Raw genomic sequence first — 97,553 nt, forward strand, 5'->3', positions numbered from 1 at the left:
ACGACCCGGTCGCCGCCTTCGAGCGGGCCTGTGCCTGGGACTCCACCGGCCGTTCCGACCGGGCCGTTCCGCTCTACCGGTCGGCGCTCGACCACGGGCTCGCCGGCTACCGGCGGCGCCGGGCCGTGATCCAGATGTCCAGCTCGCTGCGGAACATCGGCGAGGCCGAACTCGCGGTCACCCTACTGAGGGCCGAGCGCGACATCGACCCGGCGACGCTGGACGAGCCGACGCGGGGCCTCGCCGACGCGATCAGCGCCACGTTGGCGCTCTGCCTGGCCGACAGCGGCCGGGAACGGGAGGCGGTGTCGGTCGCGGTCGCCGCGCTCGCTCCGCACCTGCCCCGCTACCAGCGCTCGATGGCCAACTACGCGCGGCTGCTGCTCACCCCTGACGCCAAGCCGGAATAGCCAACCGGGATGCCGGGCCGCGTCAGTACGGCGTGACGCCCGCCGGCAGGGTCGAGTTCTCGGCCGCCGTACCGATGTATTCCAGCAGGATCCGCCGGAACGCCCGCGCCGCATGTGTGGGTTCCGGCTCGCGGCGCCGGGCCAGTGCGATCGTCCGGTGCACTCCCGGCGGGGCCAGCGGGGTGACCCAGAGCCTCGGGCGGCGGGCGACCACGATGCCCGGCACCAGAGCCACGCCGAGTCCCGCCTCCACGAAGCTCAGCACCGCGTCCATCTCGCCGCCGTCCACCGCTAGCGTCGGCTCGAAGCCCGCCTCCCGGCAGGCCCGCAGGGTGGCGTCCCGCAGGTCGTAGCCCTGCCGGAACATCACCAGTGGCTGGTGGCGCAGGTCGGTGAGGTGCATGGTGCCGGCCGAGTCGGTCATCGGCAGCGGGTTGAGCGAGGCGACCACCAGGTTGTCCCGCAGGATCGGCTCGGCGATCAGCGCCGGGTCGGCGCCGGTCGCGGGCAGGATGATCAGCGCCAGGTCCAGTTCGCCCCGGAGCAGGTCGCGGACGAGGTCCTGCGATCCGCTCTCCTCCACCCGCAGGTCGACGCCGGGGTGGGCGTCCCGGAACCGGCGCAGCACGGTGGGGGCGAGCGAGGTGGCCAGGCTGGGGGTGGCGCCGAGGCGTACCCGGCCGCGCCGGACGCCGACGATCTCCTGTACCTCCCGGCGGGCGGTGTCGACGTCGGCCAGGATGCGCTCGGCGAGCGGCAGCAGCACCTCGCCGGCGGCCGTCAGGCCGATGTTGCCGCGTACCCGTTCGAAGAGCGGGGCGCCGAGGTCCGTCTCCAGGGCGTGAATCTGCTTACTCAGTGACGGCTGGGTAATGCCCACGTTGTCGGCGGCATGAGTGAAATGCCGGGTTTCGGCGACCGCGACGAAGTATCTCAACTGGTGGAGCTGCACTCCGATAGCCTACAGCTATCGTCGCTAAGGCTTCGATGCATTGGACGACTAGTCGGAGGTCTCCTAGCGTTTGTCAGGTGACAGCTGTATCGACGCGGTCGCCGATCCGGTCCAGCATCGGCCTCAAGGCCGTGATGGCGGTGACGGGCATCCTGCTGGTGCTCTTCCTCATCGCGCACATGCTCGGCAATCTCAAGATCTTCTTCGGCCCCGAGTCGTTCGACCACTACGCGCACTGGCTGCGTACCATCGGCGCCCCCGTGCTGCCGGACACCTGGTACCTGTGGATCCAGCGCGCCGTGCTCGGCATCGCCCTGGTCGCGCACATCTGGTCGGCCACCGTACTGGCCCGGCGGGCCCGGGCGGCCCGACCCGTCCGGTACGCGCACCGCCCCAAGGTGCACGGCAGCTACGCGGCCCGGACCATGCGCTGGGGCGGGGTGATCATCGCGCTCTTCGTCGTCTACCACCTGCTGGACCTGACCACCGGCGACCTGAACCCGGTCGGTGACCCGCGCCGGCCGTACGCGAACGTGGCCGCCGACTTCGCGCCGGAACGCTGGTACGTGACCCTGCTCTACACCGTCGCGATCGTCGCCCTCGGCTTCCACCTGCGGCACGGGATGTTCAGCGCGTTCCGCAGCCTCGGTCAGCAGACTCCCCGGGGCGAGGCCCGGGCCCGGGCGATCTCGCTCGGTTTCGCCGTCGCGCTCTGCGCCGGTTACCTGGTCGTCCCCTTCGCGGTCATCGCGGGATTGGTGCGCTGACAATGGACTCCACCAACGGGCTGGACCTCTTCACCCTCGGCGAGCCGATCGCCGACACCAAGGCCCCGGACGGGCCGATCGAGACCCGCTGGCAGCGCCGCCGCTTCGACGCCAAGCTGGTCAACCCGGCCAACCGGCGCAAGCTGACCGTGATCGTGGTCGGCACCGGGCTGGCCGGCGGCTCGGCCGCGGCGACGCTGGGCGAGCAGGGCTACCAGGTCAGGTCGTACTGCTACCAGGACAGCCCGCGCCGGGCGCACTCGATCGCCGCCCAGGGCGGCATCAACGCCGCCAAGAACTACCGCAACGACGGCGACTCGATCCAGCGCCTCTTCTACGACACCGTCAAGGGCGGCGACTTCCGGTCCCGGGAGTCGAACGTACGCCGGCTGGCCGAGGTCTCGGTGGAGATCATCGACCAGGCGGTGGCCCAGGGCGTCCCGTTCGCCCGGGAGTACGGCGGCCTGCTCGACACCCGCTCCTTCGGCGGCGCACAGGTGCAGCGCACCTTCTACGCCCGGGGCCAGACGGGCCAGCAGTTGCTGCTCGGGGCGTACCAGGCGCTGGAGCGGCAGATCGGGCTCGGCCGGGTCGAGATGCACAGCCGGCACGAGATGCTGGAACTGATCGTGGTCGACGGCCGGGCCCGGGGCATCGTGGTCCGCGACCTGGTCACCGGCGAGATCACGTGCGACTTCGCCGACGCCGTGGTGCTGGCCTCCGGCGGCTACGGCAACGTCTTCTACCTCTCCACCAACGCCAAGGGCTGCAACGTCACCGCCACCTGGCGGGCGCACCGCAAGGGCGCGCTCTTCGCCAACCCCTGCTACACGCAGATCCACCCCACCTGCATCCCGGTCTCCGGCGACCACCAGTCGAAGTTGACCCTGATGAGCGAGTCGCTGCGCAACGACGGCCGGGTCTGGGTGCCGAAGGCGGCCGGCGACGACCGGCCACCCCGGCAGATCCCGGAGGACGAGCGGGACTACTTCCTGGAGCGGATGTACCCGTCCTTCGGCAACCTCGTCCCCCGGGACATCGCCTCCCGGGCGGCCAAGAACGTCTGCGACTCCGGCCGGGGCGTCGGGCAGACCGGGCTCGGCGTCTATCTCGACTTCGCCGACGCGATCGACCGGCTCGGCCGCTCCGCCATCGCCGACCGGTACGGCAACCTCTTCGAGATGTACCAGCGGATCACCGGCGAGGACCCGTACGAGGTGCCGATGCGGATCTATCCGGCGGTGCACTACACCATGGGTGGGCTCTGGGTCGACTACGATCTCCAGTCGACCATCCCCGGCCTCTTCGTGATCGGCGAGGCGAACTTCTCCGACCACGGCGCCAACCGGCTCGGCGCCTCGGCGCTGATGCAGGGCCTGGCCGACGGCTACTTCGTACTGCCCAGCACCATCGCCGACTATCTCGCCGCCGGGCCGTTCGAGCCGCTGGCCGAGGACCATCCCGAGGTGGTGGCGGCCCGCGACGACGTCACCGACCGGCTGGGCCGGCTGCTCGCCTGCCAGGGCGACCGGACCGTCGACTCGTTCCACCGCGAGCTGGGCCAGATCATGTGGGACCACTGCGGCATGGAGCGCAGCGACGCCGGGCTGCGCAAGGCGCTCGCCGAGATCCGCAGCCTGCGGGAGCAGTTCTGGCAGCGGGTGAGGGTCCCCGGCGACGGCGAGGGGCTCAACCAGGCGCTGGAGAAGGCCGGCCGGGTCGCCGACTTCTTCGAACTGGCCGAGTTGATGTGCATCGACGCGCTGCACCGCACCGAGTCGGCGGGCGGGCACTTCCGCAGCGAGAGCCAGACCCCGGAGGGCGAGGCGCAGCGCGACGACGACCACTTCAGCTACGTGGCGGCCTGGGAGTTCACCGGTGCCGACCGCCCGCCGGTACTGCACAAGGAAGACCTGAAGTTCGAGTACGTCCACCCCACCCAGCGGAGTTACAAGTGAACCTGACCCTGCGGATCTGGCGCCAGAGCGGACCGGACGATCCCGGCCGGATGGTGAGCTACCAGGTCCCGGACGTCTCCCCCGACATGTCGTTCCTGGAGATGCTGGACGTCCTCAACGACCGGCTGACCCTCGACGGCGAGGAACCGGTCGCCTTCGACCACGACTGCCGGGAAGGCATCTGCGGCGCCTGCGGCATGGTGATCAACGGGGTGGCGCACGGGCCGGAGCGGGCGACGACCGCCTGCCAGCTCCACATGCGACACTTCCGGGACGGCCAGACCATCGACATCGAGCCGTGGCGGGCCAAGGCGTTCCCGGTGATCAAGGACCTGGTGGTGGACCGGAGCGCGTTCGACCGGATCATCGCGGCCGGTGGCTACATCACCGCGCCGACCGGTTCCGCCCCGGAGGCGCACGCCCAACTCGTCCGCAAGTCCGACGCCGACGCCGCCTTCGAGTCGGCCGCCTGCATCGCCTGCGGCGCCTGCGTCGCGGCCTGCCCGAACGGCTCGGCGATGCTCTTCACCGCCGCCAAGGTGAGCCACCTGAGCCTGCTGCCGCAGGGCCAGCCGGAGCGCTCCACCCGGGTCGTCGGGATGGTCGACGCACACGACGAGGCCGGCTTCGGCGGCTGCACCAACATCGGCGAGTGCACGGCCGTCTGTCCGAAGGGGATTCCGCTGACCAGCATCGGCCGGCTCAACCGCGACTATCTCAAGGCCACCCGGGAGCGGGACGGAGCGCCCGGCACCTGACCCACCCGGCACCCCACCCGCCCAGGGCCCGGCACGACCCGCACACGACGCCGTACACCGGCGCGGGTGCGGGCCGGACGCCGCAGCGATCCGGGTCGGAGTCGCCTATTGTTACCGGTCAGCAAGCCGCAGATCCGGCAGCGCCCCCAGGGGTTGCGTCCGCACCGGGCAGCCGCCGGCCGGCGACATCGACTCCTCCGATGGGAGCACGTGGTGAGCAGGGTGAATCGCAGGACCGCACTGGGCATCGGCAGCGCCGCCACCGCCGGCGTCGTGCTCGGTACCGCCACTCCGGCGATGGCCGCACCGAACAGTGGCGGGCGGAAACTCGACAGCCCCGACCGGGCCCGCGCGGACCAGGTCGCCGCGATCTACCGGCGGGAGAAGACGAAGGCCGGCGGCAACTGGTACGCCTACCTCAGCGTCGCCAGCGGGGCCGGCCCGGCGCCACTGCCGGCGGTACGGGAGAACCCGGACACCGTCGTCGAGGCGTACAGCGTCAACAAGATCGCGGTGGCGACGGCGGTACTGGACAAGGTCGACCGAGGGCTGCTCACCCTGGACCAGCGGGTCGAGGTCACCTCGGCGATCGTGGTGCCCGGCGGCGACGGCATCTTCAGCCTGGACGGCGCCTATCCCAGCTCGGTGACCCTCGGGCACGTGCTCGCCGCGCTGCTGACCGTCTCCGACGACACCGCCGTCCGGCTCTGCGGCCTGGTCTGCCCGGCCGCCGAACTCAACCAGATCCTCGTCGCCAAGGGGTTCCCGAAGACCCAGGTCGAGCCGGTGGCCAACCCGAACCGGTTCTTCCTCGGCACCAGCACCGCCCGGGAGACCCACGACCTGCTCCAGGCGCTGGTCCGGGGCACGCTGCTCTCGGCCACCTCGACCACCTTCCTGCTCAACCAGCTCCGCGCGCCGATCGCGTTCACCGACGGCATCCGCCGGAACATGTCCTCGGCCGACCGGGCCCGGATCGCCACCAAGGCGGGCTGGTTCGGCAACGCCCGGCACGAGGCCGGACTGATCTTCGACCCGGCCGGTACGCCGGTGCTGACGTACGTACTCTTCGCCGACGGCCAGGCCGACCCGGACAACTTCGGTTCGACCCACCCTGCGGTGCAGGCCCGGGCGGCGATGGGTCCGGCCTTCCTCGCCGCGGTCGACGGGCTGAGCAACCTCTCGGTGCCGGCCCGCCGTCCCAGGATGTACCAGCCGACCAACGGCGGCTGACGCCCCGGCACCCGGACCGACGCCGGATTCCGGCCCACGTCCGGGCTCCGGGAAGGTGGCCCCCCGACCCAGCCGGGTCGGGGGGGCGGCCGGCGGCCGCTATCCGGCGTCGACGGGTCGGCGGGCCAGCAGGTAGCCCTGGTGGGTCAGCTCCCGCTCGGAGTCCGGCGCCCGGACGGCCTTCAGCCGGACCTCGAACCCGGCCTCGACCAGCAGTCCGGCGACCTCCTCCGGTTGCTGACGGTAGAAGTCGAGCGAGATCGTCAGGTCGTCCACCCGCTCGTAGCGCTTGCGGTCTTCGCCGACCTGGAAGGCGAGCATCAACTGCCCGCCCGGGGCCAGCACCCGGTGGAACTCCGCGAACACCTCGGGGCGGCGCTCCCAGGGCACGTGGATGATCGAGTAGTTGGCGAGCAGGCCACCCAGGGACGCGTCCGGGAGGTCCAGCGCCAGCATCGACCCCACCTCGAACCGCAGGCCGGGGTAGGCCCGCCTGGCCAGGGCGATCATCCTCGGCGACAGGTCGACGCCGGACGCCTCCAGACCGAGTTCGTGCAGGGCCTTGGTGAGCCGACCGGGGCCACAGCCGACGTCGGCGACCACGGTGTTGCCGGTCGCCGTGACCCACTCGGCGAAGAGGGCCAGCAGTGCCCGGTCCACCGGCATCCGGGGCAGCTCGGTGGCGACGAGGTCGAGGTGGTCGACGGAGAGCGCGTCGTAGGACTCGCGGGTGGCGTGCAGGAACGGTGCCTCGGTCATGGACGGCAACCCTAACGGCCGGGTCACGGAGCCCGGCGCCGCCACGGGCGGCAGAGCGGGCGGACTACCCGGGTCCGCGCCGGGCGCCCGCCGGCCGGCGTACCCTCGCTCGTGGGGACGAGGGGGCCCGGAACAGATGCGCGGAGAGGCAGGACGGGACGACGTCGCGGCGCGGCGCCGTCGGCGGCGGCGCCTGCGGTGGTCGGTCGCGCTGGCCGCGCTCGGCGCGGCCGCCTGGGCGGTCCGGGACGTGCCAGCCGCGCTCGGCCGGCTCCCCGACGGCGCCCGGGCCGACCGGGTACGCCGCTCCCCGCAGTTCCGGGCCGGCGCCTTCCGCAACCCGGTCAGTACCCGGATCGCGCTGCCCGGCACCGGAGCGGCAATCCTCCGGGAGATGCTCTTCGGCGACCAGCCCCGACAGCCCGCCGGCAGCGTGCCGGTGCTGGTGCCGGAGACCGTCGCGCCGGCCACCGCCCCGCCCGGTGAGCTGAGCGTGTTGTGGTACGGCCACGCGTCGGCGCTGATCGAGATCGAGGGACGGCGGGTGCTGCTCGACCCGGTCTGGAGCGACCGCTGCTCGCCCTCGGCCCGGATCGGCCCGCGCCGGCTGCATCCCGTCCCGGTGCCGCTGGACCGGCTGCCCCGGCTGGATGCGGTGCTCATCTCGCACGACCACTACGACCACCTGGACATGCCGACCGTACGTGCCCTGCGGGACGCCCAGTCCGCGCCGTTCCTGGTGCCGCTCGGGGTCGGCGCCCATCTGGAGCGCTGGGGTGTACCGGCGGAGCGGATCGTGGAGCTGGACTGGGGCGAGCGCGCCTCGGTCGCCGGGCTCGACGTCACCGCCACCCCGGCCCGGCACTTCTCCGGACGCGCGTTCGCCCGGGACCGTACCCTCTGGGGCTCCTGGGTGGTGGCCGGCCGGACCCGTCGGGTCTTCTGCTCCGGCGACTCCGGCTACTTCGAGGGCTACGCCCAGATCGGTGCCGGGTACGGCCCGTTCGACGTCACGCTCATCCAGATCGGCGCGTACGCCACCGCCTGGCCGTACATCCACATGTACCCGGAGGAGGCGGTCACCGCACACCTGGACCTGCGCGGCGGACTTCTCGTTCCGGTGCACTGGGGCACCTTCAACCTCGCCCCGCACGGCTGGGCCGAACCGGTGGACCGGCTCTGCCGGGAGGCCGAGGCCCGGGGCGTACGCCTGGCGGTGCCGCGCCCCGGTGAGCGGGTGGTCGTCGACCACCCGCCCCCGGTGGACGGTTGGTGGCGGCAGCTCGGCTGAGGCGCCCGACGGGACGGCACCCCCGCTGCCCCCGCGCGGCTCCGCCCCCCGGGTCGACCGGCGGCCGGAGGTGGCGGTCAGCGGGTCAGGGCGAGATCCGGCTCCTCGGCCGGCGACGGATCGGCGACACCCCGGCCGACGGCCTGGTAGACATCCGGCCGGATGCTCCGCAGCAGCAGCCCCCAGCCGAGCCCGACCAGCGCGGCGACCAGGACAACCCCGGGCAGCAGCCAGGCCAGGTAGGCCGGGTTGCCCGGGGCGAGCAGCGCGTCGAAGTTCACCAGCAGCACCGCCAGGACGGCGAGGAGCAGCACGGTGGCCGACGCCGGGGCGACCAGCCGCTGCCAGGCGTTGACCCCGGCCTGCGGGCGGCGGCTGAAGAAGCCCACCACCGAGGCGGAGGTGAGGGTCATCAGCAGCACCACCCCGACCGCCGAGACACCGCTGAGCCAGGTGAACAGGTCGAGCACCGGATCCCGGTCGGCCAGCACGAAGGCCAGCACCACGCCGAGGGCCAGCAGGGTCTGGGTCAGCGAGCCGGCGACCGGGGCCCCGGTGCGGACCCCGGTCTGGCTGAGGAAGGAGGGCAGCACCCGCTCCCGGCCGAGCGCGAAGAGGTAGCGGGCCACACCGTTGTGGAACGACAGCAGGGCGGCCAGCACCGAAGTGATGAAGAGCAGGTTGGCCACGTCCGCCACCGTGCTGCCGGCATGCTCGGCCAGGGTCCCGAAGACCACCCCCGGGCCGGCCTCGACCGAGGCGGCCTGGGCGTTCTCCGGACCGGTGACGACGGTCAGCGCCCAGGCCGACAGCGCGTAGAAGGCGCCGGTGAAGGCGACCGCGACGTAGGTGGCCCGGGCCACGGTACGGCGGGGGTCCCGGACCTCCTCGCTGTAGATCGCCCCGGACTCGAAGCCGGTGAAGCAGGCGATCCCCAGTGCGAAGACCGCACCGAGCCCCGCCGCGAAGAGGTTGCCGGGGTCGAGCCCGGCGAGGCTGATGCTGCCGCCGGCCGGGTTGCCGAACGAGACCACGTCGAAGATGACGACCGCGAGACATTCCAGCAGGAGCAGCACCGCGAGGACGGTCGCGTTCAGGTCGACCTGGAGCACGCCGAGGACCGCGACCACCACCAGCCCGACCAGTGCCCAGACCCACCACTGCCGCTCGACGCCGAACTTGGTCGCCATGAAGTCGCCGAGGATGGCGCCGAAGAGTCCGTAGAGTCCTATCTGGATCGCGTTGTAGGAGGCCAGGGCGATGAAGGAGCCGGAGACCCCGCCCGCCCGGCCCAACCCGTTGGCGATGTACGAGTAGAACGCCCCGGCGTTGCTGACGAACCGGCTCATCGCGGCGTAGCCGACGGCGAACACCCCGAGGACGGCGGCGAGCAGCACATAGGACAGGGCCGCGCCGACGTTGCCGCTGACGGCGTACATCGTCGTGACGCCACCGCCGAGCACGGTCAGCGGCGCCGACGCCGCGACGGTGAAGAAGACGAGATGCACGGTGCCCAGACGTCCCCGGCGCAGGCCGGTCTCCGGGGCGGAACTCGATGACATATGTCGGTCTCCCGGTGTGGGGTGACGAGAAAGGGGCTCTCGAATGACACCGGAGAGGTTATGGGCGATCACGCCCCGCGACAAGAGATCGACACATCACAGTATCCAAACACGCAGGGCCAGGGCGGGTTGAACGGACAGTGGGCATGCCGTACCGTCCTGCATCGACATTGCGGAGTGACCGCCCCGGCACGCCAGCCGGCCGGCCGAGGATGACGATGACCAATTACCCGGGCCCACCCACCGAGCGGCTGGCCGACGAGCTGTTCCTCATCGCACACGATGACTACAGCGGGAAGCCGCATGCCGCCGCGAACCTGGTGGACGCCGCGCTCTCCGGCGCGCTCCTCGCCGAACTGCTCTTCGACGGGCGGATCACCCTCATCCGGTCCGGCGTCTACGTCGCCGACGACCGGGCCTGGCGGGAGCCGGTCACCGACCGCGTGCTGGCCGAGATCGTACGTCGTGGTGACGGCCATCCGGCGCGATCGTGGCTGGAGTTCCTCGCCCCCCGCGTCCGGGACCACGTCGGCGACCGGCTGGTCAGCGCGGGTGCGGTCCGCCGGATGACCACCCGGGGGCTGAACCTCCGCATCACGGTCCGCTTTCCCGGGCTCGACCCGAACCGGGTGGCCCGGCCCCGGGTCCGGCTCAACGCCGTCCTGGAGCGCTCCGACCAGCCGCTGGACGCCCGCACCGCGACGCTGGCCGGACTGGTCCGGGCCGGTGGACTGGTCCGGGCGCTGATCCCGACCAACCGGACGATCGTCACCGAGCGGATCGCCGCCGGCCGGCGGCTGCTCCCGACGGAACTCGGCGACCTGCTCGACGCGGTCGACGCGGCGGTTGCCGCCACCACGCTCACGCTGCGCCGCTGACCGCCCCGGCCACGGTTGCGCCGACTCGCCCCGGCCGGCCGAACCTCAGCCGCCGGGGCAGTTGCCGGCCGACTCGTCGCCGGCCGCATGGCAGTGCGTCGCGGTGCTGGCCGGCACGTCCAGGGTGGGATTGCGGTCGAAGAACCCGTCCGGCCGCAGCGTGAAGCCGCACCGGTCCACCGGCATCACCGGCCACTCCTCCGGGCGGGGGAAGTGCGTGGTGCCGAAGGTGTGCCAGAGCACGATGTCCTCGCCGTCGATCGGCCGGTCGGCCGCGACGTACTCCGGCAGTCCGGCCCGGCCGGGGTGCTGGTTGACCAGGTCACCGGCGGGGTAACGCTGCTCCGGGTCGTACCGGGTGACCCAGAGCGAGCGGGTGGCGAAGGCGGCCCGCCGGGCAACCGAGGAGTCGGGAGCGGCCAGCAGCACCGACTGGCCCTCGGGGCGGAGCTGGTAGCCGACCGGCCGGCCGAGTCGGCCCAGCCGCTCCGGGTTGGAGATCCGCCAGCTCCGGCCGACCGAGGCGTCGGCGTGCCGGGCGCCCTCGGACTCCGTCGAGAGCCGGGTCGCCACCCGGGTGAAGGCGTTGCCGTACGGGTTGTCCGGGCCGACCGGCAGCGCCCGTACGTCGAGTTCGTCGACGGCGTTGCGGGTCCCGTCGACCGTCACGTCGAGCCGGGCGCTGAACAGGTGCTGGTGGTACGGCGCGCCGAGCCCCGGCGCCACCTCGGTCGCGTACCCGCTCCCCTCGGTGTAGGCCGAGGTGAAGAGCACCCCGGTCGCCTTCACCTCCAGTTGGATGGTGCCGTCGAGGTAGAGGTACCAGTAGAAGCCGTAGTCGTAGTTGCCGACGGTGACGAAGGAGGAGATGACCAGCCGGCGCTGCCGCCGGGTCTCCGCGGACTCGGTGAAGAGGTCGGTGTGCTTCCACAGCACCCCGTGGTCCTCCTCGTGCAGGCAGATCGCGTTGCGCACCTCGCGCGGCTCGCCGGCCCCGTCGGCGAGGACCGCGTCGAAGTAGTAGATCTCGCCGAGGCAGTCGCAGCCCAGCACCAGCGAGTTCACCTGCTGGCCCAACAGGTATTCCCCGGCGTCGAAGTAGTTCTGCCAGAACCGCACCGGGCTCGGGTCGGCGTACGGGACCACCATCTCGGCGACCGAGGCGCGGTAGAGGACCGGACGCTCCCGGCCGGCGTCGGTGAAGCCGAGCTGGTGCAGCACCAGACCCTCCCGGGGGTCGAAGCCGACCCGGAAGGTCCAGTTCTGCCAGCGCACCGCGTCACCGTCGACCGAGAAGCTCGGGCCCTCCGGCTGGGTGATCTCGATCGGCTTCAGGCTGGTCCGGGCCGGCCCGACGTACGCCGGGTCGTCGAAGTTGCCCTCCTCGGCCGGTACCGGCAGCAGTTCGTGGTCGATCAGCTCGACGACCCGGCGCTCGGTCAGGTCGACGTAGGCCACCACGCCGTCGATCGGGTGCGCCCAGCAGTGGTCCTCGGGGCGGTGGGCGAGGAAGGAGAGCACCCGCAGCAGCCGCTTGCCCCGCTCCCCCGGCAGGTCGAAGTCGCCGGCCGAGAGTGGGCAGGGCCGGACCAGGTCGAGGTCGGTGACGCCCCGGCGTTCCATCGCCGCCCGCCAGCCCGGGTCGGCCTTGACGATCTCGTCGACGGCGACGAACTCCTCCAGCATGATCGGCGGCTGCCCGTCCCGGGCCGCGTCGTGCTCGCGTACCGACTCGACGGTGCCGGTGGTCACCGACGCCAGTACGGTCCGGGCGACGCCGGTGGCGACGTCGAGGAGTACCGCCCGGACCCGGCGGTCCACCGGATCGCCCGGCCGGTACGCCAGCACCACGTCCTTGGCCGGCTCCGCCAGGGCCAGCACGGCGAACCGGACGGTCGGGCCGAGCAGCCCCGCCCGGTCCAGCAGCGTCCGGGCGGCCCGGATCTCGTCGGCGGTGAGCCGGGCCAGCGGATGCCCGTCGGTGACGCCCGCACCGGAGCCGGCGGGCCGGTCGTCGGCCAGAAGAGTCATGTCGGTCCTCGTCGATTCGCGGAGCACTCCGAGCCGACCTAACCCGAATCACTCTCGGTTGTCCAGAGTCGACGGGGCGTGAACCCGAGACGCCGGCTCGGCACCGCCGCCTGACCCGGCGACCGCGGCCCGGTGCCGGCCGGCGAGGAGTCCGGAACCCGGCCGGTGGCGCCGGCCGGCGAGGAGCCCGGAATCCGGCCGGTGCGGCACAATGCTTCCCGGCACCCAGTTGCCCGGCCCGGCCCCGGCGGCGGGTGCGGGCGGAACCGAGTGGAGAAGGCGGAACAGGACGTGACAACCTCTGCGCAGCCGCGCTCTGTGCACCAGCGGATCGCCGAGGAACTCGGCGTACACGAGCGGCAGGTACGGGCCGCGGTGGAGTTGCTCGACGGCGGCTCGACCGTGCCGTTCATCGCCCGTTACCGCAAGGAGGCCACCGAGTCGCTCGACGACGCCCAGCTGCGCACCCTGGAAGAACGGCTGCGCTACCTGCGGGAGCTGGAGGAGCGCCGGGCGGCGGTGCTGGAGTCGATCCGTGGCCAGGGCAAGCTGGACGAGGCGCTGGAAGCGCAGATCATGGCGGCCGACTCGAAGGCCCGGCTGGAGGACATCTACCTGCCCTACAAGCCGAAGCGGCGGACCAGGGCGCAGATCGCCCGGGAGGCGGGGCTGGAGCCGCTGGCCGACACGCTGCTGGCCGACCCGTCGCAGGATCCGCGCACGGTGGCGACCGGCTTCGTCAACCCGGACGCCGGGGTGGCCGACCCGACCGGGGCGCTGGACGGGGCCCGGGCGATCCTGGTCGAGCGGTTCGCCGAGGACGCCGACCTGATCGGCTCGCTGCGCGAGAAGATGTGGTCGCGGGGCCGGCTGGTCTCCCGGGTACGCGACGGCCAGCAGGAGGCCGGCGCCAAGTTCGCCGACTACTTCGACTTCGCCGAGCCGTACACCAGGCTCCCCTCGCACCGGATCCTGGCGATGTTCCGGGGCGAGAAGGAGGGCGTGCTCGACCTGACCATGGACCCGGAGGAGGCGTCCGCGCCGGACGACGCGCCGGTCGGGCCGACCCGCTACGAGCAGGAGATCGCCGCCAGGTTCGGCGTCGCCGACCGGGGCCGGCCGGCGGACCGCTGGCTCGCCGACACGGTGCGCTGGGCGTGGCGGACCCGGATCCTCATCCACCTCGGTGCCGACCTGCGGATGCGGCTCTGGCAGGCGGCCGAGGACGAGGCGGTCCGGGTCTTCGCCACCAACCTGCGCGACCTGCTGCTCGCCGCGCCGGCCGGTACCCGCCCGACGATGGGGCTGGACCCGGGGCTGCGTACCGGGGTGAAGGTGGCGGTGGTCGACGCGACCGGCAAGGTGGTGGCGACCGACACGATCTATCCGCACGAGCCGCGCCGGCAGTGGGACGCCTCCATCGAGACGCTGGCCAAACTGGCCCGGGCGCACAGGGTCGAGCTGGTGGCGATCGGCAACGGCACCGCCTCCCGGGAGACCGACAAGCTGGCCGGCGACCTGATCAAGCGGTACGCCGACCTGAACCTAACCAAGGTGGTGGTCTCCGAGGCCGGCGCGTCGGTCTACTCCGCCTCCGAGTACGCCTCGCAGGAGCTGCCCGGCCTCGACGTCTCGCTGCGCGGCGCGGTCTCGATCGCCCGCCGGCTCCAGGACCCGCTGGCCGAGCTGGTCAAGATCGACCCACGCTCGATCGGCGTCGGGCAGTACCAGCACGACCTCTCCGAGGTGAAGCTCTCCCGCTCGCTGGACGCGGTGGTGGAGGACTGCGTGAACGGCGTCGGCGTGGACGTCAACACCGCCTCCGCGCCGCTGCTGACCCGGGTCTCCGGGATCGGCGCCGGGCTGGCCGAGAACATCGTGCTGCACCGGGACGCCAACGGCCCGTTCCGGACCCGGCAGGCGCTCAAGCAGGTGCCCCGGCTCGGCCCGAAGGCCTTCGAGCAGTGCGCCGGCTTCCTGCGCATTCCCGGCGGCGACGATCCGCTGGACGCCTCCAGCGTGCACCCGGAGGCGTACCCGGTGGTCCGGCGGATCCTCGCCAGCACCGGCGGCGACCTCTCCGCGCTGATCGGCAAGACCGCCGTGCTGCACAAGCTCAAGCCGGCCGAGTACGTCGACGACACGTTCGGGTTGCCGACCGTCACCGACATCCTGAAGGAGCTGGAGAAGCCGGGGCGGGACCCCCGGCCGGCGTTCCGGACCGCGACCTTCGCCGAAGGGGTGGAGAAGATCGGCGACCTGACCCCCGGGATGCTGCTGGAGGGCGTGGTCACCAACGTGGCGGCGTTCGGCGCGTTCGTGGACGTCGGGGTGCACCAGGACGGTCTGGTGCACGTCTCGGCGATGTCCAAGACCTTCGTCAAGGACCCGCGTGACGTGGTCAAGTCCGGTGACGTGGTCCGGGTGAAGGTGCTGGACGTGGACGTACCCCGGAAGCGGATCTCGCTCACCCTGCGGCTGGAGGACGAGGCCGAGCCCCGCCCCGCGCGGGACCGGGGCGGTGAGCCCGCCGGCCGGCAGCGCCAGGGCCGCGGCGGCCCGGGTGGCGGCGGTACCGGTGGCGGCCGGTCCGGCGGTGGTGGCGGGAACCGGTCCGGCGGTGGCCAGGGTGGCGGGTTCGGCGGCGGCGCGCTGGCCGACGCGCTGCGCCGGGCCGGGCTGGACAAGGGCCTCGACGGGCACCGCCCCGGACGGTAGTCGGCCGGTCCCGGGCGGTAGCTCGGCCGGCTCGCCGCGACCGGCCACCGCCGGTCGCGGCGGGCCCCCGGCGAGCCGGCATCCTCGCTACGGGTACGGACGGCGGTCAGGCACCGCCGGTACGGTCCGGCACCGCGCGGGACGGGTCGGTCGGGTCGGAATCCCGGGGAGCGGGCGCGGGACGGCCCCAGCGGATCCAGGGTGGCCGGGCGGCGGCGACCCGTTCCCACCACAGCCGCTGCACCAGCAGCGTGAGGACGCCGGCCACGACGATCGCGCAGAGGTTGATCAGCAACTGGAGGAGCGACCCGAACGCCTCGTCGAAGACTCCGTAGCCGAGCGCGACCGCGACGTTCGCCGCGGCCGGGACGGTGGTGACCGAGATCAGCACCCCGACCAGCGAGCCGGACCGGTTCGAGGTGACCGAGAGCATCCCGGCCACCCCGGCCAGGAAGCCGACCACCCAGGAGAGCGCGTCGGGCCGCCAGATGAAGTCGGTCATCGGCCGCTCGGCGAGCAGCATCGACCGGTCGATCAGGTCGGCGGCGGTCAGCAGCCAGGTGCTGAGCACGGTCACCGCCATCGCGGTGAGGAAACCGACGCCGAGCGCCAGCAGCGAACGCCGGATGACCGGCCTCCGCCAGCGCAGCAGCGCCACGCAGAGCGCCGCGAGCGGCCCGAACTCCGGGCCGACCACCATCGCACCGATGATCAGAATTGGCTGGTCGAGCAGGACCGCGATGCCGGCGATGACGGTGGCCAGGGTGATCAGCAGCAGGTACGTCACCGAGAGCCGGGTCTCCTCGCCGGTCTTCTGGGCGATCTCGTCCCAGACCACCGCGTCGGTGCCCAGCCCGGGTGCCGCCCGGGCGGCCCGGTCGGCGGCGGCTGAGAGGGTGACGTCGACCCCGGTTCCGACCACCCCGCCGGACCGGTCCACGCCGAGGGCCCGCAACGCCTCCAGCAGCTCGTCGGCACCCTCCCGTACGACGTCGCAGAGCACCACGTCACCCGGGGGCGTACGGGCGGCGCCCGGCAGCACGATGACGTGCGCCACGGCGGGATCGGCGGAGAGCAGCTCCTGCACGGCGGCGGACCGGTCGGTCGGCACGATGATCCTCAGGTGCAGCACGACAGTCATCCTCCACTCGGCCACGGCCGGCGCGTGGGTCGGTCGGCGACGACTCTAGTGCCCCGCCCGATCCGGGGCGGGCGGTCAGGTCGGCGTGCCCTGCCCGGCATCGCCGGCCGGTCCGACGGGCGCCCCGCCGGGACCGGCCCGGAGTCCGGCCGCGGCATCGGCCCGGCGCAGGGCCAGGGTCTCCCGGATCCGGCGCCGGAGCGCGGACCGCCGGGCCCGGTCGGCCGGCCCGCCGCGCCCGCCGGGTACGACTGCGATCCCTTTCGACATGCCCGCACGGTAGGAGCGCGGATGTGCGAAAGCTGTCAAGAACGTGTGCCCACCGGGTTCGGGCCGTCCCCTGACCGTTTCCGGATAGCGACTTCATCACTTCTTCACCCCGGCGGCGCTCTAATCGATGCCGCCCGGAGCAGGCAGAATGGGGACACATGAGCGCGCGGATACTGGTCGCCGAGGACGACCCGAAGCAGGCCAACCTGGTTCGGGTCTATCTCGAACGGGAGGGCCACAGCGTGCTCGTCGTCGGTGACGGGCGGGCCGCCCTGGAGCAGGTCCGGGCCCGCCGCCCCGACCTGGTGGTGCTGGACGTGATGATGCCGGTGGTGGACGGGCTCGACGTCTGCCGGATCCTGCGGGCCGAGTCCAACCTGCCGATCCTGCTGCTGACCGCCCGGACCACCGAGGACGACGTGCTGCTCGGGCTGGACATCGGCGCCGACGACTACCTGACCAAGCCGTACAGCCCACGGGAGCTGGCCGCCCGGGTCCGGGCCCTGCTGCGCCGCGCCGGGGTGCTCAGCGCGGGCAACCAGGCGGTGCTCCGGGTCGGTGACCTGGAGGTCGACCCGGGCCGGTTCGAGGTGCGGATCGGCGGGCGGCTGATCACGCTCACCGCCAAGGAGTTCGGCATCCTGGAGGTGCTGGCCGGTGAGCCCGGCCGGGCGTTCACCCGGGCGCAGATCATCGACCGGGCCTTCGGTTTCGACCACTACGTGCTGGAACGGACCGTGGACGCGCACGTGATGAACCTGCGCCGCAAGATCGAGGTCGACCCGGCGGAGCCGCGCTACGTGCAGACCGTCTTCGGCCGGGGCTACCGGCTGGCCGAGCAGCCCGGTGCCCAGCGGAGCCCGGAGGACGCCGCCGCCGGGGCGGACCCGTCGGCGTGAGCTTCCGGTTACGGGTACTCGGCCTGGTGATGCTCGTCGCGGTCAGCGCGACCGCCGCGACCCTCTGGCTGGTACTCCGGCAGGCGTCCCGGCAGATCGACGAGTCCGGCGCCGCCGCCGCCTCGCTGGACCAGGTCACCACCGCACTGCGCGACTACGGCCGCCGGCACGGCACCTGGGAGGGGGTCCGCGATCTCGTCGTACGGCTCGGGGAGCAGACCGGGCAGCGCATCCACCTGGTCACCGACTCCGGCTGGGTACTGGTGGACACCGACCACGAGAGCAACCCGGAGCGGGCGGTACGCGAACTCGGCACCGTGAACGGATACGTCAACCCCCGCCCCACCCTCAACCTCTCCGGGGTGGACGCCGATCCGGCGAAGACCGCCGCCGACGAGCTGTACCGCTACCGCACCGAGGTCCGGTTCGCCGCCTGCCTGACCCGGCACGGGATCGAACCGGTCCTGACGCCGGGCCGGTTCGGGGTGCCCGAATACGACGTGAAGGCCGCCACCTCGACCCATCCGGAGGTGGGCCGGAGCTGCCTCGACCAGGCGAGCCGGTCCGAACGGGCGCTCCAGGCCGACCTGGGTGACCTCTCCGCCGCCTGCACCACCACCGACCCGAGCGAGCCGAGGGACTACTGCCTGGCCGAGGCGTTCAGCGTCCGGATCGCGGAGGTGGCGCCCGAACCGGCCCAGGTCATCCTCGGGGTCGGCGACGAGGACGACCGGGCGCTGGTGGTCGGTCCGCTGCTGGCCGCCGCCGCCGGGGTGGCTGCGGTGGCGATCATCGCGACCGCCCTGCTCAGCCACCGGGTGCTGCGCCCGATCGCGATCCTGACCGCGGCCTCCCAGCGGCTCGGCCGGGGCGACCTGACCAGCCGGGTGCCGGTGCGGGGCAACGACGAGATCGCCGTACTGGCCCGGTCGTTCAACCGGATGGCGGACTCCCTGCAACGCGGCGAGGAACGCCAGCGCCGGCTGGTCGCCGACGTGGCGCACGAGTTGCGTACGCCGCTGGTCAACCTGCGCGGCTATCTGGAGGCGCTCTCCGACGGGGTGATCGAACCCGATCCGGAACTCTTCGCCTCGCTGCACGAGGAGGCGGTGCTGCAGCAGCGGATCGTCGACGACCTCCAGGATCTCGCCCTGGCCGAGGCCGGCAGCCTGGCGTACCACCGGACCGCCGTCGACCTGGCCGAACTGCTGGAGACGTGCCGCACCGCGCACCGGGGCGGTGCCGACGCGGCCGGGGTGACCCTGGTGGTGGACGCCGAACCGGTCGCCGTGCACGCCGACCCGGACCGGCTGCGCCAGGTGGTCGGCAATCTGCTCACCAACGCGCTGCGGGCCACCGCCGAGGGCGGCGAGGTGCGGCTCACGCTGCGCCGCTCGGGTGACTCCGCCGTGGTCGAGGTCGTCGACACCGGTTCGGGGATCGCACCGGAGGCGCTGCCGTACGTCTTCGACCGGTTCTGGCGGGCCGACTCGGCGCGCGGCCGGCAGACCGGCGGCAGCGGGCTGGGCCTCTCCATCGTCCGGCAGATCCTCACCGACCACGGCGGCAGCATCCGGGTGACCAGCCAACTGGGGGCCGGTACCACGTTCACGCTCACCCTGCCGGTCCGGCCGGCCTGAGCCAACTCCGCGCTACCGCCGGATGCCCGCCCAGTCGTGGTGCCGGCGGACGGTGGAGAGGATGAAGTCGACGACCCGGCGGGACGTGTCGGTGACCTGGTAGTCCGCCGGGCAGGGCACGCCGGCCTCGGCGACCTGGTCGACGGTGACCCGCACCGCCTCCAGCACCCCGCCCGGGTCGAGGCCGGTCATCACGATGCCGCCCGCGTCCAGCGCCTCGGGTCGCTCGATCGACTCCCGCAGGGTCACCGCCGGGAAGCCGAGGATCGCCGCCTCCTCGCTGATCGTCCCGCTGTCCGACAGGGTGCAGCGGGCCTGCGACTGGAGGCGTACGTAGTCGAAGAGCCCGAACGGCTCGTGGAAGGCGATTCCCTCCAGTGTGGACGCGTCGGCGGCGAGCGCCTCCAGCCGCTTGCGGGTACGCGGGTGCGTGGAGACCAGCACCGGCAGCCGCCAGGTGTCCCGTACGGCGCGCAGGCAGTCGAGCAGTCGCCCCAGCCGGGCCGGGTCGTCGACATTCTCCTCGCGGTGCGCGCTGACCACGAAGTAGCCGCCCGGCTCCAGTTCGAGCTGGCGCAGGATCGTCGAGGCCGCCACCTCCGGCCGGTAGTGTTCCAGTACCTCGCGCATCGGCGAGCCGGTGTGCAGGATGCGGCGCGGGTGCAGCCCCTCGGCCAGCAGGTTCCGCCGGGCGTGCTCGGTGTAGACCAGGTTGAAGTCGGCGACGTGGTCCACCAGCCGCCGGTTGGTCTCCTCCGGCACGTTCAGGTCGAAGCACCGGTTGCCGGCCTCCATGTGATAGACCGGCACCCGCATCCGCCGGGCCATCAGCGCGGCGATGCAGCTGTTGGTGTCGCCGAGCACCAGCAGCGCGTCCGGGCGCAGTTCGGTGATGGCCTGCTCGATCCCGGTCAGCACTCCGCCGAGCACCCGGCCCAGCGAGGTGGTGTCGATCCGGAGGAAGCGGTCCGGCTCGCGCAGCCGCAGTTCGGTGAAGAAGACCTCGGAGAGGTTCCGGTCCCAGTTCTGCCCGGTGTGCACCAGCAGGTGCTCGACCGTACGGTCCAGCCGGTCGAGCACCCGGGAGAGCCGGATGATCTCCGGTCGGGTCCCCACCACCGTCATCACCCGGGTCATCGTGGCCTCGTCCCTGTCTCGCGTTCGGGCCCTCCACGACCAGGAGCCGGTCGGCCGCCGCCGCCGAGGAGCCGGCGGACGGTGGCCGGGCCGGAGCCGCCCGCCGACGGTACGGCGCTCTTGGTCAGCAGGTCCTCGATCTGGTCGGCGCCGACCCGCAACGACATCCGCTCCCGGTAGACCTCGCGGGCCCGCTGGCGCAGCGCGGTCCGGGCCGCCGGTGGCAGCGCCGCCGCCTCGACGAGCCGGGCGGCCAGCGCGGTCGGATCCTCGGGCGGGCAGACCAGACCCACCCCGGTCGACTCGACCAGCCGGGCCGCGTCGCCGGCCGCCGAGACGACCACCGGAGCGCCGCAGGCGAGCGCGGCCTGGAGCTTGGACGGCACGGTGCCGCGCAGCCCGGGCAGGTCCCGCAGGCAGACGAGCTGGTAGTCGGCCGCCGCGTAGAGGTCGGCCATCGCCTCCGGTCGGCGCCGGCCGAGGAAACGTACGTTCCCGGCGCCCAGTTCGGTGGCGAGCCGGCGGGCACGCTGCTCCTCCGTACCCGAGCCGACCAGGACCAGGTCGACCCGGTCCCGGGCCGCGTACGCCGCCCGGATCGCGGTCTCGACCCGCTGGAACGGCCCCATGTTGCCGGCGAACATCACGGTGCAGCGGCCCCGGTGCCCGAGTGCGGCCCGCGCCGACGCGGTCGCCGGCACCGGCCGGAAGAGCCGCTCGTCGGTCCAGTTCAGCACCACCCGGACCCGGCCCGGGTCGGCGCCCCGCGCGACGACCAGCTCGGCCATGGACGGCGAGATGACCGCGATCGCGGCGGCCGACCGGTAGAGCCGGCGCATCGTCGCCGAGAGGGCGCGCTCGATCATCCGGCCGACGCCACCGCCGGGACTCATCGCCGAGGCGGTCACCGACTCCGGCCACATGTCCTGGACGTGCAGCACGACCGGCACCCGCCGGGCCAGCCGGGCCACCGCCGCCGCGGCGAAGGCGGTCGCGGGCGGGTGGTAGACGTAGAGCGCGTCGGCACCGGTCAGATAGCCCGGGGCGGCCAGCGCACTGCTCGCGGCGAAGCTGGCGAAGTTGGCGGTCCGGCCGAGCGGGGACGAGTCGTGGCTCGGATAGACCGGCACCCGGCGTACGCTGACGTTGTCGCCCCCGGCGTGCGAGGTCCGCCACCGCTGCCGGTAGCCGGGATAGATCCGCCCCTCCGGATAGTTCGGGAAGCCGGTGAGTACCCGCACCCGGTGTCCCCGGGCGCCGAGTTCCCGGGCCAGTTCACCCGGCACGAAGACCGGCTCCGGCGGGTACCACTGGGTGACGACGCCGATCCTCACCCGACCACCACCGGCGCCGCCGCAGCGGGTTCCGCCACCGGCTCCGGAAACGTGTCGGGGCGGGCGGGGTCGAAGAGTTCGTTGGCCCAGAAGAGGGTGAGCAGCTCGCCGTCGCCGGTGTTGGTGATGTGGTGCGCCCACATCGTCGGCATGTCGACCACCACCGGCTCGTCCCCGCCGACCCGGAACCGCAGCACCTCGCGGTGCCCGACCCGGCGCAGCGCGATCTCGGCGGTGCCGCGCAGCACCGCGAACCGCTCCACCTTGGCCAGGTGGAAGTGTTCGCCCCGGGTGACCCCCGGGCCGCTGGTCGAGGCGAACGTCTGCCCGGCACCGCCGTGCGACTTGACCACCTCGACCAGCGCGCCCCGCCGGTCGGTGTGCCGGACCAGCGGCCGGGGATGGTCGGCGGGGAAGCAGTGCGACCGGTAGGTGTTGAACAGCCGTACGTCGTGCCGGTCGACCAGCGGCGGGATCTCGCCGGTGCGGTAGGTCCGGGCGAACCCGGCCAGCCGGTCGGCCAGGGCGCGTACTCCGATCCGCAGCGCCGGCATGCCCGGGTCCCACGGCACGGTCGGGGCAGCGGTCCCGGCCGGTTGCCGGGGGTCGCCGGGCGGCAGGCCGAGCAGCCGGGCGGCGGCGTCGAGGGCGTGCACCAGGGTCAGTTCGCGGTCGTCGCGTACCCCGGGCGGGTCACCGTCGGCCAGCTGCCGACAGAAGGTGGCGACCACCGAGTTGTAGTACGGGCGGCCGTGCTCGCCGTAGAGGTTCGGCAGCGGTACGTCGTCGAAGCGGCAGCGCCCGGCAACGGCACCGGCCAGGGTGGCGGCGGCGGCCTGCTTGGAGTCGCCGTACGGGGTGCCGTTGCCGGTCTGGGTCGAGTTGGCGAAGGCCACCGTGGCCGGCGGCGTCGGGCAGTACCGCAGTCCCCGGGCCAGCGCGGCGGCGACTTCGACGTTCCCGGCCGCCACGTCCGCCGGGTCGCCCCGGTTGACTCCGGCCAGGTGCAGCAGCCGGTCGGCCCCGCCGACCGCGGCGGCGACCCGGACCGGGTCGGCCAGGTCGGCCCGGGTCAGGGCGACCGGTTCGGGCCAGCCGAGGGCGCGGGCCAGCACCCGTACGTGCCAGCCGAGGAATCCGCCGGCACCGGTCAGCACCAGCCTCACGGCGCCAGCGCCAGGTCTCGGGCGGCCAGCTCGGCACGGATCTCCGGGAGGTCCCGGAGCAGTTCCAGGATCTCGGGTACGCCCAGCCGGGGCGCGTTGGCCGAGTTGAAGTCGCGGCCGCTGGCGCCGGCCGGGTCGCCCTCGGAGACGTAGAGCGCGTAGTTGAGGTCGCGGGCGTCCAGCGGGATCCGGAAGAACTCGCCGAAGTCCTCGGCCTCGGCGACCTCCTCCCGGCTGGCCAGCGTCTCGTCCAGCTTCTCGCCGTGCCGGACCCCGATCAGGTCGAGCTTGGCCGGCACGTCGAAGAGCTGGCAGAGCGCGGTCGCCAGGTCGCCGATGGTGCAGGCGCCGGCCTTGCGGACGAAGATGTCGCCGGCCCGGGCGTGCAGGAAGGCGTGCTCGACCAGTTCCACCGACTCGGCCAGCGACATCAGGAAGCGGGTCATCGCCGGGTTGGTCACCGTCGGCGCCCGGCCGGCCTTGATCTGTTCGACGAAGAGCGGGATGACGGAGCCCCGGGAGTACATCACGTTGCCGTAGCGCACGCAGGAGACCGTGGTCCGGCTGCCCGGGTTGTGCCGGGCGTGCGACTGGACGACCTTCTCCATCAGCGCCTTGCTCATCCCCATCGCGTTGACCGGATAGACCGCCTTGTCGGTGCTGAGTACCACCACCGAGGCCACGCCGTTGCGCTCGGCCGCCTCGACGACGTTGGCACTGCCCAGCACGTTGGTCCGGACCGCCTCCAGCGGGAAGAACTCGCAGGACGGCACCTGTTTGAGGGCGGCGGCGTGGAAGACGAAGTCGACGCCCCGGGTCGCCCGCAGCATGCTGTCGAAGTCCCGGACGTCCCCGACGTGGTAGCGGACCCGGTCGTCGCCGAGCCGGTGCCGCATCAGGTCCTGTTTGGCCTCGTCCCGGCTGAGTACGCGTACCTCGCCGACGTCCTGGTCGAGCAGCCGGCGCACCATCGTCTGGCCGAAGGAACCCGTGCCGCCGGTGATGAGGACCCGGCGGCCAGCAGGCAGAGATGTCACAGGTACTCCGTTCGCGCATGCCGATAGGACGGCCCGGCGCCTCGTCGAGATCTGCGGCTCGACCGTGCCCTTCCACCGGTCCGGACCGTTGGTGTCTGGTGTGCCACCTGCGTCAACGACGGGATGGCCGGCAAGTCACGCGTGTCAAACAATGGTTCTCTGATTCATTTATCCCTGAATTTTTATTCATATATCGGTTGATGCCCACTTCTGTCCCATCAGTCTGATAGAACACTTCCGGTCAGCTGCTGTTCCGGCTCTGGAGGGACCCCCACCCGTGGATCTTTCTGAACGCGCGCCGTCGCCGGGACCGGCCAGCCCGGCCGACACGTCCGGTCCACCCGAGCCCGTCCTGCTCTCCCCGCCGGACGTCGGGCCGCTGGAGGAGTCGTACCTGATCCGGGCGCTGCGCTCCGGCTGGGTGGCGCCGCTCGGGCCGGAGGTCGACGCCTTCGAGCGCGAGGTCGCGGCCCGGGCCGGCACGGCGCACGCGGTGGCGCTGAGTTCGGGTACGGCGGCACTGCACCTCGGCCTGCTCGGCCTGGGTGCCGGCCCCGGCCGGACGGTGGTGGTGCCCACCCTGACCTTCGTGGCGACGGCGAACGCGGTCGTCTACACCGGCGCCGAGCCGGTCTTCGTCGACTGCGACCCGGCGACCGGGAACGTCGACGTCGCGCTGCTCGCGGCGCTCCTCGACGAACTCCGCGCCGCCGGCCGGGACGTGGCGGCGGTGGTCCCGGTGGACATGTTCGGCGCCTGCGTCGACTACACCCGGCTCTCGCCGGTCTGCGCCGCCGCCGGGGTGCCGGTGCTGGAGGACGCGGCCGAGGCGCTCGGCGCCACCCACGCGGGCCGGGCGGCCGGTTCCTTCGGCCGGGCCGGCGTCTTCTCGTTCAACGGCAACAAGATCATTACTACCTCCGGCGGCGGCATGCTGGTCACCGACGACGCCGCCCTCGCCGACCGCTGCCGCTACCTGGCCACCCAGGCCCGGCAACCGGTGCCGCACTACGAACACACCGAGATCGGTTACAACTACCGGCTCAGCAACCTGCTGGCCGCCGTCGGCCGGGCCCAGCTGCGCCGGCTGGACCGGATGCTCGCCCGCCGCCGCGAGCTGCGGGAACGCTATGCCAAACTCTTCGCCGCCGCGCCCGGGGTACGCCTGCTCGCCGAGGGCGACCCCGGCATCAACTGCTGGCTGAGCACCATCGTCGTCGACCCGGCGACCGCCGGCTGGCGGGCCGGTGACCTCGCCGCGCACCTGCACGCGGCGCGGATCGAGACCCGTCCGGTGTGGAAGCCGATGCACCTGCAACCCGCGTTCGCCGGGACACCGGGCGCGATCACCGGCGCGGCCGAGCGGCTCTTCGCCGACGGCCTGACCCTGCCCAGCGGCTCCGGGCTGACCGAGGCGCAGGCCGGCCGGGTGCTGGACGCCGTCGCGAACTTCCTGGAGGCCCGCGCATGACCGCCGGCCACCGGCGGTACGACCGGCGCAAGCGCCTCCTCGACCTGCTGGTCGCGGCCGTGCTGCTGGTACTGCTCTCCCCCGTCCTGCTCGGCTGCACCGCCGCGGTGGCCCTGGCACTGGGCCGCCCGGTGCTGTTCCGGCAGACCAGGCCGGGCCGGGACGGCCACCACTTCGAGCTGCGCAAGTTCCGCACCATGCGCCCGGCCGGCCCCGACCGGAACAGCGACGCCGACCGGCTGACCCGGTTCGGAAGCTGGTTGCGGGCCACCAGCCTGGACGAGCTGCCGACGCTCTGGAACGTGCTGCGCGGCGACATGAGCCTGGTCGGGCCGCGCCCGCTGCTGGTGAGCTATCTCGACCGGTACACCCCGGAGCAGGCCCGCCGGCACGAGGTGCGACCCGGCATCACCGGCCTGGCCCAGGTACGCGGCCGCAACGAGCTGAGCTGGGAGGAGAAGTTCCGCTACGACGTCGAGTACGTCGAGCGGCGGTGCCTCGCCCTCGACCTGCGGATCCTGCTGGAGACCGCACTCCTGGTGCTGCGCCGGCAGGGGATCAGCGCACCGGGCAACCCGACCATGCCGGAGTTCGCCGGCAGCCGACTCGTCGGGACGGAGTCGGGGCCGGGCCGGAGTGTGGAGTCGTGACCGCCGACCTGGTGATCGTCGGCTGCGGCGGGCACGGGCGGGAGGTCTTCGACATCGTCCGGGCGATCACCGCCGCCGGCCGTACTCCCGGCTGGCGGGTGCTCGGATTCGTCGACGACCGCCCCGCCGAGCCGGGCCTCAAACTGGTCCGCCGGCTCGACGTGCCGTACCTCGGGCCGGTCGAGGAGCTGCGCCAGGCGCCGCCGGGCACCTCGGTGGCGCTCGGCATCGGCGATCCCCGGATCCGGCGCACCGTCGCCGCCCGGGTGGAGGCGTACGGCCTGCCGGCTCCCGCGCTGGTGCACCCGGACGCGACCGTCGGCCCGGACACCGTGGCCGGGGACGGGCTGGTGGTCTTCGCCGGAGCCCGGGTCACCACCAACGTCCGGCTCGGCCGGCACGTGCACCTCAACCAGAACTGCACGGTCGGCCACGACAGCGTGCTCGGCGACTTCGTCTCGGTGAATCCGCTGGCCGCGATCTCCGGCAGCTGTGCGCTCGAGACCGGGGTGCTGGTCGGGACGACCGCGGCCGTACTCCAGGGGTTGCGGGTGGGCCGGGACGCCACGGTGGGCGCGGGTGCCTGCGTGGTCCGGGACGTGCCGGACGGCACCGTGGTGAAGGGGGTGCCGGCGCGGTGACCGCGACGACGGGCAGTGCCGTCCCGGCCGGGGCGCACGACGCCGACGGGCTCGCCCGGCCGGCCGACCTCGGCGACGTGGTGCTGGACGCGGCCGGCGGGGACCGGGGCGGCGCGGCCCGGTGGCGGGGCGAGCTGGACGCCTACCTGGCCGGGGTGCCGGTCCGGCCCCGGGTGATCGGCCGGGGGCGGCGGATCAGCCCCGGCTGGCTGCTGCGCCGGGAGCGGCTGGTCCGCGGCGCCCGGCTGGTGGTCGCGCCGAACAACGTCTCGTTCGGCTACGCCGGCCACGAGCGCCGGGTACTGCTGCGCAACGCCCTGCACTTCCTCCATCCCGCCGAGGAGTACCTGCTCGGCCGGCTGCCCCGCGCGTTCCGGGCGCAGATCCCGATGGTCCGCCTGCTGGCACGCCGGGCCGACCTCGTCGTCGTACCGTGCGGCGCGATGGCCGACCGGGTCGTCCGGCACGTCCCGGCGGTACGGGACCGGATCGCGGTACGCCCGCATCCGGTGACCCCGGTCGACGCCTGGGCACCGGACGACCGGAGCTGGCTGCTGGTCCCGGTGGTCGCGGCCGGCTACAAGAACCTGGTCCCGCAACTGCGGATGCTGCTCGACACGGTCGGGCGGGGCGGGCCGGCCGGTCGGGGCGGCGCGGCGGCGGGGCACGGCATCGAGGTCCGGGTCACCGCCCGACCCGGCGACCTGCCGCCGGACGTGACGGCCCATCCGGCGCTCCGGGCGATCGGCGTGGTCCCGCACGACCAGCTCCTGTCGTTCTGGCGCCGGGCCACCGCCGTCTACTACCCGTGCACACTGGAGTCGTTCGGCTATCCGCTCGCCGAGGCCCGGGCCAGCGGGATCCCGATCATCGCGCCGGAGACCGCGCAGGCCCGGGAGATCGCCGGCCCGGCGCTGCTGGGATACCAGCCGGACGACCCGGGGAGCCTGGCGGCGGCGGTGGCCCGGATCCGCGAGCCGGTGGTCGCCGATCCCGCACCGTTCGACCGGGCCGGCTACTTCGACTGGCTGCTCGGAGCGGAGCCGGGGCGCTCCTCCGGCCGGGGCGGCCGATGACCGGCAACGCCCTGGTCGTGCTCGGCACCGCCGGACACGCCCGCGAGATCCTCGCCATCGCCGAGGCGGCCGGCGGCTACAAGCTGCTCGGCTGTCTCGGCCCGCGCCGCGCGGCTGAGCTGGCCCGGCTGCCGGTCGACTGGCTCGGCCCGGACGACTGGCTGGTCGACGCCGACGAGCGCGTCCGGTACGTGCTCGGCGTCGGCTCGGGCACGATCCGGGCCCGGCTCGACGGGCAGCTCGACCCGCGGACGCCGGCCCGGCTGGTGCACCCGGCGGCGGCGGTCGGCCCGGCGGTGGAACTCGGCCCCGGCACGGTGCTCTGGCCCGGGGCCGTACTCACCGCCGACATCGTGACCGGCCGGCACGTGCACGTGGGCGCGAACGCCAGCGTCGGGCACGACGCCGTACTCGCCGACTTCGCCACCCTGCTGCCCGGCTGCACCGTCGCCGGCTCCACCCGGATCGGGCCGGGCGCGACGATCGGGGCCGGCGCGACGGTGATCGACGGGATCAGGGTGGGCGCCGGAGCGATGGTCGGCGCCGGAGCGGCGGTGGTCCGGGACGTGCCGGACGGCGCCGTCGTGGTCGGGGTGCCGGCCCGGCCGATCGAGCGGCGCGACCACTGAGTTTCGACAGGTCACCGAGGGATCCGCGCACCGGTCACGCTTCGGCCGGTCGCGAACCGCAACTCCGAGAGGGCAGAGGATGCCGAAAGTCGCGCTGATCACCGGGATCACCGGGCAGGACGGGAGTTACCTCGCCGAACTCCTGCTCGGCAAGGGCTATGTCGTACACGGGCTGAAACGCCGCTCGTCGAGCTTCAACACCGAGCGGATCGACCGGATCGACCTGCACCCCCGCGACCCGGAGGCGCACCTCTTCCTGCACTACGGCGACCTGGCCGACCCGGCGGCGCTGACCGGGCTGCTCCGGGACATCCGCCCGGACGAGGTCTACAACCTCGGTGCGCAGAGCCACGTCCGGGTCTCGTTCGAGATCCCCAACTACACCGCCGACATCACCGGGCTGGGCGCGATCCGGATGCTCGACGCGATCCGGACCGCCAAACTCGACTGCCGGTACTACCAGGCGTCCTCGTCGGAGATGTTCGGCGCCACCCCGCCGCCGCAGCGGGAGAGCACCCCGTTCCACCCGCGCAGCCCGTACGCCTGCGCCAAGGTCTTCGGCTACTGGGCGGCGGTGAACTACCGCGAGGCCTGGGACATGTACGCGGTCAACGGCATCCTGTTCAACCACGAGAGTCCCCGGCGCGGCGAGAACTTCGTCACCCGCAAGATCACTCGGGCGATCGCCCGGATCGAGGCGGGCATGCAGGAGAAGCTCTACCTCGGCAACCTCGAGGCGGTACGGGACTGGGGATACGCCCCCGAGTACGTCGAGGCGATGTGGCTCGCGCTCCAGCAGGACGAACCCGACGACTACGTGGTGGCTACCGGCACCGGGCACACCGTACGGGAGTTCCTGACCGCCGCGTTCGGCTACGCCGGCCTGGACTGGGAGAGGTACGTGGCGATCGACCCGGCGTACTACCGGCCGTCCGAGGTGGACGCGCTGATCGGCGATGCCGCGAAGGCCCGCCGGCAGCTCGGCTGGGCACCGAAGACGCTCTTCGGCGACCTGGTCCGGATCATGGTCGACGCCGACCGGCAGCTGCTGGAGGACGAGCGGACCGGCCGGCTGGTCCGGGTGGACCGGTAACCGGCGGCCGGGAGGGGGACGACCAGGTGGAGATCAGAATCGACGGCACCGCCATCCTGCCCGGACACTCGGCCGGGGTGGAGGCGTTCACCTACGGCCTGCTCCGTGGACTCACCGCGGAGCAGGCGCACCGGATCGAGGTGACGATCGTCCGGGGTACCCGGCGGAGCTGGCGACGCGAGCTACCGGACGACGCCCCGGTGCGCTGGACCGAGGTCCGGCAGCCGCTCCGGGCCGACGCCCCGCTCGGCGGCGGACTGCGCCGGGTGCTGCCCCGGCAACTCCGGTCGGCACCGCTGGCGCACCGCCTGGTCACCCTGCTGCGCAGCCGGGCCAACCCGGTGCCGGCCGGCGACGACCGGGTCACCCTCTATCCGTTCGGTGGCGTGCCGGCCCGGGCCCGCCGCTCGGTCGTGGTGGTGCACGACATGCGCCGGTTCCACCTGCGCTACGACTCCGCGCCGATCACCGAGATCTTCGCCCGGAACATCGCCGAGGCCGACGCCCTGGTCGCCTCCTGGCCGCACCCGTACCGGCAGCTCCTGAGGACGTTTCCGGAGGCCGCGGCGAAGACGGCGCTGATCCCGTTGCCGGTCTTCCACGCCCGTCCGGCCGGGGCGTCGACGGAGCCCGATCCCGGGTTGCTGCTCTATCCCTCCTCGACCGCGGCGCACAAGAACCACCTGAACCTGCTGGAGGCGCTCGCCCGGCTGCCGGAGTTCCGGCTCGTCTGCCCCGGGCCGCTGGTCGAGCCGCAGGCCGGGCAGCTCACCGCCCGGGCGGCCGCGGCCGACCTGCGTACCCGGGTCGTCTTTCCGGGGTTCGTGCCGGTGCCGGCGCTGGAGCGGCTCTACGCCCGGGCCAGCGCGGTGGTCGTACCGTCGCTCTGGGAGGCGGCCAGCGGGGCGATCTTCGAGGCGTTCAGTTGGGGTCTCCCGGTGGCCTGTGCCGACGTGGAGCCGCTGCGCGCGCAGGTCGAGTTCGCCGGGGCCGAGGTCTGCTTCTTCGACCCGCACGACCCGGAATCCATCGCGGCGGCGATCCGCCGGCTGCTCGCCGACCGCCCCCGGTACGCGGCGGCCTCGCGGCGCGCCGCCGACCGGCTGAGGGCGCGTACCTGGACGGATACCGCCCGAGACTACGTCGCGGTACTCGAGTGGGTGGCCGGCGGCCGTTCCGGCCCGGTACCGCAGTCACCGTTCCTGACCCCAGACGCCGTCGGAGGCAGCCCGTCATGAACCCCGCCCTGCGCTATCCGGTCGCCCGCCCGTCCCTGACCGAACTGGAGGAGGCGTACGTCCTGGACGCCCTGCGCAGCGGCTGGGTCTCCTCGCAGGGGCCGTACCTGCGCCGCTTCGAGGCGGAGTTCGCGGCCCGCTGCGGCACCCCGACCGCGGTGGCGACCGGCAACGGCACGGTGGCCCTGCACCTGGTACTCGCCGCCGCCGGGATCGGCCCGGGCGACGAGGTGGTGGTGCCGGCCCTGACCTACGTGGCCACCGCCAACGCGGTCGGCTACTGCGGCGCCCGGCCGGTCTTCGCCGACGTCGACCCGGCCACCTGGTGCGTCGACGTCGACCGGGTCGAGGCCGCGATCACCGAACGGACCAAGGCGGTCCTGGCGGTCGACCTGTACGGCCATCCGGCCGACTACCCGAGGCTCCGAGAGGTCTGTGCCGCGCACGGCATCCTGCTGGTCGGCGACGCGGCCGAGTCCTTCGGCGCCCGGCTCGGCGGTACCGGTGCCGGTGCGCTGGCCGACGTCACCACCTTCTCCTTCTTCGGCAACAAGATCCTGACCAGTGGCGAGGGCGGCTGCGTCACCACCTTCGACCCGGCACTGGCCGAGCGGATGCGGCTGCTGCGCAACCAGGGGATGGATCCGCAGCGGCGCTACTACTTCCCGGTGGTCGGCTTCAACTACCGTCTCACCAACCTGGCCGCCGCGCTGCTCTGCGCCCAGTTGGAGCGCGGTACGGCGATGGTGCAGCGCCGCCAGCAGATCGTGGCGACGTACGAGAAGGCCTTCGCGGACCTGGGCGCGCTGACGCCGCAGCCGGTGGCGGTCGGGGTCGAGCGTGCCCCGTGGATGGCGTCCTTCCTGGTCGGCCCGGCCGGCGACAGGCAACTGCGGGACCGGCTGGCGGCGGAACTGGACCGGCTCGGCGTCGAGACCCGGCCGTTCTTCGTGCCGATCCCGGACCTGCCGCCGTACCGGTCGGCGTCCGGCGGCGACTTCCCGGTCACCGCCGACCTGAGCCGGCGGGGCATCAACCTGCCGACCTATGCCGACCTCACCGATCCGGAGGTGCTGGACATCGCCGACCGGGTACGCACCGCGCTCGCCCGGCTCTCCGCCGCCGGACCGGCCTGACCACCGCCGGCCGGCCCGGACCGGGCCACCGCCGGCCCGGCCTGACCACCGGACCTGTCGGAAACGACGGTCCGGCCCGGCTCGCGGATCAGACGGGTTCGAGCACCGGTTCCACCCGGCGCCGGAACCGCAGCAGCGAGCGGTAGCTCCACCACCAGCCGACGGCGCCGCAACACGCGACCCCGGCCATCGCCCAGGCCGCCCCGGCCGCCCCGAACAGGTGCCCGGCCCCGACGATCGCGCCGACCCGGATCGGGGCGAGCGCCGCCCCCAGGACCAGGGTCCGGGCGCCGGCCCGCTCGATCCGGTGTCCGGCGGCGGCCACCATGGCGGCCACCATGAAGACGCTCTCGACGGCGAGCGCCGGCAGCAGCGGGCGGGCGAACTCCCAGTTCGCGCCGAGCAGCGCCCGGCCGACGAGATCCGGCAGGGCGGGCAGGGCCAGCGCGAGCGGCCCGACCAGCGCGACGATGCCGGCGGTGACCCGGGCCGCCGCGCGCAGCCGGATCGCTGGCTCGGCGGCCCCGCTCCGGGCGAGGTACGGGATCAGCAGCGCGGAACTGCCGCCGATCAGCAGGGTGATCGGTCCGAGCGCGGTCCGCGCCCCGCCCAGCGCGCCGACCACGGCCGTTCCGGCCACCGCCGCCAGGGTGGCGGTGGCGAGTTGCGCCGTCCCCGAGCCGACCAGGAAGTGCAGGCCGAACGCGAGCGCGGTCCGGGTCTCGGCGCGTCCGACCGGCCAGCCGGGCAGCAGCGCGCAGCGCCGCCGGACCGCGCCGAGGTAGCCGACCAACGCCCCCGAGCCGGCCCACACCACGAAGGCGGTCGAGGCGCTGAGCCGGCCCGCCAGGGCGAGCCCGGCACCGGCGCCGCTGGCCAACGTCCAGAGCAGCTCGTACCGGAGGATCCGCCGGGGATCGGCCACGCCGAGCCCGTACGCCTTGAGGTAGTCGTAGAGCACCAGTCCGGGCAGCGCCAGGCCGACGACGACCAGGTAGCGGTTTCCGGCCAGTACTCCGACCGTGCCGAAGAGGACTCCGGCCGTGCCGCCGAGCAGGCAGACCCGCCGGGCGGAACGGCGGAACGGCGCCGGATCCCGCCGGTCCGCCTCGGCCAGCACCGACTCGGTGACCATGGCCCGGGCCAGGCCGGAGGCGAGGACGTACAGCGAGAAGGCCAGCGCGTACCGGCCCAGTTCGCCCAGCGAGCCGCCGTGGGCCACGGTGATCGCGAGCAGCATGTTGCCGAGGCTGGACGTCGCGGTGACGAGGACCGCGATCGGGGCCCGTCCGCCGGAGGGGATCCGGTCGCGCACTCTCCGGAGGCTCGCCCGCCAACCGGGCCCGACCGTCACCGGGCCGGTCGGCCGGCCCGGGGCACCGGCACCCGGCCGGAGGGGCGTGCCGGGGCCGGCCGGTCCGCCGGGGTACTCCGGGTCAGCAGCAGCACCAGGAAGACCGGTACGGCGGCCACGGTGTTCTGGGTCGCCGCGATCGTCGACTCCGGATGGCCGTTCGACCAGAGCAGCGGTCCGGCCACCACGAAACAGAACAGGCTCAGCCGCAGCGGTCCGGGCGCCCCGCGCAGCCGGAGCAGCAGCCCGGTGACCAGCGCCCAGCCGCCGTAGTAGACCACCACTCCGGCCGGGCCGTCGACGAAGTGGACGGTCCCCAGGGTGAGGAAGTTGAACGAGGACCTGTCGCTGCCGCCGAGGAACCGGTTGATTGCCGCCCCGGTGGCCAGTGGCGGCCGGTCCGGGTCGAGGATCCGGGGCACGAGGCCGTACCGGAGATAGCCCGCCGGGCCCGGCTGGCCGACGTCCACCGGTACGTCGTAGGCACTGGCCCGGCCGATCTGCTGGTCGAACCGGAGCCGGTCGGCGGCGGTCACCTCGCTGGAGACCTTGACGCCGTTCTCCTCGCGGATCGTGTTGCGCACCGTGAAGACGGTCGGCCAGGCCAGGAAGAGCAGCACGGCGGCGACCAGCACGTAGCGGGCCCGGATCACCCCGCAGATCGCGCCGGCCGCCGCCACGAAGGTGAGGTAGCCGACGAGGGTGACGGAGATGGCGGTCAGGAACACCAGCAGCACCTGCACGCCGACCAGCGCGACGGTCCAGCGGTAGAGGCTGGCCAACCGGGCGTGGCCGCCGTGGACGCTGGCGATCAGGAGCGCGAAGGCGAGGTACTTCCAGCCGGAGACCAGGGCCACCACGTTCACCAGCGGGGAGGCCGCCTGCGCCCCGGCGACCTGGGCGAAGACGCTGCCGCGGCCGGCGTACCCACCGACGAGTTCCGCGACGATGCTCACCACGGCCACCGCGCGGGCGACGAGGAAGAGCCGCGGGTATCCGGAGTTGGCCTCGGCGAAGGTCTGCGGGCCGGTGCCGTGGGCGGTTCGGCGGCGCCTGGGCGCACCCAGCGGCGCCAGTACCGTCTCGACGAGTATCGAGGCCGCCAGGGCCAGGCCGAGCAGCCTGAGTACGAACCCGAGGTCGGGATTGCGGTTCAGCACCGCCATCGGCAGGACCAGGATCAGGTACGGCGCCAGCAGCAGCACGCTGACCGGATGGCGCTGGAGCAGCCGGACCAGCGGGGTACGGACCGGCTGGGTACGGACCGGCGGGGTACGGACCGGCGCCGGCCGTACCGGCCGAGGGTCGCCGTCACCGGAACCGGCAGGTGCGGCCGGGGCGGGTCGGCGCTGCCGGCCGGGCCGCCGGGACGGGGCGTGCGGGTCACCCCGGTGCGGGGAGGTGGTGATCTCCATCTACCGGCGACCCCGGCCTTCCGGTGGCAGGTCCGGGCGCCTGTGGCCATCCGTCAACGGTCCGGGTCCCCTCCCTGTCCCAGTCGACCGGCAGGGGTCGACAACCCGTGGGCCACCAGGGTCAACGAGGTCGCCGGCGAACCGTCACGGCTGATCTGCGGCTTCCCCGTCACCTCGATCCGGCCGCACCGTTCAGTACGAATAGGGATTCTTTTGGGCAAGAGCGTATTACCGTCGCCGGGACGGTGGTCGGGCCCGCCGCCCCGTCACCCCCGCTCTGGCCTCCCCTGGGCCGACCCCGCACACCGACCCACGGCACGGCGCCCGGGCAGCAGAGACTCGAAGGTGACTTCCCACGATGCGCGAGGCAGGACTGCTCACCGCCACCATGTCCGGTCCGTCGCGGGCCGGGACCGGACCCGCCCCTCCGGCGACGCCGGACATCCCGAACGCGCTCACCCGACTGCTCCGGCCACCCGGTCCTCGGGTGGGCGGTCCGGCACCGGCTGAGGGCCGGCCGTGACCGTCTCCGTACTGACCGGCCTGGTGTTGCAGTTCCTCGCGGCCGTCCTCGTGCACGTGACGATCCGGGGCGACTGGCTGCGGCGCCCGGCCGCCCTGATGCTGCTGATGGCGATCCTCGGCCACGGCATCACCGAGATCATGCAGTGGATCTGGCCCGGCCGGAACGGGTACTTCCGGGACTACGTCTCGCAGGCCGCGCTGGACAACTGGATCCGGCTGGTCTCGGTCGCGATCCTGAGCTACGCCGTCGCCTACGTCCTGGTGCTGCGGGTCGGCCGACGGGACGCGGGGACGGCCGGCGGGGAGAGCGCCGCGCGCATCTCCCGCCTCCGGCTCGGCTGGCTGCTGCTGCTCGCCGCTCCCCTGCTGCTCGCGACCTTCCAGGGCCGGGGAGCGCTGCAACCGGTGGCGCCCGGGCAGACCGCGTCCCGGGAGAACTACGCGCTGGTCGGGCTGGCCGGTCAGTTCCTGGTCCCGCTCCTGGCGGTGATCGGCGCGATCGTCCTGGTCCGGTACGGCACCCGCTGGATGCTCCCGCTCTTCGTCGTCCAGGGCGCGCTGCTCTCGATGGCCGGCAGCCGTTCGATGATCGTGACAGCCTGCCTGCTCTCGCTCTTCGGTGCGCGGCTCTGCGGGGTACGCCTGTCGCGCAAGCAGGTCGCCTGGGTGGTGGTCGTGGTGGCCTTCTTCACCGTGCTGATCTCGTCGACCCGCTCCGTCGCCGGGCGGGAGACCTTCACCCAGGGGATCGGCGCCGAGCGGCGGATCGACGGGCTCGTCAACGGCGTCGCCGCGCTGCCCAGCGCGGAGAGCCGGGAGGCGGTCCTGAACGACTTCGTCTACCGCTTCGACACCAACACGTTCGGCACGCTGGTGCTGGAGAGCCTGTCCCGGCACACCCCACCGGTCGGGCTGGCGACGACGCGGAACAACCTCCTGATCGTCGTACCGAGCTTTCTGAATCCGGAGAAACTCTCCAGTACGGTCGAGAGTCGCAGCGAGGAGTCCTTCCTCGACCGCAGGTTCGGGCTGGACCAGCGGGTCGACTGGCTCCCGGGGATCTTCGGCACGATGCTCGGCTACTTCGGACCGCTCGGCCTGCCGGTGCTGGCGCTGCTCTTCGGCGCTGCGATGGGTTTCGCCGAGCGGCTCGTCCTCCGTCGGGCGACCACCGCCCGGTTCCTGCTCGGGGTGGGGTTGACGCAGTGTGCGCTGCTCTACTCGGCCGGCCCGCAGGCGCTGTTCGTGACGATGCGTGGCGTGCTCCTCTTCGTGCTCCTGCTCTGGGTCGCCGCCGCGCTGCGCCGCGGCTACGCCGCCGCCCGGTTCCGGACCGATCCGGTCGGGACATCGCGGCTGAAGGGGCTCAAGGAGACAAAAAACGTGAAAGTGGCCCCTTAGTCCTCACCAAGGGACTAAGTGTGGTTTACCTGCCGGGAGTTCCTCGCTGAGCTGCCCGAATACCGCTCACACCAGTACACCAGGAGGCTCCATGCCGCCCAGCGCCGCCGCCACGACCGGAAGCCCGCCGACCGCCCGGCGCCGGCGGCCCGGATTCGACCGGGCCGCACTCCTGGTCACCGACGCCGCGGCCTGGACGATCGGCTTCGGCTCGGGCGCCTGGACGAGGTACGAGTTCGCCCTGACCACCAGCCAGCTCGTCCGGGCGCTCGCCGTCGGCATGCTCGCCGCCGCGCTGCACGCCACCATCGCCTCGGTCGGCCGCCGCTATCTGGGCCGGCATCCGCTCGGCAGCCTGCCGGACCTGCGCGCCCTCTCGGTCGCGGTGGCCGGCACCGCGATCCTGGTGTTCCTGGCCGACATCGCCCAGCCCGACCGGCCGGTCCCGGCCAGCACCCCGCTGGTCGGCTCGGCGGTGGCTCTGCTGCTGATGGTCTGCGCCCGGGTGGCGTACCGGCACCGCCGGGACCGCTGGCTGCGCCCGGACACCCGGTCGGCCACCCCGGTGCTGCTGTTCGGCCTCGGCTCGGCCGGTCAGGGCCTGCTGCACGCCCTGGTCACCGATCCACAGGGCAGATACCTGCCGGTCGGGCTGCTCGACGACGACCTCGACAAGCGGAATCTGCGCATCGACGGTGTCCGGATGCTGGGCGGTCGCCGGGAGATCCGGGAGGCGGTCGCGCAGACCGGCGCCACCACGCTGATCTTCTCGGTGGCGAACGCGGACGCCGACCTGATCCGGGAGATCCGGGACGCCACGCTACAGGCCGGCGCCGACTTCAAGGTGCTGCCGCCGGTCTCCGAACTGGTCGACCACCGGATCGGCGTCGCCGACGTACGCGACGTGGAGATCGACGACCTGCTGGGCCGCCGGCAGGTGGCCGCCGCCCTGGTCACCGCCGACTCGACGCTGACCGGTCAGCGGGTACTGGTGACCGGCGCCGGCGGCTCGATCGGCGCCGAACTGTGCCGGCAGATCCTCCGGGCCGACCCGGCCGAACTGATGATGCTCGACCGGGACGAGTCGGCGCTGCACAGCCTCCAACTGTCGGTCACCGGCCGGGCACTGCTGGACGGCCCGGAGCTGATCCTGGCCGACCTGCGGGACAGCGAGGGAATCGCGCGGATCGTTCGCGAACGGCGCCCGGACATCATTTTCCACGCCGCTGCGCTCAAACACCTCACGCTTTTGCAGCGGCACCCCGGAGAGGCGATCAAGACGAATATCTGGGGCACGTTGTCGGTCCTGAACGCCGCTCGGGGCGTGGCCAGATTCGTGAACATATCAACCGACAAGGCGGCGAACCCGATCAGCGTACTCGGCTATTCCAAGCGGATCACCGAACGGCTGACCGCGTACGCCGCCGCGACCAGTCCCGGCACATTCCTCAGCGTACGGTTCGGCAACGTGCTGAGCAGTCGGGGATCCGTGGTGACCGCGTTCCGGGCCCAGATCGACGCCGGCCTGCCCATCACCGTCACGCACCCCGACGTCACCCGTTACCTGATGAGCGTGCACGAGGCCGTGCAACTCGTGCTCCAGGCGGCGGCGATCGGGCGGGACGGCGAGGCGCTGGTGCTCGACATGGGCGCCCCGGTACGCATCGACGACCTGGCCAGGCAACTCGCCGCGCACGCACCCGGCCAGCCGCGGATCGTCTACACCGGTCTGCGGCCCGGCGAGAAGCTGCACGAGGACCTGCTCGGTGACGGCGAGGTCGACGTACGACCGCTGCACCCACTGGTCTCGCACGTCTGCGTCCCGCCGCTGAACCCGACCGAGGTGACCGGACTGGACCCCTTCGACGAGCCGGAGAAGGTGATCGAACGCCTCGCCTGGCTCTGCGCCCAACCGGAGGGTCCCATCCCACCCGTGGCACTGGTGCCGAATACCCGAAACGCTCATCCCTCCTCGTCCCGGTCGACGTGAGGCCGGTCGGGAATTGGACATGCCGCTGGCGGGTCGCCGCAGCCCGTAGCAGGATTTCGGAAAATTGCCGCCGGAGCGGGCGGCTACCGTCACCCGCCCGTCGACGCTTCTGCCCGATCGTCGAAAGCGAGTGATTCCCGCCGAACGGAATTCGCGTCACAGAATGGTCGGCGCGACGTTCGGCGACGGTTTCCACAGTCACCGATCTCCTGGAGACACCACCGTGACCGAGAAGTTCGGCCTGATCGGCTTCGGCTACTGGGGCGCCAACCTCGCCCGGAACCTCGACAAGCTGGCCGGTGACCGGTGGCGCTATCTGGTGGACGCCAGCCCCGAACGGCGGCAGGCGGCCACCGAGCGCTACCCGCGGGTACGGGCCACCGGCGACCTCGACGCGGTACTCGGCGACGACGAGGTCCGGGCCGTCCTGATCGCCACCCCGGCGCCGAGCCACGCGCCGCTGGCCCGCCGGGCGCTGGCGGCCGGCAAGCACGTCTTCGTCGAGAAGCCGCTGGCGATGTCGGTCGCCGACGCGGTCGGGCTGGCCGAGACCGCCGACCGGTACGGCCTGGTGCTGATGGTCGGGCACACCTTCGAGTACGTCCCGGCGGTCGAGCGGATGCGCGACTACGTCCGGTCCGGCGAGATCGGTGACGTCCTCTACCTGCACTCCCAGCGGCTCAACCTCGGCCGGATCCAGAACGACCTGCACACCTTCTGGTCGATCGGCCCGCACGACGTCTCGATCGCCAACTACCTGCTCGACGCGGAGCCGCGCTGGGTCGCCGCCCAGGGCGGGCGTTACCTGCACGACGGCGTCGAGGACGTCACGTTCGTCACCGTCGGCTACCCGGGCGACGTGGTGGCGCACATGCACGTGAGCTGGCTGGACCCGGCGAAGACCCGGCGTACCACCGTGGTGGGCACCCGGCGGATGCTGGTCTACGACGACCTGAACACCGACGCCCGGCTCACCGTCCACGACAAGGGGGCCGAGCCGCTGGAGCCCGACGGGGACGGCGTACGGCGCTACCGGCTGCGCGACGACGCGGTGCACGTACCCGTGCTCTCCCCGGCCGAACCGCTGAGCCTGGAGTTGCGGCACTTCCTCGACTGTGTGCACACCGGGGCGCGCCCCCGGACGGACGGCTGGAACGGCGCCCGGGTGGTGGCGGTGCTGGAGGCCGCCGACGCCTCGCTGCGGGCCGGCGGCGCGACCGTGCCGGTGCCGCCGGTCCCCGGTCCGGCGGACGTCACCGCGACACCCGGCGGGCGCCCGCACCCGGACGGCCCGCATCCCGACCTGACCACCGCCGCGCACTGAGACCTTTCGCCGCACGGGTCGAGCGAGGTCCACCGAGCACGAAGGAGCCTGACATGCCCGGAATTCCCCTGGTCGACCTGGCCGCCGCGTACGACCGGCACCGGGCCGCGATCGACGCGGCGATCCGCGACGTCGTCGAGGAGACCCGGTTCATCCTCGGCCGCGAGGTCGGCGAGTTCGAGTCGGCCTTCGCCGCCTTCTGCGGCACCTCGCACGCGGTCGGGGTCGCCTCCGGCACCGCCGCGATCCACCTGAGCCTGGCCGCGCTCGGGGTCGGGCCCGGCGACGAGGTGGCGGTGCCGGCGCACACCTTCGTCGCCACCGCCGAACCGGTGAGCTGGCTGGGCGCCCGGCCGCGCTTCGTCGAGGTGGACGCCGAAACCGGCGGGATGGACCCGGACGCGTTGAAGTCGGTGCTCGACCGGGTCCGGGCGGTACTGCCGGTGCACCTCTACGGACTGCCGGTCGACCTGACCGCGATCGGCGCGCTCACCACCGCAGCCGGGGTGCCGCTGGTCGAGGACGCCGCCCAGGCGCACGGCGCCGAGTACGTCCACGACGACGGTTCGGTCGTCCGGGCCGGGGCGTACGGCCGGATCGGCTGCTTCTCGTTCTATCCCGGCAAGAACCTCGGCGCGTTCGGCGACGCGGGCGCGGTCACCACCTCCGACCCGGCGCTGGCCGAGCGGATCCGCCGGCTGGCCGACCACGGCCGCACCAGCAAGTACGAGCACCTCACCGTCGGCTACGCGGCCCGGCTGGACACGATCCAGGCGGCCGTACTCGCGGTCAAGCTCGGCACCCTGGCCCAGGGCAACCAGCGGCGGCGGGAACTGGCGGCGGCGTACCGGTCCCGGCTGGACGGGATCGGTGACCTGGTACTGCCGGTCGAGCCGCCGAACCGGCGCGGCGTCTACCACCTCTTCGTACTCCGTACCCGGCACCGGGACGGTCTGCTGACCCACCTGCGCGACGCCGGCATCGGTGCCGGGGTGCACTATCCGATCCCGTTGCACCTGCAACCGGCGTACGCCTCGCTCGGGTACGGCCCCGGCGACCTGCCGGTGACCGAGGCGTGGGCCCGGGAGTGCCTCTCCCTGCCGATCTACCCGGAACTCACCGAGGAGCAACTGGAGACGGTCGTCGCCGAGGTACGCGGCTACTTCGAGCGGGTGTGACGGAATTCGGGCGGATGTGACGGAGAGGTCCGGCCGGCGGTCCGCCGAACCGGTCGGGGGCCGCACACCGGAGCGCACACCGTCCACTTCGGCCTCCGGTCGGCGTCCGATTTGACAACAACGCCCTGTTGTGCTTCGGCTACAATGAGCCGCGACGATGTCACCCAACCACGGGGAGGGGTTGCGATGAGCCCGGTTGGTCCATCGGTCGGCGGGGCGGCCGGCGCCGCGATCGGCGCGGCAGCCGCCGCGGTCATCGGACAGATCAATGTGGAGATCGACGGTCTGGCGAGCGTGGCGGCGGCGATGCGTGAGGAGCTCAAGGAGGGCTACCGCACCCAGGTTCCGCCGGTGCACGACGCCATGCAGCACGGCGCCACCATCGGCGACCAGCTCGAGGGCGACGACTGGCTGCGGCTCCAGGACCGCTACGACGAGTGCATCCAGAAGAGCCTGGAGGCACTGGTCAACCTGGACAAGGGGACCCAGGCGGTGGCGCAGGCCGCGGAGCGGATCGCGGCCAACTACCGCGGCTCCGACGCGTTCGCGCACGCCACGGTCAGCGACGTGCACGAGGTCCTGCCGCCGACCGCGCAGACCGGGCCGGGGTCCCGGGCGAACCCGGCCGCACCGGTCACCGGGACGGGAGGCGACGGCAATGGCTGAGGAGTACATCCCGCGCCTGTGGCGGCTCGTCGATGCGGCACAGCAGAGGTTGCAGCCGAGCCGGGAGCAGGTGGCGGCCTGGGAGCGGACGTCGGGCATGTTGGGCGGGCACGCCGCCAGGTTGCAGAACTGCCGCAACCAGCTCGCCGCACTGTGGCCGCCGGAACAGAACGCCGCCTCGGCGGCGTACATGGTCGAACTGGACCGGCTGATCGAGGCGAGCCGGCAGACGTCGACCGCGGCCCAGACCAACGCCACGCACATCGGGCACGTGGCGGACGCCATCGAGCAGGCCCGGACCAAGCTGGAGCCGATCTACCGGGAATACCTGGAAAACCAGCGGAAGCTGGCCGACTACCAGCGCCAGGTGGAACTGGCCGGCGATGTCGGCGGGACGGTGGGCGGGACCGCCGCGTCGCGCTTCGGCCTGACCGCCCTGGGTCAGAAGGCCGGCGACTTCCTCGGCGAGGGCGCGATGAAGGTGCTCACCGACCCGCCGGTGAGCGATGCCCAGCAAGCGGCGCTGGTCGCCCGGGCCCGCGCGGTGCAGACGGAGATGGACGGCGCGGCACGGGACGGCGCCGGCCGGATCCGGCCACCAGGGGTGTACAAGCCTCCGGTGATCATCAACGACGACGGGCGGGAGTTCGACGACGACGACTCGGACGGTACCGTCCAGCCGCCCATCGTCCACCCGCCGCCGCGCCGCCGGGCGGAGCGGGAGGACACCCGGCCCGGCTTCATCGACGGTACGCCGCCACCGACCATCCACACCGAACTGACTCCGGAACAGGTCACCCCACCCACCTACCCGGTGGACGACGGCCCGACCCTGACCGGTGTCGCCCCGCCGACCACCGGACCACCCCCGCCGGTGACCCCGGTTCCGCCCGGGCCACCGGTCGGTGTGCCGGCTCCGGTGCCGACGGTCGTCCCGCCGACCATCGGCGTTCCGCCCGGCATCGGCGGGCCGCCGGGGGTCGGGCCGGGACTGGGCAACGCCCCTCGTGGCGGTCCCGGCGGGACGGGGAAGGTCGGCCCGTTCGGCTCGGCACCGACCGGGGTGCCGCCCGGCGGCGTGATCGGCGCCCGGCCCGGCGGCGCCACCGGGGTGCCGGGCGGCGTCGGGGCGCCGCGCCCGGGCGGCGTACCCCGGGGGGTGAATCCGGTCGGCGGCGTCATCGGGCCGCAGGGCGGCCGGCCCGGCGGGGTGCCGGGCGGCGCCAGGGCGGGCACCCGCCGTCCCGGCACGGGAACCGGCGCCGCCGGTTCCGGCGCCTCGGGCGTGCCCGGCGGCGCACGCGGCCGGCGGGACGCCGACGAGTCGGAGCAGCGGCAGTGGGACCCCGACAACCCGTGGGAGGTCGAGCAGGGCGTCGCGCCCGAAATCGAGCCGAACCGGGACGTCGGCCGGCACGAGCCCGGTGGCGGAATCCTCGGGAAGGACAGGTGAGCGGAGGCACCCGGTTCCCCGCACGGCTGCCGCGCTGGTGCGCGGCAGCCGTCTGCGGTCTGCTCGCGGTACCGCTCGGCGCGCCGCCGGCGTCGGCGGACTCGACCCGGGACCGGCAGTGGCACCTACGGGCGCTCGGCGTCGCCGAGGCGCACCGGGTCACCCAGGGTGCCGGCGTCGTGGTGGCGGTGCTCGACACCGGGGTACGGGCCGACCACCGGGACCTGACCGGCAACGTCCTGCCCGGTGTCGACGTGACCGGTGCGCAGACCGACGGCCGGCAGGACGCCGACGGGCACGGCACCGCGATGGCGGGACTGATCGCGGCGCACGGACACGGGTCCGGCAATGCCGACGGGGTCCTCGGAATAGCCCCGAAGGCCAAGATCCTGCCGGTCCGCGCCATGCGTACCGAGTCCGGTGCCGGGGACGACCTCCCGCTGGCCATCCGGGAGGCGGTCCGGCGCAAGCCTGGAGTGCTGTCGCTCTCCCTCAGCGGCGGTGCCAGCGAGAGCCTGCAGCAGGCGGTCCAGGAGGCGTTGGCCGCCGACATCGTCCTGGTCGCGGCGGCCGGGAACCGGCCGAGCGACGCGTTCGTCGGTTATCCGGCGGCCTACCCGGGAGTGCTCGCCGTCGGCGCCACCGGGCGGGACGGGAAGCTGGCCCCGGTCAGCGTCACCGGTAACTCGATCGGGCTGGTCGCGCCCGGGGTGGAGATCGCCTCCAGCAGCCGGACCGGGGCGTACCGGTCGGGCACCGGGACGAGCGACTCGACGGCGATCGTGGCCGGGGCGGCCGCCCTGATCCGGGCGAAGTACCCGGATCTGCCCGCGGCCGAGGTGGTGCACCGGCTCACCGCCACCGCCACCGACCGGGGCTCCCGCGGCCGCGATCCGGAGTACGGGCACGGCGTACTCGACCTCGTCGCGGCGCTGACTGCCGACGTCGAGCCGGCCGGGGCGCAGCCGAGCCCGGAAACCGGACCGACTCCCCCGGTCGACGCGACCTCACCGGCGGTGGCCGCTCCCCCGCCCGGCGACGGGTCGACCGAACTCCAGCTCAGCCCCGCCGCGTACGCGATCGGCGGCTCCTGCCTGCTGGTGCTGCTGGCCGGTGCCGGCGTACTCGGCTGGTTGCTGCTGCGGGGCCGGCGCCGCCGGCAGGGCGGCGTCGGGCCGCCACCCGTACCCGGGCAGCCGGTGCCGGCCCGTCCCGCCCCGGTGCCGGGGTATCCGGGACCATCTGGTGCCCGGCCGTATCCGTCGGCTCCGCCGGCCGCGCCCGAGCATCCGGGTGGCTACCCGCCGGGGTACGGCCCGCCCGGACCGCCGTACCCGCCGAGGCGTCCCGGTGCACCGCCGCCCGGCGGATAGCCGGCCGGGGCGGGGCTCGACCGGCACCGGGCCCGGGGTGGGCGTAGCGTGCTGGGGATGCGGCACGGCGGGCCCGGCGACTGGGCGGAGCAGCGACGGCAGGCGATCACCGCTCGGGCGATGGCCGACCAGCGCCGCCGGGACGCGGAGCACGAGGAGGCCCGGCTGCTCGTCGAGGCGTTCGCGGCGGCGGCCCGTGAGCGTGGGCTGCGCCGGACCAGGCTGACGGCGCTCGGCTACGACGGCCGGACCCGATACCGGACCAACCTCACCGGCTGGTATCTGGACCTCGCCCGGATCCACGCGGTGGACGCGGCCGGGAACTTCTACCTGCTGACCGTGCCGACCAGCCTGCGTGCCCGGTTGACCGGGGCGACGCCGCAACCGCAACCGCCGAAGCTGGTCGTCGGCGAGGGCGGGCCGGACGGCCAGTCGATGCCGCTGGCGGCGCTGCTGCGCAAGCGGCTGGACGCCGGTGACCGGTGGCCCGAGCCTCCGGCGTCGACGGCCCGGGACTGACCGCCGCCGCAACCGGGTGCCCGTCGCGGAGCCGACCCACCCGTCCGGTCAGCCCTGTTTCAACACGTCGGTGATCAGGGCCTGTGCCTCCTCCTGGAGCCGGCCGAGGTGCTCCGGTCCCCGGAACGACTCCGCGTAGATCTTGTAGACGTCCTCGGTGCCGGAGGGGCGGGCGGCGAACCAGCCGGACTCGGTGCTGACCTTCAGCCCGCCGATCGCCGCACCGTTGCCCGGCGCCTCGGTCAGGGTCGCGGTGATCGGCTCACCGGCCAGTTCGGTGGCGGTGACCTGCTCCGGGGAGAGCTTCCCGAGTACCGCCTTCTGGGCCCGGTCGGCGGGCGCGTCGATCCGGGCGTACGCCGGCTCGCCGAACCGGCTCACCAGGTCGGCGTAGTGCTCGCTCGGGGTACGCCCGGTCACCGCGATGATCTCGGCGGCCAGCAGGCAGAGCAGGATGCCGTCCTTGTCGGTGGTCCAGGTCCGGCCGTCGCGGGCCAGGAACGAGGCCCCGGCGCTCTCCTCGCCGCCGAACCCGACCGAGCCGTCCAGCAGTCCCGGTACGAACCACTTGAAGCCGACCGGGACCTCCAGGAGTTTCCGGCCGAGGTCGGCGGCGACCCGGTCGATCATGGAGGAGGAGACCAGGGTCTTGCCGACGGCCGCGTCGGCGGACCAGTCCGGCCGGTTGCCGAACAGGTAGGAGATCGCCACCGCCAGGTAGTGGTTCGGGTTCATCAGCCCGCCGTCCGGGGTGACGATGCCGTGCCGGTCCGCGTCGGCGTCGTTGCCGGTGGCGACCTGGTAGTCGGCGCGCCGGGCGATCAGCGAGGCCATCGCGTGCGGGGACGAGCAGTCCATCCGGATCTTGCCGTCCCAGTCCAGGGTCATGAACCGCCAGGTCGGGTCCACCAGCGGGTTCACCACGGTCAGCTCCAGGCCGTGCCGGTCGGCGATCTCGCCCCAGTACGCCACGCTCGCGCCGCCCAGCGGGTCCGCGCCGATCCGCACCCCGGCGGCCCGTACGGCGGCGAGGTCGAGGGCCGAGGGCAGGTCGTCGACGTACTCGGCGAGGAAGTCGTACCGGCCGGTGGTGTCGGCGGCGCGCGCCCGGGCGTACGGGATCCGCCTGACCTCGCGCAGGCCGTCGGCCAGCAGCGCGTTCGCCCGGTCCTGGATCCACCTGGTCGCGTCGGTGTCGGCCGGCCCACCGTGCGTGGGGTTGTACTTGAAGCCGCCGTCCGACGGCGGGTTGTGCGACGGGGTGATCACGATCCCGTCGGCGAGCCCGTCGCTACGCCCGGCGTTGTGCCGGAGCACGGCGTGCGACAGCGCCGGGGTCGGGGTGTAGCCGTCCCGGCTGTCGACCAGCACCGTCACCTCGTTGGCGGCCAGCACCTCCAGCGCACTGACCATCGCCGGCTCGGAGAGCGCGTGCGTGTCGCGGGCCAGGAAGAGTGGCCCGTCGACGCCCTGGTCGCGCCGGTATTCGCAGGTCGCCTGCGTGATCGCCAGGATGTGCTGCTCGTTGAAGGCGGCCCGCAGGCTCGATCCACGGTGCCCCGAGGTGCCGAACGAGACCTGCTGCGCCGGGTCGGCCGGGTCCGGCCGCTCGGCGTAGTACGCGGTGACGAGCCGGGGCACGTCCACCAGGTCCTCGGGCTCGGCGGGCTGGCCGGCGCGGGCGTGGACCGACATGTGACCTCCTTCTGGCACGGGCGTGGTCGGGCGGAACCCGTCGGCTCCGCCGGTGGTGGCCGACGGGTCAGGGCTCGACGCGCTGCCCCTTGCCGACGACCACGATGCCACGGTCGGAGACCGTGTACCGCTCACGGTCGCGGTCCAGGTCCACGCCGATCTCCGCGCCCTCCGGCACCACCACGTTCTTGTCGAGGATGGCGTTGCGGACGACGGCGTGCCGGCCGATCTCCACACCCTCCATCACCACCGAGCCTTCCACGTGGGCCCAGGAGTGCACCCGGACATTCGGCGAGACGACCGAGTTCTCCACCAGGGCGCCCGAGATCACCACCCCCGGGGAGATCATCGAATCCACCGCCCGGCCGACCCGCTCCTCCAGGTCGTGCACGAACTTGGCCGGCGGCCACGGCGGGTGGTCGGTGTAGATCGGCCACTCGTAGTTGTAGAGGTTGAAGACCGGGTGTACGGCGATCAGGTCCATGTGCGCCTCGTAGAACGAGTCCAGCGTCCCCACGTCCCGCCAGTACGCCCGGTCCCGGTCGGTGCTGCCCGGCACCTCGTTGTCGCGGAAGTCGTAGACGTTCGCCTCGCCCCGCTCGACCAGCATCGGGATGATGCTGCCGCCCATGTCGTGCTTGCTGGTCCGGTCGGCCGCGTCGGTCTCCACCGCCTCGCAGAGCACCCTGGTGGTGAAGACGTAGTTGCCCATCGACGCGTAGATCTCGTCGGGCGAGTCCGGCAGGCCCTTGGCGTCGGTCGGCTTCTCGCGGAACGCCTGGATCCGCCGGCCGTCCGAGCCGACCTCGATCACGCCGAACTGGTCGGCGGCGGCGAGCGGCTGGCGGATGCCGGCGACCGTCACCCCGGCGCCGGAAGAGATGTGCTGCTCCAGCATCTGCCGGGGGTCCATCCGGTAGATGTGGTCGGCGCCGAACACGATGACGTAGTCCGGCTGCTCGTCGTTGATCAGGTTGAAGCTCTGGTAGATCGCGTCGGCCGAACCGGCGAACCACCACGGGCCGCGGCGCTGCTGCGCCGGTACCGGCGTCACGTAGTTGCCGAGCAGGTTCGACATCCGCCAGGTCTTGGTGACGTGCCGGTCCAGCGAGTGCGACTTGTACTGCGTCAGCACCACGATCTTCAGGAACCCGCCATTGGCCAGGTTGGACAGCACAAAATCGATCATGCGGTACATGCCGCCGAACGGGACGGCGGGCTTGGCCCGGTCTGCGGTCAGGGGCATCAGTCGCTTGCCCTCTCCCCCGGCCAGGACGATCGCGAGGACCTTGGCTGACATGTCACGACGGTAACGGAGCCGGCAGTCCGCCGCACGGGGCTCGTCTGCTTCGTCCCACCAAGATCTTCAACGGCCCGATTCGCCCGACTCCACCGCCCCGTCCGTCGCCGGCCGAGGCGCCGCGACGGTCACCGGTCGAGGGCCTCGGCAGCCGCCTCGGCGACGCGGTCGGCCAGTACACCGAGGAGTCGGGAGTCGAGCCGCCACTGCTGCCAGTAGAGCGGGACCTCGACCACCGCCGCCGGGTCGATCGGCACCAGGTCGCCGGCCGGGTAGCGGTCGCTCTGCTGGGGCGGCACCATTCCCCAGCCGAGCCCGAGCCGGATCGCCTCGGGGAAGTCCCCGGAGGACGGGACGTAGTGGCGCGGCGGGTTCCAGGACCGACGGGACCGCTGCCGGAGGTAGCGCTCCTGGAGGTCGTCCCGGCGGTCGAAGACCACCATCGGGGCGCGGGCCAGCGCATCCAGCGTCGGGCCCTCCGGCAGCCAGGTCCGGACGAACTCCGGACTGGCCATCGGGCGGTAGCACATCCGGCCGAGCGGGCGTACCGCACAGCCCTGCACCGGGCGGGACTCCGAGGTGATCGCCGCCATCGCCGTACCCTGGCGGAGCAGTTCGACGGAGTGGTCCTGGTCCTCGCGGTAGAGGTCGACACAGATCCGTTCGCGGGCGGCGGCGGCCAGCGCCGGGAGCACCCAGGTGTTCAACGAGTCGCCGTTGACCACGATCGGGATCCGGCTGAACTCCGCCGGCTCGGCCGGGTCCTGGCCCAGTTCGCCGAGCGCGTCGGTGACCAGCAGCGCGACCTGGCGGGCCAGCCGGAGCACGACCTGACCGGACGGGGTGGGGCGGGCCGGCTTGCCGCGCTCGACCAGCACCCGGCCGAGGGTGCTCTCCAGCGCCTTCATCCGCTGGCTCACCGCCGAGGGTGTGACGTGCAGCCGCCGGGCCGCCGCCTCGAACGAGCCGTGGTCGACGACGGCGACGAAGGTGCGGAGCTGCTCCAACTGGAGGTCCATGGTAAGCAATCCTAATGGATCATAAGAATGATTAGCTGGAGTGATCTGGCCGGCTTCCCTATGGTCGAGGCCGTGATCCTCTCCTCCACCGCCGTCCCGCCCGGCCCGGTGCCGCTGCTCCTCACCGGATTCGGCGTCGGTCTGTCCCTGATCGTGGCGATCGGCGCCCAGAACGCGTACGTGCTCCGCCAGGGGGCACGCGCCGAACACGTACTCCCGATCGTGGTGATCTGCGCCGTCTCGGACGCGGTACTCATCCTGGCCGGCATCACCGGGATCGGGGCGGTGGTCGAACGCGCCCCGGCCGTGATCACCGTGGTCCGCTGGGCCGGTGCCGCCTTCCTGGTCGGTTACGGCCTGCTCGCCGCCCGCCGGGCCTTCGGCGCCCAGAGCCTCCAGGCCGGCAACGGCGGCAGCGGCGTGCCGGCGCGCACGGCCGTACTCACCGTGCTGGCGATGACCTGGCTCAATCCACACGTCTACCTGGACACCGTCCTGCTGCTCGGCTCGATCGCCAACACCCACGGCCCGTCCGGCCGGTGGTCGTTCGGGGCCGGGGCCGCGCTCGCCAGCCTCGTCTGGTTCGCCGCCCTCGGCTACGGCGCCCGACGCCTCGGCCGCGCCTTCGCCCGCCCCCTCGCCTGGCGCATCCTGGACGCCCTGATCGCCACCACCATGCTCACCATCGGCATCAGCCTGGTGCTGAAGGGGTGACCTCCGGCTCCTTCCCGGAAAGGGTGCTCCCGGCCGCGGCCGGGGCCGCCGCTGCCCGGAAGTAGCGGCGGGCTCCCCCGGGCGGATCGGGGTGGGCTGGGCTAGGGTGCCGGCTGTGACGGAATCGGCAGCTGGTGATCGGCGGCTTCGGGTCGACCTGCTGACCCGGGAGTACCCCCCGGAGGTGTACGGCGGGGCGGGGGTGCACGTCGAGTACCTCGCCCGGGAGCTGCGTTCCCGCGCCGACACCCGGGTGCACTGCTTCGGCGCGCCCCGCCAGCCCCCGTACGCCGAGCCGGGCGTCACCGCGTATCCGGAGCCGGCGGAGCTGGCGCACGCGAACGCCGCCCTGCGCACCATGGGGGTGGACCTGGCGATGGCGGCCGGTACGGTCGGCACCGACGTCGTGCACAGCCACACCTGGTACGCCAACCTCGCCGGACACGTCGCCAAGCTGCTGCACGGGGTGCCGCACGTGGTGACCGTGCACAGCCTGGAACCACTGCGGCCGTGGAAGGCCGAGCAGCTCGGCGGCGGGTACGTGCTCTCCTCGTGGTGCGAGCGGACCGCGCTGGAGGCCGCCGACGCGGTGATCGCGGTCTCCGCCGGGATGATGCGCGACCTGCTGGCCGCCTATCCGGCGGTCTCCCCGGACCGGGTGCGGGTGGTGCACAACGGCATCGACACCCACCAGTACGCCCCCGACTCCGGCACCGAGGTGCTGGACCGGCTCGGCATCGACCCGCGGCGGCCCAGCGTGACGTACGTCGGCCGGATCACCCGGCAGAAGGGCCTGCCGTACCTGCTCCGGGCGGCGCGCCGGCTGCCGGCGGAGGCCCAGCTCGTGCTGCTGGCCGGCGCCCCGGACACGGCGGAGATCGCCGCCGAGGTGGAGGAGCTGGTCACCGAGCTGCGGGGCAGCCGGGAGGGGGTGGTCTGGGTTGCCGAGATGCTGCCCAAGCCCGAGGTGATCCAGATCCTCAGTCACAGCACCGTCTTCGTCTGCCCGTCCGTCTACGAGCCGATGGGCATCGTCAACCTGGAGGCGATGGCCTGCGAGACCGCGGTGGTGGCGACCGCCACCGGCGGCATCCCCGAGGTGGTCGCGGACGGCTCCACCGGCCTGCTGGTGCCGATCGCCCAGGCCAGCGACGGCACCGGCACCCCGCTCGACCCGGAACGCTTCGTCGCCGACCTCGCCGACGCGATCACCGAACTGCTCGACGACCCGAAACGCGCCGTCGAGCTGGGCCGGGCCGGTCGCCGCCGGGCGGTCGAACACTTCTCCTGGGACGCCATCGCCGACCGGACCCTTGCGGTCTACCGGGAAGCCCTCGGCCGCTGACCACCGCCGGCCGGCGCGGGAATTGTCTGGCGGGCGGGCGTCGATCATTGCCAGTAGGTTGGGCAGGGTGAGTGGACGGATCCCGATCGAGGACGTGACGCCGTCCGTGGCTGGCGGTCGCTACCCGGCCAAGGCGGTGGTGGGGGAACTGGTCCCGGTGACCGCCCGGTCGTACCGGGAGGGACACACGGCGATGGGCTGCCAGGTCGCCTGGCGTGGCCCGGACGGTGTGCAGCGGCCGGTGGTCCGGATGCGCCCCGGACCGCATTTCGACGACCGCTGGCACGCCACCATCCGCCCCGATGCGGTGGGCGAGTGGAGCTTCACCGTGCAGGCGTTCGACGATCCCTACCTGACCTGGCGGAACGCCGTCGTCAAGAAGATCGACGCCGGGCAGGGCGCGGACGACCTCGCCAACGACCTGGCCGAGGGCGCCGACCTGCTGGACCGGGCCGCCGACGGCGTACCGGAGGCGGACCGGGACCGGGTCCTCGGTGCCGCCACGGCACTGCGGGACGGCGAACGGCCGCTGCCCGAGCGGGTCTCCCCGGCGCTGGAGCTGGCGGACCTGCTCTGGACGCATCCGGTCCGGACGCTGCTGACCGCCGCACCGGCCCAGCCCGTCTGGGTGGACCGGCAGCGGGCGCTCTTCTCGGCCTGGTACGAGTTCTTCCCGCGCTCCGAGGGTGCGGTGCTGGCCGCCGACGGCCGGCCCGCCCGGTCCGGCACCTTCCGCACCGCGGCCGAGCGGCTGCCCGGGGTCGCCGCGATGGGCTTCGACGTGCTCTACCTGCCGCCGATCCACCCGATCGGCCGGGTCAACCGGAAGGGCCGCAACGCCGCCCTGGTCGCCGGACCCGACGACGTCGGCTCGCCGTGGGCGATCGGCGCGGCCGAGGGCGGGCACGACGCCATCCACCCGGACCTGGGCACGCTCGACGACTTCCGGGCGTTCGTCGCCGCCGCCGGGGAGGTCGGTCTGGAGGTGGCGATGGACCTCGCGCTCCAGGCCGCACCGGACCACCCGTGGGTGACCGCGCATCCGGAGTGGTTCACCACCCGGGCGGACGGGTCGATCGCGTACGCCGAGAACCCGCCGAAGAAATACGAGGACATCTATCCGATCAACTTCGACAACGACCCGGAGGGGCTCCGGGCCGAGGTGCTGCGGGTGGTGCTGCACTGGGTGGAGCAGGGCGTCCGGATCTTCCGGGTGGACAACCCGCACACCAAGCCGTTCGACTTCTGGCACTGGCTGATCTGGGAGGTCAAGCGGCACGACCCGGACGTGCTCTTCCTGGCCGAGGCGTTCACCCGACCGGCGGTGATGCACGGGCTCGGCAAGATCGGCTTCACCCAGTCCTACACCTACTTCGCCTGGCGGACCAGCCCGGCGGAGCTGCGGGAGTACTGCACCGAGCTGGTGGCGGCGGCCGACCACATGCGGCCGAACTTCTGGCCCAACACCCCGGACATCCTGCCGGAACACCTCCAGCACTGCGGGCCGCCGATGTTCAAGATCCGGGCGGTACTGGCCAGCCTGCTCTCGCCCTCCTGGGGGATCTACGCCGGCTACGAACTCTTCGAGCACCTGGCCCGACCGGGCGCCGAGGAGTACCTCGACAACGAGAAGTTCGAGCTGCGCCCCCGGGACTGGGCAGCGGCCGAGGCGGAGGGGCGCTCGCTGGCCCCGTTCCTGGCCCGGCTCAACGCCATCCGGCGGGCGAACCCGGCGCTGCACTGGCTGCGCAACCTGGTCTTCCACGAGATCGACAACCCGGCGCTGCTCTGCTGGTCGAAACGGGACGAGCAGACCGGCAACACGGTACTGGTGGTCTGCTCGGTCGATCCCGGGCAGGTGCAGTGGGGCAACACCGTGCTGGAGATGCCGGCGCTCGGCTTCGACTGGCACGAGCGGTTCACCGTGCACGACGAGCTGACCGGCGCCCGCTACGACTGGGGGCAGCACAACGCCGTCCGGCTCGACCCGTTCCTCGTCCCCGCACACGTCTTCACGGTGCACCGGCAGGACGACCCGCCGGGAGACGCCTCCGAAGCCGGGACCGGGGGCGGGGCCGGAGCCGACCGCACCGGGGCCCCCGTCGGAGGGGAGGGGCTGGGATGGACGAGCTGATCGCCGGTACGGCACACGACCCGCACGCCCTGCTCGGTGCCCATCCGGACGGCGACAGCACGGTGATCCGTACGCTGCGCCGGGGCGCCGGCACCGTCGAGCTGCTGGTCGGCGGGGAACGGCAGCCGATGCGCCGGGTGCACGACGAGGGGGTCTTCGAGGCGAGGGTCCCCGGCACGGTGCTCGACTACCGGGTGGTGGTGGACGGCGGCGAACCGCGCGACGACCCGTACCGCTTCCCGCCGTCGGTCGGGGAGCTGGACCTGCACCTGATCGCCGAGGGCCGGCACGAGCGGCTCTGGACGGCGCTCGGCGCCCGGTCGGGCGACGGCGGCGGGGTGTCGTTCGCGGTCTGGGCGCCGAACGCCCAGGGCGTCCGGGTGGTCGGTGACTTCACCGGCTGGGGCGCGCACGAGGGCTGGCCGATGCGGTCACTGGGCAGCAGCGGGGTCTGGGAGATCTTCGTACCGGAGGCGGCACCCGGGCAGCGGTACAAATACCGGATCCTCGCCCGGGACGGGCAGTGGCGGGACAAGGCGGATCCGCTGGCCCGGCGTACCGAGGTGCCACCCGCCACCGCCTCGGTGGTCGACGACGGGTCCGGCTACGAGTGGTCCGACGCCGACTGGCTGGCCGGGCGGGCCCGGCGGCAACCGCACCAGGAGCCGATCAGCGTCTACGAGGTGCACCTCGGCTCGTGGCGGCCGGGTCTGTCCTATCGGGAGCTTGCCGACCAGCTCACCGCGTACGTGCTCGACCTGGGCTTCACGCACGTGGAGTTCCTGCCGGTGATGGAGCATCCGTTCGGCGGATCCTGGGGCTACCAGGTGACCGGCTACTACGCCCCGACCGCTCGCTTCGGCGACCCCGACGACTTCCGGCACCTGGTGGACCGGCTGCACGCCGCCGGCATCGGGGTGCTGCTGGACTGGGTGCCGGCACACTTCCCCCGCGACGACTGGGCGCTGGCCCGGTTCGACGGCACCCCGCTCTACGAACACCCCGACCCACGTCGTGGCGAGCATCCGGACTGGGGCACGTACGTCTTCGACTACGGCCGGCCCGAGGTCCGCAACTTCCTGGTGGCGAACGCCCTCTACTGGTGCGAAGAGTTCCATGTGGACGGTCTGCGGGTGGACGCCGTCGCCTCGATGCTCTATCTGGACTATTCCCGATCCGACGGTGAGTGGCTGCCGAACGCGCACGGCGGTCGGGAGAACCTGGAGGCGATCGCACTGCTCCAGGAGGTCAACGCGACCGTCTACCGGCATCATCCGGGTGTGCTGATGGTGGCCGAGGAGTCGACGGCCTGGCCGGGGGTGACCCGGTCGACCGACTCGGGCGGGCTCGGTTTCGGCTTCAAGTGGAACATGGGCTGGATGCACGACACCCTGAGCTATCTCGGCAGGGACCCGATCTACCGGCAGCACCACCACAACGAGCTGACCTTCTCCCTGGTGTACGCCTGGAGCGAGAACTACCTGCTGCCGATCAGCCACGACGAGGTGGTGCACGGCAAGGGGTCGCTGCTCGGCAAGATGCCCGGCGACCAGTGGCGCAAACTGGCCGGGGTACGCGCACTGCTGGCGTACATGTGGGCGCACCCGGGCAAGCAACTGCTCTTCATGGGCTGTGAACTCGGCGACGACCGGGAGTGGAGCGAGACCCGGGGGCTGGACTGGCAGCTGACCGACGATCCGGGCCGGGCCGGCGTGCAGCGGCTGCTCCGGGACCTGAACCGCGGTTACCGGGACAACCCGGCGCTCTGGTCCCAGGACACCGTGCCGGCCGGCTTCCGGTGGATCGTCTCGGACGACGCGGCCAACAACACGCTGGCCTTCGTCCGGATCGCCGCCGACGGCTCCCCGCTGGTCTGCGTGGCGAACTTCGCCGCGCTGCCGCGCGAGGGCTATCGGATCGGGCTGCCACTGGCCGGGCGGTGGTCCGAGATCCTGAACACCGACGCGGACTGCTACGGCGGCTCCGGGGTCGGCAACCTGGGCGCGGTCACCGCCGACGACCAGCCGTGGCACGGCCTGCCCGCCTCGGTGGCGCTGCGGGTGCCGCCGCTCGGCGTCCTCTGGCTCCGTCCGGGCTGAGCACCGGCCGGGAGGCGCTAGCCGGGAGCCCCGGCGCCGAGGCGGCGTCCGGTGGTGAGCAGCGCCAGCAGGGTCAGCGCGGCGAGGGCGGCGGCGGCCAGGAAGACTCCGCTCGTCGAGGTGGCCGCCTCGACCGGCCCGAAGAGCAGTGGCGAGCCGAACTGGCTGCCGAAGGTGGCCGTACCGAGCAGCGCGGTCGCCTGCCCGCGTCGACCGGCCGGGGCGTGTTCGGCGGCCAGCACCGTCAGGGCCGGCACGGCCAGTCCCATGCCGAAGCCGAAGACGGCGGGTCCGAGCAGCAGCGGGATCAGTGAGGTACCGAGCGCGAGGAGTACCAGCGCCACGGTCCAGGCGCCGAAGGCGAGCAGCAGCAGTGCCGACCAGCCGAGTCGGGCCCGAACCCGGGCGAACCGCAGCCCGGTCAGGCTCATCACCAGGGAGAGCAGTGCGCCGAAGAGCGCGACCTGGAAGCTGTCCCGGACACCGACCTCGGCGAGGCGTGGCGGCAGGAACACGAGTACCCCGTAGAGCAGCGCGGTGGCGACGGCCTGGAGCGCGTAGATCCCGAGCAGGCGCGGACGTCCTCGCAGCAGCGGCTCGGGCCGGGCCGGGCGGGCGTGGCCGGGGCCGCCCGGCGCCTCCTCCTCCGCACCACCGGTCGACTCCGAGCGGGACGCGGCGGTGCCCGGCGCCGGCCGCCGAGCGTCCGTTGTGGAGAGCACGCGGAGGGTGACCAGACCGAGCGGTACACCGACCAGGTAGACCGCGAACGGCGCGTGCCAGGAGATGGTGCCCAGGGCGCCGCCGAGCAGGGGCCAGAGCACCCCGCCGAGGCTGATCGCGGCGCTTCGCCAGCCCATCACCCGGTCCCGGGCCGCCGATCCCGCCGCGAGGTCGAGCAGGCCGAGGGTGGTGCCGGTGAAGACGGCGGCGGCGCCGATCCCGAAGACCAGGCGGCTGGCGACCAGCGCCAGGTAGTCGTCGAGCAGCAGGCCGGCGCCGCCGGCCACCCCGTAGAGGACGAGTCCGGCGGCGAGCGGTCCGGGCACGCCCCACCGGTCGACCGCCCGGCCGACCAGGGGGCCGACGAGGGCCAGCGAGAGCCCGTGCGCGGTCAGCACCAGTCCGGCCGCACCGGCACTGACCCCGAGGTCCGCGCGGAGCAGTTCGACCACCGGTGCCAGCACCGCTCCGGCCAGCACGGTGAGGGTGGAGGCGAGCAGGAGAATCCAGAGTGGACCCCTCGGCGGGCCTGGTGACCGGTCGGCGCGACCACGCGCGACCCGGTGCCGGGCGGCCGTTCCGGCGGGTTCCGGGCTGGCGTGTTCCGGGGTGGCGGTCATCTGCACAGGATCGGATCTCGAGCTTGGTTGAGGTCAACCCTGCCCGGACGGCCACCGGGTCACCACCGCCCCGGTCGGCACGACGGCACCGCTGTCGGAGTCGGCCCTCCGAAACGTTAGATAGACGTGTGACAATGTCCATCGGTGGCCGGGCGGGCGGAGTCGACGTCCCGACCGGCGGCCGGCGCCTCCCGCGTACCGCGTACCGCGTACGTGCGAGGGCTCCCCGGCCGCCGCGACCCGCAACCGACCGCCACCGAGGCAGGCACCGCCACCCGCACCGTCCATCCACTCAGGAGGTACGCCATGCCGCGACCGATCCGCCGGTCGGCGGTCGTACTCGCCGCCGCCCTGCTCACCCTCACCGCCCTTGCCGGCCCCGCCCGGGCCGGCACCGACACCGACCTCGCCCCGCAAGGGTTCGCCGCCGACAGCGGCGACAGTTGCCGGTACGGTCTCGCCGAAGGAACCCTGGAATTCCTTCCGGTCACCGCACCTCCCGGACTCGGCTCGGTGACCGTCACCGGCACCATCGCCGACCGCCCCTACGAGCGCGATCCCGGCCCAATCTGCCGGGACGACGGCCTCTTCAGCTTCGTCACCTTCTACGCCTACGGCAACGGCCGCCTCATCGCCGAGGGCACCACGAAGGTGGACAACGACATCACGAAGTACAACTTCCAGCTCGGCCCCCGGGAGCCCGGCACCGGCGTCGACACCCTCGTCGTCCAGGTCTGCCGGGCCTCGACGACGAACGCACCCACGCCGCTGCCGACGCCGGTCGGCTACTGCGGAACACCCCAGGTCTACTCGTTGCACTGGAGCTGACCGGCCGGACGCCGCGGATCCCGCCGGACCGCGTCACGGTCGATCGACGACCGCCCGTCCCGGGGGCGACGTCCCAGCCGGACGACGCCCCCGGGACGACCGCCGGGTACACCGGAGCCGGCCACCGGACGGGGACGACTCCTGACCGATCGCGCGGGTCGGTTTCGGCGGAAACTCCGGTAGGTTCTCGCCATGACCGTGCTGCAAGATCTTGTTGCCGCGCTCGCCACCGGCCGGGTCGAGGTCGTGGACCTCACCGCCCCGCTCTCGGCGCAGACGCCGATCCTCACCCTCCCCGAACCGTTCGGCCAGACCGTCCCGTTCGCGCTGAGCGAGATCAGCCGCTACGACGAGCGCGGCCCCGCCTGGTACTGGAACAACTTCACCACCGGCGAGCACACCGGCACGCACTTCGACGCGCCGGTGCACTGGGTCAGCGGCCAGCACGGCGACGACGTCTCGCAGGTGCCGCCGAGCCGGCTGATCGCCCCGGCGGTGGTGCTCGACCACACCGCCGAGGCCGCCGCCGACCCCGACTTCCTGCTGGAGGTGGAACACATCCGGGCCTGGGAGGCGGAGCACGGTCCGCTGCCGGCCGGCGGCTGGCTGCTCTACCGGACCGGCTGGGACGCGTACGGCGACGACGCGGCACGGTACGCCAACGCCGGCCGTACCCCGGGAATCTCCCCCGCCTGCGCCAGGTGGCTCGCCGAGGAGTCCCCGGTGCAGGGTGTCGGGGTCGAGACGGTCGGGACCGACGCCGGGGGCGCGCACTCGTTCGACCCGCCGTTCCCCTGCCACTCGTTCCTGCTCGGCGCGGACAAGTACGGTCTCACCCAGCTCCGCAACCTGGCGCAGCTTCCGCCGACCGGTGCGGTGCTGGTCGCCGGGCCGCTGCCGATCGTGCAGGGCTCCGGCAGCCCGTGCCGGGTACTCGCCCTGGTCGAGCGGTAGCGGGCAACGGGGCGGATGCGGGCGACGGGACAGGGGGGTGACGGGCGTGCGGGTCGCCGAGGTGGTCGGTCGGGTGCTCGCCGCGCACGGGGTACGGCACGTCTTCGGAGTGGTCGGCAGCGGAAACTTCCACGTCACCAACGCGCTGGTCGCCGGTGGGGCCCGGTTCGTCGCCGCCGCGCACGAGGGCGGCGCGGCGAGCATGGCGGACGGCTACGCGCGTACCTCGGGCGAGGTCGGGGTGCTCTCGGTGCACCAGGGGCCGGGGGTGACCAACGCGCTGACCGGGATCGTCGAGGCGGCCAAGAGCCGGACCCCGATGCTGGTGCTGGCTCCGGAGGCGACCGAGCCACGGTCCAACTTCTTCATCGACCTGCCACGGACGGCGGCGGCGCTCGGCGCCGACTATCGACCGGTACGCCGGGAGCACGTCGTGCCGGACGTCGACGCCGCATACCGGCGGGCGGCCTCGGGCGCGACGGTGGTGCTCGGGCTGCCGCTCGACGTGCAGGCCGCCGAGACGGCACCGTGGAGCGGCCCACCCACCCCCTGGCCGGCGCCGGCTGTCCCGGTGCCGGCCCAGCCGGTACCCGACGTCGAGCCGCTGGTCCGGGCCCTGACCGCCGCCCGGCGGCCGGTCTTCGTCGCCGGCCGGGGCGCCCGGGGTGCCCGCGAGCCGCTGATCCGGCTGGCCGACGAGTGCGGCGCGCTGCTCGCGGTCTCGGCCGCCGCCAAGGGACTCTTCGTCGGCGATCCGTGGTATCTGGACGTCTCGGGCGGCTTCGCCACCCCGCTCGCCGCCGAACTGATCGCCGGGGCGGACCTGGTGGTCGCCTGGGGCAGCACGCTGAACATGTGGACGACCCGGCACGGCCGGCTGATCTCCCCGTCGGCGACCGTGGTCCAGGTCGACGAGCTGCCGGTCGGTGCCGCCTCGCACCCCCGGATCGACCGGCAGGTCAGCGGCGACGTGGCCCGGGTCGCCCGTCACGCGCTGCGCCGGCTGGAGCGGGAACCGGCCGTCGACCGGTCGGCCGGCACCCAACGCACTCCGGAGCTGCGTCGGCGGATCGCCGCCGAGGGGCGCTGGCGGGACGTGTCCTATCTGGACGAGAGCGTCGACGGCCACGTCGACCCGCGTACCCTGACCATCGCCCTGGACGACCTGCTGCCGGCCGAGCGGACCGTGGTGGTCGACTCGGGCAACTTCATGGGCTACCCGTCGATGTTCCTCTCCGTGCCGGACGTGCTCGGGTTCTGCTTCACCCAGGCGTTCCAGTCCGTCGGGTTGGGACTGGCCAGCGCGCTCGGCGCCGCCGTGGCCCGGCCGGACCGGCTCACCGTGGCGGCGCTCGGCGACGGCGGGTTCGCGATGTCGGCGGCCGAACTCGTCACCGCGACCCGGCTCGGCCTGCCCCTGCTGGTGGTGGTCTACGACGACGCGGCGTACGGCGCCGAGGTGCACCACTTCGGCCCGGACGGTCACCCGCTGGACCTGGTCCGGTTCCCCGACACCGACCTCGCCTCGATCGCCCGAGGGTACGGCTGCGCCGCGGCGACGGTGCGCGGGATCGACGACCTCGCCCCGGTACGGGACTGGCTGGCCGGCCCCCGCGACCGGCCGCTGGTGGTCGACGCGAAGATCACCAGCGAGCGCGGCGCGTGGTGGCTGGAGGAGGCCTTCCGCGGCCACTGACCCGGGCGACCGCCACGCACCCCCGGTCACGGGTCACCGCCGGCCGGTCAGGCGCCCGGGTCCGGGATGGTGACGGTGCCGTCGAGATAGCGGCGGTAACGGCCGCGCAGGCGTACCCGGTCGGCGTCCACGGCGCAGTGCACCGTGCCGCCCCGGGCGGAGAGCTGCCGGGCGGTCAACGTCGCCCGGCCGAGCCGCTCCGCCCAGTACGGCGCGATCTGGCTGTGTGCGGAGCCGGTCACCGGGTCCTCGAAGGCACCCGCCCCGGCGCCGAACCACCGGCTGACGAAGTCGACGCCGTCGCTGTCGCCGGGGGCGGTGACGATCGCGCCGCGTACCGGCAGCCGGGCCAGGCTGGTGAAGTCCGCCGTGACCGCCCGGACCTCGGCGGCGCTGCGGAGCACGTAGACCAGGTCGGTCTCCCGGAACCGCTGCTCCGGTTCGACGCCGAGCGCTGCCACGGCGGCGGCGCAGACCTCGTCGCCGTCCGGTACGGCCCGCAGCCGTCCGGCCGGGAAGTCCAGCTCCAGTTCGCCCTCCCGGTCGGACCGCCGCACCGGGAGCCAGCCGCTGCGGGTCCAGAACAGCAGGCGCGACGCGTCCGGGTGCACGTCGTCGAAGAGTTGCCCGGCGGTGGCCAGGGTCGCGTGCCCGCAGAGGTCCACCTCGACCGTCGGGGTGAACCAGCGCAGGTGGTAGGCGGGGTCGTCACCGGGTGCGGGGTCGGCGTCGGCCGGCAACTCGGCGGTGTAGAAGGCGGTCTCGGAGAGGTTGTTCTCCTCGGCGAGGGCTTGCAGGACCGGGTCCGGCAGCCAGCCGGGCAGGGGCATCACGGCCGCCGGGTTCCCTTGGAACACCCGGTCGGCGAAGGCGTCGAGCTGGATCAGGCGGAGCCGCATCACCCCTGTCTACCACTGGGCCGGGTCGGCGGTTCCGGTGGCCGGACCGACGCCGGAGTCAGGCCGGTAGGGTCGTCCGGACCGATCCGCAGATTTACGTTAGACTTGAGTTATATAAGTGAGCGCTGAAAGGATGGCGGCGTGCACGCGTTCGACGTTCTCGGCGATCCCGTCCGGCGGCGGATCCTGGAACTGCTCGCCGACGGCGAGCGGTCGGCGGGCGAGATCAGCGCGGTCGTCCAGGAGGAGTTCGGGATCTCCCAACCGGGTGTCTCGCAACACCTGCGGGTACTCCGGGAAAACGGGTTCACCACCGTACGCGCCGCCGGCACCCGGCGGCTCTACGCGGTGGACCCCGCCCCGCTCCAGGAGATCGACCGGTGGCTGGAACGCTACCGGGGCTTCTGGACCCAGCGGCTGGACGCCCTCGGCACCGAGATCGCCCGAGGCAGGCGCGAACGCCGCCGGGCGGAGGAGTCACCCCGGGAGAGCTGAGACGCGGCCGGCTCAGACCAGGTTCGCCTCCCGCAGCAGGCGCCACAGTCCCGCACCGTCCGGCGCGCAGAACCACCGCTCGCCGAGCAGGCCGGCCGCCGGGGTACCACCGTCGGCGCCGCCGGCCGGGGCCGGGAACCCGCCGGCCAGCACCGCCTGGGTCGGGGAGAGCCGCCGGATCAGCACCCCGGCCACGTTGTCCGGGTGCTCGGCGGCGAACTCGGCGTAGATCTCCTGGTCGTGCTGCCCGTCGTCGCCGATCAGCAGCCACCGGATCTCCGGGAACTCCCGGACCAGCCGGGTCAGGGTGGCCCGCTTGTGCTCCCGCCCGCTGCGGAACCAGCGGTCCGCCGTCGGACCCCAGTTGGTCAACAGCAGCGGGCCGGCCGGATAGAGGTGCCGGGAGAGGAACCGGGTCAGCGTCGGCGCCACGTTCCAGGCACCGGTGGAGAGGTAGAGCACCGGGGCGCCGGGGTGCGCGTTGACCAGTCGCTCGTAGAGCACCGCCATACCGGGTACCGCCATCCGGGCGTGCTCGTCGAGCACGAAGGTGTTCCAGGCGGCCAGCAGCGGCCGGGGCAGCGCGGTCACCATCACCGTGTCGTCGATGTCGGAGAGGACCCCGATCCGCAGCGCCGGGTCGACGATCCGGACCGGCGCGTCGACCGGCTCGGCGCCGGGGCTGGTCAGCCGCACGCTCTGCCAGCCGGGCGCGAGGTCGGCCTCGACGACGAGGTCGATGAAGCCGCTCCGGTCGGACCGGGCCTCGTGCCGGCGTCCACCGGCCTCGATCACCACCGGCGCGTTCTGCACCGGCAGGGTGGCGAAGCTACGCCACCCGCGCACCTTCTCCGGCCGGCGCTGAGGTCGGCCGCGTAACCGGGTCAGCAGGACCCGGCCCAGCACCCGGATCCAACCCGGGGCGCCGTAACCGGCGTACGGGATGATCGTGGCGTCCCAGCCGCCCTGTCCCAGGCGACGCTCGATGAACTGGTGCACCGCGTCCTCGATCCGGGCCGCACGGTGCAGCCGGGACACGGGCGCCGGACCGGCGGGTATCAGCGACACCTAGCCACCCTGCCACAGCGCAACCGGTCCGGCTACGAGACAGATCAACTAACCCGCCGGGAAGCTTCCGGACCGGCCTCGCGGGCCGGCCGGCGGACCGGGTGGATGTGGCGCGACCTGCGCCGATCCCGACCTCCGGCCCGGGGCGCCGTGCGAGACTTCGAGGCGGGACGGCGACGGGGGCGCGGGGGTGTCGGTGTCGGTGCCGCGCGCGGCGCGGCTGTGGCGAGCGCTCGACCGGCCGGGCGCGGTGGCGCTCGGCCTCGGCCTGCTCGGCCTGGGCTACCGGCTCGCGCTGATCCTGCTCACCGTGCCCGGCTCCAACAGTGACGAGGCCACCTTCGGGCTGGCCGCGCTGCACATCGCCGACGGCCGCGAACTGCCGGTCTTCCTCTACGGCCAGCACTACATGGGTACCGTGCAGAGCTATCTCGCCGCGCCGCTCTTCCTGCTCTTCGGCGCCGGCTGGATCCCGCTGCGGATCCCCCTGCTCTTCCTGTACGCCGCCTTCCTCTACCTGGCGTACCGGCTCACCCGGCGGCTCTACTCCCCCTGGCTGGCCACCTTCACCGTCGGGATACTCGCGCTCGGCGGCGAGCGGGTGATCCGGGACCAGATCACCGCCGTCGGCGGGCGACCGGAGGTGAAGCCCGCGGTGCTGGGCCTGCTGCTGATCGCGCTCGCCCTCGGCCGGCGACGGAACCGGGGACGTTTCTGGACCCTCGGGCTCTTCGGGCTCTTCGGTCTGGTCACCGGGCTCTGCGTCTGGGACGACTGGCTGGTCCTGCCCTACCTGGTGGTCGCGTTCGGCGTCCTGCTGGTCGGCTGCTGGCGGGACCTGCTCGGGCCGGCCGGTGCCGTACTGGTCGCCGGGTTCCTGCTCGGGGTCGCACCGCTGCTGGTGGACAACCTCACCGCGCCGGCCGGGCAGGACTCGATCTCCGTACTGCGACAGGTCAGCGAGGGCGAGGCGGAGGCGACCCCGGGTACCGCCCGGCTGCACGGCGCGCTGCTGGTCGGCATCCCGCTCGCCACCGGGCTCTGCCGACCGGAGGGCTGCGACGCCGTCGAGATGTCCTGGGGCGGGCTCTACCTGGCGCTGCTGCTCGCCGCCGGGGCACTGGCGGCGGTCGGACTCGTCCGGGCCGGCGCCCCGGCCCGGGTCGGCCACGCCACCCAACTCGCCCTGGTGCTCGGCGCCGCGCTCACCGTGGCGGCGTACGCCCGCAGCTCGCTCGCCGGCAGCGCACCGCTGGCCAGCGCCCGGTACCTGTCGATCCTGCAGATATCCCTGCCCGCCGTACTCTGGCCGCTCTGGCTCGTCGCCCGCTGGGCGGGGCGGCTCGCCGCCGGGCCGCTGACCCGGCTGGCCGGGATCGTCGGCACCGCCCTGCTCGCCCTGCTGGTCGTACTGCTGTTCGGCACCACCGGTCACCTGGTGGGCGAGATCGGCACGATCCGGGCCGAGGAGCGGCAGCAGCGGCAGCTCGCCCGCACCCTGGAAGGGGCCGGGGTCAGCGCGGTGTACGCCGAGTACTGGACCTGCAACCGGTTGGTGTTCGTCACCCGGGAACGGGTCGCCTGCGCGGTGCTCGGCGAGAACCTGCGGCCGGGGCAGGACCGCTATCCGGCGTACCCGAGGCGGGTCGGCGCCGCCGACCGGCCGGCCTTCGTCTTCGAGGCCGGCGCGCCCGCGGACGTCGCGTTCCAGGCCCACCTGCGCCGCTCGGGTGTGCCGGCCCGGGTCAGCCGGGTCGGGCAGCACACCGTCTACCTGCCGGAGTCGACCCTCCGTCCCCCGGGCTGACCGGCCGGGCCACTCCCGTATCCTGCGAAGCCGTGACTCAAGCGATGAACGAGCCTCCCGCCCTCCCCGACACGGTCTTCGTGCACCCATCGGCCGAGGTCGACGAGGGCGCGCGGATCGGCGACGGCACCAAGGTCTGGCATCTCGCCCACGTCCGCTCCACCGCACAGGTGGGCGCGAACTGTGTGATCGGCCGGAACGTCTACGTGGACGCGAACGTCGTGGTCGGCGACCTGGTCAAGATCCAGAACAACGTCTCCGTCTACCAGGGCGTGACGATCGAGGACGAGGTCTTCGTCGGCCCCTGCGCGGTGTTCACCAACGACCTGCGACCGCGGGCCCAGAACCCGGACTGGCAGATCACCCCGACCGTGGTCCGCAAGGGCGCCTCGATCGGCGCGAACGCCACCATCATCTGCGGGATCGAGATCGGCGAGTACGCGATGATCGCCGCCGGCTCGGTGGTGACCAGGGACGTCAAGCCGCACCAGCTGGTGGCCGGCAACCCGGCCCGTCCGCTCGGCTGGGTCGACGTCAAGGGCCAGGTCGTCTCCCGGGACCGGGAGAACCCGCCGCAGGATCTGTAGTCCTCCGGGCGTGATACCACCGAGTCATCGTGATGACCTGGTGGTATCACGCCCGCCGGGCATACCGGTGCGGTGGCGGCTCCGCCGACTAGCTCTCGTCGTCTGCCCAGGCCAGCGAGGTGGTCACGGGCAGCTTCGGGTGCCGGCGGGCGAGCTTCCAGCCGATGGTCACGCCGTCGACGCCGGAGACCACCACCCGACGGGTACGCCCGAGGTCGAGCTTCGGCACCGCCTGGCGCCGGGCGATCCGCCACAGCACCAGCGGGCGGACCACCTGGTAGCCCCGGTTGAACACCTTCTGGTGGAAGGCACCCGCCGCCCGGTTGTGCGCCCACTGCGCGACCGCCACGGTCAGCTCCGGCCGGAGCGCCGACATCCGCCGGGTGCGGCTCCGGGCCACCGAAAGGATCTTGCCCGGCGCCTTCCGGAGCAGCAACTGCTCGGCCCGGAGCAGCGGGCGGCGCTCCTCGTGCCCGGCCAGCGGATGGATCCGGACGCTGTGTCCCAGCCCCACCCGGTTCGCCGCGCCCGGGTCGGCGGTGATCAGGTCGACCTGCATGCCCCGGGCCACCACCGAGTGGGTGAAGGCCTTGCTCCGGCGTACGTTGCCGGCGCTGATCGCCACCACGACCACCCGGTCGGCGTCCCCGGGGACCGGCCCCGGGAGCTGCCCCGAGCGGGTCCCGCCGACCGCCGGCACCCCGGCACCGGCGGACTCCGCGAGCGGTGCAGCGGCTGAGAGCGGCTCCTGATCCAGGCCGTAGTGCCTGCGCAGCGCCGCCGCGACCGCCTGGCGGCCGTACCGGGCGAGCAGGGCGGTCCGGGCCGCCGCCGGGTTCAGCGTGCCGAGCCGTTCGCGCAGTTCCCGGTAGCTCTCGACGACCACCTTCGGATCGTTGGTCAGGTCGACCAGGAGGCCGGCGGCCGGCTCGACACCGCCGAGGACGTCCTCGGCACCCGGGCTGCGGGTGGCGAAGACCGGCAGCCCGGTGACGACGGCCGCCACGACCACCGCGCTGAAGGTCTCGTGCCGGCCCAGGTGCACCAGCAGGTCGTGCCCGTGCAGCAGTGCCGGGTACTCCTCGGCCGGCACGCCGGGCCGGAGCGTGACCCTGTCGGCGATGTCCAGGTCGCGGGCGCGCGCCCGGACCGTCCCGGCCATCGCCCCGGCGCCGACCACGGTGAGGGTCGCCTCCGGCTCCCCGCCCACGCTGCGGGCGAACCCGGACAGCAGGGCCCGGACGGCTCGCTCGTCCGGCAGCTCCCCGACGTGCAGCCAGCGGAGCAGGGTGCCCGGCGGGGTCGGCCGGAGCGGGAACCGGTCCGGGTCCACCGGGTAGGGCAGGACGTGCAGCTTCTCCGCGTACTGCGGGAACTGTGCGGCGACCAGGTCCCGCAGTTGCGGGTTGACGCAGAGCAGCGCCGCCGCCCGGCCGAGCATCTCGGCGTAGAGCTTCTTCGCGGCGGGCTGGGCGAGCAGCTCGGAGAGCCGCTCCGACTGCTCGGAGACCACCACCCGGGCATCCGGCCGGGCCAGCCGGACCGCCGGCAGCCCACCGGCCAGCCCGCCGTACGCGTGCACCAGCGGAGCCTCGACCCGCCCGCTGGGCAGCGCGGCCCGCAGCGCCCGCAGGTTCGCCTCGGCCTGTTCGGCGAAGGCCCGGGACTGGACCGGGTTCGGCACCGCTACCCGGGTCAGTTCACCCCGGGGCGTGTCCGTCACCACCGGAAGGCTCCACTTCGGACCGAACCGGTCGACCACCACGTCGATGTGCGGCGCGGTCGCCGACTGCGGCGGGTACGGCCACTCCTCGGTGTGCAGCACCGAGATCCGCTCGACCGACGGGTCGACCGCGCCCAGTGCCGACGGGACGAACTCCGAGTCGGGGTCCTCGGGCGAGGGGTACCAGGGGGTGACCACCGCGAGATCGGTGAGCGCGGTACGCCGCTCCGGCTCCTCGGCCGGCTCCAGCCGGACCGCCAGGTCGGGGCGGCGGCGCAGCGCGGCCCAGGCCACCGGCAGCGCCTGCGGGTCACCGACCACCAACAGGTCGGCGTCGCGCAGCGGACCGTTCCGGCCGAGCAGCAGCCGGCGGGCCGCCCGCAGCGCCGCGCGCGGCTCCGTCGAGCCGAGCCTGCACACGGTGACCCCGGCCGGCGGCTCCAGCTTCTTCCACTGTGGATGGTTCGGCACCACCAGCGTGACCCGGGCGCCGCGCTCGGCCAGCCGGTCGACGTGCCAGCGCGCGGCCCGGACCCGCTCGGTACCGAGCGCGACGTAGAGGACGTTCGAGTAGGCCATCGTCACCGGGCCCCTTCCGCGAGCCGGCGCAGCCGGGCCTCCCACGGCCCGAGCGTCGCCGCCCGGGTGTACGTCTCCGCGTGCCGGACCGCCGCCTCGTGCGTCGTGGCGTCGAGATCCCGGGCGGCCTTGGCGGCGGCGATCAGCGACTGGGCCACACTCTCGGCGTCCAGCCGCTTGCCGGCGAACCACAGTGGATAACCGGAGAGCACCTCGGTGGCGGCGATCTCGGGAATGTGCACCGAGACCACCGGCTTGCCGGTCGCCATGTACTCGAAGACCTTGCCGGAGGTCACGTACCTCGCACCCGGTACGCAGAAGACCAGCACGTCGGTCCGGCCGTACACCCCGGCGGCCTCGGTCTTGCCGAACGGGCCGCTGTACCGGACGCCGAGGTCCGACTCCTCCTCGATCCGCGCCTTCAGCGGGGCGATGTTGTGCGGGAAGAAGCCCAGGTGCCCGTGCACCTCAAGGGTGGCGGTGGCGAGCAGCGGATGCGCCTTCGCCAGCCGCCAACCGGCGAAGAGCACGTCCAGCGGCATGTGGTTGGTGACCGTACCCAGATAGCCGAAGCGCAGCGGCTGCTCCGGGTCCGGTGCCCGGAAGGTCGCCCGGCCGAGGATCTCCGGCTCCCAGCCGTTCGGCACCACCTTCATCCGGTCGGCGGCGAACGGATAGCGCTCGGCGTGCCACTGCCGCATGCCGTCGTTGACGAAGACGCTCTCCGCCGCGTGCCGCAGCACCCGCGCCTCCCAGCGCATCATCGTGCTGCCCTCGGGGAAGATCAGCTCCTCGGTGAACTGGTTGAAGGTCCAGGCGTCCCGGTAGTCGACGACGTACGGGATCCGGAGCATCCGGCCCAGCGCCCACGCCGCCACGAACGAGACGAACGGGTTACCGGTGGCCAGCACCAGGTCGTAGCGGCGCCGCAGGTGCCGCTTGAGCGCCGTGCGGAGCAGGCCGGGCAGCCAGCCGAGATAGTGCTCGGGAAAGATCTTCTGCTGCCCGGCCTGGTAGATCCGCTCGCTGACGTTCGGGAACATGCCCCGGAAGAAGCCGAACTTACGGACGTCGGTCTCCCAGTGGTGCACACCGAGCGTGACCCGCTCGACCCGCACCCGGGGATCGACGGTGGCCTCCAGCGTCTCGTCACTGGCCCCGCCGAGGTGCTCGGCGAAGAACTCCCGGGGCGCGGTGAAGACGGTCACGTCCCAACCGTCCTCCGCCAGCCGGTTGGCGGTGGCCCGGGCCCGGAAGACCCCGCTGGCCCGGCTCGGCGGGAAATAGAACGACAGATAGAGGACCCGGGGAGGCCGAGAACGTCCCCGGGCGGACGGCGTGGCGATGGCGAGTCACTCCTGTCGGATAGCGGCGGGGACGCCGGGGACGGATACCGGTCTCAGCCGCCGATGACGATCCGGCGTACGTTCGGCCAGCGGGCCGGGTCGGTCACCCGGCGGCCGTCGACGACCACCCGTACGCCGGGCAGGTCGGTCTCGGCCAGGGTGCGGTACTCGGCGTGGTCGGCCTGCACCACCACGGCCTCGATCCGCTCGCCCTGGTAGGCCGGCAGCCCGAGCGCGGTCAGCTCCTCGGCGGTGTACATCGGGTCCGAGACGTACGGCCGGGCGCCCCGGGCCCGCAGCGCCTCGACGGTCGGGAAGACCCCGGAGAACGCCGTCTCCTTGACCCCGCCCCGGTACGCCGCACCGAGCACCAGCACCTCGACGTCGGTCAGGTCGCCCCAGGCGGCGGCGAGCAGCTCGACGGCGTAGTCCGGCATCCCGGCGTTGGCCTCGCGGGCCGCCCGCACGACGGTCGCGGAGGGGTCGTTCCAGAGGTACATCCGGGGGTAGACCGGGATGCAGTGCCCGCCGACCGCGATGCCCGGCGAGTGGATGTGGCTGTACGGCTGGGTGTTGCACGCCTCGATGACCTTGATCACGTCGACCCCGACGGTGTCGGCGAACCGGGCGAACTGGTTCGCCAGCCCGATGTTGACGTCCCGGTACGTCGTCTCGGCGAGCTTGGCCAGCTCGGACGCCTCGGCCGAGCCGAGGTCCCAGACACCGTTCGGCCGGGACAGGTCGGGGCGCTCGTCGAAGTCGAGTACCGCCTCGTAGAACTCGACGCCCCGCTTGGCAGACGCCTCGTCCACCCCGCCGACCAGTTTCGGGTAGCGGCGCAGGTCGGCGAAGACCCGGCCGGTCAGCACCCGCTCCGGGCTGAAGACCAGGGTGAAGTCGGTGCCGACCTTGAGCCCCGAGCCCTGCTCCAGCATCGGCGCCCAGCGGTTGCGGGTGGTGCCGACCGGCAGGGTGGTCTCGTAGCTGACCAGGGTGCCCGGCTTGAGCCCGGCCGCGATCGCCCGGGTGGCGTCGTCCATCCAGCCGAAGTCCGGCGTCCCCTCGGCGTCGACGAAGAGCGGCACCACCACGACCACGGCCTCGGACTCGGCGACCGCCGACGCGGTGTCGGTGGTCGCGGAGAGCCGACCGGCCGCCACCGCCTCCTTGAGCTTGACGTCCAGGTCGGCCTCGCCGGGGAACGGCACCGCGCCGTCGTTGACGAGCTTCACGACCCGCTCGGAGACGTCGGCGCCGATCACCGTGTGCCCCTTGTCGGCGAACTGCACGGCCAGCGGCAGGCCGATCTTCCCCAGAGCGACAACGCAGATTTTCATGCCTTCTACTTTCCTCCCTTGGGCAACCTGCGCCGTAGCTGGGCCATGACCCGGCGGGGCGTGACAGGTGCTATTGCGATCACAAGTTGCCCACGGTGACTCGTGGTGGGCGTGATGACGAAGAACCGGACCCCACGACGGAAGATCATGCGGGGTGCGGTGGGCCGGGTCGGCATCCGCAGCGCGCTGGACCCGGTGGTGCCGAAGGCGGTCAACTGGGACCGGACCGTGCACAGCGTGCCGCCGACCCCGACCCCGGCAAGCAACTGGTCCACCCGGAACCGGGCCCTCACCGTGGTGCCGTCGGCGTCCCGGCTCGTCTCCAGGGTGCTGCCGACCACGTCACCGGCGGCCAGCCCGATCGGACCGGAGGTGAGGCTGGCCAGGTTGCGCCGCGGCGTGTGCGCGGTGACCGTCAGGCCCCGGCTGCCGTCCGGAGCGGTGTCCCAGGCCAGGTCGACCGCGTCCATCCGGGCGAGCCAGTCGGCCGCGGTGTCCGAGACGTCGAACCAGCGGTCCGGCATCTCCAGCCGGGCGTCCCGGAAACCCGGATAACCGGCGTACCAACGGTCGCCGTCGACGATCGTCGGGGGTACGCCCTCCTCGGCGTCCTGCCGGATCACCGCGAGCAGGTCGTCGACGGTGCCGCGCTGGGCGGTGGAGATCCGCAACCGCGCCTCGATCTCCAGCCGGTCCCGGATGTCGTCGGTCAGATAGCGGTCGGCCAGCGTTCGGATGCCGGCCACCAGCCGCTCCTGCACCGCCCGGTCGAGCCGGAGGAAGTCGTCCTCCAGCAGCCGGGCGACCTCCCAGGCGAAGTGCCGGATCAGCACCGCGTCCCGCTGCTTGCCCGGCTCGATCAACCCGGCGACGAACTCCACCAACTGCTCGGCGCAGCGCAGCCGCTCCTCGTGCCGGGACCGGTAGGTGATGTTGTGCGCGTTGAGCCGGCGTACGGCGTGGTAGAAGCGGTAGTCGGCGAGTACCGAGATCCGCTTCGCCCGGTAGCAGGCCTCCAGGGTGAACGGCTGGTCACTGCCGACCGGCATGTCCTCCGGATAGCGCAGCCCGTGCCGCTCGACCAGCTCCCGCCGGAAAAGCTTGGTGTTCGACAGCGCCCAGGGCAGCGCCGAGTCGAAGAGGTCGAGATCGGTCTCGTTGCGGGCGAAGACCGCCTGGTGGATGTTGCGGCTGTTGACCCCGACCGTCTTGCCGAGCACCACGTCCGAGCCGTACTCGTCGGCGGCGGCCACCAGCCGCTCCAGCGCCTCGTCCCCGAGGTAGTCGTCGGCGCCGATGAAGAAGACGTAGCGACCGGTGGCCAGTTCCAGGCCCCGGTTGCTCGGCGCGGCCGGGCCACCCGAGTTCGCCTGGTGGACCACCTTGACCGTCTCCGGATAGAGCTTGGCGAAGCGGTCGAGTTCCCGGCCGCTGCCGTCGGTGGAGCCGTCGTCCACCGCGACGATCTCCATCCGGTCCCGGCCGATGCTCTGCCGAACCAGCGAGTTCAGGCACTTCGTGAGGTAGGGCATGGTGTTGTAGACCGCCACCACCACGCTGACGTCGGGGGTACCCATCAGACCACCGCCGTCCTCACGCCGGCAGTCCGACGGCCGGCCGGGAGCCGCCGCCCGGGGCACCGGCCAGCGGGCCGGGGACCGGCGAGCCGACCCCGGCGCGGGCCGAACCGGGCAGCAGCCGGGTGTAGACCTCGTCGAGGATTCCGGCCTGCGCCTCCCAGGTCCAGCTCTCCAGCAGCCCCGGCCGGTCGTACGCTGCCCGGTAGCGCGCCGGGTCGGCCAGCACCGCCCGGACGGCGCGGACGTAGTCGGCCACGTCCTCGGCCCGGAACACCTCGCCCTGGCCGGTCGACCGGACCGTCTCGGCCATCGTCTTCACGTCGCTGACGACGATCGGCAGCCGGGCGTGCGAGTACTCGAAGAACTTGGTGATCAGCGCGATCTCGTGGTTGGGCCAGTGGTGGATCGGGATCACCCCGACGTCGGCACCGGAGAGGAACGGCACCACCTGCCAGTGCGCCACGTACGGCAGCACGTGCACCCGGTCGGACACCCCGAGCCGGGTGGCCCGGCGCAGTACCTCCTGCATCTGCGGGCCGGCCGGCTTGTTGACCACCAGCGCCACGTGCACCCCGGGCAGCTCCGGCAGCGCCGCCACGGTGATGTCGATGCCGCGCTGGCTGCTCGCCGCGCCGCTGTAGACCAGCAGTGGCACCTGCGGCCCGACCCCGCAGAGCCGGCGGATCTCCGGCGGCGGCTCGTCGACCCCGGTCGGCCGGTCACCGACGGCCGGCGCGTTGAACACCACGGCCGGACGCTCGGTCAGGCCGTGCTGCCCGCGCAGCAGGTCGCCCAGCGCCTCGGAGACGGTGACCACGGCGTCGGCGTAACGGGCGTACTCCCGCTCGTGACCGACGTTCGCGGGCAGCCAGCGGGCGTTGTCCCGCCACGGCTTGAGCCCGGGCAGGAACTCGTGGGCGTCCCAGACCAGTTTGATCGTCCGGCCGGCGGCCTGTGCCCTGATCTTGGCTCGGGCGGCCACCCCGAGCATCCGGAAGTCGTTGGCGTGGATCAGGTCCGGCGCCAGTTCGTCGACGACCGGCCCGTACGCCAGCTCCCAGTCCCAGAGCCCCGGTTCGAGCCGGCGCCACGCCCCGTCGCCGCGCATCCGCTGCCAGAACCAGGTGTAGGTGCGGTCCCACGGGTTGCGGAACCTGCGCCCGTTCTGGGCCCGGGTGAGCTGCCAGTAGCGGAAGGAGACCCAGCGGCGGCGCGCCTGGGCCGCGAGCAGCCGCAGCCGGAGCAGCCGCTGCCCGAGCGGGTCGGGCCGGCCGGACCGGGCGGCCAGGGTGAGCTGCGCCGCCCGGAACCGCAGGTCGGCCTGGCGGGCCTTGGCGGCCTGCGCCCGCCACGGCGCGATGCCGTTCGGCGGATAGGCGAGCGGCCAGCGCAGCCAGGCGCGCCGGTAGTCGTGGCGGCGCCGGGCCAGCGGATCCGGCATCGGCAGCAGCCGGACCTCGGCGTCGCCGAGCCGCCAGCTCTGCGGCTGCCCGTGCGGGGACCGGCCGAGCAGGATCACCTCCCAGCCGGCGGCGGCGGCCGAACGGGCCGCCTTCTGCACCCGGGAGTCACCGTTCACCCCGTTGTCGACCAGCATCACCACGCGCCCACGCGCGCTCCGCGCCTCGGCGGCGCCGTCGAACTCCATGACTGTGTCTTCGCTGCCCTTCCGGTCGGGGCTTTCCAGAGGACTCCGGCGAGTGTACGGCAATCCCGGCCGTGGTTGCCGATCGTGACCGTCGACCCGTATCGATCATCGTCGGCGCCGCGACGGCAACCGGCCGGAGGGGTGATCCCGCAGGTGGCGCCGGTGCGGGCCGCTCGGGTCAGCCGGTGGTTTCGAGCGTGCGTTGCGTACCGGTAGTGACGAGGTGACCCGGAACATCCGGTTGCACGGTGAGCGGAGGACCGGGCAGCAGCCGCCGGTAGACCCCCTCCAGCACCCGGGCCTGCGCCTCCCAGGTCCAGCTCTCCAGCAGCCCCGGACGGTCGTAGGCGGCCCGGTAGCGCGCCGGGTCCGCCAGCACCGCCCGGACCGCCCGGATGTAGTCCTGCACGTCCTGGGCCCGGAACACCTCACCCTGCCCGGTGGAGCGGACGGTCGCGGCCATCGTCCGCACGTCGCTGACCACCATCGGCAACCGGGCCTGCGAGTACTCGAAGAACTTGTTGCTGAGCGCGATCTCGTGGTTGGTCAGGTGCACCAGCGGGCTCACCGCGGCGTTGGCGGTGGAGAGGAACTCGGAGACCTGCCAGTGCGGGACGTACGGCAGCAGGTGCACCCGGTCGGCCACGCCGAGCTTGGCGGCCCGGTCCAGCAGCTTGTCGATCGACGCGGTCGAGCGCTTCCCCGGCGGCACCGAGACGAGCGCGACGTGCACGTCGGTCAGCGTCGGCAGGGCGTCGATCATGACGTCGACGCCGCGCACCGGTGCGATCCCGCCGGAGTACGCCAGCAGCGGCGTCTCCGGGCCCAGCCCGCATCGGGTGCGGATGTCCGTGACCGGCTCGTCCGCCCCGGACTCGGTCGACCGGTCCCGCACCGTCACGTCCGGCGCGTTCATCACCACGGTCGGCATTTCGGCCAGCCCGTGCGACTCCCTCAGCAGCTCGGCGAGCCCCTCGGAGACGGTCAGCACCTCGTCGGCGAAGGGCGCGTACTCGCGCTCGTGCGCGACGTGCGCCTTCAGCCAGCGGCCCCGCTTGGTCGCCGAGCTGAGCCCCGGCAGGAACTCGTGGGCGTCCCAGACGAGTTTCACGTCCCGGCCGGCGGCCCTGGCCCGGACCGTCGCCCGGGCACCCACCCCGACCATCCGGTAGTCGTGCGCGTGGATCAGGTCGGGGGCCAGCTCGTCGATCACCGGACCGAAGGCCAGCTCGTAGTCCCAGAGCCCGGGCTCCAGCCGCCGCCAGCTTCGGTCACCCTGCACGGCGGGCCAGAACCAGGTGTAGAAGCGGTCGATCGGGCCCTCGAGCCTGCGCCGGGCCCGCTGGGCGCTGGTGAGCTGCCAGTAACGGAACGAGACCCACTTCTTCAGCACCGCCGCCGCCCGCTCCTCCAGGCGCAGCCGCCGGGCGCCACCGGGTGGCACCGGCCCGCCGGTGCGCTTCGCGATGGCGAGCTGCGCGGCCCGGACCCGCAGGTCGGCCTGCCAGGCCCGGACCCACTGCGCGCGGTGCTCGGCGATCCCGCTCGGCGGGTACGCCAGCGGCCCGCGCCGGAAGACCCGGCGGAACTCGTGCCGCTTCTTCGCCAGCGGCTGCGGGAACGGCACCAGCCGAACCTCGGCCTGGCCGAGCTGCCAGGTCTGCGACTGGCCGGTCGGCGAGCAGCCGAGCAGGATGACGTCCCAGCCGGCCTCGGCGGCCGAGCGGGCGACCTTCTGCACCCGGGAGTCACCGGTGACCCCGTTGTCGACCAGCATGACAATCCGCCGACGGGAGTCGGAGATCCCGGCCGCGCCGTCAACCACCATCTTTGGCCTTCCCGCCTTCCCAAGGTGCCCGAGGACGCGACGAGTGTACGGCAACCGGTGAAGATTCCATCGGCTCGGCCGAATTCGCCGGTATCACCGGTGCCACTAGTATTCGCGCGATGAGGATGCCGGCCCAACCGGAACTGCCGACCCAGGACGCCTCCGTGACGGAGACCGGCGCATCCGCCCCGACGCCCCCCGCCGACGCCCCGGTGACCGCTGGCGTCGCAGCGGGCGGCGGCCGGCCGGTTCGGCAGTACGGGCTGGACGCGCTCCGGGTGCTCGCCGTCTGCGGGGTGGTCGCGGTCCACGTGATCGGGCTGGTACTCGGCCACGACGACCTGCGGCACACCCTGGCCTGGTGGACCGCCGCCGCCATCGACCTCGGAGCGACCTGGACCGTCCCCGTCTTCGTGATGATCAGCGGTGCGCTCACCCTGGCGCCCCGGGCACACGCCGCCGGACCGGTCGCGTTCTACCGCAAGCGGTTCGTCCGGATCGTCCCCGCCCTGGTCGTCTGGCACCTGGTCTACCTGGTCGGGGTACGGATGCTCTGGCGCGGCGAGGAGCTGACCCTGACCCTGCTGGCCCGCAACCTGATGGACGCCAGGGTCTTCACCGCGCTCTACTTCCTCTGGCTGATCGCCGGGCTCTACCTGGTCGCCCCGGTGCTGGCGGCGTTCCTCAAGGACGGCGGGCGGCGCCGGGCGATGATCCTCGCCGGGGTGGCCCTGGCCTTCACCCTGGTCACCTTCGCCGTCTCCGGGATGGCCACCATGATCGGCGCCCCCCGCCCGATCCACCTCGGTGCGCTGACCATGTGGTGGCCGTACGTCGGATACTTCCTGGCCGGCTGGGCGCTGCACCGGGTGGTACTCGGCCGGCGCGGCCTGCTGCTGGCCGGGGTGCTCGCGGTGCTGCTGATGGCCGAGGCGGTCTGGCAGTGGGGCGTCTCGCCGGAACACCGCTGGCTCCAGACGCTCCTCCCGGTCGGCTACCTCGGCGGCACGGTGGCGGTCGCGGCGATCTGCCTCTTCCTGCTCGCCGTCGGGATCGGTGCCCGGGTCACCCCGTCGGAGCGGTCCGGCCGGCTCCTCGTCCGGCTCTCCGACGCCTCCTTCGGGGTGTTCCTGGTCCACCTGCTGGTGCTGGAGCTGCTCCGGCAGACCGTGCCCGAGGTGGCCGAGGGGCGCTCGCTGCCGCTGATGCTCGGCGCGTACCTGGTGATCCTGGTCGTCTCGTTCGCGGCCTCGCTCGGCGCCGCCCGGGTACCGTACCTGCGCGCCATCGTTTGACCGGTTTCGCCCCACCTCTGCCGGGTCGTTCGGTTCTGTCCGGGGTGGCGTGTTAGCGTCGCCGCCGGAGCCACCGACAGATACGCCGAGCCCGAGGCGAGGGATGGTGAGCGAGGGTGGAGCTGCTCTCCGCCGAGGAGAACGACGCCTACTGGGACGACCGGCACCGGCGGGAGGGCGACCTGCGCTCCGGCGGCGACATGTCCTTCGACGAGCCGACGAACCGGATGTTCTACATCCTGCGCCTCAGCCTCCTGCTGGACATCATCGGCCACCAGTCCGACCCGGTCGCGCCGCTCTTCCTGCTCGACGCCGGCTGCGGCAAGGGCTGGTTCAGCCGGGAACTGGCCCGGTTCGGCCACCAGGTCGACGGGATCGACGCCAGCGAGAGCGCCCTGGCGTACTGCCGGGAGCGGGGTGGCGGTGCCCGGTACTTCCGGTCCACGCTCTCCGGCTGGCGCAGCCCGTGGCCGTACGACGTGGTGCTCTCCGTCGACGTGCTCTTCCACGTCCTCGACGACGCCGAGTGGGAGCGGTCGGTACGCAACCTCGCCTCGCTGGTCCGGCTCCGGGGCCGGCTCGTCCTCGCCGACTGGGGCGGCGACGGCGACCGCAGGTACGGCAACTACCAGGTCGTCCGGGGTCGGGACCGGTACGTCGCGCTGGCCCGGGAGTGCGGCCTGAGGTTCGAGGGCTGGCGGCCGTACGCGTTCCGCGGCAACCCCAACGGCTTCCACGTCTTCACCCGGACCGGCTGAGGAGGAACTGGCCGATGCGGATCTCCGAGATCCTTCCGCGTTACCTCGACGGGGTACGCGAGGTGGTCGACGTCAGCCACCCGGACGTCAAGCTGGAGCGGCAACTGCGGCTGCCGCCGGAGGTGGGCTACCGCCGCCAGCCGCTCGACGAGGCGGTTGGCACGGACCTCGGCCCCGAGTCGCTGCCGCTCTGCCTGCTCGGCGCGGACTCGCCCGTGCACACCGACCCGGACGCGCTGACCCCGATGCTGCGGCGGGCCCGCCCCGGCACCCGGGCGGCGCTGCTGATCGGCTGGTCGATCGAGGAACTGCCGTACCACCGGCTGGTCGGGCCGCTGGTGGCCGGGGGGTGCCAGATCCGGGAGGTCTCCCCACTGGACCGGGCCGCCATCCGAGGGGTCTCCGCGGCGCTGGTCGTCGAGCGGGTGGAGCGGCTCGCCCCGCTGCGCGGCTATCTGGTCGACGCCCGCACCCCGGTCGAGCCGGCCGGGACCGGTCCGGGCCAGGGGCCGGAACCGGACGGCGGTGACGCGACGGAGCTGGCCACCCTGCTGCGGGTGGTCAACGAGTACCAGCTCGCCGACCTGGTGAACCGGCCGGTGCGGCGACGGCTGGCCGAGCTTACCGAGCGGGTCGAGGCGCAGCAGCGACTGATCGCCGAGCGGGACACCGAACTGCGACAGGCGCGGCACCGGCTCGCCGAGGTCGAGTCGTCGGCCGGGTTCCGGCTCGGCAGCGCGTTCGCCCGGGGAGCCCGGGAACCGGCCCGCGCGCTGGTCGACGTACCCCGGGAACTCGCCCGGGCCTGGCGCGGCCGCCGCCGGCGGTCGACTGGGAGATCACCCACGGGGTGACGTATCGTGTGGGCACCAGGGCTACTGTACCATTCCCGCCTTGTCGCGCGAAGCTTGCGCGGCCGGAAGCGTACGAGTCAGCACGATGCCCCGCATTCCACCGTCGATCGACGCCGGGAGTAATCCGCAGTGAAGGTTGTCAGCGTTGTCGGAGCCCGCCCGCAGTTGGTGAAACTCGCGCCGATCGCGGCGGCCTTCGCCCGAACGGATCACGAGCACGTCATCGTGCACACCGGTCAGCACTACGACGCCGACCTCTCCGACGTCTTCTTCTCCGGCCTGGGCATCCCCGACCCGGACGTCCACCTCGGGGTCGGCTCCGGCAGCCACGGCGTGCAGACCGGCGCGGTGCTGGCCGGCATCGACCCGGTGCTGGCCGAGCAGAACCCGGACTGGGTGCTGGTCTACGGCGACACCAACTCGACGCTGGCCGGTGCCGTCTCGGCGGTCAAGCAGCACCTGAAGGTCGCCCACCTGGAGGCCGGGCTGCGCTCGTTCAACCGGCGGATGCCGGAGGAGCACAACCGGGTCCTCACCGACCACGCCGCCGACCTGCTGCTGGCCCCGACCGAGGAGGCCATGCGGCACCTCGCCGACGAGGGTCTGGCGGCCCGTTCCGTACTGGCCGGAGACGTGATGGTCGACGTCTGCCTGCGGATCCGGGACGCCGTACTGGCCGGCGAGCACCCCCGGCCGGTCCTGCCCGAGGGGATCGACCCGACCTCGCCGTACCTGCTCGCCACGCTGCACCGGGCGGAGAACACCGACGACCCGCAGCGGCTCGCCGGGCTCGTCGCGGCGCTGGCCGCGCTGCCCGTACCGGTCGCCCTGCTGGCCCACCCCCGGCTGCTGGCCCGCGCCGAACAGTACGGCCTGAAGCTCGCCCAGGGCGCCGTGCACGTCGGCCGCCCGGTCGGCTACGCCGCCATGGTCGCGGCGGTGCTCGGCTCGGCCGGCGTGGTCACCGACTCGGGCGGGTTGCAGAAGGAGGCGTTCCTGCTCGGCCGGGTCTGCACCACGCTGCGCCCGGAGACGGAGTGGGTCGAGACGCTGGACGGCGACTGGAACCGGCTCGTCCCGGACCCGGCCGGCACGCCCGACTGGATCGCCACGGCGACCCGACCCACGCCGACCACCGAGCGCGCCGCCCCGTACGGCGACGGCACCGCCGCGCAGCGGGTCGTCGAGATCCTCGAGCGGCATGCCTGACCGAGACCGTCCGGCGAACCGAGGACCGAATCAGGTGCAGACGAATCCCGCCAGCGACGTCGCCGTCGTCACCCCCTGGTACCCGACCGGTCAGCGCCCCTTCCGGGGCGCCTTCGTGCAGGCGATGGTGGAGGCGACCGCACCGGGCTACCAGCAGGTCACCGTCTACCACACCGACGAGTGGGGGCACCGGCTGCCGGCGGAGACCACCGCCGCGATCGACGAGGCGTTCCGGGCCCTGCTGCCGCAGGGTGTGCACCGCCGCCCCACCGTCGGCGGCGCCGACCTGGTGCATCTGCCGGTGGTGATGCCGGTGACTCCGGACTACGCGGAGGTCTCCCGCAACCACTCCGAGGCGCTCCGGGCGGCGCTCGGCAACGCCCCCATCGCCGCCCCGGTGGTGCACGCCCACGTCGGGCTGCCGGGCGGCTGGGCGGCATTGCAGAACGCCAGGCCGGACGCCAGGGTCTTCGTGACCGAGCACGCCACCTTCCTCAACCTGGTACTGGAACAGCCCGAGGCCCGGGCGATGTACGACGACCTGCTGCACCGCTGCGCCGGCTTCTTCGCCGTCGGCGACGCCGTACGCAACCCGCTGGTCGAGGCGTTCCCGCACCACGCCGAGCGGATCGGCTTCATCCCGAACCCGATCTCGTTCGACCAACCCCGGGCCACCCCGGTCACCGCGCTGCACCGCTGGCTCTTCGTCGGCGGCCTGCTCCCCCGCAAGGGCGTCTCCTGGCTGCTGGAGGCGTTCGCCAAGTGCCGGGCCGAGGAGCCCGCGCTGTCGCTCACCTTCGTCGGCGAGGGACAGCTGCGCAAGGACCTGACCCGGCGGGCCGCCGAACTCGGCGTCGCCGAGGCGGTGACCTTCGCCGGTGCCGTGGCGCCGGACGAGGCGCTGCGGATGATGCGCGAGCACGACCTGCTGGTGCACCCGAGCCGGTTCGAGACCTTCGGCATGACGATCGTCGAGGCGATCGCCGCCGGCACGCCGGTGCTGGTCACCCGCTGTGGCGGGCCGGAGGAGACGCTGGCCGGGCTGGAGGAGGCGGCCGGCGAGCTGATCCCGGTCGAGGAGAACGCCGAGTCCATCGTGGACGGCTACCGCCGGCTGCGGGACCGCTTCCCGGACGGCCTCGACCTGGCCCGCGCCCGCCGGGAACTCGCCGACAGGTACAGCTATCCCGCCGTCGCCCGCAGCCACCGCGAGGCGTGGTTCGGCACGCCGGGCCCGGGAACGTCGACCACGACCGGATGGGATGCCCGCACCGATGGCTGAACCGCAGGTGTTGATCCTGGCCCTGGAGGGCTCCCGTCGGCTCGCCGTGCTGGCCGACGTCGACCGGGTGATCGCCGCCCACGGCAGCGCCACCCTGGTCGTCAACGACATCGCCAAGTGGCGCCGGGAGAAGCTGCCCAAGCAGCTCCGGGTCGTCGACCTGACCAAGCTCGAACTCCGGCTGGCACCGCTCGCCGTCGAGCAGATGGTGCTGGTCCGGGGACCGGGCTTCCTGTTCAGGGCGGTCGGCCGGGGTCCGCTGGCCGGCAGGTCGAAGAAGGCCAACCGGGCGTACCAGCGGGCGTTCGCGGACCGGGTGCACCGCCGGGTCGGCCTGCCGGTCTACCGGCGGCTCTTCCAGCCGCTCTACGCGAAGAAGGGCGACCCCCGGCTGCGGCTGCTGGACCGGTACGTGCTCCAGCCGGGCCGGTTCGACGTCCTGGTGGTGGCCGATCCCGGCTCGATGCCGGCTGCCGCCACCGTCCTGGCCGACCTGACGGCCCGCGGCGCCGCCCCGACGCTCTGCTTCGACGCCAGCGCCGTGGTGTAAGGAAGGGCCCCTTCTTATACAAAAAGCGATAAGAAGGGGCCCTTCCTTACACGTCAGCTGGCGAGGAAGCTCGCGAACGCCGCCGCCGTACGCCGGCCGTCGTGGTACTCCCGGACGTACGCCACCGACTCGGCGCCCCGGCGTGCGGTGCCGGCCCGGTCGTCCAGGAGGGATTCCAGCACCTGGCGGAGGTTGGCCGGGGTGGCGTTCACGATCGGCGGGGTGCTGCCGACGGTCGCCGCCACGCTGTCGCTCAGGTAGGCCACCACCGGCTTGCCGGCGGCCATCGCCTCGACGGCGAACGTGCCGTAGCTGCCGGTGGTGAACTGGTCGATCACGATGTCGCTGGTCTTGACCAGTTCGGTCATGTCCTTCCAGGCGACGTTCTCGGCCAGCTTCAGCTCGATCGCGCCCCGCTCGTGCAGCTCGTTCAGCACCGGCAGGATCCGGTCGGTCCCCTTGGTCCAGCGCTTCGACGGGCCGTGCAGCACCACCGGCCGGGCCCGCTCCATCACCGGCTGGTCGGTGGCCCAGGCGTCGAGGTCCACCACCAGCGGCGCCCAGGTCGCCCAGGGCAGGTCGTCGAGCAGGTCCGGGGTGGTGACGAAGAGCGGCAGCCCGGTCTCCTCGGCCACCTTCCGGTTCCGCTCGGCCCGCACCGTGTAGCGCTCGACGTAGCCGTCCGGGGCATCCCGGAACAGCGAGTATTCGTGTCGGGCCAGGTGCCGCTTGGGGTGGCGTACCTCGCTGCCGTGGCCGAGCAGCGCGACCTTGATCTTGGCCCGTTGCAGCGCCGGCAGGTCGCCCTCGATGTTGTTGCCGTTCAGGTGCCCGAAGAACGGCAGGAAGGCGTCCGCCACCAGGTGGGTGTAGCGGCCGATCGCCCGCTGCACCTGTTCGAGCTGGCAGTCCAGGTCGGGCAGCCGGGCCTGGTCGACGTAGACGTCCGCCGGATAGAGCAGGGTCGGCGAGGTCTTCACCATCACGACCTCGGCCGAGACCTCCGGGTTGCTCCGGCAGATCGCCTGGGCGAAGGTGGCGAGCTGGCCGGCGTAGTTGGCCGGGCCGAGACCCAGCCGGACCTTGGTGTTGTCCAGCGGACGCCACCGGGGCAGCGGGCCCGGCTCGGTGGCCGGGCCGGCGACCGGCACCGGCTGCTCGGTCAGCGACCAGCGCACCTCCGGGCGCGGGTTCGGCGGGGTGATCCCGGAGATCTCCGTGTAGAGCCGCATCAGGCCGGCGCTCTGCGTCTCCCAGGAGAGGTCGGTGAGGATCTCCTCGGTGATCGCGTCGGCCAACTGCTTCCGGTTCGCCATCGCGTGCGTCACCGTAGCCACGAAACTCGCCGCGTCGTCGGAGCGGAAGACCTCGCCGACCTTGTGCTTCCGGACGTACGCGCTGAGCGTCTTCACGTCGCTGACCACCACCGGCAGCCCGCCGTGCAGGTATTCGGCGAGCTTGGTCGGCAGCGAGATCTCGTAGTTCAGCGTCCGCTTGGAGCAGATCAGGCCGAGGTCCGCCGAGGAGAGGTAGTCCGGTACGGCGTGCTGCGGCACGTACGGCACCACGTGGATCCGGTCCCGCACAGCCAGCTTGTCGGCCTTCTCCAGCAGCATCGTCAGGTCCGGGCTGGTCCGCCCGGAGACGATCGCGAGGTGGAACTCCGGCAGCTCGGGCAGGGCGTCGACCGCCACCCCGAGGCCCCGCTCGGCGGCGAGCCAGCCGGAGTAGACCAGCAGCGGCACGTCCGGCTCCAGGCCGCAGGCCCGGCGTACCGAATAGGTGTCCCGGCCGGTGTTCACCGTCTCCCGGATCGGCACGTTCCGGACCACCAGCGGGGTCTTCTTGAGCTTGTAGTCCTTGCGCAGCAGCTCGGCGATCTCCGGGGAGACCGTCACCACCGCGTCGGCGAAGCCGATGAACTCCTTCTCCAGCGCGTTGAAGGCGCTGGCCTGCAACGGCTCGGGCCAGTCCACGCCGCGCACGTACTCGTGCGCGTCGTAGAGCCACCGGACCTTCTCGCCCCGGGCCCGCATCCGGGCCACGCTCTGCGCCGCCGTGCCGATCATCGTGATGTCGTTGGCGTGGATGACGTCCGGCTTGAACTCCTCGATCGCCGGTCCGAAGGCAAGGTCGAGGTCGAGCAGGTACGGCCAGTCCTTGGCCCACTGCCCGGTCGGCGCGGCCTGGTAGCGCTGCTCCCACTGGAAGGCCCGGACCCGCAGCTTGTGGGTGAGCCGGCGGGCCCGGACCAGTGCGCCCAGCGCCCGGCTGGCCGGTACGGCGATCGCGTTCGCCGCCGCCGACCGGCCCTCGGCGGCCCGCATCCGGCCGATCCGGGCGGTGGTCTGCCGCACCCAGGTCTGGTTGGCCGCCCGGGTACGCGCCAGCGCCTCCTTGTCGGCGATGCCGAACTGGGTGACGATCCGGCGGAGCTTGTGCCCCTTCTGCTTCGCCCGCATGTGCGCGGCGACGCCGACCCGGACGACCTGGACGGCGCCCATGGTCGACTTGACGGCGCGTCCCCGCCCGGCGCCGATCAGCAGCACCTCCCAGCCGGCCCGCGCCGCCGAGATGGCGGTTTTCTGTACCCGGGAGTCCCCGGTGATGCTGTTTCCGACGATCACTGCCAGTCGCGGTCGGCGAGCGGGCGGTGTCATGCGCGATCCTCCAGATAAGACGAGCTGACTCTTGCCCGACTGTGCCGGGCCTGTGCGAACACCACCGGATCCCGGGTGTCTTTCGCGGAAACCGCGCGCGGCACCGGGCCGCGCGCGGAATCAGCCGGTCGTGGAGAGGTCGTCGACGGTCCGGTCGCCCGGCGCCACCGACACCGTACTGCCGTCCGCGGCGGACTGGAGCACCGCCGCCGCCACCTGGACCGTGCGCAGGCCCTGGCGCAGCGTCACGATGTCGCTCTCCTTGCCCTCCACCGCGTCACGGAACCGCTCGTGCTCGACGAGCAGCGGCTCGCGCTTCGGGATGGCGTACCGCACCATGTCGCCCTCGGCCACCCCACGGAACGCGCGCAGCGCCTCCCACTCGGTGTCGATCGCGGCGTTGGCGTAGAAGGTGAGGTCCGCGGTGAGGGTGTCGGCGACGAAGCACCCCCGGTCGCCGGTGATCACCGTCGACCGCTCCTTCAGCGGGCTCAGCCAGTTCACCAGGTGGTTGACCATCGTGCCGTCGGCGAGCTGGCCGACCGCGGCCACCATGTCCTCGTGCAGCCGGCCGCTGCGCGAGACGGTGCGGGCCGAGACCGAGGTGTATTCCCGGCCGGTCACCCAACTGGTCAGGTCGATGTCGTGGGTGGCCAGGTCCATCACCACGCCGACGTCGGCGATCCGGTGCGGGAACGGCCCCTGCCGGCGGGTGACGACCTGGAAGACCTCGCCCAGTTCGCCCGCTTCCAGCCGGCTGCGCAGGTTCTGCAACGCCGGGTTGTACCGCTCGATGTGCCCGACCCCGGCGACCAGCCCGGCCGCCTCGAAGGCCGCCACCAGCCGCTGCGCGGTCTCGACGGACTGGGCGAGCGGCTTCTCGATCAGCGCGCTGATGCCGTTGGCCGCGAGTTCCAGGCCGACCTGCTCGTGCAGCGCGGTCGGGCAGGCCACCACCGCGTAGTCGAGCTTCATCGCGATCAGCTCGGCCAGGGTCGCCACCACGGGCGCCCGGACCGTGCCGGTCGAGTCGCCGGCCGGATCGGCGACGCCGACCAGCTCGACACCGTCCAGGTTGGACAGCACCCGGGCGTGGTTGCGTCCCATCGCGCCCAGCCCGATCAGACCGGCGCGCAGCGTACGCCCCTGGCCGCTGACGACACTCACTGTGAGCCCTCCAGGCTGTTCACGGCGTCGGCGATCCGCTCCAGGTCGGTCGCGCTCAGCGACGGGTGGATCGGCAGCGAGACCACCTCGCGGGCGGCGCGCTCGGTCTCCGGCAGGGTCCACGGACCCGGCTGGCCGTCCTTGCCGAGATACGGCTTCAACCGGTGGATCGGAGTCGGATAGTACACGGCGTTACCGATGCCACGGTCCAGCAGCTTCTGCTGGGCGGCGTCCCGGTCCCCGGTGATCCGGATCGTGTACTGGTGGTAGACGTGCCGGGCCGCGTCGGCCACCGGCGGGGTGACCGCGGCGGTGATCCGGGAGTCGAGGAACTTGGCGTTCGACCGCCGCTGCTCGGTCCACTCCGGGAGCTGCTTGAGCTGCACCCGGCCGATCGCCGCCGCCACGTCGGTGAGCCGCATGTTCGCCCCGACGATCTCGTTGGCGTACCGCTGCTCCATGCCCTGGTTGCGCAGCAGCCGCAGGGTCCGGGCCAGCTCGGCGTCGGCGGTGGTGATCATGCCGCCTTCGAGCGAGTGCATGTTCTTGGTGGGGTAGAAGCTGAAGCACCCGGCGGTGCCGAAGCTGCCGACCGGCTGCCCGTTCAGGGCCGCGGCGTGCGCCTGGGCGGCGTCCTCCACGACGGCCAGGTTGTGCCGCTGCGCGATCGGCATCAGCCGGTCCATCGCGGCGGGGTGGCCGTAGAGGTGCACCGGCATGATCGCCACGGTGCGCGGGGTGATCGCGGCCTCGACGGCGGCCGGGTCCAGGCAGAAGCTGCCGGCCTCGATGTCGGCGAAGACCGGCTCGGCGCCGACCAGGCGGACGGCGTTCGCGCTCGCCGCGAAGGAGAACGACGGCACCACGACCTCGTCGCCGGGGCCGATCCCCAGCGCCATCAGGGTCAGTTGCAGGGCAGAGGTGCCCGAGTTGACCGCGACACAGTGCCGTCCGGCGACCAGCTCGGAGAACTCCTCCTCGAACGCGGCCACCTCGGGCCCCTGGACCACCCGGCCGCTGCGGAGCACCCGTACGGCGGCCTCGATCTCGGCTTCTCCGATAACTGGTTTCGCGGGTGGAATCAGGTCTTGCTGCCCGGTCATGGGCATCCTCCTGTCGACGAGGGGATCGCGTCCGGCAGCGATGCTAGCTCTTGACGCGGTCGATGAAATGGGTGGTGGGGTTCTGGTCACGGGGTGGGTCGGGGTCCCGGGGGGTGCCGGGGTGCGGCGTGCGGGGCCGGATCGGGTGCCGGCCGCCGCTCAGCCGGGGAGTGCGACGTCGAGGCCCCCTCCCACCGGCATCGGGCCGCGCGCGCCGAGCCCGGCCGCGATCGCGGCGGCCATTCGAGGCAGGTAGTCCTCCGGGAACGGGGTGCGGGCGACGGCGAGCCGCCAGTAGAGGGGACCGATGATCAGGTCGACCGCGACGTCCGGATCCGCCTCCGCAGGAAGCTCACCGCGACCGACCGCCCGGTCGAGCAAGAGTATGCCGACGTCGCGCTGGTTCGTCCGCAGGGCCTGCTGGAGGGTCTCGGCGATCTCCGGGTTGCGGGCCGCCTCGGCCAGCAGGTCCGGGACGATCTGCGAGGCCAGCGGGTGCCGCAGCGCCCGGGCCACGATCCGCAACAGCACCTCCAGGTCACCCTTTAGGCTGCCGGTGTCCGGTAAGGGTAGGCTCTGCCCGGCAACCCGGGACACGATCTCCAGCACCATCTCCAGCTTCGAGCTCCATCGGCGATAGATCGCCGTCTTGCCGACGCCGGCCCGGCGCGCGACCGCCTCGATCGAGAGGCGCCCGTATCCGACCGCGGCGAGTTCCTGCATGACGGCTCGGCGGAGTGCGGCGGTTATCTCCCCACGGAGTACCGCCGCTCCCGCCGGAGCACGCCGGTTGTCGGTCGCCACGTGGGCCAATATAGCGCGACGACGGTACGGTTGCGTCCCGACGTAGTTTGGACTACCTTGCCACGCAGCGACGCCCCGGACGGCATTTGCCCGCAACGGTTCCGGCCCGGAAGTCGCGCACTCTTTCGAGCCCGGACAGATCGGAGCGCCCAGCTATGGCCAGCACGGCGGTAGCACATCCCGATTCAGAGCTGACCCAGGCACAACTGGCCGCCCGCTACGGACTCTCCGTCGCCGGGGCGCGACCCAGCCTCGGGGCGTACGTCAAACAGCTCTGGTCGTATCGGCACTTCATCACCGCCTACGCCAACGCCAAGCTGGCGGCCTCGTTCAGCACCGCCCGGCTGGGGCGACTCTGGCAGGTGCTGACCCCGCTGACCAACGCGGCGGTCTACTACCTGATCTTCGGCGTGATCCTCGGCACCAGCCGCGAGGTCGAGAACTTCATCGCGTACCTCTGCACCGGGCTCTTCGTCTTCACCTTCACCCAGTCCGTGGTCAGCGGCGGGGTGACGGCGATCAGCGGCAACCTCGGGCTGATCCGGGCCCTGCACTTCCCCCGGGCGAGCCTGCCGATCGCGATCACGCTGACCCAGTTCCAGCACCTGCTCGCCTCGATCGTCGTACTCGCCGCCATCGTGCTGATCGACGGAGAGCCACTGACCGTCGAGTGGCTGCTGCTGGTCCCGGTCATGCTGCTCCAGTCGATCTTCAACGCCGGGCTGGCGATGGCGATGGCCCGGTTCGGGTCGAAGATCACCGACCTGAAGCAGCTCGTCCCGTTCGTGATGCGCACCTGGATGTACGCCTCCGGCGTGCTCTACAGCGTGCAGAACTTCGAGCGGCACCTGCCCGACTGGGCCGCCTCGCTGGTGCAGCTCAACCCGCTGCTGGTCTACATCGAGCTGATGCGGCACGCGCTGATGGAGACGGCGCCGGTGACCGCGTCCCAGACCCAGTCCTGGCTGCTCGGCATCGGCTGGGCGGCGCTGGCCGGCGTCCTCGGGTTCATCTACTTCTGGCGTGGTGAGAAGGAGTACGGCCGTGGCTGAACCGATCGACCCCAAGACCAACCTTTCGGCGACCACCACCACGGTCGGCGGTCCCCGGATCCCCACCGTGGTCGTCGACGACGTACACGTGATCTACCGGGTGTACGGCGCCGGCGCGGGCGGCAACGGCAGCCCGGTCGCCGCCCTGAAGCGGATGCTGACCGGCACCAAGTCCGCCGCCGTCCGCGAGGTGCACGCGGTCAAGGGCGTCAGCTTCACCGCGTACCGGGGTGAGGCGGTCGGCCTGATCGGCAGCAACGGCTCGGGCAAGTCGACCCTGCTGCGGGCGATCGCCGGGCTGCTGCCGGCGAGCCGGGGCGCCGTCTACACCCAGGGCCAGCCCTCGCTGCTCGGGGTCAACGCCGCACTGCTCAACGACCTCTCCGGCGAGCGCAACGTCGCGCTCGGCTGCCTGGCGATGGGGATGAGCCCGGCCCAGGTGAAGCAGGTCACGCCGGACATCGTCAAGTTCTCTGGGATCAACGACCGGGGCGACTTCAGCTCGCTGCCGATGCGGACGTACTCCTCCGGCATGGCGGCCCGGCTGCGCTTCTCGATCGCGGCGGCGAAGAAGCACGACGTGCTGCTGATCGACGAGGCGCTGGCCACCGGTGACGCCCGGTTCCGGCGCCGCAGCGAGCAGCGGGTCCGCGAGCTGCGCGCCGAGGCCGGCACGGTCTTCCTGGTCAGCCACAGCATCGACACGATCCGGACCACCTGCGAGCGGTCGATCTGGCTGGAGTCCGGGGTGATCCGGGCGGACGGCCCCACCGACGAGGTGGTACCGGAGTACGAGAAGTACATGAACCGGACGTAGTCCGGACAACGGCGGAAGACCTCGGGCGGCGGCAGCGTCACCGGCGACCTGCCCCGCCCCCGCCGCGCTAGGGTCCTAGAGGTCGTCCGCGACCGACCCGGACCGCGCGACACCGCCGCGCCCGGGGCGACGACGGGGCGACGACGCAGGGCCTATCCATCGACCACGCACAGTCAGTGAGGATCGGCAATGGTGCAGAACCCGGCGACGCGGCCGGCCGGCGAGCCGGACGCCGCCCCCTGGCGGCCCACCCGGACCGTCGCCGTGATCCTGGCCGGCGGCACCGGGACCCGGGTCGGGCTCGGCATCCCCAAGCAGCTCCTCAAGATCGCCGGCAAGCCGATCCTCGAACACACCGTCGCGGTCTTCGAGAACGCGCCCGAGATCGACGACATCATCGTGCTGATGGCGCCCGGCTTCCTGGCCGAGGCGCGCCAGATCGTCGAGCGGGCCGGCTTCCGCAAGGTCAGCCAGGTGATCGAGGGCGGCGACACCCGCAACGCCACCACCCGGCTGGCGCTGGCGGCGATCGGGCCGGACGACTGCAACGTGCTCTTCCACGACGCGGTACGACCACTGCTGAGCCCCCGGATCGTCCGGGAGTGCGTCAACGCGCTCTGGACGCACTCGGCCGTCGACGTGGCCATCCCGTCCGCGGACACGATCATCCAGGTGGACGACGAGGACTGCATCACCGACATCCCGGTACGGTCCCGGCTGCGCCGGGGGCAGACGCCGCAGGCGTTCCGGTCCCGCACCATCCGGGCCGCCTACGCGCTCGCCGGACAGGACCCGGAGTTCAGCGCCACCGACGACTGCGGAGTGGTGCTGCGCTACCTGCCCGAGGTGCCGATCAAGGTCATCGAGGGCTCGGACGAGAACATCAAGGTCACCCACCCGGTCGACGTACACCTGGCGGACAAGCTGTTCCAGCTCGCCGCCGCCCAGGCGCCCCGGCTGGTCGACGAGCGGGCGTACGTCGAGGAGCTGAGCGGCCGCACGGTGGTGGTCTTCGGCGGCAGCGAGGGCATCGGCCAACGGCTGGCCGAGGTCGCCCGCGGCTACGGGGCGGACGTCTTCCCGGTCAGCCGGTCGAGCACCGGCACCCACGTGGAGCGGGGCGAGGACGTCGCCGCCGCGCTGCGCGGCGCCTTCGAGGCGACCGGCCGGATCGACCACGTGGTGGTGACCGCCGGGGTGCTCCGGATGGGCGCGCTCGCCGAGATGGACGAGGCGACCATCGCGCACATGCTCCAGGTCAACCTGGTCGCCCCGGTGGACATCGCCCGGCAGGCGCTGCCCTACCTGAAGCAGACCCGGGGGCAACTGCTGCTCTACACCTCCAGCTCCTACACCCGGGGCCGGGCCCGGTACGCCCTCTACTCCGCCACCAAGGCCGCCGTGGTCAACCTCACCCAGGCGCTCGCCGACGAGTGGTCCGAATTCGGCGTACGGGTGAACTGCGTCAACCCCGAGCGGACCGCGACCCCGATGCGGACCCGGGCGTTCGGGGAGGAGCCGGAGCACACCCTGCTGGCGGCCGACACGGTGGCCCGGGTCTCACTGGACGTGCTGCTCTCCGGGCTGACCGGCCAGGTGGTCGACGTACGCCGCTCCCCCGGCGACCCGGTCGCCGAGCCGGCCGCCCAGCCGAACGCCACCGAGCCGAACAGCGCCGAGCCCGGCGGCACCGAGCCGAACGGCCGGCCCCCGGCCGGTCCGGAGCAGGAGCCCGGGCCCGCCCGGGTCGGCCGGCAACGCTCCACCGAACTGGTGCCGCCGCCCCGGGTCGGCACTCCCTAGCCAGGTCCCGCACTGTCGGGGCCCCGGCGATCCGAGGAAGGAAGCGCATGCGTGGCGATCTGGTCAGGAAACTGACCGTCCGGTGTCTGAGTGCCGGCCTGGCCGTGCTGTCCTTCCTGCTCCTCGCCCTCACCTCGGCCGAGCTGCCGGGCCTCGTCCTGGCCGGCGCGGGCGCGGTCGCGCTCTGGATGGAGCGCCGGGTCAACCCCCGTGCCGAACTGGTCGCCGAGCCGGTCCTGCTGATCGCCGGGGTACTGGTCGGATACGCCCACCGGCTGCCCGGGTCCGGGTGGAACACGGTGGCACTGGCGCTCACCGGTGCGGCCCTGCTCGGGCTGACCCTGGCCGAGCGGCCGCTGCGCGACGCCGCCGAGCTGGAGGTCCGCTCGGCCAACCTCGGCGTACGGTCGTCGCCGCTGCTCGTGACCGACCGGCTCGGGCCGGCGGTGCTGGCCCTGCTGGTGCTGCTCGCCGGCAGCGCCGCGTTCACCCTGCCGGTCTGGCCCGCCCTCGTGCTGACCGTGCTGGTCGGCGCGGCCGCCGCGGTCGGCGCGGTCGGGCCGATCGCGCTGCGCCGGCTGCGGCCCTCCGGCGGGCAGAGTGCGGTCACCCAGGCGCTGCGCCGGCACCAGCCGGAGTTCCTGCTCTACTTCTCCGCGCCGCCCGGCTCGGAATACCAGGTCATGATGTGGCTGCCGTACCTGGAGCGGATCGGCCGGCCGTTCATGGTGCTGCTGCGGGAGCCGAACTTCCTGCCGGCGATCTCGGCCGCCACGAAGGCGCCGGTGGTGGTCTGCCCGACGCCGCGCTCGATCGACGAGGCGATGGTGCCGAGCCTGCGGGTGGCGTTCTACGTCAACCACGGCGCGAAGAACAGCCACTGCATCCGCTTCGCGCACCTCACACACATCCAGTTGCACCACGGCGACAGCGACAAGGCACCGAGCGCCAATCCGGTCTCCGCGATCTTCGACCGGATCTTCGTGGCCGGGCAGGCGGCGATCGACCGGTACGCCCGCAACGGCGTGACGATCCCCCGGGAGAAGTTCGCCATCGTCGGTCGCCCGCAGGTGGAGTCGATCGCGGTACGCCGGGAGCCGATCCGGGACCGGGCCGACAAGGTGGTGCTCTACACGCCGACCTGGACCGGGCACAACGCCGACGTCGACCACTGTTCGCTGCCGGTGGGTGAGACCCTGGTCCGCCGGCTGCTGGACCGGGGCGTGACGGTGATCCTGCGGGCCCACCCGTACACCTCGCAGAATCCGGCGTCGGCCCGACAGCTCGCCCGGATCGAGCAGCTCCTCGCCGAGCACCGGGCGAGCACGGGGCGGCGGCACGTCTTCGGCGTCGACGCGGCGAAGAAGATGAGCCTGGTCGACTGCGTCAACGCCTCGGACGCGCTGGTCTCGGACGTCTCGGCGGTGATCTCCGACTACCTCTACTCCGGTAAGCCGTACGCGGTCACCGACCGGGTCGGCGAGGGCGAGCGGTTCGTCGAGGGCTTCCCGCTGGCCGGCTCGGGTTACGTACTCGACCCGCAGATGTCCAATGTAGACGACGTACTGGACCGGCTACTGGAGACCGATCCGCTCGCCGAGGCACGGTGGCGGACCCGTACCCGCTATCTCGGGGACTTCCCGGAGCAGCGCTACGCCGACGGCTTCCTCGACGAGGCCCGTCGGCAGTTGGACGGCGCCGGGGCCGCCCAGTCGGTACCCTCGCCCCGCCCCGCGCCGGTCCCCTGAGCCCGCGCTCCCGACGTGAGGGCTGTGCCATGATGCGTCGGTGACGATGATCAGGACCAGCCACGACCGGAACGAACTGGCCGGCCTGCTGCGCCGCGACCCGCACCTGCACGCGTACGAACTCGGCGACCTCGACGACTTCTACTGGCCGTACACCACCTGGTACCGGCGCGACGACGCGGTGGCGCTGCTCTACCAGGGTGGGCCCACCCCGGTGCTGCTGGCGCTGCACCGTTCACCGGCGGTGCTGACCGAACTGCTCACCGGTCTGCTCCCGCTGCTGCCCCGGCACTTCGAGGCGCACCTCTCCCCCGGCGGCGAGGCGGTGCTGGCCCGGGAGTACCCGCTCAGGTCGCGCGGTGCGCACCTGAAGATGGCGCTCACCGACCCGGACCGGCTGGCCCGGGTGGTGCCCGGTGGCGAGGTGCTGACCGAGGCCGACGTACCGGAACTGACGGCCTTCTACCGGACGGCCTATCCGGGCAACTGGTTCGCCCCCCGGATGGTCGAGACCGGTCACTACGTGGGGATGCGCCGGCACGGCGAACTGGTCTCCGTCGCCGGGGTGCACGTCTGGTCGCCGCGGTACCGGGTGGCCGCGCTGGGCAACGTGACGACGGCTCCGGCGTACCGGGGGCAGGGGCTGGCCAGCACGGTGGTGGCGACGCTCTGCCGGCGGCTGCTGGAAACCGTCGACACGGTGGCGCTGAACGTGGTCGCGGAGAACACGGCGGCGTACAAGCTCTACGACCGGCTCGGCTTCACCCCGGTCGCCGAGTACACCGAGTACGTCGCCGGCGAACCCGCACCGGTGTAAGGAAGGGCCCCCGCTACAACAGAATGCGATATGCGGGGGCCCTTCCTTGCACCTCAGCGGTCTGGGCCTTGTCAACGCGGTACGCCCCGGGCACCATGTCAACGGTCTTCCCGCCGTACGGGCCGCCGGAGCCGGTCGGCCCCGCCCGGCTCGTACGCCTGCCGTCCCACCCTTTCCTCCGCCAATCCCATCTGTCGCCGAGGAGGCGCCGGTGCTCGAGGAGTTCATGGGCATTCCCGCCCACCCGTTCCTGGTCCATGCCGCGGTGGTCTTCGTGCCACTGCTCGCGTTGACCGCGGTCGGGTACGCGTTCCTTCCGTTCGTCCGCCCACACCTGCGCTGGGTGCTGGGGCTGCTCGCGGTCGCCACCCCACTCGCCGCGCTGATGGCCAAGCTCTCCGGTGACCGTTTCCTCGCCCGGTTGGAGTCCCGGAACCGGGTCAGCCCGGAGTACGTCCCGAGGCTGGCGGAGCACCAGGATCTCGGCACCAACACCCTGTACGCGACGCTCGTGCTCGGGGTGCTGGCCCTGGCGCTGGTCTTCCTGGTCAAGCCCCGGGTCGCCGCCCCACCGGTGACCGCGGGGGCCGCCGGGGCCGACGGTGGCGCGGACGGCGAGGACGGCACCGCCGCTGTGACCGCCAAGGGGTCGCCGGTGCTGACCCTGGTGCTCGGGGTGCTCTGCCTGGCGGCGGCCGGGATCACCCTCTACTACGTGTTCCGCACCGGTGACACCGGCGCCCAGGCGGTGTGGCAGGGCCAGTGACCCGCACCTGACCAAGGCCGGCGCGGAACCGCTCGCGACGACGACGCCGGCCCGTCCCACACCCCCGGTCGGCACGGGTCGTCCGGGTGGGTGGGGTCGGGCCGGCGTCGTCGTCGGTGCTGCTATCGCCGGGACGGGTCAGGACGAGTAGCCCCGGGTGGCCGCCCAGTTCGCCAGGTCGATGGTGGTCATCCAGTAGCTGCTGTCCTCGCCCGGGATGGCCGGGTCGGCGATCTTCACCGTACGGCCGTCGTCGCGGTAGCCGACGACGGTCAGGTAGTGCCCGCCGGGGTAGCTGTGCCAGCCGCCGGCAAGGTCGGTGGCCGAGCCGGCGATGTTGACGACCACGGCGTACCCGCTGGTGACGGCGTGCACGACGTCCGCCTGGAGCCGGTCCATCTGGGCCGGGGTGGCCGCGCCACCGGGGATGGCGGTGGTGCGGTAGAAATCGGTACCGATGATCTTGTTCAGTACCCGGGTGGTGTCCAGGGCCGAGTTCGTGCCGCTCGTCGTGGTGCCGAGGTCGGCGGCGACGGCGTCCTGGCTGGGCTTCTTGTCCCGGGCGGTCAGCGCGATCCGGGTGGCGGCCGGGCCGCAGTACCAGCCGTTGATCTGGGCCTGGAACTGGTAGTCCAGCAGCTTCGACTCCGGGGGCGCCGGGGGCTTGCTCGGGGTGCTGGCCGCGGCCGCCTTCGCCGCCGCGCTCGGCGCCTTGGTGCCCGGCGCGGTGCTGGCCGGCTGCGACGGGGTCGCCGGGGCGGTCGTCGTCGGTGCGGTCGTCTCCGGCGCGGTGGTGACCGCCGCTCCGGCCTGACCCGCCGCCGGGGCGCCGAGTTCGGCGACGGCGACGGTCGGCGGCTGCGGCGCCTCGGCCGAGTCGTTCGAGGTCAGGACGACCCCGGTGGAGGCGGCGGCGGCGAGCACCGCGGCCGAGGCGAGCGCGAGCCGGTTACGCCGGCCCGACATGACGGTCCTGAACCGCCCGTTAATTGCGTGCTTCAACGTTGTCCTCCAGAGGAAATGCGCGCCACCGCTACCGGGGGGCAGGAAATGACGCGGCGTTTCTTTCGCTGCGGGGAATGTGACGCGAAATCGCACGGAATCGCACGGGAAAAGGTCCGCCGACAGGCATTCGGCGGGACGGACCGACGGTGCGCCGACCGGTGCGGCGCTGCTATCGGCGTACCGGTGGAATCAGCGCCACCACGATCCGTCGCGGCCGACCGGCGGCCTCACCGGGAACTGCCGGCCAGTGGGCCGGCGGGGTGCCCGCGCGTCGACGACTTCCGCGTCACAGACCGCTATCGGGCCAGGTCGGGGTGGCGGCCGGGGACCGGGTGGTCCGGGACGGTCGCGACGGCCGGGAGTGGGGGCGCGACGCAGCGAGGGAACTGGGGGGATGGGCCGGGGCCCGGGTGGTGCCGCACGAACAGCTACTCCTTCCGACACCGCCTACCGGGTTAGCTGACGGATTCGGGCGGGAAGGCCGCCCTACCACGGGCCAGTGGCTCGCGGATTCACCCCAGATAACTATGGGTCCCCGGCTCGTTACGGAACGACTCGGCGGGTCTGCTCCGGTGTCACCCGTACGGCGACCAAGGGGCCGGACCAGACTCGCCGACATTACTGGCCGACTTCTGCCGTTGCCAACCCCACTGAACAGCGAAAACAGTGACTCGGAGCGCGATTGGGACAGCGCCGCCCGGGCACCCGGGCCGGCAGGCGGCCAGCGGATAAACCAGCATGATCATGTACGCGTACGGTATGACGGAAATGACCGGCTTGGTCCGGTGGCTCGAACATGGGACGAGGACTCCAGGAGGCTCCTTCCGATGACAACGGTGCACGAAGCTACCTACGACCTGCTCCGTTCCCTCGGCCTGACCACCCTGTTCGGCAACCCCGGCTCCACCGAGGAGCCATTCCTGAAGAACTTTCCGGCCGACTTCAGCTACGTTCTGGCCCTCCAGGAGGCCTCGGCGGTCGCGATGGCGGACGGCTACGCCCAGGCCAGCGGCCGGCCGGTGCACGTCAACCTGCACACCGCGCCCGGCACCGGAAACGGAATGGGCAGTCTCGTCACCGCCTGGCACAACAAGACGCCCATGATCGTGACCGCCGGCCAGCAGACCCGGACGATGAATTTGTCCGAGCCGATGCTGACCAATGTGCGCCCCACCCAACTGCCCGAGCCGTACGTCAAATGGAGCCACGAACCACTGCGTGCGCAGGACATTCCCGAGGCGTTCATGCGGGCGCTCGCCACCGCCGTACAGCCGCCGGCCGGGCCGGTCTACCTCTCCCTGCCACTGGACGACTGGGACGAGCCGGCCACCGGCACCTCGCCGGTACGCCGGGTCAGCACCCGGGTCGCCCCCGATCCGGCGGAACTGGACCGGTTCGCCGAGATCCTGGCGGACAGCCGACACCCCATGCTGGTGATCGGCTCAGGCGTCGACCGCAGCGGCGGCTGGGCCGAGGCGGTCGCCCTCGCCGAGCGGACCCGGGCACCCGTCTGGCAGCCGCCGTTCGCGGACCGGGTCGGCTTCCCGCAGGACCATCCGCAGTTCCAGGGACTGCTGCCGCCGGCGATCGGGCCACTGGCCGAGAAGCTTGTCGGCCACGACACCGTCCTGGTGATCGGTGCCCCGGTGTTCCGTTACTACCCGTACGTCCCCGGCCGGCACGGCTACCTGCCGGAGGGCACCCGGCTGCTGCACATCACCGACGACCCGGCCGAGGCGGCCCGGGCGCCGGTCGGCGACAGCCTGGTCGGCGACGTGACGCTGGCCTGTGCCGGGCTGGCCGAGCGGCTGCCCGGCAGCGAACGGCCCATGCCGCCGCCCCGCTCCGCCGCGCCGGCCGCGACCGCCGGCGCCCCGCTCGACCCGGAGGCACTCTTCGGCGCGCTCGCCGCCGAGTGGCCGGCGGACGGGATCGTGGTCCCCGAATCTCCCTCCAACCTCAGCGTGCTGCACCGGCAACTGACCATCACCCGGCCGGGCTCGTACTTCAAGATGGCCAGCGGCGGGCTGGGCTTCGCGCTGCCGGCGGCGGTCGGCATCGCGCTCGCCCAGCGGGACACCGGGCAGCAACGGCCGGTGGTGGCGGTGATCGGGGACGGCTCGTTCCAGTACTCGCCGCAGGCGCTCTGGACCGCCGCCCAGCACCGGCTGCCGGTCGTCTTCGTGGTGCCGGTAAACCAGGCGTACGGGGTGCTGAAGGCCTTCGCCGAGCTGGAGGACACACCGGGGGTGCCGGGACTGGAGTTGCCCGGCCTGGACATCCCGAGCATCGCCCGCGGCTACGGCTGTGTCGCGCACCAGGTGGAGTCTGTCGACGAGTTCCGGGCGGCGTTCCGGGCGGCGCTCGACACGGAGGGCCCGACCGTGCTGGCTGTACCGATCACCCGGGATGTCGCACCGCTGCTCTGATCCGCCGCCTGCACGGCCATTCGATCTCCCGCCAACTCGTCACATGATCCTTTGAGGTCCGGCCGACTCCTGGCCGGGTCGAGGTAGGCCTGCCTGACCCGGCGCGGCCAGCCTTCTGGCCGGCATATACGGGTCGATCGTGATACCTCGGAGTCATCATGATGACTCCGAGGTATCACGCCGTAGGACCGAATGTCCGCCGGACCCGGACAACGCCCACCCGACCGGTCATCGTCGCGGATGCGGCCCGCCGGGTCGCGGACCTTCGCCGATTTCATGACCGACCGGCCGGGGCGGAATGCCAGCCGCCCACCAGTCGTTACATCTCGCGTACGGC

General features: G+C 72.9%; 78 protein-coding genes, 1 pseudogene and 1 riboswitch (1 of these 80 only partly in view). Of the genes and pseudogenes, 50 read left to right on the forward strand and 29 right to left on the reverse strand.

From position 1 onward, the window contains the following. Positions 1-410, forward strand: the 3' portion of a protein-coding gene (locus V1634_RS32790) for a tetratricopeptide repeat protein (protein ID WP_331211502.1). Its footprint begins 115 nt before the window's first position; the window shows 410 of its 525 coding nt (coding positions 116-525); its start codon lies off the left edge, out of view; its stop codon occupies positions 408-410. A gap of 22 nt (positions 411-432) precedes the next feature. On the opposite strand, the gene V1634_RS32795 is transcribed toward V1634_RS32790, so the two are convergent. Further along, positions 433-1,368: a LysR family transcriptional regulator gene (locus V1634_RS32795; protein ID WP_331211572.1), complete on the reverse strand. Its 936-nt coding sequence runs from the start codon at positions 1,366-1,368 to the stop codon at positions 433-435. Positions 1,369-1,397: 29 nt separating this feature from the next. Between V1634_RS32795 and V1634_RS32800 the strand changes: the two genes are divergently transcribed. The 4 genes from V1634_RS32800 to V1634_RS32815 all read left to right on the forward strand — a co-directional run bounded on the left by V1634_RS32800 (position 1,398) and on the right by V1634_RS32815 (position 6,078). Then, positions 1,398-2,129 (forward strand): succinate dehydrogenase cytochrome b subunit, encoded by a 732-nt coding sequence (locus V1634_RS32800; protein WP_407951893.1) that lies wholly within the window; start codon positions 1,398-1,400, stop codon positions 2,127-2,129. Between the two features lie 20 nt (positions 2,130-2,149). Beyond that, positions 2,150-4,087, forward strand: coding sequence for a fumarate reductase/succinate dehydrogenase flavoprotein subunit (locus tag V1634_RS32805; RefSeq protein ID WP_331211573.1), 1,938 nt, complete (start codon positions 2,150-2,152; stop codon positions 4,085-4,087). Then, positions 4,084-4,845: a succinate dehydrogenase/fumarate reductase iron-sulfur subunit gene (locus V1634_RS32810; protein ID WP_331211504.1), complete on the forward strand. Its 762-nt coding sequence runs from the start codon at positions 4,084-4,086 to the stop codon at positions 4,843-4,845. Before V1634_RS32805 ends, V1634_RS32810 begins: the two co-directional genes overlap by 4 nt. A gap of 213 nt (positions 4,846-5,058) precedes the next feature. Beyond that, positions 5,059-6,078, forward strand: coding sequence for a serine hydrolase (locus tag V1634_RS32815; protein WP_331211505.1), 1,020 nt, complete (start codon positions 5,059-5,061; stop codon positions 6,076-6,078). Positions 6,079-6,177: 99 nt separating this feature from the next. Here the strand turns inward: V1634_RS32815 and V1634_RS32820 are convergent, their stop codons facing one another. Continuing rightward, complete coding sequence (locus tag V1634_RS32820; RefSeq protein ID WP_331211506.1) at positions 6,178-6,837, reverse strand: class I SAM-dependent methyltransferase; 660 nt, start codon at positions 6,835-6,837, stop codon at positions 6,178-6,180. A gap of 136 nt (positions 6,838-6,973) precedes the next feature. Between V1634_RS32820 and V1634_RS32825 the strand changes: the two genes are divergently transcribed. Continuing rightward, complete coding sequence (locus tag V1634_RS32825; protein WP_407951894.1) at positions 6,974-8,128, forward strand: MBL fold metallo-hydrolase; 1,155 nt, start codon at positions 6,974-6,976, stop codon at positions 8,126-8,128. 77 nt (positions 8,129-8,205) lie between these two features. On the opposite strand, the gene V1634_RS32830 is transcribed toward V1634_RS32825, so the two are convergent. Further along, positions 8,206-9,690 carry an APC family permease gene (locus V1634_RS32830; protein WP_331211507.1) on the reverse strand — a complete coding sequence of 495 codons (1,485 nt, stop codon included), beginning with the start codon at positions 9,688-9,690 and terminating at the stop codon, positions 8,206-8,208. Between the two features lie 218 nt (positions 9,691-9,908). Here V1634_RS32830 and V1634_RS32835 point away from each other — a divergent pair, with 218 nt between their 5' ends. Continuing rightward, positions 9,909-10,568 (forward strand): GOLPH3/VPS74 family protein, encoded by a 660-nt coding sequence (locus V1634_RS32835; RefSeq protein WP_331211508.1) that lies wholly within the window; start codon positions 9,909-9,911, stop codon positions 10,566-10,568. A gap of 45 nt (positions 10,569-10,613) precedes the next feature. Here V1634_RS32835 and V1634_RS32840 read toward each other — a convergent pair whose 3' ends face one another. After that, the gene (locus V1634_RS32840) at positions 10,614-12,599 is read right to left on the reverse strand and encodes a primary-amine oxidase (RefSeq protein WP_331211509.1); all 1,986 of its coding nucleotides are present in this window, start codon (positions 12,597-12,599) and stop codon (positions 10,614-10,616) included. Positions 12,600-12,890: 291 nt separating this feature from the next. On the opposite strand from V1634_RS32840, the gene V1634_RS32845 reads away from it, so the two are divergent. Beyond that, entirely contained in the window at positions 12,891-15,317 is a 2,427-nt protein-coding gene (locus V1634_RS32845) for a Tex family protein (RefSeq protein ID WP_331211510.1), read from the forward strand. 106 nt (positions 15,318-15,423) lie between these two features. On the opposite strand, the gene V1634_RS32850 is transcribed toward V1634_RS32845, so the two are convergent. Then, complete coding sequence (locus V1634_RS32850) at positions 15,424-16,449, reverse strand: DUF389 domain-containing protein (protein WP_331211511.1); 1,026 nt, start codon at positions 16,447-16,449, stop codon at positions 15,424-15,426. An 84-nt stretch (positions 16,450-16,533) separates the two neighbouring features. Continuing rightward, positions 16,534-16,728, reverse strand: a complete 195-nt coding sequence (locus V1634_RS32855) for a hypothetical protein (RefSeq protein WP_331211512.1) — start codon at positions 16,726-16,728, stop codon at positions 16,534-16,536. 158 nt (positions 16,729-16,886) lie between these two features. Here V1634_RS32855 and V1634_RS32860 point away from each other — a divergent pair, with 158 nt between their 5' ends. Together V1634_RS32860 and V1634_RS32865 are read left to right on the forward strand one after the other, a co-directional pair. Beyond that, positions 16,887-17,627: a response regulator transcription factor gene (locus V1634_RS32860; RefSeq protein ID WP_331211513.1), complete on the forward strand. Its 741-nt coding sequence runs from the start codon at positions 16,887-16,889 to the stop codon at positions 17,625-17,627. Further along, a complete protein-coding gene (locus V1634_RS32865; protein ID WP_331211514.1) occupies positions 17,624-19,267 on the forward strand; it encodes a sensor histidine kinase in 1,644 nt (547 codons plus the stop codon). Before V1634_RS32860 ends, V1634_RS32865 begins: the two co-directional genes overlap by 4 nt. A 12-nt stretch (positions 19,268-19,279) precedes the next feature. On the opposite strand, the gene wecB (V1634_RS32870) is transcribed toward V1634_RS32865, so the two are convergent. Genes wecB (V1634_RS32870) through V1634_RS32885 form a run of 4 tightly spaced genes read right to left on the reverse strand, consistent with a single transcriptional unit; the run spans position 19,280 to position 23,941 of the window. Beyond that, positions 19,280-20,404, reverse strand: coding sequence for a non-hydrolyzing UDP-N-acetylglucosamine 2-epimerase (gene wecB, locus V1634_RS32870; protein ID WP_331211515.1), 1,125 nt, complete (start codon positions 20,402-20,404; stop codon positions 19,280-19,282). Next, positions 20,401-21,738: a glycosyltransferase family 4 protein gene (locus tag V1634_RS32875; RefSeq protein ID WP_331211516.1), complete on the reverse strand. Its 1,338-nt coding sequence runs from the start codon at positions 21,736-21,738 to the stop codon at positions 20,401-20,403. The genes wecB (V1634_RS32870) and V1634_RS32875 overlap by 4 nt, the downstream gene beginning before the upstream one ends. Continuing rightward, a complete protein-coding gene (locus tag V1634_RS32880; protein WP_331211517.1) occupies positions 21,735-22,904 on the reverse strand; it encodes a polysaccharide biosynthesis C-terminal domain-containing protein in 1,170 nt (389 codons plus the stop codon). The genes V1634_RS32875 and V1634_RS32880 overlap by 4 nt, the downstream gene beginning before the upstream one ends. Further along, positions 22,901-23,941 (reverse strand): polysaccharide biosynthesis protein, encoded by a 1,041-nt coding sequence (locus V1634_RS32885; RefSeq protein ID WP_331211518.1) that lies wholly within the window; start codon positions 23,939-23,941, stop codon positions 22,901-22,903. The genes V1634_RS32880 and V1634_RS32885 overlap by 4 nt, the downstream gene beginning before the upstream one ends. A gap of 352 nt (positions 23,942-24,293) precedes the next feature. Here V1634_RS32885 and V1634_RS32890 point away from each other — a divergent pair, with 352 nt between their 5' ends. The 8 genes from V1634_RS32890 to V1634_RS32925 all read left to right on the forward strand — a co-directional run bounded on the left by V1634_RS32890 (position 24,294) and on the right by V1634_RS32925 (position 31,875). Beyond that, positions 24,294-25,412 (forward strand): DegT/DnrJ/EryC1/StrS family aminotransferase, encoded by a 1,119-nt coding sequence (locus V1634_RS32890; RefSeq protein ID WP_331211575.1) that lies wholly within the window; start codon positions 24,294-24,296, stop codon positions 25,410-25,412. Further along, entirely contained in the window at positions 25,409-26,062 is a 654-nt protein-coding gene (locus tag V1634_RS32895; protein WP_331211519.1) for a sugar transferase, read from the forward strand. The genes V1634_RS32890 and V1634_RS32895 overlap by 4 nt, the downstream gene beginning before the upstream one ends. Continuing rightward, entirely contained in the window at positions 26,059-26,703 is a 645-nt protein-coding gene (locus V1634_RS32900; protein ID WP_331211520.1) for an acetyltransferase, read from the forward strand. The genes V1634_RS32895 and V1634_RS32900 overlap by 4 nt, the downstream gene beginning before the upstream one ends. Beyond that, positions 26,700-27,779 carry a glycosyltransferase gene (locus V1634_RS32905; protein ID WP_331211521.1) on the forward strand — a complete coding sequence of 360 codons (1,080 nt, stop codon included), beginning with the start codon at positions 26,700-26,702 and terminating at the stop codon, positions 27,777-27,779. Before V1634_RS32900 ends, V1634_RS32905 begins: the two co-directional genes overlap by 4 nt. Then, positions 27,776-28,408 (forward strand): NeuD/PglB/VioB family sugar acetyltransferase, encoded by a 633-nt coding sequence (locus V1634_RS32910; protein ID WP_331211522.1) that lies wholly within the window; start codon positions 27,776-27,778, stop codon positions 28,406-28,408. Before V1634_RS32905 ends, V1634_RS32910 begins: the two co-directional genes overlap by 4 nt. Positions 28,409-28,487: 79 nt before the next feature. Continuing rightward, positions 28,488-29,501, forward strand: coding sequence for a GDP-mannose 4,6-dehydratase (gene gmd, locus V1634_RS32915; protein ID WP_331211523.1), 1,014 nt, complete (start codon positions 28,488-28,490; stop codon positions 29,499-29,501). 26 nt (positions 29,502-29,527) lie between these two features. Further along, positions 29,528-30,739 (forward strand): glycosyltransferase, encoded by a 1,212-nt coding sequence (locus V1634_RS32920; protein WP_331211524.1) that lies wholly within the window; start codon positions 29,528-29,530, stop codon positions 30,737-30,739. Continuing rightward, positions 30,736-31,875 carry a DegT/DnrJ/EryC1/StrS family aminotransferase gene (locus V1634_RS32925; protein WP_331211525.1) on the forward strand — a complete coding sequence of 380 codons (1,140 nt, stop codon included), beginning with the start codon at positions 30,736-30,738 and terminating at the stop codon, positions 31,873-31,875. Before V1634_RS32920 ends, V1634_RS32925 begins: the two co-directional genes overlap by 4 nt. Before the next feature lie 88 nt (positions 31,876-31,963). On the opposite strand, the gene V1634_RS32930 is transcribed toward V1634_RS32925, so the two are convergent. Further along, complete coding sequence (locus V1634_RS32930; RefSeq protein ID WP_331211526.1) at positions 31,964-33,190, reverse strand: MATE family efflux transporter; 1,227 nt, start codon at positions 33,188-33,190, stop codon at positions 31,964-31,966. A 35-nt stretch (positions 33,191-33,225) separates the two neighbouring features. Continuing rightward, a complete protein-coding gene (locus V1634_RS32935) occupies positions 33,226-34,644 on the reverse strand; it encodes a hypothetical protein (RefSeq protein WP_331211527.1) in 1,419 nt (472 codons plus the stop codon). A gap of 358 nt (positions 34,645-35,002) precedes the next feature. On the opposite strand from V1634_RS32935, the gene V1634_RS32940 reads away from it, so the two are divergent. The 9 genes from V1634_RS32940 (at position 35,003) to V1634_RS32980 (ending at position 45,073) form a co-directional block, all read left to right on the forward strand. Continuing rightward, positions 35,003-35,167: a hypothetical protein gene (locus V1634_RS32940; protein WP_331211528.1), complete on the forward strand. Its 165-nt coding sequence runs from the start codon at positions 35,003-35,005 to the stop codon at positions 35,165-35,167. Next, positions 35,164-36,570 carry a hypothetical protein gene (locus V1634_RS32945; RefSeq protein WP_331211529.1) on the forward strand — a complete coding sequence of 469 codons (1,407 nt, stop codon included), beginning with the start codon at positions 35,164-35,166 and terminating at the stop codon, positions 36,568-36,570. Before V1634_RS32940 ends, V1634_RS32945 begins: the two co-directional genes overlap by 4 nt. 91 nt (positions 36,571-36,661) lie before the next feature. Further along, positions 36,662-38,560 (forward strand): nucleoside-diphosphate sugar epimerase/dehydratase, encoded by a 1,899-nt coding sequence (locus tag V1634_RS32950; RefSeq protein WP_331211530.1) that lies wholly within the window; start codon positions 36,662-36,664, stop codon positions 38,558-38,560. Between the two features lie 223 nt (positions 38,561-38,783). After that, on the forward strand, positions 38,784-39,884 hold the full coding sequence (locus V1634_RS32955) for a Gfo/Idh/MocA family protein (protein WP_331211531.1): 1,101 nt from the start codon (positions 38,784-38,786) through the stop codon (positions 39,882-39,884). Between the two features lie 53 nt (positions 39,885-39,937). Further along, positions 39,938-41,062 (forward strand): DegT/DnrJ/EryC1/StrS family aminotransferase, encoded by a 1,125-nt coding sequence (locus V1634_RS32960; RefSeq protein ID WP_331211532.1) that lies wholly within the window; start codon positions 39,938-39,940, stop codon positions 41,060-41,062. A 186-nt stretch (positions 41,063-41,248) separates the two neighbouring features. Then, positions 41,249-41,728, forward strand: coding sequence for a hypothetical protein (locus V1634_RS32965; RefSeq protein ID WP_331211533.1), 480 nt, complete (start codon positions 41,249-41,251; stop codon positions 41,726-41,728). Beyond that, positions 41,721-43,181 carry an MCP four helix bundle domain-containing protein gene (locus tag V1634_RS32970; RefSeq protein WP_331211534.1) on the forward strand — a complete coding sequence of 487 codons (1,461 nt, stop codon included), beginning with the start codon at positions 41,721-41,723 and terminating at the stop codon, positions 43,179-43,181. The genes V1634_RS32965 and V1634_RS32970 overlap by 8 nt, the downstream gene beginning before the upstream one ends. Beyond that, positions 43,178-44,554: a S8 family serine peptidase gene (locus tag V1634_RS32975; RefSeq protein ID WP_331211535.1), complete on the forward strand. Its 1,377-nt coding sequence runs from the start codon at positions 43,178-43,180 to the stop codon at positions 44,552-44,554. The genes V1634_RS32970 and V1634_RS32975 overlap by 4 nt, the downstream gene beginning before the upstream one ends. Before the next feature lie 57 nt (positions 44,555-44,611). Then, on the forward strand, positions 44,612-45,073 hold the full coding sequence (locus V1634_RS32980; protein WP_331211536.1) for a hypothetical protein: 462 nt from the start codon (positions 44,612-44,614) through the stop codon (positions 45,071-45,073). A 48-nt stretch (positions 45,074-45,121) separates the two neighbouring features. On the opposite strand, the gene pgm is transcribed toward V1634_RS32980, so the two are convergent. The 3 genes and pseudogenes from pgm to V1634_RS32995 form a co-directional block, all read right to left on the reverse strand. Beyond that, positions 45,122-46,768, reverse strand: coding sequence for a phosphoglucomutase (alpha-D-glucose-1,6-bisphosphate-dependent) (pgm, locus tag V1634_RS32985; RefSeq protein ID WP_331211537.1), 1,647 nt, complete (start codon positions 46,766-46,768; stop codon positions 45,122-45,124). Between the two features lie 67 nt (positions 46,769-46,835). Then, a pseudogene (glgC, locus tag V1634_RS32990) lies at positions 46,836-48,074 on the reverse strand (glucose-1-phosphate adenylyltransferase); the annotation flags it as partial. A 122-nt stretch (positions 48,075-48,196) separates the two neighbouring features. Next, the gene (locus tag V1634_RS32995) at positions 48,197-49,087 is read right to left on the reverse strand and encodes a LysR family transcriptional regulator ArgP (RefSeq protein WP_331211538.1); all 891 of its coding nucleotides are present in this window, start codon (positions 49,085-49,087) and stop codon (positions 48,197-48,199) included. A gap of 72 nt (positions 49,088-49,159) precedes the next feature. Between V1634_RS32995 and V1634_RS33000 the strand changes: the two genes are divergently transcribed. The 4 genes from V1634_RS33000 (at position 49,160) to glgB (ending at position 55,379) form a co-directional block, all read left to right on the forward strand. Next, positions 49,160-49,801, forward strand: a complete 642-nt coding sequence (locus V1634_RS33000) for a LysE/ArgO family amino acid transporter (RefSeq protein ID WP_331211539.1) — start codon at positions 49,160-49,162, stop codon at positions 49,799-49,801. 115 nt (positions 49,802-49,916) lie between these two features. Continuing rightward, entirely contained in the window at positions 49,917-51,146 is a 1,230-nt protein-coding gene (gene glgA, locus V1634_RS33005; RefSeq protein ID WP_331211540.1) for a glycogen synthase, read from the forward strand. Positions 51,147-51,213: 67 nt separating this feature from the next. Next, entirely contained in the window at positions 51,214-53,280 is a 2,067-nt protein-coding gene (locus V1634_RS33010; RefSeq protein ID WP_331211541.1) for an alpha-1,4-glucan--maltose-1-phosphate maltosyltransferase, read from the forward strand. Next, complete coding sequence (gene glgB / locus V1634_RS33015) at positions 53,268-55,379, forward strand: 1,4-alpha-glucan branching protein GlgB (protein ID WP_331211542.1); 2,112 nt, start codon at positions 53,268-53,270, stop codon at positions 55,377-55,379. The genes V1634_RS33010 and glgB overlap by 13 nt, the downstream gene beginning before the upstream one ends. A 17-nt stretch (positions 55,380-55,396) precedes the next feature. Here the strand turns inward: glgB and V1634_RS33020 are convergent, their stop codons facing one another. Further along, positions 55,397-56,722 carry an MFS transporter gene (locus V1634_RS33020; RefSeq protein WP_331211543.1) on the reverse strand — a complete coding sequence of 442 codons (1,326 nt, stop codon included), beginning with the start codon at positions 56,720-56,722 and terminating at the stop codon, positions 55,397-55,399. A 306-nt stretch (positions 56,723-57,028) separates the two neighbouring features. Here V1634_RS33020 and V1634_RS33025 point away from each other — a divergent pair, with 306 nt between their 5' ends. From V1634_RS33025 to V1634_RS33035, 3 genes are all read left to right on the forward strand, one after another. Next, positions 57,029-57,550, forward strand: coding sequence for a hypothetical protein (locus V1634_RS33025; protein WP_331211544.1), 522 nt, complete (start codon positions 57,029-57,031; stop codon positions 57,548-57,550). Positions 57,551-57,742: 192 nt separating this feature from the next. After that, complete coding sequence (locus V1634_RS33030) at positions 57,743-58,504, forward strand: cyclase family protein (protein ID WP_331211545.1); 762 nt, start codon at positions 57,743-57,745, stop codon at positions 58,502-58,504. 37 nt (positions 58,505-58,541) lie between these two features. Continuing rightward, positions 58,542-60,200 (forward strand): thiamine pyrophosphate-binding protein, encoded by a 1,659-nt coding sequence (locus V1634_RS33035; protein WP_331211546.1) that lies wholly within the window; start codon positions 58,542-58,544, stop codon positions 60,198-60,200. A 47-nt stretch (positions 60,201-60,247) separates the two neighbouring features. Here the strand turns inward: V1634_RS33035 and V1634_RS33040 are convergent, their stop codons facing one another. Further along, positions 60,248-61,099, reverse strand: a complete 852-nt coding sequence (locus tag V1634_RS33040; protein ID WP_331211547.1) for a PhzF family phenazine biosynthesis protein — start codon at positions 61,097-61,099, stop codon at positions 60,248-60,250. Positions 61,100-61,240: 141 nt separating this feature from the next. Between V1634_RS33040 and V1634_RS33045 the strand changes: the two genes are divergently transcribed. Further along, a complete protein-coding gene (locus V1634_RS33045; RefSeq protein ID WP_331211548.1) occupies positions 61,241-61,594 on the forward strand; it encodes an ArsR/SmtB family transcription factor in 354 nt (117 codons plus the stop codon). Between the two features lie 12 nt (positions 61,595-61,606). Here the strand turns inward: V1634_RS33045 and V1634_RS33050 are convergent, their stop codons facing one another. Continuing rightward, entirely contained in the window at positions 61,607-62,662 is a 1,056-nt protein-coding gene (locus V1634_RS33050; protein ID WP_331211549.1) for an App1 family protein, read from the reverse strand. A 202-nt stretch (positions 62,663-62,864) separates the two neighbouring features. On the opposite strand from V1634_RS33050, the gene V1634_RS33055 reads away from it, so the two are divergent. Beyond that, positions 62,865-64,469 carry a hypothetical protein gene (locus V1634_RS33055; RefSeq protein ID WP_331211550.1) on the forward strand — a complete coding sequence of 535 codons (1,605 nt, stop codon included), beginning with the start codon at positions 62,865-62,867 and terminating at the stop codon, positions 64,467-64,469. 44 nt (positions 64,470-64,513) lie between these two features. Beyond that, positions 64,514-65,056, forward strand: coding sequence for an acyltransferase (locus tag V1634_RS33060; protein ID WP_331211576.1), 543 nt, complete (start codon positions 64,514-64,516; stop codon positions 65,054-65,056). A gap of 88 nt (positions 65,057-65,144) precedes the next feature. On the opposite strand, the gene V1634_RS33065 is transcribed toward V1634_RS33060, so the two are convergent. The 6 genes from V1634_RS33065 to V1634_RS33090 form a co-directional block, all read right to left on the reverse strand. Further along, positions 65,145-67,358, reverse strand: coding sequence for a glycosyltransferase (locus tag V1634_RS33065; RefSeq protein WP_331211577.1), 2,214 nt, complete (start codon positions 67,356-67,358; stop codon positions 65,145-65,147). 2 nt (positions 67,359-67,360) lie between these two features. Next, on the reverse strand, positions 67,361-68,704 hold the full coding sequence (locus V1634_RS33070) for a glycosyltransferase (protein ID WP_331211578.1): 1,344 nt from the start codon (positions 68,702-68,704) through the stop codon (positions 67,361-67,363). Positions 68,705-68,757: 53 nt separating this feature from the next. Further along, complete coding sequence (locus tag V1634_RS33075; protein ID WP_331211551.1) at positions 68,758-70,041, reverse strand: nucleotide sugar dehydrogenase; 1,284 nt, start codon at positions 70,039-70,041, stop codon at positions 68,758-68,760. A 5-nt stretch (positions 70,042-70,046) separates the two neighbouring features. Next, complete coding sequence (locus V1634_RS33080; protein WP_331211552.1) at positions 70,047-71,618, reverse strand: glycosyltransferase family 2 protein; 1,572 nt, start codon at positions 71,616-71,618, stop codon at positions 70,047-70,049. 16 nt (positions 71,619-71,634) lie between these two features. Next, positions 71,635-73,269 (reverse strand): glycosyltransferase family 4 protein, encoded by a 1,635-nt coding sequence (locus V1634_RS33085; RefSeq protein WP_407951895.1) that lies wholly within the window; start codon positions 73,267-73,269, stop codon positions 71,635-71,637. A gap of 178 nt (positions 73,270-73,447) precedes the next feature. Further along, complete coding sequence (locus V1634_RS33090; protein WP_331211553.1) at positions 73,448-75,097, reverse strand: glycosyltransferase family 4 protein; 1,650 nt, start codon at positions 75,095-75,097, stop codon at positions 73,448-73,450. Positions 75,098-75,216: 119 nt separating this feature from the next. Between V1634_RS33090 and V1634_RS33095 the strand changes: the two genes are divergently transcribed. The 6 genes from V1634_RS33095 (at position 75,217) to V1634_RS33120 (ending at position 81,045) form a co-directional block, all read left to right on the forward strand. Further along, positions 75,217-76,392, forward strand: a complete 1,176-nt coding sequence (locus tag V1634_RS33095) for an acyltransferase (protein WP_331211554.1) — start codon at positions 75,217-75,219, stop codon at positions 76,390-76,392. A 116-nt stretch (positions 76,393-76,508) separates the two neighbouring features. Next, on the forward strand, positions 76,509-77,150 hold the full coding sequence (locus V1634_RS33100) for a class I SAM-dependent methyltransferase (RefSeq protein WP_331211555.1): 642 nt from the start codon (positions 76,509-76,511) through the stop codon (positions 77,148-77,150). 14 nt (positions 77,151-77,164) lie between these two features. Beyond that, positions 77,165-78,004: a hypothetical protein gene (locus V1634_RS33105; protein ID WP_331211556.1), complete on the forward strand. Its 840-nt coding sequence runs from the start codon at positions 77,165-77,167 to the stop codon at positions 78,002-78,004. Positions 78,005-78,133: 129 nt separating this feature from the next. Next, positions 78,134-79,213: a non-hydrolyzing UDP-N-acetylglucosamine 2-epimerase gene (gene wecB / locus V1634_RS33110; RefSeq protein WP_331211557.1), complete on the forward strand. Its 1,080-nt coding sequence runs from the start codon at positions 78,134-78,136 to the stop codon at positions 79,211-79,213. Between the two features lie 34 nt (positions 79,214-79,247). Continuing rightward, on the forward strand, positions 79,248-80,495 hold the full coding sequence (locus V1634_RS33115) for a glycosyltransferase family 4 protein (protein ID WP_331211558.1): 1,248 nt from the start codon (positions 79,248-79,250) through the stop codon (positions 80,493-80,495). After that, positions 80,488-81,045: a hypothetical protein gene (locus V1634_RS33120; protein WP_331211559.1), complete on the forward strand. Its 558-nt coding sequence runs from the start codon at positions 80,488-80,490 to the stop codon at positions 81,043-81,045. Before V1634_RS33115 ends, V1634_RS33120 begins: the two co-directional genes overlap by 8 nt. 53 nt (positions 81,046-81,098) lie before the next feature. Here the strand turns inward: V1634_RS33120 and V1634_RS33125 are convergent, their stop codons facing one another. From V1634_RS33125 to V1634_RS33140, 4 genes are all read right to left on the reverse strand, one after another. Beyond that, positions 81,099-83,705, reverse strand: a complete 2,607-nt coding sequence (locus V1634_RS33125; RefSeq protein WP_331211560.1) for a glycosyltransferase family 4 protein — start codon at positions 83,703-83,705, stop codon at positions 81,099-81,101. 120 nt (positions 83,706-83,825) lie between these two features. Further along, on the reverse strand, positions 83,826-84,872 hold the full coding sequence (locus tag V1634_RS33130) for a Gfo/Idh/MocA family protein (RefSeq protein ID WP_331211561.1): 1,047 nt from the start codon (positions 84,870-84,872) through the stop codon (positions 83,826-83,828). Beyond that, complete coding sequence (locus tag V1634_RS33135) at positions 84,869-85,975, reverse strand: DegT/DnrJ/EryC1/StrS family aminotransferase (RefSeq protein ID WP_331211562.1); 1,107 nt, start codon at positions 85,973-85,975, stop codon at positions 84,869-84,871. Before V1634_RS33135 ends, V1634_RS33130 begins: the two co-directional genes overlap by 4 nt. 159 nt (positions 85,976-86,134) lie before the next feature. Further along, a complete protein-coding gene (locus V1634_RS33140; RefSeq protein WP_331211563.1) occupies positions 86,135-86,779 on the reverse strand; it encodes a TetR/AcrR family transcriptional regulator in 645 nt (214 codons plus the stop codon). Positions 86,780-86,934: 155 nt separating this feature from the next. Here V1634_RS33140 and V1634_RS33145 point away from each other — a divergent pair, with 155 nt between their 5' ends. From V1634_RS33145 to V1634_RS33170, 6 genes are all read left to right on the forward strand, one after another. Then, positions 86,935-87,831: an ABC transporter permease gene (locus V1634_RS33145; protein ID WP_331211564.1), complete on the forward strand. Its 897-nt coding sequence runs from the start codon at positions 86,935-86,937 to the stop codon at positions 87,829-87,831. Further along, a complete protein-coding gene (locus tag V1634_RS33150) occupies positions 87,824-88,648 on the forward strand; it encodes an ABC transporter ATP-binding protein (RefSeq protein ID WP_407951896.1) in 825 nt (274 codons plus the stop codon). Before V1634_RS33145 ends, V1634_RS33150 begins: the two co-directional genes overlap by 8 nt. Positions 88,649-88,837: 189 nt before the next feature. Further along, positions 88,838-90,451, forward strand: a complete 1,614-nt coding sequence (locus V1634_RS33155) for a bifunctional cytidylyltransferase/SDR family oxidoreductase (protein WP_331211565.1) — start codon at positions 88,838-88,840, stop codon at positions 90,449-90,451. Positions 90,452-90,498: 47 nt separating this feature from the next. Further along, a complete protein-coding gene (locus V1634_RS33160; RefSeq protein ID WP_331211566.1) occupies positions 90,499-92,199 on the forward strand; it encodes a CDP-glycerol glycerophosphotransferase family protein in 1,701 nt (566 codons plus the stop codon). A gap of 46 nt (positions 92,200-92,245) precedes the next feature. Further along, positions 92,246-93,016 (forward strand): GNAT family N-acetyltransferase, encoded by a 771-nt coding sequence (locus V1634_RS33165; protein WP_331211581.1) that lies wholly within the window; start codon positions 92,246-92,248, stop codon positions 93,014-93,016. A gap of 211 nt (positions 93,017-93,227) precedes the next feature. Further along, positions 93,228-93,782, forward strand: a complete 555-nt coding sequence (locus V1634_RS33170) for a hypothetical protein (protein ID WP_331211567.1) — start codon at positions 93,228-93,230, stop codon at positions 93,780-93,782. 138 nt (positions 93,783-93,920) lie between these two features. Here V1634_RS33170 and V1634_RS33175 read toward each other — a convergent pair whose 3' ends face one another. Next, positions 93,921-94,748 carry a C39 family peptidase gene (locus tag V1634_RS33175; protein ID WP_331211568.1) on the reverse strand — a complete coding sequence of 276 codons (828 nt, stop codon included), beginning with the start codon at positions 94,746-94,748 and terminating at the stop codon, positions 93,921-93,923. Positions 94,749-95,216: 468 nt separating this feature from the next. Beyond that, positions 95,217-95,358, reverse strand: a riboswitch (cyclic di-AMP (ydaO/yuaA leader). A 256-nt stretch (positions 95,359-95,614) separates the two neighbouring features. On the opposite strand from V1634_RS33175, the gene mdlC reads away from it, so the two are divergent. Next, the gene (gene mdlC, locus V1634_RS33180) at positions 95,615-97,216 is read left to right on the forward strand and encodes a benzoylformate decarboxylase (RefSeq protein ID WP_331211569.1); all 1,602 of its coding nucleotides are present in this window, start codon (positions 95,615-95,617) and stop codon (positions 97,214-97,216) included. Positions 97,217-97,553 lie beyond the last annotated feature (337 nt).

Source organism: Plantactinospora veratri (assembly GCF_036421995.1).
GTDB classification, from domain to species: Bacteria; Actinomycetota; Actinomycetes; order Mycobacteriales; family Micromonosporaceae; genus Plantactinospora; species Plantactinospora veratri.

Excerpts from the sequence above, each read along its gene's own strand:
- V1634_RS32800 (WP_407951893.1), top strand. The coding sequence starts at position 1,398 with ATGCATTGGACGACTAGTCGGAGGTCTCCTAGCGTTTGTCAGGTGACA.
- V1634_RS32820 (WP_331211506.1), bottom strand. The coding sequence starts at position 6,837 with ATGACCGAGGCACCGTTCCTGCACGCCACCCGCGAGTCCTACGACGCG.
- V1634_RS32825 (WP_407951894.1), top strand. The coding sequence starts at position 6,974 with ATGCGCGGAGAGGCAGGACGGGACGACGTCGCGGCGCGGCGCCGTCGG.
- V1634_RS32830 (WP_331211507.1), bottom strand. The coding sequence starts at position 9,690 with ATGTCATCGAGTTCCGCCCCGGAGACCGGCCTGCGCCGGGGACGTCTG.
- V1634_RS32835 (WP_331211508.1), top strand. The coding sequence starts at position 9,909 with ATGACCAATTACCCGGGCCCACCCACCGAGCGGCTGGCCGACGAGCTG.
- V1634_RS32840 (WP_331211509.1), bottom strand. The coding sequence starts at position 12,599 with ATGACTCTTCTGGCCGACGACCGGCCCGCCGGCTCCGGTGCGGGCGTC.
- V1634_RS32855 (WP_331211512.1), bottom strand. The coding sequence starts at position 16,728 with ATGTCGAAAGGGATCGCAGTCGTACCCGGCGGGCGCGGCGGGCCGGCC.
- V1634_RS32860 (WP_331211513.1), top strand. The coding sequence starts at position 16,887 with ATGAGCGCGCGGATACTGGTCGCCGAGGACGACCCGAAGCAGGCCAAC.
- wecB (WP_331211515.1), bottom strand. The coding sequence starts at position 20,404 with ATGACCCGGGTGATGACGGTGGTGGGGACCCGACCGGAGATCATCCGG.
- V1634_RS32895 (WP_331211519.1), top strand. The coding sequence starts at position 25,409 with ATGACCGCCGGCCACCGGCGGTACGACCGGCGCAAGCGCCTCCTCGAC.
- V1634_RS32910 (WP_331211522.1), top strand. The coding sequence starts at position 27,776 with ATGACCGGCAACGCCCTGGTCGTGCTCGGCACCGCCGGACACGCCCGC.
- gmd (WP_331211523.1), top strand. The coding sequence starts at position 28,488 with ATGCCGAAAGTCGCGCTGATCACCGGGATCACCGGGCAGGACGGGAGT.
- V1634_RS32925 (WP_331211525.1), top strand. The coding sequence starts at position 30,736 with ATGAACCCCGCCCTGCGCTATCCGGTCGCCCGCCCGTCCCTGACCGAA.
- V1634_RS32935 (WP_331211527.1), bottom strand. The coding sequence starts at position 34,644 with ATGGAGATCACCACCTCCCCGCACCGGGGTGACCCGCACGCCCCGTCC.
- V1634_RS32940 (WP_331211528.1), top strand. The coding sequence starts at position 35,003 with ATGCGCGAGGCAGGACTGCTCACCGCCACCATGTCCGGTCCGTCGCGG.
- V1634_RS32950 (WP_331211530.1), top strand. The coding sequence starts at position 36,662 with ATGCCGCCCAGCGCCGCCGCCACGACCGGAAGCCCGCCGACCGCCCGG.
- V1634_RS32960 (WP_331211532.1), top strand. The coding sequence starts at position 39,938 with ATGCCCGGAATTCCCCTGGTCGACCTGGCCGCCGCGTACGACCGGCAC.
- V1634_RS32965 (WP_331211533.1), top strand. The coding sequence starts at position 41,249 with ATGAGCCCGGTTGGTCCATCGGTCGGCGGGGCGGCCGGCGCCGCGATC.
- V1634_RS32970 (WP_331211534.1), top strand. The coding sequence starts at position 41,721 with ATGGCTGAGGAGTACATCCCGCGCCTGTGGCGGCTCGTCGATGCGGCA.
- V1634_RS32980 (WP_331211536.1), top strand. The coding sequence starts at position 44,612 with ATGCGGCACGGCGGGCCCGGCGACTGGGCGGAGCAGCGACGGCAGGCG.
- pgm (WP_331211537.1), bottom strand. The coding sequence starts at position 46,768 with ATGTCGGTCCACGCCCGCGCCGGCCAGCCCGCCGAGCCCGAGGACCTG.
- V1634_RS32995 (WP_331211538.1), bottom strand. The coding sequence starts at position 49,087 with ATGGACCTCCAGTTGGAGCAGCTCCGCACCTTCGTCGCCGTCGTCGAC.
- glgB (WP_331211542.1), top strand. The coding sequence starts at position 53,268 with ATGGACGAGCTGATCGCCGGTACGGCACACGACCCGCACGCCCTGCTC.
- V1634_RS33020 (WP_331211543.1), bottom strand. The coding sequence starts at position 56,722 with ATGACCGCCACCCCGGAACACGCCAGCCCGGAACCCGCCGGAACGGCC.
- V1634_RS33025 (WP_331211544.1), top strand. The coding sequence starts at position 57,029 with ATGCCGCGACCGATCCGCCGGTCGGCGGTCGTACTCGCCGCCGCCCTG.
- V1634_RS33030 (WP_331211545.1), top strand. The coding sequence starts at position 57,743 with ATGACCGTGCTGCAAGATCTTGTTGCCGCGCTCGCCACCGGCCGGGTC.
- V1634_RS33040 (WP_331211547.1), bottom strand. The coding sequence starts at position 61,099 with ATGCGGCTCCGCCTGATCCAGCTCGACGCCTTCGCCGACCGGGTGTTC.
- V1634_RS33060 (WP_331211576.1), top strand. The coding sequence starts at position 64,514 with ATGAACGAGCCTCCCGCCCTCCCCGACACGGTCTTCGTGCACCCATCG.
- V1634_RS33065 (WP_331211577.1), bottom strand. The coding sequence starts at position 67,358 with ATGGCCTACTCGAACGTCCTCTACGTCGCGCTCGGTACCGAGCGGGTC.
- V1634_RS33075 (WP_331211551.1), bottom strand. The coding sequence starts at position 70,041 with ATGAAAATCTGCGTTGTCGCTCTGGGGAAGATCGGCCTGCCGCTGGCC.
- V1634_RS33080 (WP_331211552.1), bottom strand. The coding sequence starts at position 71,618 with ATGGGTACCCCCGACGTCAGCGTGGTGGTGGCGGTCTACAACACCATG.
- V1634_RS33085 (WP_407951895.1), bottom strand. The coding sequence starts at position 73,269 with ATGGAGTTCGACGGCGCCGCCGAGGCGCGGAGCGCGCGTGGGCGCGTG.
- V1634_RS33090 (WP_331211553.1), bottom strand. The coding sequence starts at position 75,097 with ATGGTGGTTGACGGCGCGGCCGGGATCTCCGACTCCCGTCGGCGGATT.
- V1634_RS33095 (WP_331211554.1), top strand. The coding sequence starts at position 75,217 with ATGAGGATGCCGGCCCAACCGGAACTGCCGACCCAGGACGCCTCCGTG.
- V1634_RS33105 (WP_331211556.1), top strand. The coding sequence starts at position 77,165 with ATGCGGATCTCCGAGATCCTTCCGCGTTACCTCGACGGGGTACGCGAG.
- V1634_RS33120 (WP_331211559.1), top strand. The coding sequence starts at position 80,488 with ATGGCTGAACCGCAGGTGTTGATCCTGGCCCTGGAGGGCTCCCGTCGG.
- V1634_RS33125 (WP_331211560.1), bottom strand. The coding sequence starts at position 83,705 with ATGACACCGCCCGCTCGCCGACCGCGACTGGCAGTGATCGTCGGAAAC.
- V1634_RS33135 (WP_331211562.1), bottom strand. The coding sequence starts at position 85,975 with ATGACCGGGCAGCAAGACCTGATTCCACCCGCGAAACCAGTTATCGGA.
- V1634_RS33145 (WP_331211564.1), top strand. The coding sequence starts at position 86,935 with ATGGCCAGCACGGCGGTAGCACATCCCGATTCAGAGCTGACCCAGGCA.
- V1634_RS33155 (WP_331211565.1), top strand. The coding sequence starts at position 88,838 with ATGGTGCAGAACCCGGCGACGCGGCCGGCCGGCGAGCCGGACGCCGCC.
- V1634_RS33160 (WP_331211566.1), top strand. The coding sequence starts at position 90,499 with ATGCGTGGCGATCTGGTCAGGAAACTGACCGTCCGGTGTCTGAGTGCC.
- V1634_RS33165 (WP_331211581.1), top strand. The coding sequence starts at position 92,246 with ATGATCAGGACCAGCCACGACCGGAACGAACTGGCCGGCCTGCTGCGC.
- V1634_RS33175 (WP_331211568.1), bottom strand. The coding sequence starts at position 94,748 with ATGTCGGGCCGGCGTAACCGGCTCGCGCTCGCCTCGGCCGCGGTGCTC.
- mdlC (WP_331211569.1), top strand. The coding sequence starts at position 95,615 with ATGACAACGGTGCACGAAGCTACCTACGACCTGCTCCGTTCCCTCGGC.